Below are 115,343 nucleotides of genomic sequence, written 5' to 3'. Positions count from 1 at the left end.
CCATTTCTCCATTTTCAATAAAATAATCCTGGGTGTTTCCAATCCATTCGTGCATGTTCGTACCATCAAAAAGGACTTTAAATCCATTCTTTTTTTCAGCTTCCGGCAAAACAAATGCTTCTGCCTGAGGAATTTCACGGACATAAACATCACGGTAATTGATCTGATTGCCATGCGCCTGAAGTTCCAGTTGTTCCTTTACAAAGATTGGCAATTTGCGGTCCCAGTAATTTTCCAAAATTACATTATCAACCACATTTTCACCATTCAGATCAACAGAAACACGGTCGCCGATCATGGTGATATGGAACGTATTCCAGTCACCAATTGCGTTATCGGCAAGTTTTCTTGGCTTACTTGGATTTTTGCTATTGTTATACAAACCACCAGAACCAACCTGTGCGCCAACATCTACTCTGGAAGTATCCCAGATCTGAACCTGAGGCGTACCGCGAAGATAAATTCCGGCATCCCCGTTTTTCAGGATTTTCCAGTCTACATACATTTCAAAATCTCCGTATTGTTTTACAGTACAAAGGTTATCACCATGTCCTGAAAATACCAGTTCCCCATCTTTTACAAACCAGCCGGCTTTGGCTACTTCATCCGCTTTTTTCTGTTTGGCAGCTAAGGTATCCGCGCTCATTTTACTGCGTGCAATTGGGTTTTCAACCAATCCTTTCCAGCCGGAAAGATCCTTTCCGTTAAATAACGCAACAAAGCCTTCCCCTGCAGGAAGTTCTGATAAATGCCTGCGGATTGATTCCTTCTGGTAGTCCGAGTCCTGACCTTTTAAAACAGAAGCTGTTTTCGCAAGTAAAGACCGGATTTCAGCACTGTAAAAGTTCTTATTTGCCAGGGCAATTCCCATAACGGCCTGAGCCGCGGCTTGCTGTACGCCCGGTTCATCCAGATACTTTCCTGCAAAAAGTAAAGCGTTAAATGTTTTGTACCTAACAAGTTCTTTCAAAATAGCCTCTTTCTGCGAATCCGTTTTAGCCATGACCATAGCGTCACGAAGCATGATAACCTTAATCGCAGGCGTTTTTTGCGATTTGGATATTGCAGAAACATAGCCTGTTAAAGCCGAATTCAATTCTTCCGCATCAGCAGTTTTTCCTGCAATCGCAAGCAACTCGCTTGCAGCACTTGCATCCGACCAGTTTGACAAAGCACCAATTGCTGCTTTTTTCGTCGCTGCATCACCCGTATTGAAGGATTTTACAACAGAAGCCAAAGCTTTTTTTCCACCGATACTTGCTAAAACCGCAAGGTAATTGGACTGTTTATCAGCCGGAGATGAGCTGATTTGCTTAAGAACTAAATCAGTCTGTGCAGAAGCGGCACCCAAGCCTTTAATACCGGCGCTGATCGCTTTTTGAACTGCCGAAACTTCGTCAGCGCTGTTAACGGCATTCAGACGGGTAAACAGCTGAGGCAAATCCTTTGCAGTTGCAAGAGATTTCAATGCATTAAAAGCTGAATTTTTCACTTCTGGATTTGTACTTTTCAGCAATGCACTTACCACGGCAATTTTTGAACTGGCTCCTCTGGCAGCAAGTACATCAATTACCGCAGGTTGAGCCGAAGCAGGTAATGAAGGAAGCGCTGCAGCAATCTTATCCACCACACCGTTTCCTTTCATTGTCAGCAATGTACTTTTCACTGCCTGTATTTCCTGTGCATTACCCGTTTTCAATACCGGAATTAAGCTGGCGACACTGTTTTCTTCACCAATCTTACCCGACGCCCAGATAGCAGCCAGTTTAACACGCGAATCTTTTGATGACAGTGCTTTTAAAACAGTAGGTAAAGCGTCCTTCGATTCTGCCCGTCCCAGCATGGTTATAATTTCCGCCTGTACCTCAGGTTTTGCTTTTTTATAAGCGGCGAGCCAGGAAGCAGTTCCATTTGCCATCGTATATTTCTGGCCCAGTTTCAATGCAGCAGCACGATATTGCGGATCAGTACTTTCCAGAGCTTTAACCAATACAGGAACGCTTTCACGTTTTTTGCTATCTGAGTAAACTTTCAGAGCCGATGAACGGGTAGGTGTTCGTTCAGTAGCAGGTGTATTTTTGATCAGTTCCAAAGCCGCTTTTTCTCCTATCGCAGCATTACCGGTTTGAACAAGTCGCGCCAGATATTTTACATAAACTGCCGTAGCATCAGCTTCGTCATAACGGTACAACGTTTTTTGTGCAGCCGCTGCCAGTATACTTTCGGAAGATGGTGATCCGATTTCAGAGAGTGCAAATAAACTTACCTTGCGCAGATTTAAGTCCGGGCTTACAGCCGTTTTCTCAATCGCAGAAGCGGCTTCCTTGTATCTGCTTTCACCAAGTGCTTCTATGATAGAAAGCTGGCTTCCTCCTTTTGCAGTATTCAAAGCCTGAAGCAAAGCAGCTCCCGATGCAGGTGTTGCGATACGTGCCAACGCCCTTGAAGCGGGGCCCGACAACCTTTCATCTGTCAAATACGATTTCAAAACATCAACTGATTCGTCTTTGCCGACTGTCTGAAGCTGGTAGATCAGAAAGTTTTTACTATCAGGATCGTTTACTTTTGACAAAGCTTCGCCGTAAGCCTCCGCTGCCATTTTACGCCAGACTTCTTTTCCGCTTTGTGTTGCGGAATAGGTAAAACCGCCAAGTGCATATTGGATTTTGGAGTTATCTCCTTTTCCCGGTGCCGTCATCATCGAAGCAATCTGCACGATTCCGGGCTTTCCGAGTTCGGCAAGTTCTTCCATATTTTTTTTCATTCCCGCTGCATTCTCAGCAGGGACCTGCGCCAGCAAATCAGCAATTTTTGTTGTCAACGTCCTGTTTTTATCCAATTGAGCCATTGTCTGGGACATTATCAGACAAAGAGCCAGTATCGAAAATAAGTGCTTTTTCATATCATTCAGCCGAAAGCAAGGTGCGATCAGCAATTAGCTTTAAAATTGAAAACGGGTTTAATTCAGAATCGAACATTACATGGTCCACGGACCGCGCATAGGCTGATCAATCAGGCGGTTGGCACCTTCATCATCAATAAATTCCTGCTTGTCCGGGTCAAATTTCAATGAACGGCCAAGGCGCAGCGCAATGAGCCCCATATTCACAATGGTACATGACCGATGTCCGTTTTCTTCATTTAAAGCAAATTTCTTCCTGTTTTTAACCGCATCAACAAAGTCAGTAACCTGTGGTTCAGGGTCAGGAAACGCAGCCAGTTTCTTTTCGAGATCAGGAATATCCGATTTAAAATCAGGATACAACTTTCCTTTCGGCCCCTCTATATAGGCTACTTTTTCATCTTTCGCCTCACCATCCAAAACAATCTGGCAACCATCGGCATAGGTATAAGTAATCCGGCGCCAGGTACCAACGGCTTCTGTATGTTGCTGGGGCGCGTCGATCTCAACACTTACCGGACTTGTATCATCCTTACCGAGGAAGTATTGAATAGGGTCGATATAGTGCTGTCCCATATCACCGAGTCCTCCTCCATCGTAATCCCAGTAACCACGGAAAGTCTGATGTACACGGTGCGCGCTGTACGGTTTGTACGGAGCAGGTCCAAGCCACATTTCATAATCCAGCTCAGCCGGAATGGTTTCAGGTGCGTTATTGGTTTTTCCTACCCAGTAAAATTTCCAGTCAAACCCGGTATGCTTGCTCACGGTAACTTTCAAAGGCCAGCCAAGTAATCCACTCTGAACCAATTTTTTAATTGGTTTTACGGTTGTTTTCATACCATAAAAATTATCCTGAAAACGGAACCAGGTATTCAGACGAAACACGCGCCCGTGCTGCTGAACAGCCTCAATCAAACGTTTTCCTTCACCGATTGTTCTGGTCATCGGTTTTTCACACCACACATCTTTACCTGCCCGGGCAGCATCAGCGGCAATGATACCATGCCAATGCGGAGGTGTTGCGACGTGAACGATATCAATCTCAGGAAGCTGGATCAGTTCGCGATAGTCTGAAAAGGTTTTAACGCCTTTATCTACCATGCCAACTGCTGTCTCAAGGTGTTTTTTATCTACATCACAAAGCGCAACAACCTTCGTTCCTGCGTAAGGGATATGGCCGCGACCCATTGAGCCCACGCCGACGATTGCTTTTGTTAACTGGTCGCTGGGGGCTATAAAGCCTTTACCCAACACATGACGGGGAACAATTGAAAATGTGGCCAGCGTTGCCAGAGAACCTTTGATAAAGTTTCGTCTGGACGCTGAAGAGCCTTCCTTTTCTTTCATTGATTAAGGGGATGTTTAGGAAATTTAAAAATTTTAAAAAGTAGCCATGAAATTAGGACAATATTTATAATGTAGCAACGTCTGGTGATGTAATATCAATTTTATTTCACTTCTACTTAATCAGCGACTAGTTTTTCCTTCACGACCCTACTTCATAACTCTTTTTAATTCACAGCCTAAGGCCACTACAGGCTTCTGGCCCTATAGTCAGCCGGAAAATACCTGTTTCAAATCCAGTCGTTTTCACACGTTTGTGATGAGTCTTATCAATTCCGGAAAATTTGCGCAGGAATGTCATAGGGTTACACCCAAGATTATGCACTTGCAGGTAAAAGTGCTGGGATCGACAAACCTATTGAAAGAACACTGGCTTTTATCATCAAAAAACCAGCCTTTTTTATCCCCGTAAAACTGGCACAAAATCCGGGATACCGATTTGCCTAAATGACAAAAGCACGGCAGTGATGTGGTGTGCTTTTTTATATCTATTACAATGGAATGTTGCCGTGTTTTTTCTTTGGCAATGTGGCTACCTTATTTTCCAGCATAGCAAAGGCGCGGATAAGTTTTTCCCGGGTTTGTTCCGGATAAATTACCTCATCCACATAACCCCGGTGCGCTGCACGAAAAGGGTTGGCGAACTTCCTGGTGTATTCCTCTACCTTTTCCTGCAATTTAGCAGCCGGATCCTCTGCTTCGGCTATTTCTTTTTTGAATATAATCTCCGCTGCACCACTTGCACCCATCACCGCAATTTCGGCAGTTGGCCAGGCAAAATTCATATCGGCACCAATGTGCTTGGAATTCATTACATCATAAGCTCCGCCATAGGCTTTTCGGGTAATGACTGTGATTCGCGGAACGGTCGCCTCGCAAAACGCATAAAGCAGCTTAGCGCCATTGGTAATGATCCCGTTCCACTCCTGGTCGGTACCCGGCAGGAAACCGGGAACATCTTCAAGAACCAGTAAAGGAATATTAAAACAGTCACAAAAGCGGACAAATCTCGCTGCCTTCTGACTTGCGTTGATATCCAAAACACCCGCCAGAACAGCTGGCTGATTAGCAACAATACCTATACTCCTACCGGCCAGCCTCGCAAAACCGACAACAATATTTTCTGCAAAATGGGTATGTACTTCAAAAAAACTATCTGAATCGGCAATTTCTGAAATCACTTCACGGATATCATACGGCTGATTTGGGCTTTCAGGAATGATATTGGATAAAACGGGCCGCGTTTCATTGGTCTCCTGATAGGAAAGCCTTGGCGCATCGTCCTCGCAATTTTGGGGAATATAACTTAGTAGCTTTTTAATTACCAGCAAACATTCTACTTCATTAGGAGAAACGAAATGCGTAACACCCGACTTGGTTGCGTGGGTCATCGCACCGCCTAATTCCTCGGAAGTAACATCTTCATGCGTAACGGTTTTCACCACATTTGGCCCGGTTACAAACATGTAGCTGGTGTTTTCAACCATTAAAATAAAATCAGTGATGGCAGGTGAATATACCGCTCCGCCCGCGCAGGGGCCCATTACCGCCGAAATTTGTGGCACAACGCCGGACGCCAGCGTATTTTTGTAAAAAATATCAGCATAACCGGCAAGCGAAAGCACTCCTTCCTGAATACGGGCACCTCCGGAATCATTAAGCCCGACAACCGGCGCACCGTTTTTCATCGCCAGATCCATAATCCGGATTATTTTTTCGGCATGAGTTTCCGATAGCGAACCGCCAAACACAGTAAAATCCTGAGCATAGATGTAGGTAAGCCGGCCATTGATCTGGCCATAACCTGTTACCACGCCATCGCCAAGATAATGCTCTTTATCCAAACCAAAATCCCTGCTGCGGTGCATTACAAATTTCCCTATTTCTTCAAACGAACCTTTGTCAACCAGTACCTCAATCCGCTCCCTGGCAGTCAGTTTTCCTTTTGCATGTTGCGCTGCAATCCGCTTTTCTCCACCTCCAAGTGCAGCCTCGGCATTTTTTTTATCTAAAATTTCTTTTTTTGAAGCCGCAGAAGATACTGGTTCCATGTATTACAGACGATATAGTTACATTTGTTTTTGAACAGATGATAAATATAGCGTCATTTTTATTGATTCAGGAAATTATTGTATTATAATGAGGCGCGCCGGATTGTGCTTTCTTGTTTTAACCTTGTTACTCATTGTAACGAGCAGCGTGATCATGGCGCAGTCTGCCGGCGGGAGAAACAAACTTGACTTTTTACAATTACCTGCACAAGCCAAAAGCACTGCACTTGGAAACAATCACTTCACAACATCCGGCCATGACCCCGCCCTTTTCCTGCAAAGCCCTGCTCTCCTGGATTCCAATATGGCCGATAATGTTTCCATAAACCTGATGCCTTATCTGGCTGATACCAAATTTATAAGCCTTGCATACAGCAAAGGGCTGAAACGAACCGGAGGGACCTGGGCAGTTGGTTTGCAGTACCTCAACTATGGTACCATGCAGGAAACGGATGATATTGGAAATGTAATCGGTGAGTTCCGGGCTGCAGATTATGGTCTTTCGGCTGGTTATGGGCATACAATCGGTGCATTTACTTTGGGAGGAACAGCAAAACTCGTGGGTTCTTCCATTGAATCTTATACGGTCTGGGGACTGGCAATGGACTGGGGAGGCGTTTTCAGGCATCCCAGAGAAGATTTAACAATTGGTTTTGTTTTAAAAAACCTGGGCTTTTTAAAACAGAATTTTTCAGGAATATCCGATCCTGTTCTGCCTTTGGACATCCGGGCCGGCGTAACTTTTAAACCACTCTACATGCCCATCCGGTTTTCAGCCACCGCACATCATCTCAACAGGTTTGACATGGTTTACAATGATCCGAATCTGTTCTTTACTTACGATACCAATGGAAATAAAATACCAAGAAAAGTTGGCTTGGCTGAAAAACTTGGACGACATCTTTCATTAGGTGCTGAAATCTTAATTCATCAAAACTTCCGGGTACTTTTAGGATACGACCATTTAAGAAGACAGGAACTTCGCCTTACCGACCGGGGCGCTCTGGCAGGATTTTCGTTTGGTGCATGGTTAAGAGTTAAAAAATTTGAAATAAGTTACGGCAGAGCTCAGTATACACCGGGTTTTGGAAGCAGTTCTCTATCCATTGTAATGAATTTGAAAAGTGGATTTACAAAATATTATAAAGATCAGCCCGTAAAAAAATAGGTAGAATCAGTTGAAAACAACACTTCAAAAAATATGATACTTTCAGAAATATGGATTTACCCCGTCAAATCATTAGGCGGCATACGATTAAAAGAATCAGAAGTAAAGGAAAAAGGTTTGAAGTATGACCGTCGCTGGATGGTTGTTGATGAAGCCGGAATCTTCCTGACGCAGCGTCTTGTGACCAAAATGGCTTTTATTGATGTTGAAATGACTTCTGAAGGATTACGCTTAATTCAGCGGACAAACCAGGAATATATTATCGTTCCTTTTGAACCGGTTAGTGCCGAGGAAATGAACGTAAAAGTTTGGGATGATTATGTGACGGCAGTTACGGTATGTGATGAAGTGGATGAATGGCTGAGCCGGCAGCTGGAGAGAAAAGTCAGGCTGGTATTTATGCCGTCCTGGTCGGAACGGAAAGCGGATCCAAAATATGCTACTGACGATGAAAATGTAAGTTTTGCAGACGGATTCCCTTTTCTCATTATTTCACAGGGTTCTCTGGATTTTTTAAATAAAAAACTTGCAGAAACAGTTGAAATGAAACGTTTCAGGCCAAACCTGGTGGTTGATGGTGTCCCGCCTCATGCAGAAGATAACTGGAAAAAAATACAAATCGGAGACCTCGATTTCGAGATTGTCAAGCCCTGTGCGCGATGTGTCCTGACGACGATCAATCCCATAACAGGCGTGAAGGGGCACGAACCTTTGAAAACATTGGCAACTTACAGAAGACAGGAAAAGAAGATCATGTTTGGCCAGGATGTGGTTGCCAAAACTTTCGGGACCATTCGTGAAGGAGATCAACTTGTTGTTGTAACAGAAAAATAAAACCCGCCTCTTTTAAAAGCGGGTTTATCTTATAAAAAAAAATCTTTATTATTAAGGCTGAGCTTCCGATTCTCCTGTTCCGTTGGCCTGGAACGGACTCTTCATAATTCCTCTTTCCGAGTTACGGATAAAATTAATGATCACATCTCTTTCGTTAGACGGAGGTAATTCAAGTTCAATTTTCTGTAAAGCTTCCGCATTATTAAGTCCGCGCATATAGATGTAGCGGTAAATGTTCTGAATTTCAACAATTTTTTCGTTGCTAAAACCTCTTCTTCTTAGTCCGACAGAGTTTATACCGGCGTAAGAAATAGGTTCTCTTGCAGCTTTGGTAAATGGCGGAACATCTTTACGAACAAGCGACGCACCCGAAACAAAAGAGTGCGACCCAATTTTAACAAACTGATGAACAGCACTTAACGCACTTACAATCGCCCATTCACCAACATGAACATGCCCTGCCATTTGCACATTGTTACCAATGATGCAATTGTTACCTACACGGCAATCGTGTGCGATGTGTGCGTATGCCATAATCAGGCAGTCGGACCCAACAACGGTTTTCCAATGCTCCTCTGTACCGCGGCTGATGGTCGCGTATTCGCGAATGGTCGTATTGTCTCCAATTACGGTTAAAGTATATTCATTGTTGTATTTCAAATCCTGAGGCGTTGCTGAAATAACAGCGCCCGGATAAATGCGGCAGTTTTTCCCAATACGGGCTCCTGAATTAATTACGGCATGTGAACCAATCCACGTACCTTCTCCAATTTCCACATCCTTATGGATCATGGCAAAAGGCTCAATTTCTACATTCTGGCCGATCTTCGCATCAGAATGAATATATGCTAACGAATCTGTCATTTTTTCTTTACCAGGCTTGCGATCATATCTGCTTCACATACTAGCTGACCCGCGACGTATCCGCGGCCGCTCATTTTCACAATACCTCTTTTCATTGGAGAGGTAAATTCGCATTTAAATATAACGGTATCGCCGGGAACCACACTGCGACGGAAACGGCATGCATCAATACCAATCAGATAAGACCAGTAATTGTCGGGATCTGGCACGCTTGTCAGTACCAGAATGCCACCTGTCTGTGCCATAGCTTCGAGCTGTAAAACCCCGGGCATAACCGGATTACCAGGAAAATGACCCAGAAAAAACTGTTCGTTAATCGTTACATTCTTCACACCTACAACGCTGTTTTCATCCAAAGCAATGATTTTATCGATCATTTGAAACGGATAACGATGTGCTAATAACTCACCGATTTGTTTAATATCAAATATTGGTGCTTTGTTCGGATCGTACTGAGGGATGTTTCCTTTGCCGGATTTAATCAGTTTCTTGATTTTTTTAGCAAGCGCTACATTGGCTGCATGTCCGGGGCGTGCTGCTAAAATCTGTGCTTTAATGGGGCGTCCGATCAATGCCAGGTCTCCTATCAGATCCAGCAGCTTGTGGCGTGCCATTTCATTAGGATAATGCAAGTCTACATTATTAAGTATCCCCTTAGATTTATCAACGCTAACTTTTGGCTTGTTAAGCAACTGTGACAAATGATCCAGTTCACCATCCCTCACATCACGATCTACAATCACGATGGCGTTGGTTACATCTCCGCCCTTAATCAGGTTTTGTTTATAAAGTGCTTCCAGTTCATGCAAAAACACGAACGTCCGGCATTTTGCTATATCATCCTTAAATAAGGTAATATCATTTAATGAAGCATGCTGACTGCTGATTACGGTAGAATTGTAGTCAACCATCACCGTCAGACGATAATCAGAAAGCGGCAAGGCTACCAGTTCTGTCTCCGCATTTTTATAATGAACATATTCAGGAACTTCAAAATAATTTCGATAAGCATTTTGTTCCTCAATTCCTGCGTCCAGTAGCGCATCAACAAAATTGATAGAGCTTCCATCCATAATTGGTGGCTCAGGGCCATCCAGCTGGATCAAAACGTTGTCAATTTGTAAGCCAACCAACGCGGCAAGTGTATGTTCAACTGTATGAATACGTGCTCCGTTTTGTTCAATCGTTGTTCCGCGCGACAAATCAACAACATTGTCAACGTCGGCATCTACAATTGGCTGATCTGGTAAATCAACACGCTGAAACTTGTATCCATGGTTGGCAGCAGCAGGCACGAAGGTCATCGTGGCAACGACTCCTGTGTGTAAACCTACTCCTGTTACGGATACTGATTTGGAAATGGTTTGTTGTTTTTCGTTCATTATATTCTCCTTATCTGCTTAAAGGCGACGGGGGTTGCTTATGCAAATTGTAGCAGCTAATTTGCCTTTGTTATAAATTATTTCAAATCAATCTCTTTCCTGAATTACCGACGTCTCCCGTTTAAGTTCAAGTTCTTTAAGACGCTGTTCCATTTCGGGAAGACGGCGGGTTGCGGCCATCGTACGCAAATGCTCATTAAGATCTCTTGCAGGCGAACCCGAAAGCGAAAGCCCTTCTTTTTTAATGGATTTACCCAAACCGCTCTGTGCTCCGATTTTAGTATTGTTGGCGATAAAAATATGTCCGACAATACCAACCTGACCTGCAATAACACAACGCTCGCCAATCTGTGTGGAACCCGAAACACCCGATTGAGCTGCAATTACGGTATTACTTCCCACCTCCACATTGTGCGCTATCTGAACAAGATTATCCACCTTGGCACCTTTGCGGATAATGGTAGAACCCATTGTTGCACAGTCAATCGTGGTATTCGCGCCGATGCTGACATCATCTTCCAAAACGACATTTCCAAGTTGTGGAATCGTTTTATAGGACCCGTCAGGCTGCGGAGCAAAGCCAAAACCATCACTGCCGATTACCGTATTTGCAAAAACATTACAATTATTGCCAATCACGGTATTGTCATAGATCCGGACTCCGGGATGGATGCAGCAGTCATTACCAAGGATTACATTATCACCTAAATAAGCTCCTGGATATATTTTGACTCTATCGCCAATTTTACAATTTTTACCGATGTAAGAAAAAGCGCCTCTGTAACCATTGACGCCAACTGTGCTATTGTCCCCTATAAAACTGGGCTGTTCAACTCCCTGCTTTATATTAGCAATCCGTTTCTGATATTCTTCCAAAAGAATCGTAAAAGCAGAATAGGCGTTGTCTACATAGATTAAAGTAGCAGCAATATCTTTTTTGGGAGTGAAGTCGCGATTAACAATTACTGCCGAAGACTGTGTGGTATATATATAGGATTCGTACTTACTGTTGGCAAGAAAAGAGATACAACCGGGCCTTCCCTCTTCAATTTTCGCAGCCGAATCAATTGTAACTTTCTCATCACCAACAATAATTCCATCAAGCATTTGTGCAATCTCGCTGACAGTAAATTTCATATTTTTCGGCTAATTTCTGGTATTGTAGTTGGACGTTATTAAAGCTATTTTACAAAAAAGGCTCTTTTTTTATCAGAAACGAATTTACGTCCTGACTAACCACGCAAAGATACATTTTTACCCCAACATACATAATACTTACGTACAATCTTGGTCAGGGCGTCGATAGTCGGAATGTCGGAAGCGTCGGCAATATCAAGCAATGAACCATCTTTCATTTTGACCTGAATCGGATCCTGTTCCTTTTCATATGCCCAATTGGTTGTTTCGCCGGTAATTAAAAAATATGGCATCTCTTCCGGCGAAATTCCCGATTCTGCCAGCTGCTGACGCAAAGGATCCAAAACCATATCATCAGGAGGTGAGTCCATGAAGGTTATTTTGAATAAATTTCTGTCAAGAAGCATTTTACTGAGCGTAGCAAGAACGGGATCTTTATGAACAGTCCAGCCCTTTACTGATGCCCAAACATCATTATCATCAAGCCCGTTGAATGATCCTAGGAGATCAGACTGTACTTTAAAATCAATTAGAGAAAACGTATTCTTCAAAAACCTCGAAAAGTCAGGTGTCGCGAATAATTCTTCACCTTGCTGTGACAATGTGCGGGCTCTTTGAAGAAGCAACGTGAGCATGGCCTGCGCACTCAGCAAAGTTTTATGAAGATAAACCTGCCAGTACATCAGCCGCCTCGCGTGCAGAAAATTCTCAATGCTCAGCAATCCCTTTTCTTCTACTACCAGCGTATCACCGCTCAGATCAAGCATTTTAATAAGCCTGTCAGCACCGATCGAACCCTCAATTACTCCGGTATAAAAACTGTCCCTCTTCAAGTAATCCATCCGGTCCATATCCAGCTGACTGGATATCATCTGGTGAAAAAACTTACGCGGATAAGTGCCTTCAAACATCTGAATGGCCATCTCCAGCCGTCCATCCATCTGCCGGTTGAGGTCTTTCATCATCACCAGCGTAACAGACTCATGCGCTACGCCGGGCATCAGCACGCTTTCGAGCACATGAGAAAATGGTCCGTGACCAAGGTCATGCAGTAAAATAGCGGCCTGGGCAGCTTCCAGTTCCGGCTCCCAGATGAGATGTCCTTTTTCCTGTAAAGATTTAAGAGCCAGGCTCATCAGATGCATTGCACCCAAAGCATGATGAAAACGGGTATGCAGCGCTCCCGGATAAACCACATCTGCAAGGCCAAGCTGTTTGATTCTTCTCAACCGCTGAAAATAAGGATGTTCCACCAAATCAAAAAGCAGATCGGAAGATAGGGTAATGAACCCGTAAACAGGATCATTGATGATTTTTCGTTTATTCAAAACTCTTTTTTTTGCAAAAATAATAAACTACCAACGGAGAAAAGAACTTATTCTTATCAATATGATTTGGAGATTTGTTTGGATTTAGTAATTTTGCACTCCAAACAGCTGGTTTAGCTGTTAGCTGTTTCGGGCCTATAGCTCATTCGGTTAGAGCAACTGACTCATAATCAGTAGGTGCCTGGTTCGATTCCAGGTGGGCCCACTTGAAAATCAAGGACTTAGCGAAATTCGCTAAGTCCTTTTTCTTTTATGTGCAATACAATGTGCAATACAAATTTGTTGATTAGCATAGTAGCAATGAAATCGGATGACGCACTTTCATTTCGCAAAACATTTTTAAAATTTCGTTGATAAACTTTACTAAGCTTATTGATACGTAAATTTTCCGATGTAAAATGTCGCTGATCCTACTCAGGTTTCTTTGAAATTTTGATGAGTCCTTACGCCTTCACCTAACCTGCTTGGCTTTGAGAATAATCTTTCAGCCAAATTTTAAATATTTATTTTGTTCATTATTTCCGCTTGTTCACTGAACACGAACAAGCCAATTAAATGAACATATGATTCTTCCTGAATAAATATGGCCGACTCTCCGGTTTAATGGGCACTTAAAGGTAGTTGAACAAGTTTTAGGATAAATATCAATCGACACCCAAACAATCCAATGGCTCCTGCACAGATTTCTCATACCTATCAGAGGATAAATAGACCATACCTGATGGATCGAGACAAAGAATATTATTTATGATAAAGGACTTCGCAGGTCATGACATTGAATGTAATTCCAACATCCATATTCTGTAAGCATTTAATCCTATCACCCTAGATAGTCGCTCCTTAACTTCACTACAACCATTTGATTGTCAGTTAATAAAATCGTAAAAAATTTAATAATAGAGCATAAAAACTGCAAGCAAATGTGTATCTTTAGGTATAAACCTTGCAGAAAATGATAGGAAAATCTCCCCGTCAAACGCAACGCGATTTGTTCCAGCCCTTGCTGATAGATTTTATTGATGTTAAACATGAGCTGGTCTTGCTTGCCAATAAAATAGACTGGGCTTATTTTGACAAATCATTTGCCGGCTTTTATTCCAACACAGGTCAACCAGCCCTACCAATTCGTTTTATGGTGGGCTGTTTGCTTTTAAAACGGATCTATAATCTTGGCGATGAGACACTTGCCCACGCCTGGGTGATGAATCCTTATATGCAGTATTTCTGCTGACAAGCCCATTTTCATCATCGTTTTCCTTGTGATCCAAGCGATTTCGTGCATTTTCGCAAGCGCATTGGTGAAGAAGGTGTTTCCCTGATATTCAAACATTCGGTCAATATCCATGGCAAACAAGATCCGGGCAAAATGGAAATATCGGACACTACTGTTCAGGAAAACAACACTACATTTCCGACTGATGCCAAGCTGGCAAAGAAAATTATTGATAGGTGTAATGGGATAGCCAAGAAGTTGGGGGTGGCTCAACGGCAAACATACCGGCGTACCTCCAAGCAATTGGTACGGGAGACCTACAACGCTAAACATCCTAAAAGGAGAAAAAAGGCCCAAAAGGCTATGCGAAAATTGAAGACCCTGGCTGGTAGACAGTTGCGGGAGTTACGAGCAAAACTAGGGAGTGACCTTGATAAATTATTGGATAAAGAACTCGGCTTGTACGAACAGGTTTTGGCACAGACCCGTGGTGGTAGCAAAAAGGTCTATAGTCTGCACAAGCCCTTTACTGCCTGTATTGCCAAAGGAAAAGCGCATAAACAGTATGAATTCGGTAATAAGGTGGGCTTGGTTATCAACTCCAAGACATTGGTGGTCAAGGCGATAGATGCTTTCGAAGGCAACCCTCATGACAGCAAAACAATACAGCCGTTGTTAGAACAAATGCAAGATCTGCAAGGATACTTGCCGGGAGAAATCGTTTATGATCGGGGAGGAAAAGGCCAATCTCAAATTATGGGTGTAAAAATTTCAACTCCTTCCAAGCCGTTAAAAAGAGATAGTGCATATCAGAAGCAAAAGAAACGCAGAAAATTCAGAAGGCGAGCGGCAATAGAACCTGTTATTTCTCACTTAAAAACAGATCACCGAATGGCCCAGAACTACCTTCATGGAGAGAAATCGCCCAAAATAAATGCCATGCTTGCCGCAGCAGGTTGGAACTTCAAAAAAATGATGCAAAAGCTTAAAGAGAAGCTCTTGCAGTCATTCCTGTATTGGTGTCATCTAAAAAATAGTACAGTTAAATTGGCTTCCTAAGGAGCGACTAGATAGCTAACATTAAAATTCGTCTTTTTTAATGTTAGCTATTGCAGCTCGCATTTCTTTGACGTCAGTTATATAATGCTAACGTTAAAATTCGGCCTATTTAAGGTTAGCATCAATACTACATGTTGAAGTCCGATCTAATTATACATTAAACCAGGCGATTTAGTGTATGGTGAGATCCCATTCTTAAACTCGTAATCAAGATCTCGAATCTATTCAGCAGTGACGTGTCGAGGTTTAATAAGATCAACACAACACGGTTTAATAATATCAACACGACACAGTTTAATAAAAATATCACAACATTGTTTAATATATTTGTCACATCTCAATTTAATAATACTAGCACACCACAATTCAATAAATTAACCACACCCCTGATTAAACTGGTATGGCAACACCACGCGAAAGATTTGTAGAGGCCCTTCAATTCCTGCACGATTTGCAGCAAAAAGGAATTGTAGGCATACATACTGATGATATGCCCAATAGGAAGTATCGGGAAATACTTTCCAAAAATGGATTTATCCGGGAAGTAACGAAAGGCTGGTACATTGCTATTAATCCCGAAGAAAAGGATGGAGAAACCACTGCCTGGTATAGCTCCTACTGGGATTTTGTTGCGGTGTTTCTTGAACGCAGGTACGGCAATAACTGGTCATTGTCTGCCGATCAGTCCCTGCTGCTCCATGCAGGCAATCATGTGGTTCCCCAACAATTGCTTGTACGATCCCCTCAAGGGAATAACAATCCCACACCACTACCGCACAAAACATCGCTATTTAACATTCGGGGCGAACTGCCGCAGCAGGGACAACTTATGGTAACCGTGAACGGCCTCCGCATGTATACCCTCCAGGCAGCACTAATTTATAGTTCTCCAACAATATATACGCGTAATGCCATTGATGCTCGCACAACGCTGTCTTTAATAAGAGATGCTTCAGAATTATTACCCATTCTTTTGGAAAATGGGCATACCACATTAGCCGGACGTCTGGCAGGTGCTTTCAGGAATATCAGCAGGGATAAAACTGCCGACCAGATTGTTGATACTTTTAAGAAAGCCGATTATGATATCCGTGAAGAAGATCCCTTTGAGAGCAAACTAGACCTGAAACTGTCTGTTCGTGAACGCTCACCATATGCTAACCGAATACGCCTGATGTGGGTCCAGATGCGTCAGGTTATTATCGCAAGCTTTCCAGCTTCACCCGGAATTCCTGATAACCACCAGGTGTATTTGAAAAATATAGATGATATCTATATAACTGATGCCTATCATTCACTATCCATTGAACGCTACCGCGTAACGCCCGAACTGATTGCTAAGGTAAGTTCAGGAGCGTGGGATGCCAACGAAAATGAAAAAGACCGCAAACAACGCGACGCAATGGCGGCCAGAGGATACTACCAGGCTTTTCAATCTGTGAAGGAGAGTATCAAAGCCATTTTGCAAGGAAAAAATGCGGGAATGCAAGCAGATATAGATCACTCGAAATGGTATAGGGAATTGTTTGATCCTAGTGTAACGGCAGGTCTCTTAAAGCCAGCAGACCTTGCCGGATACAGGAACCATCAGGTTTATATCGGCAATTCCAAACATGTCCCGCTCAATGTTGATGCCATGAGAGATGCTATGCCAGTACTGTTCGAGCTTATGCAAGAAGAACCTGAAGCATCAGTCAGAGCGGTATTAGGACATTTCATATTTGTATTTATTCACCCATATATGGATGGCAATGGACGTATAGGGCGATTCCTGATGAATACTATGCTTGCTTCGGGAGGATATCTGTGGACCGTAATACCTGTGGAAAGTCGCGACGAATATATGCAGTCGCTGGAAAAAGCCAGCGTAGAACAGAACATAGAACCTTTTGCTAACTTTCTGGCCCGCCTGGTCAACGAGGGAATGCGCGGTAGGACTGTTGCGACATTACCCGATACGGGATTGATGATAAATAAATGAAAAGGCTTTTCTATAAATTATAAAATCCTACATGTCATAAACTAAAAAGAAATATATAAAACAAAGGAGCTGTTCACGCTAAACAAGAAAGTTGGTGAAATCTATCGTACATGGTGTAACCGAACGCCTAGCGCTTTGAGCCCTTTGTATAAAATCTCCGACTTTATGTCTTTCACACAATGAATCTGGATCAAAGAACTTTCATTCCCGGTCCGGATTGAAGAATTCGGACGCGTTGAAAATATGATTCCGTGGCAGCAGATTGACCATCACCTGAGTATTACTAACTATACGCTAAATTATTATCAATAATTTACTTAAACTGGTCAACTCCGATCGAAACTACCTGTCATCAACTTCCGAATTGGGTGATCAATGGCTCTGAATTCTCCGATATGGAATGGTAATCTGATCATAGCAGGATTGTTCCGGGGGAGCTTGTGGCGTATGGCAATTGAAGGTGAAAATATATTAAGCACCGAAGAACTTATTACGGACAGTAGATTAAGAATACGCAAACTGGTGCGAAGCCAGGCTGGAAAATTGAATCTGCTTTCCTATGAAATAAATGGAAAGGTTATTAGAAATAAGAACAGCACGAATTGATATTAGCATATGTTAGAGTTCATCTTCCGAAGCCTGCCCAAGTAAGGATTTGCTAGTTCGAAAACGAACAGTAAAAGGTCTGTTTGTATGATAGCCGAATTACTTACCAACCCTTTTGCTTAAAAACTGGTCCAGCTGTTCGCCGTGAAGGTTCAGGGCAATGATATATCCTTTTTGGTCCACCAACAAGTTGAAAGGTATTCCTTCAAGCTGATAAGTTTTGGCGACTGGAGATGTCCAGAATTTCAGATCGCTTACCTGTGTCCATGGCAAGTCCAGTTTTTTAATAGCCCTCTCCCAGGCATCTTTTTTACTATCCAGAGAAACTGCATAAATATCCAGATTAACACCCGTTTGAGATGGGCGATGGTATTTCGCATATAACTTTTTAAGCTCAGGTTGCTCTTGAACACATGGGGCACACCACGATGCCCAAAAATCGATCAATACCAAATTACCCCTCAGGGACGAAAGAGATACCATTTTACCACCGGGCGTGGACAGCTCGATTTCGGGTGCCAGCCCCCCTACTTCTATTGGTTTTTGAGCCAATGATCTTTCCTGATTCAGTAAAAAAAGCAAGCCTGCTAAACCAATAAATAATTTAATATTACGCATTTCAAAATCCTTTTATTGGACCGGATAATTCTTATCGATCCAGTCCGTTTTTATATTTTTCGGGATATTCAACAATCTGGCCTGCGTGAAGCCCTGTTCTTTAACAACTTTAAATGCAGGTCTGACATTGGGACATTTAGCAAACGGGCAGCAACCACAGTAAATAACAACCTCCCGGTTTTTATCCTGGGCCGAAAGAATCTTTTCCAGTTTTTTGATATTATCCTTTTCACTTCCGGGCCCTGCATCCAATGAGCCAGGAATAACGGCCTGCGGCCCAACATTAATGATCAGCGGTTTCTTTTTTCCACTGGCATTAATCTGGTCAGCAAGTTCCTTGGTAGGTTTCAGCTCTGAATCTGTCCAAGGCTCGGCAGTGGTTTGCGCCAGCGTTGTCATCCATGACAATGCCATGAAAAGAAATCCCAGAATGATCGATGATGTTTTTCTAAGTACCATTGTTTTGTTTGTTAATTGTTAAATCAAAAAAGACTTCGAGGATAATAATATGATGGCTAAACTATTGTAATAATGGGTCCACTATCTGGCGATCTTAAGTAGCCGAAGCAAGTTAATTCGTGACCCAACAAGTCGAGTTCCTTCTCAAAATCTGCTGCTTTTTCATTACAAACAGCGACTAACAAACCGCCACTAGTCTGTGGATCAGCGAGGATGTATTTTTGATAATCCGTTAAGTCTCCAACTTTATGACCATAACTCTCCCAGTTCCTTTGAGTACCGCCAGGAAAACAATCTTGTTCAATATAGTATGATAAAGATTTAATAACCGGCACTTTGTTAAATTCAATTACTGCTGATAATCCGCTACCTTCACACATCTCTGACAAATGTCCCAGCAGACCAAACCCGGTCACATCAGTCACCGCCTTTACCGCCTCCATCCGGCCGAATACCTCACCAAGTTTATTGAGCGTTACCATGCTTTTTAACGCAATTACCGCATCCTCTTCCAGCAGAATCCCTCGTTTCTGTGCTGTCGATAAAATCCCTACGCCTAATGGTTTGGTCAGGTATAAACGGCAACCTGCTGTTGCTGTGGAATTTTGTTTGAGTGATTTTATATCCACCATCCCGCTTACCGCCAGTCCAAAAACTGGCTCAGGACAATCGATGCTGTGGCCTCCTGCCAGCGTAATACCCGCTTCTGCGCACACCGCCCGGGAACCTTCGAGCACTTTTTGGGCTACTTCGGCAGGAAGTTTGTTAATAGGCCATCCCAGGATCGCTATCGCCAATACCGGCTTGCCACCCATTGCATACACATCACTGATCGCATTCGCTGATGCGATGCGACCAAAGTCATAGGCATCATCCACGATTGGCATAAAAAAATCCGTTGTCGAAATGAGTGCCGTGCCGTTACCAAGATCCAGTACGGCGGCGTCATCCCGCTTGTCATTCCCCACCAAAAGCCGCGGATCTGCCTGATGTAAGATCGGGCTATGCAAAATTTTATCTAAAATGGCCGGGCTTATTTTACATCCGCATCCTGCACCGTGGGAATACTGCGTCAACTGTATGTCTATCGTCTCCATAAATTATAATTCCTGCCGCGTTTCAGCAATCGAACTGGCGAAATTAAGAATCCTTTTTGCATTTTCTGATTTGTCTTCACCAGCCAGCTCTAGTGTAAAAAGCCGGTTTACATCTCTTTTCTGCAAACTGCTCCGGTAGGTTTTATCGTAATATACCAATACCAGCCGAATAAAATCAGCCATCCGGTTTTCTCTGATCGCTGCTACCGCCTGTGTCGTCTGTACCGGCCCCAGCCGTTTGCGGATCCGCTCGGTGCAGATTACCAGAAAATCCTTATCCAGCTCTCCATAATCGACCACCAACTCACGGACACGCTGATCCGGCGCAATCTCAAGGTTAATCAGAGTGGCATTTTTCATCTGCTCCCAAAATGGTCTTGGAATTGATAATTTACCTATATTCAGATTTTCATCTTCTATCCACGTCGGGCGGGACAGATTCAGATCATTTAATTGTTCTGCCAGATTATTTTCAAATTGTTCCTGGGACGGCTGGATCATGCTATTCATCGTTCCATAGGAAGAACCCTGATGCCGGGCAAGATCTTCAAGGTCTATTACCTGTTCTCCCATTTTTCGGAGCTCATGCAGTAACTTCGTTTTTCCAGATCCTGTCATGCCACCGAGTATCCGGACCAACCGACGCTTTGCAAACAAACGGTGGGCCCATCTACGGTAACTTTTATAACCGCCTTCAATTAAATATACCTTGAAACCGTAAAGATTCAGTGCCCAGGCCATCGTCCCGCTGCGCATTCCTCCCCGCCAGCAATGAACTGCAATTTTCTTACCAGGTGCTATCACCAATGCCTGCCTGATAAAATCCGACCATTTCGGTCCTGTCAGGTCGAAACCCAGCAAAATGGCTTGCTCCCTGCCGACCTGCTTGTAAGTTGTGCCTACCAAAACCCTTTCTTCATTACTGAACAAAGGTATATTGAAGGCTCCTGGAATATGGCCATGGGCAAATTCAGCAGGTGTCCGGAGATCAACCAGGGCTATAACACCGGTTAAATCCAGAAATTCATCGATGGTTATATTTTCTATCATTGGTTCCGGCATAGAAACTGATGCCCCTGGCAATAAAACAACTTCTTATCCTTATGCATAGTTGCGTCTTTGATCAGTATCATGACAATGTAAAACATTACCGACCGGTCCGTATAAGGACTACAATAATCATGCTAAAATTATAGATTTATAAATGAAGCTTATCACTTCGGCTGTCTTACCTTTGCATTATTTCAAAATACGGAACATCAACCAAATCGCGGCCAGACTTTCACTATTGCAACTGACTTGATTAAAATTTTGCTGTGAGCTTCGCACTTAATTCAATTTATCAGCACACGGCTCTTACCCAATTTGCTCCTGTCCACTTAACCTTCTAATTTACCTGTCTTTTAAAACTACAAAACAGAAAATTTTGTGTCGTGTTGAATGGCGTTGTATGATCTTCCTTTACGCAACGAATTTTGTCAAAACCATTTTTAAGTTCGTTTGTCAAAGTTTGTTCAGTGTATTGCTTAATGTTAAGTCCGCTACACTTTGCGGGTCCATTTTCAGAAAAAGTGCCGATTGTCATAAATCCATTTACAGATTTCCTGGCTGTTTCCATATATCTTGAAACTTGTTCAGCTGTGGTCAAAAAATGAAATGTTGCTCTGTCGTGCCAAATGTCAAACGTGGTGTCTGGTTCAAATTCTGTTATATCACTAACCACCCAATTAACTTTTTCGGCCTTATCGCCCAGACGAAATCTGGCTTTTTCAAGTGCTTTTTCGGAAATATCCAAAACGGTTACGTGTTCAAAACCTTCGTCAAGCAAGTAGTCCACCAGTTTGCTGTCGCCACCACCAACGTCAATGATTTTAACATCTTTTTTCAGACCAAAAGAAGAAATGAAGTCTAGCGAAGTTCTAGGAATTTGCTGCGTCCAACTTACCTGATCTGGGTTTTTAGTTTCATAAACTTTTTCCCAGTGATTTTTTGTGTTCGGATTTTTCATTTTTTTTCTAACAGTTTACAAGATCGTCTGGTTAGATTGCTGCCAACATCCTGATCACAGACGCTTTACCTTGGTGATAATTACCTTCCTTCAGAACGATCTCTTCTTGCCGTAGGTAGGTAATGGTCAGTTCTTTAAAACCGGACTCAATCTCTTCCTTTGAAAAAAGAAAATCAATATCCTTCGGACCGCCGGACTGATAGCGCTCCTGATATTCGAGCTGTTGTTTGGAGAATCCTTCAAAGATAATTTTACCCCCGGGATTCAGCAGGGTGATCAAATATTCTGCAAACAAAGACCATTCCCGCGAGGGTAAATGGGCATAGATCAAAGCAATACAATCGTATCTTTCATTCCTGGGGACAACATCTTCGAGAACCCCTACTCTATAATCTATTGATACTTTTTTATTGCCAGCCAACAGCAGTGCTTTCTTTTTGGCAACCTCACTGGTATCAAACGCGGTGACATTCCAACCTTGCGTCGCTGCAAATACAGCATTTCTACCCTCACCTTCGGCAGGCAAAAGCAAACTTCCGGGCCTCAATATGCCCAAATTCTGCTTAAACCATAAATTTGGCATTGTTCCGTAGATATATTCGTCACTACCGTACCGTTCATCCCAAAACTGATTCATACTTTTCTATTACAGATAATAACCTATGGACAGAAATTTCAATTGCTTTCAAAATATCTGTAAAATATTCAAGGCTGCGATCAATGCTTTTTGCTGCATTTCATCATTAGAATTAACCACAGCCTTGGATTATCAATTAATCTACCTCTCCGGTTAGATGGATTTGACCGCCAAATACCAGTCTACCATCTCTAAATCAGATGACTTTCTTTCCAAAAGTGACTCAACCGTTTTTGGCGCGCCGATAATTACCTTTTCACCAGGTTTCCAGTCGAGCGGCATTGCGACCTTGTATTCATCAGAAGTCTGAAGAGCAAGCAGCGATCGTTTGATTTCTTCCATATTTCTGCCTACGTTCAAAGGGTAATACATGATCAGTCTTACTTTCCCCAATGGATCAATAATAAAGACCGCGCGCACAGCTGCCGTTTCGCTTTCACCAGGCTGCAGCATCCCATACAGCTTTGCAACTTTCATATCCAGATCAGCGATGATAGGAAATTCAAATAAAACTCCGGTTTTATCGTAAACTGCATTTACCCACGCAATGTGGGAATGAATGCTATCAATACTCAACCCCATCAATTTGGTATTGTGCTCCGCAAAAAAATCCTTCTCTTTGGCAAACCCTGTCATCTCTGTGGTACAAACCGGAGTGAAGTCTGCCGGATGCGAGAACAAGATCACCCAGCTACCTTTGTTGTAGTCAGAAAATGTTAATTTACCAGTGGTGGTAATGGATTCAAAATCTGGTGCCTGATCGCCAATACGAGGCATACGTGATTCCTTTTCGAGATTTTCCATTTGATCTAATGTTATAAAATGTCAACCGTGCCAGGCAATGATTACTGCCAGCATCAGCATGTACAAATCTCGGATATTCAAAGGGCTTGATTGGTGACAAATGTCACCGACCATAAAACAATTCGTTATTGCCTCCCTCAGACTCGAAAGTTGCGAGAATCTGAGAATCTACTGCCCTTTATTTTACAAAACCTGGTGGGTTCTAAGGATGCACCATTGCCCATCCCTGCTGTTGACGAATAATTAGCTCCCCATTACCGCTGGGAACAAAGGATATGAAATCAAAGAGCTCATCTCTGTTGATTTTGCGCTCTCTAAGCGTATTTTCGCATTCTGCCAGAATAACCCCTTTCGCCTGCAATGCCTTTAACTGCGCTTCATAAGGACCCTCTTTTTTGAAGACAGCCACGCCTCCTCCATGGACAACAAGCTCTGCTTCCAGTTTCCCTTTCAGTCGTGGATCCTCCAGTGCGTTCATCATGTTTTTCATCGTGGCTTTAATAACTTTGTCATCGTCACTATTGAGCTGGTAAACGACTTTGTACAACTTTTTATCAGCGACAGCCCCATGAAATTCTGCTGGGTTTACGGCCTTAATCTGAGCATGGACGCCAACTGAAATTAGTAAGGAGGCTGCAAATAAAACGGATGCGATCTTTTTCATTTTTGAATAATTTTAGATTGAAATATTAGTTATTTAATTGTTTTGACTGCTGCAATGGGCTTGAATGGACCATATTTATGCTGCTTTTCTGAGAATTCATCTGCGTAAGGCCCAAATGGAAAATCTATTGGTTTCTGAGAAATATTCATCCAGTCCATCGCCTGATCTTTATGGGGCCGGGGCTGAGCGTTTACAAATGCCGCCAAATCCCAGGCCTGCTCATCAGTCAGAATGGGATTTTCATGACTTGCACCAAACGGCATATTGTCCTTCACAAAACCAGCAAAGGTTGAAATTCTATATAGCCCTGCCCCATCGTTGTAACTGCTGGCGCCCCAAAGAGGCGGATAGATAAAAGACTTTCCATCCGGATTGATGATGCCTTGCCCTTTTACCCCATGGCAAACCGCACACTTTTCCTGATAAAGCATGCTACCCGTATTCGGGTTGGCCGCCCGGTCAAGATAAGCAAGTTTAGTCATTCCGGCACCTTTGGGAGCACGCCCTTTCGGTACGCCCCTCCCTACCCATTTCATATAAGCCACCATGGCCTTCATTTCCCTACCTGAGCTATCAGGCTTTTTTCCGTTCAGGCTTCTTTCAAAGCAGTCCGATATCCGCTTCACGATTGTCTCCTTACTTGCGGATCTAGCCCGGTACTTGGGATAAGTTGAGTAAACGGCCGAATAGTTATTGCCCATTGGCCTTGTCCCTGCATCCAGATGACAATTCTGGCAGTTCATCCCATTCGAAATGTGCATGACGCTGCCCTTTGGGCCCAAATACTTGGATGTGTTGGCGATCAGATCTTTACCATATAGGATCAATTTCATGTCGTTGGTATCGGATGTCTGATGAATAGCAGGCGTTTGCTGCCTTGTCAGCGTGTGCGCTTTCAGCTGATTGCCCCCAGACTTACCTGAACTAATAACGGCCGGAAACATCAGAATGAAAACGGAACTACCTAAAAAAGATATGATCAGCGTGCGGTTTATCTTATGGGCGACCGGCGATTTACTTTTTCGTAAATTATTCATAATCTACAATTTATCTAAGATATTATGGGAATCAATCGTGCCGAACTGGCTTTTCAAATTTCATCCAATCAGCTATGAAAAAAGGCGACTTTTGTCACAGAACACTAAAAAGCCAACTTACTGATCATATCCACCAGCTCAGGACTGTTATAATCCGCTGCTCCTTCCTGCCGGTAAACCATTTTCCCTTCTTTGTCCAGGATCACCGTGGTGGGAACAGCCGCCTGCATAAATACAGGCGGGATTTCACCGGCCGGGCTTATCACTTCTAAGTCGTAATGGTGCTTTTTCATAAAACTGTCCGACTTCTGATAATTCCCATCCACATCGACCATTAAAAACACAACATTTTCGTTATCCTTGAATTTGCCATACAAAACATTGATCGAGGGCATTTCGGCGATACAGGGTGGGCACCAGGTAGCCCAGAAATTAATAAATATAACTTTTCCTTTCAGGGAGGCCAGATCAACCGTTTTACCATCGCCCTTCCGGAAGTAAACATTCGGTAAAGCTTCCGCCGAAGCTTCACCGGGCTGTTTATCGATTTTGGGCTGGAACAGGCCTACCTTCATCAGCGTCTGGATTGTCCATCCCTTTACCTCAGGGCTTATGACCATGGCAGCTAAAAATACTACCATCACTGCCGTAATGATATTGGATACTGAAAACCATTTCTTTTTCATAATATAGATTTGTTTGAAAAGGTACATTAATTGACTTTAACTTTCCCGTTGTTCAGCAGCTCTTCACTCCCGTTTTTGACAACCTTATCTTTATTAGTCAATGACCCGAAAACTTCCTGAAGTGAATCTTTCCGGGTCCCTTCAGAAACATCTACTTTTTTTACGCTGTCGTTTTCAACAACAAGCACAAAGGTACCCGACTGCGCATGTACTACACTGCTGGCAGGAACCCATAAGGTTGAATCGGGCCGCCACAGGGTCATGGTCACCTGCGCATATTCTCCGCCATCGAGCGATCCATCTTGATTCTCAACATCAAACTCTGCTGTCACTGAGCGGTTCTGCTGCTCCAAAACCTGGCTTTTCCGGGATAAAACCGAATGGAATATTTTTCCCGGACGATTGGAAACAGTGAAATCGACCCGGGTATTTTCACCAAGTGACTGCGCGTGTTTTTCGGGGATCGCTACGGTTAACCTTAACTTTTTGTTCTGGGCAATCACCAGTAGCGGCATGGTATTATTTTCACCCACAAGCGCTCCAACCGATACATTCCTTTCCACAACGACCCCATCAAACGGCGAGATGATCTTTAAGTATTGTTCCAATTGACCAAAAGACCGTGCATTTGATATAGCTGACTGATAGGCAGCACTGTCGCTTCTTAATTTGCTCTTGGTCCTGTCCAGCTCAATGGCGGCTACGGATCCGTCTTTTTGGGTAGCCTTCAAAATCCTTTCATACGTCTGACGGCTCAGCTGATATTCTTCGTAAAACTTCTGCTGGTCCGATCTGGCGGACTGAAAGCGCTGTGAAACTTCGGGTGCTTCCAAAACAGCCAGCACCTGGCCCTTTCTGACAAGACTTCCGCGATCCACCGAAATAGTTTTAACAAACCCTTTTATTTTTGGAAATAAACTCACCTGTTCATACGGTTTGAGCTCGCCGGGTAGCGTCAGCTTGTAGTCGGGCTGGTCTTCTATGGGCGTGATAACCTGTACCATCGCAGGACCTTTCACTTCTGGTTTAGCCTGATTTTCGGTTTCTGGTTCACTGCCACAGCCATTTATACCCATGCTGAGCAGCGCGCCCAGAAAAAGAACCAGTGAATTTTTATTTATATGCATCATTTTGATTGGTTCATTTAGTAAGTTCAATTAATTGGGCATCCACATCATCCGGGTCCAGCGATGGACTATCCCTGCCAGCTTTGCGCATCACACTCGTAAACAGGTGCGGCATCACCAGAAGCACGGTAAGTGTTGATAGAAGCAGACCACCTATAACAGCCTGTCCCAACGGGGCTACCTGCTCGCCACCTTCTCCCATGCCGGAAGCCATTGGCACCATACCGGCAATCATGGCCAGTGTGGTCATCACAATAGGCCTCAAACGGGAAGAAGCTGCAGCAAGTCCTGCCTGCCGGGCCTGCATACCCAGGGTCAATCTGTTATATTCGGCCTGGTTGATCAAAAGGACCGCATTGGAAACCGACACACCCACCGACATAATAATGCCCATGTAAGATTGCAGATTGAGGGTGCTACCAAATAAAAGAAGCATCAGAATACTTCCGCCAATCACCGCCGGCACCACCGCAAGGATCAGCGCGGAGATTTTAAAGGACTGATAATAGGCCGTAAGCATCAGGAAAATAACAACGACCGAGACCACCAGACCCGTTTGAAGTCCTGACATCGTCTCATCCAGCAGCTGCATAAGCCCTTCGGTAGAAACGATCACGCCACGGGGTGCATCGCCAGCGTCCGCCAGCACTTTTCTGACCGCTACGGAAGCTCCCCCCAGATCTTTGTGATCTGTATTGGCCAGGATCGTCACATACCGGTTGGCTCCCTGACGGTTCACCTGCCCTGCTTGCTTTACCATTTCCAGACTGGCGACATCTTCCAGCACCGGACGCGGCTCACCTGCTTTAAGAGGTAATGACCGAAGTTTGTCCAACGAGTCCATATCCGATTCGGGAATCTGCACCTGGACCTGGAAAACAAGACCGGATTTGGGATCGACCCAAAGGTTTTTATTTGTAAAGCGGGTTGATGATGTAGCAACCGCCAGCGCCCGGGATACATCTTCCATGGTAAGACCAAACTGCGCTGCAAGCTGTCTGTTCACGTTGATTTTTACACTCGGATAGTTGACCGGTTCAGCAATGCGCACATCCCGCAAAAAAGGAATGCCATCCATCTCACGTTTCAGTTTCATCGCATACTGATTTGCTACTTTCAACTGCCCAGCCGCCACTTTGATCTGTATCGGTGTCATCGCCCCCTGGCTCATGATCTTTTCGACCAGTTCCATGGGCTCAAAATTAATTTTTAGCTCGGGCAACTGTTTTTTTACCTGATTTCTGATTTTTTCCTTCAAGCCGGCAATGGGCTCTTTAAAAATATTTTGATCGATGGAAAGCTGTAAAACGGCCTCATGCGACCCGCTTGTAAACAGGAAGATCGGATTAATGGCTGTGGCTGAAGGTTGAAGTCCTACGAAGGCAGAACTGATTTTAATGGCATTTTCGGGAAGCTCATTCTTAATGGTGCTGGTTACTTTTTTCAGGTAAGTTTCCGTATTTTCAAGCCTGCTGCCTTCGGGAGCCACAATCCGCAGCTGGATATCGCCGCTATTACTGGCTGGCAAAATATCAGTACCGACAGTCAAAAAAGATCCTGTCACCATAATGCTAACCAGAATTGCATAAACCATAATAACCGCTGTTGGTCTTTTTTGCAAGCGCCGGGTCAGCGATAAATAGTGGGTCTTAAAAGAGTCAAACCGTGCCCGCTTGGCTCCTCTTACCTTTTTATGGCTTTTTAAATTTTCCGGTTTCATTAGCCAGTTTGCCATGATCGGCACAAAGGTTTGAGAAGCCACAAAGGATGCAATCATTGCAAAAGCCACTGCAAGCGACAGCGGCATGAACATATCCTTTGGAATGCCGCTCATCATAAAAGAAGGGATCAGAACCGCCAGGATACATAAAAGGATCAGAAGCTTTGGAACCGATATTTCCAGCAGTGCATCAAGAATTGCCCTTTTCTTAGGTTTGTGCATTTCAAAATGCTGGTGAATATTTTCAATGGTTACCGTAGCTTCATCTACCAGTATTCCGATAGCCAGCGCAAGTCCGCTCAGTGTCATCACATTAATGGTCTGCCCGAGCATGTAAAGCATGATCACAGCCGAAAGGATTGCAATCGGTATGGTCATCACAACGATCAGCGAGCCGCGGGAATCACCCAGAAAAAGAAATACCATCAGTCCGGTCAGCAGCGCCCCGAGTATGCCTTCATGGATCAGATTTTCAAGCGAACGCTCGATATAACCCGACTGGTCAAAAACGTAACGAATGTCTACATCTTCCGGCAATGCCGCTTTGAGCATGGGTATGGCCGCTTTCAGGTTTTCCACCACTTTCAGCGTAGACGCATCTGCTTTTTTGATCACAGGCAAATACACTGAACGCTTTTCATTGATAATGGCATAACCCGTCGTGATGTCGGCTGCATCTTCTACGCTGGCAATATCTTTGACATACACGTTGGTGCCTGAGCCCTTACGGATTGGAATATCTAAAAATTCCTGCGGATCGTTGGCAATCGAGTTGAGCGGGCTCATCAGATTCTGTTTCCCAATCCGGATATTTCCTGCCGGCGCCGGAAAATTATTCTTTGCAATAGCTGTTGTCACCTCTTCGGCAGAAAGACCATAAGACTGCATAAGATCCGCATTGACCTTGACGACCATCGTTCTGATATTTCCTCCGAATGGCGCGGGGGCAGTTACGCCCGGAATGGAAACAAACATAGGCCTGATCTTGGTCAGAGCCATCGTTTGAAGTTCCGTGATCGATCTTTGCGGACTTTCAAAAACCAGCTGTCCGATCGGGATTGAGCTGCCATCAAAACGCACCACCTGGGGAGGGACCGCGCCCGGCGGCAGAAACCCCATCGCCCTGGATACCTGCGTGGAAACCTCACCGGAGGCCTGGGCCATATCCGTGCCCGGATAAAAAGTGAGCTTCATGAGCGTAAAACCCTGAATACTTTTAAAGTCAATATCTTTTACACCGCTGACAAAAATCAGGACTTTCTGAAACTCGTTAGCCATAAAGCCATCCATGTAGGCTGGTGACAGCCCTCCATAGGGCATAGCAATGTATATCACCGGAAGTTGCACGCTCGGGAAAATATCCACGTTGATCTTTCTTATCGCAGTGAAGGAAAAATAGGCAATACCAATAACAGCTACCATTATTGATAAAGGTCTTCGCAAAGCAAGCCTTATAAGGTTCATAGTATCTAATTAAATTGGTTTTGCAGATAGGAAAAATCTCCGGTTGCCTCTGATTCTATCAGGATCTGTTCCCATAACTGCTGATGGGCATCGATATTGGTTTTTTCAGCCTGTTGTAAAATCGACTGAATCTGTAACAGTTCTGTCAGGCTGATCAGTCCGCTTTCGTATCTTGACATATACAGATCGTAAGCAAGCCGGGCATTTTTGACCGCTGCCGTAACGTTGACAATCTGCTTCTTTTGCCCTGCGATACGTTTGGTTACCGAGCTCAGATTTGTTTCCAGATCCAGTTTCTGCATGTCATAACTTGCCTGATCAGCCCTGACTTTCTGCGCTATACGTTCCCTTTCAAGACTGCTGTTAAAGGCGCCAGTAATATTAAAAGTTACGGCAAGACCCACCAGATAATTCGCAGACCCGTTGTTATAGCCTGCCGCCAGGCGGTTGTCGACTAGCCCGTCTGGCCCAATGCCACTGCCTCTAAGGGCAAGCCCTCCAATTGCTGAAACCGTTGGAAATGCCTGGCGACCCGCTAGTGCTGCCTGGGTCTGGCCATATTCGACAGTACTTTCCAGCACCTGCAAATACGGATGATTCGCGCTAATTTGAACCTGGTCATCTCTGAAAGTCGCAGCATTTAAGTAGGGTCCATAAGCCAGCCCCTGCGCAGTATCGGCTTTCTGCGCAAGCGCTGTCAGCTCCGTTAGATCCGATCCAAGCTTTGCCGTCCACTGCTCCTGAGCAGAAAGTGTCTGCTGATACGATGAAAGCGCCAGAGAACTATCCGCCCCCGGTTTTAAGCCGGCTGCTGATAAACTTGCTGACAATTCAAAAATCTGCTTTGTCCGTGCTGCGTTTTCCAAGGCCCAGATCAAATTAACTTTACTGTTTAGTATATTCAGATACAGCTGTGTAGACCGGGCTCTGAGTTTCAGCTGCTGCGCATTCAGATCGCTTGTTGCACGCTCACCCCCCTGATCCGCGGCCTTCGTGGCCAAAGTTTTTCTGCCGAATTCAAAAAACTTCCAGTCGGCCACTACCGAACCGAAGGTATTGAAAGCTGCCTCAGGTTGTCCGGGCAGCGTGGAAGCCCTGCCATTGGTGTTGATCACGCCCGGCAATGGAAAAAAGGAGCCGCTGCTGCTCTGGTAGCTTCCCATAGAATTCTGGAGCTGCAATTGCACGGAGGGCAAAAAATTATTATTTCTGGTAAGCTGCTTTACAACCCGGGACTCTTCCAACTGCGCCTCTTTCAAATCGATCCCAGGGTAGTCCGAAAGAGTCATGTCCCAGATTTCGGAGAGTCTCAGACCGGTTTGTGCATGCAAAGAAGAACTGACAAGCACCAGTAAAAGGCCTGACAGACAAAGCTTATGCCTTATCATATTTAATCTGTTTAAAATGTAACGACAACAGGCACGGGCTTAGACAACCCGGACATGCGTATTAAAATCAGAAAAAACAAAAAGGCTCAAATCAGAAGGTATCTGTTTTTGATGTAGATAGGACTGCCGCTTGCGGCAGGTAAAACTTTAAACAGATTTGTCAAAGGGACATGGGAGTCACCTGAAAATCCGTCAAAAATCAGCAGAAATGGTAAATAGGAAAGTAAAAAAAGTGAAGCGGATGGCAGCGTGACAGTCGCTGATACCATATGTAGATCCGGATCGGAATACGCTGAGCCTTTTTGACAAGCACACGGCTCGTTTTCTAAAAGTTTTACTGAAACCGGCAACCCCTTATCAATTCTTTCCGATGTGTGCCCTGCGCCCGAATGATTTAAAAGCGCAGTACTCAGCGTTTTCTTAACCTGACAGTTAGACAACAAAAACAAAGCAAAAAACAGAAAGATAACCGCCCTGACAGGCTTGCATCCCTTTATCTCATATTTTTTGTCGTATTGTTTCACTGAAAAGATTAATAATGCAAGACGAAAAAGTATCTGATTACACCGCCCGACCGTTTGCTTTAATCTTATTAACGCAAACGATCGGGTTTTAGTGAATCAAAATAGTTTTTTTCAGAAAAAATTCCTGAAAAATATTACCGTTAATGAGCTGCCGGCTGCTGATCAAATTCGTTAATGTGCTCACCGATGTCAAATACGGGGATATGCGCTCCGACTAAAGAAGCGATTAATGAACTGCCTATCGCACTCCGGTATCCGCCTGCACAGTGCACAGCGATGGGTTTATCAAGAGGAATTTCGTCAATCCTGCTTCTTAAATCAGCCAGCGGAACCTGGATACTACTGCTGAAAATTTTATTCGCCGATACTTCCGACGCGTTCCGTATATCAACAATCGTATACAGGTCCTGGTTTTCTTTAAAATCTTCCAGATCCAAAGGCTGCATGGTCTGTTCGCCACTTTTTAATACAAAAGCTTCCCTGATCCTGGTTTCATATCCGATGGATGCTGAGCGCCCTATAAGCCTCTCCAGAGTTTCTGTATCCCGGGCAGCAAGGTAAAACTCCTCCGAGGGACCAATCACACTTCCCAGCCAGGTCTCAAACTTGGCTGCATCCATGATATTGATCGATCCGGACAGATGGCCCTTTTTAAAATCCTGCTGGTTGCGGCTGTCTACAATCCAAATACCAGTTTCCAGCTGATCAGTTTTTAAATCCGAAACCTTTACCTGAGCGGTACTATCAACAAATCCGGACGCCCCTTTTTTATTCAATTCAACATCAAAAGGAAAATAGGCTGGGATAAAAGGCTGGTCAGATGTCAGTTCCTTTACAAAAGCCTCTTCGCTCATGGGTTGAAGTGACCAGTTTTCTGCCTTTTGCTCCCCCATCGTGCTGCTGGCGGCATCACTTAAAGCCTTTCCGCATAAAGTGCCCGCTCCATGCGCCGGATACAGGATCACATCGTCAGGCAAAAGCATCAGTTTATCCCGGAGAGAATAATACATTTTGGCCGCCAGCTTTTCTCTTTGCGCGTCCATATTTCCGCCAGACTCTCTCAGATCCGGTCGGCCACAATCTCCAATGAACAGGGTGTCCCCGCTGAACAAATATTTGGGTTTACCATCATGCTCTAAAAGAACCGATATACTATCATCCGAATGGCCCGGCGTATTGATCGCTTTCAGTATAATTTTCCCAAACGCAAGTACATCCCCCTCGTCAAAAGGTGTTAGTTTATATTTAGCCTCGATTTTTTTACTCGCATAAATGGCAGCACCGGTCGTCTGAGCAATCTCCAGATGACTGCTCACAAAATCAGCATGGGAATGCGTTTCAATAACGGCGATAATCTCCGCATAATGCTCTTTTGCAAAATCATAATACGGCTCCGGGTTACGCCCCGGATCGATCAATACCACTTTTGATTCACACTCGCTCAGAATGGCATAACTGTAATGCGCCAGAAATTTATCTTCAAACTGTTGGATCTTCATAAAATACTCTTTTTTGCAATTAAGCTGTTCCTTTTAAAATTTTATTCCAGTAAAGCCATGGAAGCACTTTGGTCTTCAGAAGCCACATACTATGTCTTTCCTTAGCCTGATTAAAAGGGAAGGTTTCCATGGGATTGTTATTATAGTCGAATTCGGCCAGAACCAGCTTTCCGTAACCGGTAACAAGCGGACAAGAACCATACCCCGTATAAACCTGCCCCAACGCTTGTCCCTGCATCAGCGCAAGCAGGTTTTTGACCAGAACGGGTGCCTGCTTACGAATGGCTGCGCCGGTTTTGGAATTAGGTGTACTGCCTGCATCCCCCAGACCAAAAACGTTCCTGAAACGATTGTGCTGCAAAGTATCCTTATCCAGGTCAACCCAGCCAAGAGGGTTACCAATAACTGCCAAAGGACTGTTTTTTATGAAATCAGGTGCTGATTGCGGCGGCGTTACATGGAGCATATCAAATTTCTGGACCACCTGCCGGATTTCTCCGTCCTGATCCCTGGTTTCAAAAAAAGCCATCTGGTTGCGGCCGTCTATTTCAGTCAGGTTGTGATTAAAATGCGTGTGTATTCCGTAATTTGCCACCACCTGATTTAGCACATCAGCGTATTTTTTCACACCGAATATTACGCCACCGCCACTATAAAAGTGCACCTCAGACTTTGATAGAAGACCCTGTTTTTTAAGGTAATCCGCAGCCAGGTACATAATTTTTTGCGGAGCTCCGCCGCATTTTACCGGTGTATTGGGTGCCGTAAATATGGCCTTAACCGGGCGCTTTATACTGCGTAATGTCTGCCAGGTATAGGGCGCAGACGCAAAAGTATAATTGCTGCATACACCAAACTGACCCAGATTCTCCCTGAGCCCCTTGATTTTGCCCCAGTCCAGCTGAATACCAGGTGCTACCACCAGATAATCGTAGGTAATTCTACCACTGTCCGCACAGGTAAGTGCATTTTGGTCCGGCTCAAAAGTCACAACCCGGTCTTTGATCCAATGCGCCTTTTCGGGAATGCAATCTGCCTGATCCCTGACCGTCTTTTTTATATCATAAGCGCCTCCACCCACAAGCGTCCACGCAGGCTGGTAATAATGTTTATCGGACGGTTCAATGATACCGATATCGAGCTTACTGTCATGGTTCAATAACCGGGCTGCAACTGAAATCCCCCCGTTGCCACCACCAACAACCAAAATCTGAAAGTGATTTTTCATCATATTAATCGTTTGATTTGTTGGTGTGAAGACCGAATGTTCTATATAACGGGCAAAAACCAATAAAGCTCGTGAGGATAAAAATGCCGGTCACAACCAGCAGAACCACCGCTACGGTACCAGAAATGATATGGGTGAAATAAAGAATCAAAATAGCGACTGCAATCAGTATGCGGAAAACCCGGTCAAATACTCCCATGTTCGTTTTCATTGTCGTTGGATTAGTTTATACTCCAAATCTACCAACGGTCTGATCGCTCAACAGTGACTTATGTCACATAAGCCAATATAAATTTTTTTAAGTATAATACGATAAAAACCAGATCTCACTATGCTGTTTTTAGTGTGGAAGCCATGTTTTAACAATTCCATAGGCATAAGTTCCGCCAAGGGCTCCTGCAATAACAATGAGCATCGGCCAATAACCGTAACCCAGATTGACAAACATCGGTCCCGGGCATGCCCCTGTCAACGCCCAGCCCAATCCGAATATCGATCCGCCAATCAAATAACGCGACCAGTTTTTGTCTTTATCCTTAAATTCTATCGGTTCCCCACTGAAATCTTTGATGTTGAATTTTTTGATCAGAAATACAAAAATGGCCCCTAGTACGACTGCCGTTCCAATGATCCCATACATCTGAAAGGATTGGAACCTGAACATTTCCTGAATACGGTACCAGGAAACAGCCTCAGATTTGGCCATGATCACCCCGAATAGAATACCAGTCAAAATAAATTTTAAACCTTTCATAATCTTAGAAAATTAATGGGAACAGAAAATACGTCATCACGAGGCCTCCGATGAAAAAACCAATCACAGCAACAAGGGAAGGAACCTGTAAATTGGAAAGCCCGCTGATGGCGTGTCCGGATGTACAGCCCCCGGCATACCGTGAGCCGAAACCTACGAGCGCGCCTCCGGTCAATAGGATGAAAAATCCTTTTGGAGATGTGGCGAAATCCTTGCCAAAGAGCTGGGAGGGATTAAGTCCGCCATCAAAGTGTATCCCCAGCCCTTTCAGATCATTAATCGTAGAGGCCGACAATTGCATCGGATCGGGGGTGCTTAACCATTGGGAAACAATGTAGCCCCCGATAACCGACCCCACTAAAAATAACAGGTTCCATATTTCTTTGCGCCAGTTAAAATCAAAAAATTTGACTTTCTGTCCCGCTCCGGAAATGGAACAGATCGTTCTCAGATTAGAAGAAAACCCAAAGGATTTTCCAAAGTATAAAAGCATGGCCATGATCAGACTGATGGCAAAGCCAGAGATATACCACGGCCAGGGTTGTCTTAACAATTCTAACATATTGTTTTTGTTTTTTTAAAATTGGTTATAAAAATGGAAAAAAGCGGTAGGTACCGCTGCTGTACCGGCTGTAATCATCATAAAAAGCCATCAGCATTCTCTCTTCATATTTTGATTTAAAGTAAAAAAGCAGCCAAAGAAACAGGGCAATGATTACTTTAATTGTATCAGCGGTATGAAGTCCATACCCGGCGGCGGCCAGAATGATCCCTGAATAAATCGGGTGGCGTATGTACCGGTATAATCCGGAGGTGATAAGTTGCCCGTTTTTTACAGGAGACGGAAAAGGGGTCAGGCTACTTCTGATCTGATATACCGATATGAGTATTACAATCAGACCTGCCAGCGCCAGTAGTCCTCCTGCAATTTCGCCAACCCTGTTCACTGAAAATGTCAGCACAGAAGGCATAAAAGCGTACAAACAAAACAAGTTGAACGCTGACAAAGACCATATCTTTTATTTTTCTCATTTGAATGCCGGTTACAGCGCTATGATCTCATGTGTAATAATATAGATTCCCATCACCAGTATGAACCATCCGAACCCTTTTTTCAGCTGATCTGAATTGATATACTTACTTATCATGCCACCAAACAGGATGCCAGCGATGGCAATTCCAGTGATTCTCAGAAGAAACGGCCAGTCAATTTCAAAATGCCCGATATCTCCTGCAAAGCCGATTAAGGAATTTAATGCAATGATCAGAAGTGAGGTACCCACTGCCTTTTTCATGGGCATCCCCAAAAGCAGGACAAGTGTAGGGATCAATAAAAAACCGCCACCCGCACCAAGAAGACCTGTCGTCAACCCGATTCCGACACCAAATACAAAAAGTCTGATATAGTTATCGCCTGCTTTATCCGGGCGCTGTGTTTTCTGTACCTCGCTGCTGATCATGCCAAAAGAGGCTCCCATCATCAATAATGCAAACAGGATCATCGTTAAGATCGGCTCAGTTACCTGAAAATCGCCAATTTTAAACAGCTGTTTTGGAATCAACGGGATCAGAAACTTTCTTGTCACAAACACAGTCGTTATGGAGGATGCGCCAAATAAAAGTGCGGTCCGCACACTTACAGCCCCCTTTTTATAACTATTGAATGCACCTATCAGACTCGTTGAACCTACGATAAATAACGAATAAGACGTCGACAAAAGTGGCGAGATCCCAAATAAGTACACCAGTACCGGTACAGTCAAAATTGACCCTCCCCCGCCGATCAGGCCCAGTGAAATTCCAATAAGTACCGACGCTACGTAAGCTAAAATTTCCATATTAATATTTTAATCATGCAAAGCAAGGACTTTCACTGCTTCGATAAGGTGACTTTTGTCACATAGGCCATTTATTATAGCCGGCGCGCCAGAACATGGATAAAACAAAATATCCGAAGGCGACAAAAGTGCTCTCCGGATATCTCGAATAAAATATAAAACCAACCTCTAATGTTCTTCTTTCGTCACAAAATTAGTAATCAACGGCTCCTGTGTGCTGATCAACTCGTTTTCATGAGGAAAGTTTGAACCTGGCGTCTGAGAGTAAGGGATGTTTTGCGGGATAAAATCCTGCTCGGCGCCAGGCTTACTATAATCGTACGGCCAACGGTAAACAAAGGGAATTTTTCCAGGCCAGTTTCCATGACCTGGCAACAATGGCGTAGTCCACTCCAATGTATTCGAGTTCCATGGGTTTAGCGATGCCTTCTTTCCCAGGAAGATGCTTTTGATAAAATTGAACAGAAAAATAAACTGTGCTATAAAAGTCAGAATGGCGGCCACACTGATAAAGGCATTCATATCAACAAATTTCGTCGTGAAATCATAGCTGGTAAATGCATAATAACGGCGCGGAAATCCGGCTATGCCCAAATAATGCATCGGAATAAAAGTCATGTAGACACCAACAAAAGTAATCCAGAAATGAATCTGGCCCAGTGTTCTGTTCATCATCCGGCCAAACATCTTTGGAAACCAGTGATAGATACCTGCCATCATGCCAAAGAAAGACGCAGACCCCATGATCAGGTGAAAATGAGCTACAACAAAATAAGTATCGTGCAGCTGTATGTCCAGTGCCGAGTTTCCAAGTATTGCACCTGTGACACCTCCCGAAAACAGGAATGATACCATGCCTATGGAAAATAACATCGCTGGCGTAAAAATAATATTCCCACGCCACAGCGTCGTAATGTAATTGAATCCCTTCACTGCGGACGGGACCGCGATGATAAGTGTCAGAAACATGAATACGGATCCAAGAAATGGGTTCATCCCGGTTACAAACATATGGTGAGCCCAGACAATAAACGATAAAAACATGATGGCCATCATCGAGGCGATCATCGCCCTGTACCCAAAAATCGGCTTTCGCGAATTGGTCGCAATGATATCAGACGTAAGCCCAAGTGCAGGCAGAAAAATAATATAAACCTCGGGATGACCAAGAAACCAGAACAAATGCTGATACAATATCGGAGATCCTCCCACATTAGGTAATGCTTGTCCATTGATATATATGTCCGAAAGAAAAAAACTTGTCCCAAAACTTCGGTCCATGAAAAGAAGTAAAAACGCAGATAACAAAACAGGAAAGGACATCAATCCTATAACAGCCGTAATTAAAAAAGACCATATTGTCAGCGGTAACCGATTAAAAGACATTCCCCTTGTTCTCAGATTTATGACGGTCGTAATATAATTTATGGATCCCAAAAGAGTTGAAATCACAAAGAGAGCGAACGATAGAAGATAAAGAGACATCCCCATGCCTGAGCCTGAAATGGCCTGCGGCATCGCGCTTAAAGGTGGGTAAACCGTCCACCCTCCCATAGCGGGACCTGTCTGAAGAAAAAAAGAAGAAAATAAGACAACGCTGGCCGCAAAGAAAAACCAGTAGGAAAGCATGTTCATAAACCCGGAAGCCATGTCGCGTGCTCCGATTTGCAGCGGGATAAGAAGATTACTGAATGTCCCGCTCAACCCTGCCGTCAGAACGAAAAACATCATAATAGCTCCATGCATTGTTACCAGTCCCAAATACATAGAGGGATCAAGTTTCCCGCCGTCGCTAATCCATTTCCCTAAAACTGGTCTTAGCCACCCCAGATTCATTGTAGGAAAACCTAACTGGAGTCTGATGACCATAGAAGCAGCGCCTCCAATCAGTGCCCAGAAAATTCCGGAAAAAAGGAACTGCTTGGCAATGACCTTATGGTCTGTGCTGAAAATATATTTCGTCCAAAAGCTCTGGCTATGTTCGGTTTGGTGATCTGTTATCTGAGCACTTACGGGAATGTTGTCTGGATTCTCCATTTTTTGACTTATCGGTTAAAGAGAGGTCAAAATTACCTGGCAGAGTACCGTGATCATATAGTAAAATCAGGGCATCATCGGGACAGATCAACGATATCATGAAATTTGTTTGAACTCAGAAGGAGACATACCAAACTGCTTTTTGAAAAAACGGTTAAAATAAGACGGGTCTTCAAAATTAAGCGCTGTGGCAACTTCTTTAATTGCTACTCCGGTATGAACCAGTAAGCGCTGCGCTTCCATTCCTATTCTTTCATAAATCAGCTGGCTTGCGGTTTTACCCAAGACGCTCTTGCAAAGGAAATTAAGATGGTTTGGCGAAACACTCAAAAGTCCAGCATAGTACATTACCTCTTTATGACTTCGATAATGCCGATCAATTTCCTGTTCGTAACGCTGCACAAGCGCATGCCCCGGGAGGTATGTATGATCCGAAAATTGTCTAAGATAGATACGGTCTGCCTTTTCCAACAGTATGTTAAGGAAAGATAAAATAACCTGATTTCTACGCGCCTGATGGTTTTCAAATTCACTGTAAGCCTGGTGAAACAATAGTGAAATTAATTCCGCCTCATCTTCCAGCTCTATAAGCGGAGACCGGCCCTTTGAATTAAAAAAAGAATAGGTATAAAGGCGCTCAGGATACTGATTGGTAAGAAAATTACTTTCAAAAAAGAGGCTGTATCCTGCAATGTCATCACTCAGTTCCCAGCTATGGACCTGGCCCGGACTCAGAAAATATACCTGACCTTTTTCAATATCATAGCTATGAAGATCGATATGGTGCTTACCAGAACCATTCAGGACAATCATCAGCATATAAAAAGAATGGGAATGTGCCCGATCAACACCTTTTACGCTTTTTGACAATTCTTCAAGCTTAATCATATAAAATGGCTCGTTCTCCCGGCAGGCAGGATACATGCCAAGACAAAATACCGGTAACTTATTTTTTGATTTTTCCATATCCTAACATAAGATGTAGCTTGTGGCCCGTATCTGTGAGATTGCAAATTATAGTATCCGGGATGTAATTGTTCGTGACTTTTGTCACATTGAATGCTAGTTACAAGGCTCATTATCCATAAATACATCCTCCTTAAAATGATGAATGTGCACATAGCGTTATTTGAGCATCACCTGCCGATAAACGGCAAGGTTCGTTTGGGGTAAAGAATTTCTTCCCTACGTGACAATTATCACTGACGGAGCTCTGACTTCTTGCGAAATTTGTATTGTTCATTTAGAAAATCAAAATCAAAAAGGCTATGCGAATCGAACAAATTTATACAGGCTGCCTTGCACAAGGCGCATATTATATTGAAAGCAATGGAGAGGCAGTCGTGATTGACCCGCTTCGCGAAGTAGAACCTTATATTACCCGTGCCGAAAAAGATGGGGCCCGGATCAAGTATGTGCTTGAAACGCACTTCCATGCTGATTTTGTTTCTGGTCACATTGATCTGGCAGAGAAAACCGGTGCAGAGATTGTATTTGGACCAACTGCTAAACCAGCTTTTGCAGCCCATGTGGCTCAGGATGGCGAAATATTGAAAGTTGGTAATATTACGCTAAAAGTTCTGCATACTCCCGGTCACACGATGGAAAGCACCTGTTTTTTGCTCACTGATGAAAACGGAAAAGATACAGCCATTTTCACAGGTGATACTTTATTTATAGGAGATGTAGGACGCCCGGATCTGGCACAAAAAGTAGTGGCAGAGCTAACCCAGGACAAATTAGCCCGGCATTTATTTACTTCCCTGCGGACCAAAATCATGCCTCTTCACGACGATATCATTGTATATCCTGCGCATGGCGCCGGTAGTGCATGTGGTAAAAATATGAGCAAAGAAACAACCGATACACTGGGCAACCAAAAGTTGTTTAATTATGCTTTACGTGCTGATATGACTGAACAGGAGTTTGTAAAAGAAATAACCGATGGGCTGATGCCGCCGCCTGCGTATTTCCCGGAAAACGTAATGATGAACATCCGGGGATATGACAGTATTGACACAGTACTCGAACGCGGAAACCATGCGCTTGATCCCCATGCCTTTGAAGCAGCGGCCAACGAAACTGATGCAGTTATGCTTGATACCCGCGAAGCGCGGATGTTCGCCCAGGGTTTTATCCCAAATTCAATTAATATCGGCATTGACGGAAATTTTGCTCCCTGGGTTGGTGCGATGATTCCTGATATCAAACAGAAAATACTGGTAATCACCGACGAAGGCCGGGAAGAAGAGGTCGTCACCAGATTGGCTCGCGTTGGGTATGATTACACGATCGGGCATCTGAAAGGTGGTTTTGAAGCCTGGAAAAATGCGGGGAAGGAAATCGATCAGATCGAGTCCGTCACTGCCACTGAAATGGCGGAGCGGATAAAAAATAACCCTTCCCTGACTGTGCTTGATGTACGTAAGGCAAGTGAGCATTTTTCTGAGCATGTAGTCGGCTCGGAAAATATACCATTGGATTATCTGAATGATCACTTCACGGAGATCAGCAAATACAAAACCTACCTGGTTCACTGTGCAGGAGGCTACCGGTCAATGATATTCAATTCCATTCTCAAATCCAGAGGATACGACAATCTGATTGATGTGCAGGGAGGTTTTAAAGCCATTAAAGACTCCGGTCTTGTGCAGGTAAGCGAGTACGTGTGTCCAAGTACCATGTTGTAAAAAAATCTTTATTGAAATCATTAAACCCGGTTGTCATGAAGTCGAACTTAGGAAGTACGGATAAAATAGTACGTGTGTTATTGGCGGTAGGTGCTGCGGTGCTATATTTTACAGGTGTAACATCCGGCATAATGGGAATCGCACTGATTGCAGTCGGGGCAGTGTTGCTTTTGACTTCATTGATAAATTATTGTCCGCTTTACACTATTCTGGGTATATCTACAAAAAGAAAAAAATAACTTATGGGAATCCTGTCATCATTATTCGGATTAAAAGATACAGACTTCAAGACGCTGATGGAGCAAGGCGCTGTCGTAGTTGACGTCCGCTCCCCACAGGAGTTTGCCAGCGGGCATATCACGGGAAGTACCAATATTCCGCTGGATCAGATCGGAGCAAAAGCAGATATGCTGCTCAAAAAAGGAAAGCCGGTGATCACCTGCTGCCGCAGTGGCGCAAGAAGCGGCATGGCCGTGGGCATACTGAAATCCGCCGGTGTCGATGCACACAATGGCGGAGCATGGGACAGTCTCAAACAGAAAATCTAAACAGCAAAGTATGTGATAACGAAATAATCCCCCCGTGGCCCGTCTGTCTCCGGGCCACCTAACGGCTTTACTGTACCATGAAGCTAGTCATATCACATAATTTATATTACAACATTGGAGCCAACGAGACTAATTTCAGAGAGGGATGCTTTAAAGTTTACATCGGATCTATAAAAAATGAATATAATTTAAAGAATAACCAGTCACAGATTCCTGAATTGCCGTATAATGGTTACCTGTCTATAACAAGCCGCATTTGACCTCTTATTTAACCGCAGATCTACGTTCGATACATAGCGACTTCCCCAACATATTCAACCAGCTCCTGGCGCTTGAAGTAAAGCCGCCCGTTTCTTTTATAATGTGGTATTTTTCCGATATGACGGTAAACAGCCTGTTTACTTAGTCCCAGAAACCGGGCACCTTCTGTGATGCTTAACAGCTCTGGTTGCTGCGGTGATATAGATGCAGGATTCACATCGGTGTTCTCCAGCAGACAAACCAGCATGTGCTCAATTCTTGTCAGGCTTTTTGCCAGGATCTGAAACGGATTTATCTTTCCAAGCTCATCCATCGTTTTTCAGTGGTTTTGGTTTACTTCATCCTTAATCCCTTTTCATATCATATGCCACAAATAAAATAGATCTCACTTGGCCTGTTTCGGTTAAAGGAACGCTCATACCGGATATATCCATATTCGCTAAGCTCACCGACATACTTAAAATACGTATCGCGGCAGGACAACTTAGCCAGCCCGATCATTTGATGACTGAAAACCCGGATCGGGCTGATCCTGCCCTGCTCATTCCAGTAGTTGAGCAGGGATGCATACACGCCAATATGTGTACTGCAGAACCTGGGGGCTTTTTCGATGGCCTTGAAAAAATCAGCCAGCGTGCTCAGCTCGCTGGATTTCACTGGCTGACTGGAGAATTCAGAGCCACAGATCACCACAATTCGGAAATTAAGGACATGTCGGTTCGGTTGAAATTGCCCAAGCTAAATAATTGATTTATATCTCTTTAACTATTGATAAACAATTGTCTGTTGGTGGTCAATTTGCCACGTAATCACGTGGTCAAGACATCCGGATTCTCCAATAGCTTACGGAACCGTGTATAATTATGTCTTAGAACTAAAAATATAGCGACCGCTACGGTGCAATCTTTTAATCTAGCCCTTTATTCTCTGACCTATTCAAATATAACTGATCAATCATACTCTAATCAGTTCAGCAATTTCTTTGAAGGAAAATTCTGAATGTTTCGTCACTTCATTTCCACAAACAGAAATTCCTCAAAATTGCCTCTGAGTTTTGTGACAACTTAATGATCGCAAAACATGAAAAACAAAACGTTGCCACTGCTTGCCTTCGTAATTTTGGCTGCCTGTACCGAAAAAAAACAAGGTACAACTCCTCCCGAAAAAACGGTTGAAGCCTTTAAGACCCTACATCCAAACGCATTCATTGAACAATGGAATGATGAATCCCCGATCTGGGAAGCGAAATATTCCGAAGGAGCTGAAAAAGGAGCTGTTTCATTCGATATGAATAATACCGTTACTGAAACTGAGCTAATACTGGCTGAGAACCGACTACCCAATCTTAAAGCTGTTAAGGGATATATAACGGCTAACTATCCTAAGGAAAGAATTCTTCGTTGTGAGAAAATTGTCAAGACCGCTGGGGATACGACGTATGAAATCCAGATTACCGGAAAAGAGCTCATCTTCGATACCGCCGGAAATTTCATAGCAGAAGAACCCGACTGATGCCTTCCTAACCTGATCCAGTTTATGTCTTTTTTCAAATATTTATTGGTAATTAGTTTTCTGGGAAGCTTACATCCGCTTTCTGCGCAACGCGACCTGACCTATTACACGAGCAGAGCCAGAGAAAATAGCCCGCTGGTCAACGACAATGTCAATCTTGGTAGAGCGAACCTGATAGAGGTTGAGCGGTTGAAAGCTTTTTACACCAAACCTCAAATCGGTGTTGTTGCCACCTACCTTTTTGCTCCGATTGTATCCTCCGATAACGGCCATACCCGGTTCGAACCCAATTCGAATAGTGCGAACCGGTATTTCGGTTACGATATCGGGGCGTCTAACGGCGGTCAGTACCTTGCCCAGCTTACGCTTACACAGCCGCTGTTTAACGAGCCGCGTGCCCGGATTGCAGGTGAGCAGTTTAAGGTCAGTGCGCAGATCAACCAGAATCTGGTTGCCCTGTCAGGGCATGACGTGGAAAAACTGGTTACAGATCAGTACATTTTGTGCCAGCAGGATTTAGAGCAAATCCGTTATCTGGATCAACTTTCCCAGATGCTTCCGCAGCAGCGGGCTTTGGTTCGAAAACTTGTGGAATCAAGTATTTACAAACAATCCGATTTAAGCCTTCTGAATCTTGAATACGAAAATATGCTGGCGCAGCTGGCTGCTTTCCGGGCAAGTTACCGAAGAGACCTGATGGACCTGAACGTGTTGAGTGGTATCAACGACACGACTTTGGTTAATCTTCAACCAATAAATTTGCAACTCGCGCGCGAGGCTGAAAACTCAGTATTTCTGGAAAAATACAAATTAGATAGTGCTAACCTGGCCGCACTGCAAAATGTGTTTGAGCTCAAATACAAACCGCAGCTCAACCTGAATGCAAATGCCGGACTCAATGCCATTTATGCTCCGACTATCCCCCGGCGTCTGGGAGCCAGTGTCGGGCTTACGCTTGTTTACCCCCTTTTTGATGGCCACCAAAAGGGCATTACCAGAAATAAAACCCAGGTGCTACAAAAATCAGTTTCCTTTTCCAGGCAAAATTTCATCAATCAAAATACAGTCAGGAAAGCGAAGATCCTTGCAGAACTCGGCTCTTACGGCCTCAGAGAAAGCCTTGCCCAACAGCAACTTGCCGAATACGAAACGCTTTTAAACACTTACAAAAAGGAGATTTTAACAGGTCAGCTCTCAATCATTATCTACCTGACAACTCTGAAAAACAGGGCGATTATCCAGCGGGATTATGCGCTGCTCTCTGCCCAAAAGCAGATACTGATAAACGCTTACAATTACTGGAACTGGTAAAACCCAATTTAACTATTATGAAACGTATTCTTTTGTTCTTCCTGGTTTTACCTTTTTTGACAGATAGCTGTACTCCGGCAACCAAACCTGATGCTGCCCAGACAGAGTCTGCACCCAAAGCTCAGGTCAAAGTTATTCATGTGCGGCAAGGTTCCATTTCCGATGATTTGACCTTATTTGCTACCACCTACTACCTGAAAAGAAACATTGTGACTGCCCCGATCCCCGCCTTTATCACGGGTGTCAACGTAAAACTGGGTGATAAGGTCATTAAAGGTGATATTCTCTACATCCTGCAATCAAAAGAAAGCAGGGCGCTAGGAACAGAAGCCGTCAAGATTGATTCTACCCTTTCAGGCTTTGGCATCATCAAGGTCCGGGCATCTGCATCAGGGGTTATCAGTACTCTGGACAAACAGCAGCCGGGCGATTACGTTTTGGAAGGTGGTCCTCTGTGCACGATCGCTGAAAGCAGTGATCTGGCCTTTATGGTCAATGTTCCCTTTGAATATGCCGCTTTTGCCAAAACGGGTAAGAGCTGTACAATCATCCTGCCGGATAATAAATCTTACCCGGGCACTTTTTCAACGGCGCTTACAGCGATGAATGTCTTGGCACAGACACAGACGATTCTGGCCAAAACAAAACAAAGCCTGTTTCTTCCCGAAAACATGATCGTAAAAGTGATGGTGTCCAAATCCAGTTCGACCGGCAAGCAGGTATTTCCAAAATCAGCGGTATTAACCGATGAAATGATGAGCGAATACTGGGTCATGAAACTCATTAATGACAGCACCGCCGTTAAAGTACCCATTCAGATCGGAAACAGAAACAGCGAAAACGTCGAAATCATCTCTCCTAAATTCTCGCTATCGGACCGGATTATCAGCTCGGGAAGCTACGGATTACCCGATACAGCCCAAATCAGCATCTCTAAATGAAAAAATCACTTTTTGTTCTCTTTTTGCTCTCCCTGATGCTGCTCAAAACAGCGTATGCACAAAATGCAGATATCAACCTGTTGAAGTTTGTAAACCTGCACCGGAACACGGGTACAGATGGCTTTTTCCGGGGAATAACAAATTCTGCGGCTCCTGTAAGTTTGGGCATTCCGATCGCAATGCTTGGCCTGGGATTATTAAAGAAAGATTCTCTTTTAAAAAGAAACGCGATTTACATCGGAGTCTCGGTGATTTCTGCTTCGGTAGTGACCGATGCCCTTAAATATTTGGTTCACCGAGACCGTCCTTTTGTGACATACGCATTTATTCAAAAGGCTACGCAAGGCGGCAGCCCTTCTTTCCCCTCCGGGCACACCACCGATGCATTTGCTTTGGCAACATCGGTCAGTCTGATCTGTCCCAAATGGTATGTGATCGCCCCTGCCTACCTGTGGGCGTCCTCAGTTGCGTATTCACGTGTAGACCTTGGGGTGCATTATCCGACAGATGTACTGGCCGGTGCAATCATCGGAGCAGGCACCTCTTATTTATGTTACAAAATAAATCAGCGGTTAGCTGCCCGGCGCAAATGACAGAAATATTCAATTACCTGGACATGGCCTGGCTGATTAAAATCAATGCAGCCCACGCACCACTACTGGACCGTATCATGTGGACGGTAAGCAGCAGAATTGCCTGGGTACCTTTTTATCTTTTGATTATTATTCTTTGGATCAAAGATCTGGGAAGAAAGGCCATTGTTCATCTTTTTGTTGCAGCCCTATTGATACTGATCAGCGATCAGCTGGCTTCCTCGGTAATTAAACCCATCTTTCACCGGCTCCGACCCAGTCATACACCTGGCATTGAACATATGCTGCATTACGTGAACCAGTACCGGGGCGGTAAGTATGGTTTTGTCTCATCACATGCGATGAATGTTTTCTCGCTGAGTTTTTATATGATTTTCACGGCCCGAAAACAAGTGACAATGACTGCACTGATCATGCTTACCTGGGCATTTCTGGTGGCTTACAGCCGTGTTTATCTGGGAGTCCATTTCCCTTCGGATGTACTGGTTCCACTGATGATCAGCCCACTGCTTTCCTGTGGAGCGTCCAGCATTTATTTTCGTTTAACTGCTCATTTTTTTAACGCCGGATCCATAACCGGCCAAACCCATGGAGAATAAAAATTATCTTCAGATATTCAGCAAACCCATTCTGTTTATCGGTTTGTTGCTGACGATGGCAGGTATTTTTTCTTATACCCAAATGGAAACGAACCTGTTTCCCGAAGTAGTGTTTCCAAGGATCACCCTGATTGCCGATGCCGGACAGCAGCCCATTGACCGTATGATGATCACGGTAACCAAACCTTTGGAAAGTGCGGTCAAGAAAGTAAAAGGTGTTCAGGTCGTAAAAAGCTCTACCAGCCGCGGCAGCTGTGTCATAGACGTGTTCTTTGATTGGAACACCGATGTCTATGGCGCAAAAACCCAGGTAGAAAGCCGGATCAATGAAATTAAAAACTTTCTGCCCGCTGGAGTCAGCATTGCTGCCGAAGCCATGAATCAATCTGTATTTCCAGTTTATGGATATACCCTGGAGAGTAAAAAACACAGTCTGGTCGCCCTTCGCGATAAGGCGAACCTGATCGTTCGGCCTTTATTCTCTCAGGTTCGGGGAATTTCCAACGTGGTTGTCAGGGGCGGGAAAAACAAAGAGTTTGTCATCACAACGGATCCTGTTAAAATGTCGCTGCTGGGCATTACACCTTCGATGATCAGCCTGGTTTTCAATAACAGTAACTATGTGCTTTCCAATGGACCGGTAGAAGACCTGAACCGTCTTTATCTGTCGCTAACGGATGTCAGGTTAGTTGATGTGACAGAGCTTGAAAACCTGGTAATTAAAAACGACGGAAGCCGGCTGGTAAAACTAAAAGATCTTGCGAAAGTCGAAGTGAAAGAGCAGGTGGAATTTTTGATTGTCAATGCCAACGGCCATGATGCTGTGCTCATTGACCTGATCAAGCAGCCGGGTATTAATCTGATCGATTTTGCCAAAGAATGTTCTCAGAAGGCGGCAGAAATTCAAAAACAGCTTCCCCAAGGCATGGTGTTAAAACCCTATTACAACCAGGCCTCTTTTGTAGGAGATAGCATAGATAGTGTAATTAAGACGATCTATGAAGGATTATTTCTTGCCATTTTGGTTATGATCGTATTTCTTCGCTCCTGGCGGGCGAGTCTTGCTGTGATGTTAACCATTCCTGTTACGCTGGGTTTTACCATGCTGGTACTTTATCTGGCCGGCATATCGATCAACATCATGTCGCTGGGAGCAATCGCGGCCTCTATCGGACTTATTATTGATGATGCCATTGTTATTATTGAACAGATATACCGAAAGCACGAAGACCATCCCGGTAAGGACCGGTTTAGCGTCGTTAAAGAGGCTATTCACGAACTATTTCCTGCGATGGTCGGCTCCTCTCTGGCCACGATCGTGATCCACTTTCCGTTCCGGCTGATGAGCGGACTGGCCGGAAGCTTCTTTCGGGAACTGTCTGATACCATGCAGCTGACAATGGTTACGTCCTTTCTGGTTACCTGGCTGCTTTTACCTGTCTTTCATATGCTGATCGGCTTTAAAGAGCCTAAAAAATCTCATCATGTTACTGGTCAGCAGCAAATGAAAAATCTAAGGTGGCTCACCTGGTTTTTTAATAAACCCATTGTGGCAACCCTGCTGGTGATCGTTTTCATGTTATGCGGCTGGTGGAGCTATGGAAAGCTCGAAACGGGTTTTCTGCCGGATCTGGATGAAGGCACGATCGTGCTTGACTATTTTATGCCTGCGGGTACCTCGCTTCCTGAAACAGACCGTGTACTTCGGCAGGTAGAAAAAACGATCATTGCCCATCCCGACGTGGAAACGTACAGCCGAAGGACCGGCATACGGATGTCATTTAGCACCGTACCGCAGAATTACGGGGACTATTCTATTCAGTTGAAAAAGGTGCGGACCAAAAAGACGGTGGATGTGATCGATGAGCTGCGAAAACAAATCAGTTCACAGCAACCTGTACTTAACATTTCTTTCGGACAGCGGATTGCGGATCTTCTCGGGGATTTGATGAGTACACCGCAGCCCATTGAAGTCAAATTCTTTGGTGATGATTACGCTACGCTCCAAAAAATCTCACAGCAGGCCGCAGGTATCATTTCAAAGATCAACGGTTTGGAAGATATTAACGATGGTCTCAGAGTCGCCGGCCCGACCTTAGTTTTTACCCCTGACCAGGCGCTTCTTGCCCAATATAAAATCTCGCTGCTGGATTTTCAAAACCAACTGGCCGCCTATACCGGTGGAGTCACACTGGGGATTAATGCCAACCAGCCAGTACCTTCTCCGGCACAGGCAGCCATGACGGCGGGCATCCAGGTGGGCCAGATGCAGGACGGAGAACAGATGCGGCGGATTGTGATGCGCTTCGCTGAATTGAAAGTTAACGATCTGGAGCATATTAAAAACCAGTTGATTTTTCTTCCGGATGGAACAACCCGTCCGCTTACCTTTTTCAGTAAAGTTCAGATTGTTTCCGATGAGACCGAGCAGCGCCGTGAAAACCTTAAATCGGCAGTCGTGCTAACCGCCCGTTTGAACAACCGGGATTTAGGAAGCGCCATTTTAGAGATACAAAAAGAGCTGACGAGCAAGCTCGCTCTTCCAAAAGGATACACTATCGCGTACGGGGGCGCCTATTCTGAACAACAACAATCCTTCAAGGAGCTGCTGTTGATTTTGGTACTTGCTTCCCTGCTCGTTTTTGGGGTATTTATGTTTCTTTTCAAGGAATGGCTGCTCTCGTTTTTGTTGTTATTTATTTCGTTAATGGGGATTTGCGGATGTATTACCGGATTGTATTTAACCAATATTCCTCTCAATGTCAGCAGTTACACCGGCATCATCATGATCGTAGGTATCCTGGCCGAAAATGCCATTTTTACCGTAGCCCAGTTCCGTGCGAATATGGCGCAGTCCGGTGAACTTGACGAATCGATTAATTATGCAATTGCGCTGCGGATCCGGCCAAAGCTCATGACAGCGATTGGCGCTATTCTCGCCCTAATGCCACTTGCCTTGGGACTCGGATTGGGCGCGCAGATGCAGCAGCCTTTGGCCGTGGCGGTTATTGGGGGATTTGTTTTCGGGCTTCCCATGCTGTTGCTGGTATTTCCAACCTTTATGCGGCTGATTTACAGAAAGCAGCTGACTGATAAATAAATTGTTGATGCCTGACGTACACAATCGTGCGCCAGGCATCGCTGCAATCATCTCAAACATTGTTTCCCTATGAAAAGATCACTTTGCAAAATTTGCCTGTTGGTACTTTTTATCTCCTGTAAAAAAGACCCGGTCAGCTCCGGTTCCCAATCAGATTCTTTTTCAACAGCTCTTGATAGGGGCGTTATTGAAAATATTCAGATCAGCGAAGCTTCCGGGATTGTGACCAGCGGTTTAAGCAGCAATGTTTTTTGGACCCACAACGATTCAGGGGATACAAACCGGATTTTTGCCATTGACAGTCTGGGGAAGGGGACCAGATCAGTAACTGTGGAAGGCGGGGTCAACCGCGACTGGGAGGCCATCGCCATGACTACTTTTCCCGAAGGCACCTTTCTTTACATCGGAGATATTGGAGATAATGACAATACGTATGGGGACTACTGTATTTACCGCATTGCAGAGCCTGCTGATGGAGTGGCAAGCACGGACAGGGCCCAAAAAATTATATTTCAATACCCGGATGGCCCGCGCGATGCAGAATGTTTACTTATCGATCACCAAAGCAAAGATATTTATATACTTTCCAAAAGGGAAAACAAAAAGCGGCTCTACCGACTGGCTTTCCCACAAGTGTACGACCGGCTCCTAACAGCTGAATTTATAGCCGAAATGCCCTTTTCCCCAGGAACCGATGTAGGCTCCTACATCACCGATGGCAACGTCTCGCTGGATAATTCACAGATTATCATTAAAAGTTACCTGCATATCTATCACTGGCGACTTAAAGGCAATGAGACGATTGCTCAGGCACTTGTGCGTCCCGCTTCGATTCTTCCCTACTCGCTAGAAGCTCAGGGAGAAGCATTGACCTTCACAAAAAATGCATCTGCTTACCTTACCCTGAGCGAAGAAAGTGACAAGAAACTACCGGTTCATTTGTATGCATATCAGCGCAAATAAGAGCTTGCATTAAATGATTAGCCAATTAAATTTATAAATAATATGTGGTGGACGTATGCCTTATTATCAGCTTTTTTTGCTTCTCTAACAGCCATACTGGCTAAAGTCGGTGTCACGGGGGTCAATTCTGATCTGGCCACAGCCATCCGTACGGTAGTTGTTTTGATCGTTGCCTGGGGAATTGTATTCTCCCGAGGTGAACTCAAGGGCATTAATGAACTTTCAAAGTACACCCTGATCTTTCTTGTCTTATCCGGGCTGGCCACCGGTCTTTCGTGGATATTTTATTATAAGGCGCTTCAAATTGGAAAAGTATCACAAGTGGCCCCAGTGGATAAACTCAGTGTCGCCTTAACCATTCTGCTTTCGGTTCTGATCCTGAAAGAGGCATTAACCCTGAAAGCAGCCATCGGCGCTCTTTTAATCGTTGGAGGCACTTTGGTTCTGATATTATAAAATTGTGAAGCATACCGCCCACTGGCTGATCTAAGCTATTTTTACTAAATCCTAACCAGAGAATATATCAATGAAAAAAATCATCTTTTTTGTTCTGTTAGCCGCAGTAAGCACGCTTGCATCGGCACAAAAAACACCCGGTAACGTTGTTGTCGTGACCCTTGACGGGCTGAGATGGCAGGAGCTATTTAATGGCGCAGACAGCCTTTTGACATTTGACAAGGCTGCCGGTTATAATACCCGTTACATCCAAGGCAAGTTCTGGGCCGGTTCATCAAAAGTAAGAAGAGAAAAGTTGATGCCCTTTATGTGGACCCGGATCGTTTCAAAAGGAGTCTTACTGGGTAACCGCACGCTCGGCAGTCAGGTGAATGTATCCAACCCACACTGGTTTTCTTACCCCGGTTACAATGAGATTTTTACAGGTTTTGCCGACTCCACGGTAAATTCAAATGCAAAGATCCCAAACAAAAATGAAAACGTGTTCGAGTTTCTTAACAAGTTGCCTGAATTTAAAGGCAAAACAGCATCATTTGCATCCTGGGATGTTTTCTCTTCCATTTTCAATGAAAAACGCAGCGGCTTTCTGGTTAACGATGGTTTCAGGGATTTGCCTGGCAAGCTGACCGAAAAGCAGATCGCCCTGAACCGTTTGCAACATGAACTGCCAGACCTGTTCCATGGCAGCGAAAGGCTGGATGTGGCCACATTCCGAATCGGACTCGAATACATGAAAATCAACAAGCCCAAGTTGATTCATTTCGGTTTTGGGGACACTGACGAGTTTGCCCATGGCGGGCTCTACGACTTTTACCTGGATGCCGCACATAAATCGGACGCCTGGATCAAAGAGCTTTGGGAACATATTGAGTCCGATCCTTTTTATGCGGGCAAAACGACGCTGATCATCACCACGGATCATGGCCGGGGCCAGGCCAAACTGGGATTATGGAAAGACCATGGAAGGCAAGTCGATGGTTCAGATCAAATCTGGATTGCCTTAATAGGTCCTTCCATTAATTTCCAGGGAGAAAGCACTCTGAAAGCGCAGTACTACCAGGGCCAAATTGCAGCCACCATTGCAAAACTGGCAGGCAAACAGTTTAAAGCAAATCATCCTGTGATGCAACCGCTGCCGGTCATAGCCAAATAAGCTAACCTAAAAACGCACCTTAAAACAGTGAAGACCATCTTCAAAAGAATAGCCAATCTTCCAACCGTACAGATCCGTTATCTTTTTTACGATGGCAAGCCCAAGGCCGTTTCCTTTTGAAGCGTTACCAGTTTTGGCGAAGCGTTGAAAGAGCTTGTCAGCAGCCAAGACTGTGCTGGTTGCCCCCGTGTTGCTGATGATCAGTGTTGAGCCTTTTAATTCGATATGAATTACACCATACTCCCGGTTATGGGTGAGCGCATTCAAAAGCAGGTTACTGACAAGAATTTCAACGAGCGCCATATTATATACGACCCAGTGACTTTCCAGTTTAACATGCTCAAACCGGATATTTTTTTCTGTGGCCTGATCCTCGAAAAAATCGATTGTTTTTTCAACGACCAAGGCAAGATCAAAACGTTCGGCTGTGTGATAGGATTGATGGTCAATTTTTGATAAAAGAAGCAGATTTTTATTCAACCGGTTTAACCGGGCCAGTAAATCGTACAACGGAGACAGCGCCGCCAGCTGGCTGGCTGTCAGGTCTGGCAGCTGTAAAAAACTATCAAGCTTTGCATGCAGCACAGCCAGGGGTGTCTGAAGTTCATGTGCTGCATTTTCAATGAATTCCTGCTGGTTTTCATAGGTTACTTTACTACGATCGATCAGGTTCTGGACGGACTGGTTAAGCCTTGAAAACTCTTCAATGGCAGGATCCGGCAGATCAGGTTTGTGGGTTTTATCAATTTCGTACTGCTCAATCGAATCCAGGGTATTATAAAAAGGGAGCCAAAGCCGGTTTGAATAATATTTTGTGATATAGAACAGGCCCGCCAGAAGCACGACCAATAGACCGCTGTAAAGCAAGGCAAGACTCATAATCAAATCCTCCGATTCTATCAAATCATTTTTGACCGACAAGGTGTAGGGAAGGTTACCTATTTTGACCGGCGACAACAAGACCCGGTAGGGTTCCAGTTCTGTGATCAGACTGTCATAATAAAACTGAAAAGACAGCGAATCGCCCTTAATAACAGGTTCTTTCAGGATTTTCATATCCCTGTTAAAGCGGTTCCACTGATCGATCTCCGATGCATTCAGGCCTGGTAATATATGCATTTTAAACTCATCAGCTCTGAGCACCAAGCCTTCATCCACATCGTCCAGATGCAGCTTTTGTATCAAGAAATAGAAAAACGGAGTACTCAGTAAAAGAATCAGCACAGCATACAGACCATACCCTCTCAGCGTTTGATGCAAAAGTTTACGCTTTACATTACCCATTGATAACCAAGCCCGTAGACCGTTTTGATGTAATCTTTTGAACCGGCACTAATTAGTTTTTTCTTTAAGTTCTTCATATGTGTATAGACGAAATCATGGTTATCCAGCATGTAGGCCATATCGCCCGATAAATGCTCGGCCAGCGATGATTTGGAAAGTATCCTGTTTTTGTTGGCTATCAGGTACAGGATCAGTTCGAATTCTTTTTTTGTCATTTCTACCAGCTGATCATTAACCTTGACTGACTTTGCCATCATATCAATCTGGATCTCATTCAATTGAAGCATATTATTTCCTTCAAAATGTTTTCTTCTGAAAAGAGACTGGATCCTGGCCAGCAGCTCAGACAAATGAAAAGGCTTGGTCAGATAGTCATCCGCTCCAAGCTGAAGTCCTTCGAGCCGGGTTTCCAAGGTATCCTTGGCCGAAATGATAATCACCCCTTCCGTCTTGTTTTGCTTTCTAAGTTCTGTGAGCACTTTCATCCCGTTTCCATCCGGCAGCGACAGGTCAAGCAGGATACAATCATATTCAAAAAGAGAAATATTTTCCAGTGTTGTCTCAATGGTATTTGCCCACTCGCAGGTCATATCATTACTGGTCAGATACGTTTTCACATCGTGGGCAAATCCGGCTTCATCTTCTATAAGCAATACTTTCATTTTGAAAGTTATAATTAATTAACAACTATTTTCATGGACAATACCACCAATCCACAACTCCGGGTAGAAAATACGTCCCTATTTCTGTCCTTCGTGTCAGCTTACGGCCCCAGTAGGCATTTACTCAATTTTTTGCAGCATCTCTTTTAATGTATCCAGATTCCATTGCTTCTTTTTGCCTAAATTCTGCTGGCAATATTTCGTGTGGAATTTGTGTGATTCCAAAAGATCGATGGAGCCTGTAAGCCATTTTTTATCATCGATTTTGCCAACCCGCAGTTCTGTTTCTTTTCGCATCAAACCGTCATGGTAAAAGAAATCTTCTGTGCCTAAATGATACAGGTCCGCATCGCAGATAATCTGCTCGAGTATGGTCTGCGGTCTTTGCGGTAAAATTGTTGCCAGGATGCACTGTTGAATCTGCATAAGCATGTCTGCATCCGGCAACCTTTCACTTAGATATTTACCAGCCAGCTCAGCACTTTTGTACTCATGTCCCGCAGCGCCAACCGTCAAATAGCCCAGATCATGAAACCAGGCTGCGGTACTTACAACAAAGGTATCTGCTTCACTGATTTGATAATAAGCACACAATTCCTGCACATGGGTGACTACCTGCATGACATGGTTTACAGTATGAAAAAATAACGTCAGGTCTTTAAAGCTTTCATAAAGGCTGACAATAATGCTTTGTATTTCAGTCAAAAGTTTGCGGGTCGCCATAACTATTTTCAAATATGGATCAAACCTAGTGGCTAATTTTGAAGAATTTCTGGATCATATCCGCGACAGCGATAACCGGTGACTATTTACTGGGAAAACCTGTCTAGTAATACTATTTCCAGGCGATGACCAGCAGTCCGGCAACAATCAGAACAGCCCCTGCTACTGTTTTGATTGAAAGCGGCTCTTTCAATATCCAAACTGACAAAAGCAGCGCAATCACGATACTTCCTTTATCTATTAGAGCGACCTGTGATACCGGACCTATTTTAATGGCACGGTAGTAAAAGATCCATGACAAACTTGTCGTAATACCTGAAACGGCCAAAAAAAAAACCGCAGATTTGTCCAGGCTACGAAACTGCCTGACATCCTGGAAAAATAAAGCATTTGCCCATATCAAGATAAAAACGACAATTGTCCGGACGGCAAGTCCGGTATCGCCGCTTACATTTTTAAGCCCAAATTTGGCAATGACCGAGGTGAGCCCCGCAAAGAGCATCGAAATAACGGCATAAGAAACCCATTTTTCCATAACATTATTGATTGGACTGGTAAACGATTTGATAGGTATCAGGGTTTTCTAAAACCATGAAAGTGTTTTTGAGAAGGTCATCATTGAGCCTGATAAATGATGCCAGCTGCTGCGGCTCACCAGTTACTTCGATACAGACCGGCAATCTGGGGGGCACAATCTCGGTCGTTGCAAAAACAAGTTTGGTATCCGTTAAAAATCCGGCACGTACCGGAAACATAATAGCCTGACGTATGCCGGACTCTTTTGCCTTCTTTAATATAAAGTTTGCCAGATTATTGCGCCACAGCCGCTGCCAGAAGGTTAAACCCGGAATGCCTTGGCCGGTCGCAAGGTAAATGCGCAGTGTAGTTTGCCTGAGCAAAATAAAATCAGTGTTTTCCATGAGCAGTTTTTTTAGGGTTAGACCTTAGGTCAGCCAAGTTTTTACCTTCATGCTGGCTGTATAGGACGTGTTTGGATTGGCCAATGAGTTGGGAGCCGTAAATGCCGCGGTGTCCGGAAAAGAAGTAGGCAATTATACATGCGATAGCAACATACACGCCGCATTCGGCGCCAAATAATTCAATGCCCATCAGTATACATGCAACCGGTGTATTGGCTGCACCTGCAAAAACAGCCACGAACCCCATTGCCGCCAAAAGCCCTGTAGGCAATGGGATAAAATAAGAAAGTGCATTTCCAAGGGTTGCGCCTATAAAGAATAATGGCGTGACTTCACCACCTTTGAAAGCTGCCCCCAAAGTGAGTGCTGTGAAAATGATCTTAAGCATAAAATCATACGGTGGCAGCTGCGTTGTGAAAGATTCTAAAATGACTGGGATACCAAGACCTATGTACCTGGTGGTCCCAAGGCCCAGTACAGCAAGGGCAACAATGGCGCCACCAAACATGGGCCGGAAGGGTGGAAATGAAATTTTTCTTTTGAAGATACTGCTTATAAAATGGGTAAGGCTGCCGAACAGAACCGAGCAGGCGCCAAAGATACATCCGGCGATTACAGCACATAATACCCTTGAAACAGAGAGGTCAGCCACTAATGGAATATGATAATGTATATGTCCCACATGCCAGGCTTTTGTAGTCATATCGGCAAGTATGGCAGAAGCAAAAGCTGGGATTAACGCCTCATATGTTATCCGGCCAATCAAAAATACTTCAAGACCGAATATGCCTCCTGCGAGTGGTGTGCCAAACACCGAGCCAAAACCAGCGGCAATTCCTGCAATGAGAATGAGCCTGCGGTCCCGTGGGCGCAGCCCGAAGATCCTTGTAAACTGGTCTGCGATAGATCCCCCGATCTGCAGAGCGGTACCTTCCCTGCCGGCTGACCCACCAAATAAGTGCGTGGCAATCGTCCCGATCAGAACGAAGGGTGCCATTTTTAAAGAAATGATTTTGGAGGGACGGTTGATGTTTTCCAGCAAAAGATTGTTTCCTGCTTCGAGCTCTTTTCCAAAATAATGGTACATGCATCCGACGACAAATCCTGCCAGCGGAAGTAGTGAAATGATCCAGACGTGACTTTCTCTATAATGGGTAGCCCAGTCCAGACAAACTAAAAATAATGCAGATGCAGAACCAACCAGAACGCCGACTAATCCTGATAGCAGAAGCCATTTAACCGTAAAAAATACAATGGAGTTGCGCCAGAAAAAAGAAGCGAGATTCTTGGGAAGACGGAAACGGAAAGCTGACATTTTATATATACCTATTAGATGAACAAAATTACTTTTTGATCCTAATAGGCGCCATCAGCCTTATTAAGGCGGTTTCCGCAGGAAGACACCATTTCCTGTAATTGTATACAAAGTAAAGAAAGATACGGCAATATAGCAAGAGATCTTGCTTATCAGTAAAATCCATGTAGTAATCTGGACAACCGAAAACTGGTTATATTTGACTAGGCCAAAAAGATTTAAAATTTAAACTGAACATATGCCTGTTAGAATTGGTTAGACTATGCTTTGTTTAGAAAACTTCTTATTAAAAGCCGTGGCAGATTTTTCGCTGGGCCGGTGCTCCGGTGACGGGTGACTGCTTTTTTTACTTTATCCCCAAAGCAAAAACGGCAGCCGCCTAGTTAGACGTCACGCCAACAAAAGTTTCACTTTAGATAACTTTTTGCGTTCGTTACCGCTGATTATAATCGGTTATAAATTTAGTTTAAAACCGCCATTGAAAATAAAGCCATCTGTTGGCGTATAGACTTCATGAAATATAGGGTTTTGAATGGTACCGGAATACATCGGCCCCCAGCGTGACTGTCTGCTGTCAAGGAAATTTTCGAAGTTCAGAAATAAGCTGAAATGCTTAAATTTATATTCTCCTGATAGCCCCATTACCCAGTAATCTCTGGTTTTTTCTCCGCTGTTAAGGCGTTGTTTTCCAACGAAAAAGGCTTCATAAGCGATGCGCAATTTTTCATCCCACTCATACATCAGGTTTGCATTGATGCGATGCTTTGCAGTTAATGGGTTAATTGTTCTTGTGTTGTTTACTTTTCTTGAAGCATCAATAAAAGTATAACCGAGGTATGTAGAAAAGCCCATATAGCGGAGCTTAACGTTGGTTTCAAAACCCTTTGATTGAAAATTTCCAGTAGCATTTTCAAATATCAGTTGATCGGTGGCTGGAAGCTGATTAAGTATTAGTGGTTTTTCAATGGTGGTATAGAAAAACATTTGATTAATAGAAAAAAAGATGTTTTCCAGTAGCGTTGCTTTATAATTGATATCACCGTTAAGCCCATATGATTTTTCAGGTTTTATCTGTGAAAAGTCAATAGGCAATATATTTTTAAATGCTTTTTCTTCCGCTTCTTCTGAAAAAACGGTCGGCATCTTATATCCCAGTCCGGAAGAGATCCGGGTAGTTAGTTTCGGGTTGATTTTATAAAGCAGGGACAGACGTGGCAATACAAATATATTCCTGTGATTAGTCATATCTATTCTTAATCCGCTTTCTACTATGAATTTACTTGTGAGATTCAAACTGTTCTGGGCAAATGCGCCCAACGCGGTATTTGAGTAATCTAATTTATTGGAAGTGCTGTGAAGCTGCTTAAACTGATCCGTCACATAATTCAGCCCCATATTCCATTCTGATTTATCACCGGGGACAAGATAATTGGCTTCACTGAAAGTCGCAACCTGCTGTCCGTCAAAGTTATAATCTGCCCTGCTGATATTTCTGCTAAAATAGCCTACACTGTTTTTAACTGTCAAAATGGTATTATTGGAAAAAATCCTCTCAAATTTTGACTGAGAAGAATACCGGTTGCTGTTATTTTTCTCAAAGAACACATGTTTCGAGTCGGAATGGCCGTTTATTACGCTCAAATCGCCACCCATTCTTTTTTCAATGCCTGCATTCAACCCGACACTGAGTGTCGTTTTCTGGTTGGGATAATAGAAAAACTTCGGATTGATCGTGTACCGGGCGAACCGGGGTATATCCGAAAAATCATCGCCGTTATTATTATAAGCTTTTTGAAAGTTTGTTGCTGCATAGATTGTCATTCCTGTTTTTTTGTACTGCTCTGCATAAAAAGTACTTATATCCAGTGCGGAAGTTTGGTTAGCATTCACCAGCACCGAGGCCTCTGTTTTTTCTTGCGGCTCTTTTGAAATAAGGTTTATTAAACCTGCAATAGCACCACCTCCATACAGAGTGGAAGTAGATCCCTTTATTACTTCAACCCTTTTTAGATTAAGTGGTGGTATTTGTAGAATGCTTAGCCCGCTTGAAAAGCCGGAATATAAAGGGAATCCATCCTGTAACAACTGGGTGTACTTCCCATCCAGCCCCTGGATCCTGATACTGGCACTTCCCGATACCTGTGAGGTCTGTTGCGTTTGTATTCCGGTACTTTCAGTAAGCAGCATTTTGATATTACCGGGCTGCATAACTGATTTCTCTTCCAGTTCACCTGCGGCGATTGTCTCTATACGTGTAGGAATGTTGGCAATATTCCTGCTGCTTCTTGTAGTTGACGTGATTGTGACTTCCCCCAAATCATGTTCCTCTGATTTTAAGTAGATGGTTTGTCCCCGCAGGCTATCGGCCAAGGGGAAGTTAAAAACCAATTCCTGGGTCTGGTAACCGATAAAGCTAAAGATAATTGCATGGTTGCCACCGGGAATATTCTCAATGAGAATCTTACCGTTTATATCTGAACTATTTCCGTTTGTCGTCCCTTTCACTACGCCTGATGAACCAATGAGTGGCTGGCTTGTCAACTGGTCCTTGATCAACGCTTCAAATTTATTTTGTGCAGCCGTTACCTGGCTTAGAAATAAGCCAATAGCCACAATGATGATTGTTTTCATTTGTGATCTTGATTAAACTAATATACCTCTTGACTATTATTCCACCTGTTAAAAGGGAGGGGCAGCAATAAAAGAGGGGTAATCAGATAATCCAGACAGAATGAAATATAAATATTTTTCGCCCCTGATGACGTTGGATGTATTTTTGGGTAAGCAATTTTTGGAGGCTTAACACCTCTCTTTTAAGTTCTGAGGATAGTAAGGAAATGCTTTGGAATGTTTGAAAAACCGGAGGACAGTCATCCTTATCCCTTTCCTGACTGACAACAGGTTGTATGTCCTGTTGGCTACTTTCTATATAAGAATCATACTGATCAAAAAATGTATTTTTTATACCAAAATCATTCACCTCTAATGCAGAAACCACATAAAAGGTAAAAGCCAGTATATACAAAAATTTATACCATACATTTTTCATAGACACAAATATAGGTAGGCTCAATGACATCTGAATACCATCGAGCCAAAAGGAAATTAGTGCAACAGCTGCATCTAACAATCCTATGATTAAATACCCGCTTTTGTTTTGGTGACCGTATTTCTTTCGCAATCATATTTTAGGTTAGTAGCCGTGCGAACACCGGATCCTGTTAACTTATTATCAATACCCCTATATTTGAATTTGGACCAAAAGTTTCAATTTCAAATAATATCGCCTATGAGCTTATTGAAAAATTTAAAAACCCGGGCCAAACAGCTTAAAAATGAATCATTTACTCTCTACTACGCCTATCTTGATCCAAGAACTCCCTGGCAAGCTAAATGCCTAATTGCAGTAACGATAGGATACTTATTTAGTCCAATAGATCTGATACCTGACTTTATTCCAATACTGGGCATTCTGGACGATCTGATTTTAGTGCCATTACTGATCCGTTGGTCGATCAGCATTATACCTCCGGAAATTCTTATCGAGAGTCGGCTTAAAGCAGATCTACGTGCGTCACAACAAACCCCGACAAGCTGGTGGTTTGCCATGATGATCATTCTGATTTGGTTGATAGCTGCTTATGGCTTATATCATCTTCTTTACCCATATCTTAAATTTCACTGGAACAGTGTTATAAATAAGCATTCATGATTTTATATAAAAATGGGTTTCATTCTCAGTTATTTCTATGCTTTTTGCAAGACCTGCTTCTGTTATTGCCAAATTCGGTCTTAAAATGTAAGTGGTGATACTGGTCTGGTTGTGAGGACCGGTGTTGTTTGCGTGGAAAATTTGACTTATGATTACCATGTAGTATTTCGGACAACCAAAGATTATTATAAGTTGTGTCCTTGATTCGCGTCAAGGCTCAGAATTGAATGTACCATATTACGGCACGATAAAAATACTACATCAAAGTCGTGACGGTTTTTCTCCCTTTCTTTAGTTTACCCCAACAATAAACCACTGTATAACAAGGCAAGACTTGTTATCAAATCCTCAGACTCTATCAGATCATTTTTGACTGACAATATGTAAGGCCGGCCCTCTATTTTGACTGGCGACAACAAAACGCGGTATGGTTCCAATTCTGTGATCAGGCTATCGTAATAAAACTGAAATGAAAGACTGTCTTTTTTGATTACAAGATCTGCCTTCAGGATTTTCATATCCCTGTTGAAACGGTTCCATTGACCTATCTCCAAAGTATTCAGTTTAGGTAAAGTATACAATTTAAACTCATCTTTCCTCAAAACCAGACCTTCGTCTACATCGTCCAGATGCAGTTTTTGTATCAGGAAATAGAAAAAGGGTGTGCTCAGCAGTAGAATGAGCACAGCATATAAACCATACCTCCTAAGTGTTTCCTGAAGAAGTTTGCGTTTTACATTACCCATTGATAACCAAGCCCATAGACTGTTTTAATTTAATAATCTCCATTGCCAGGCAATAAGCAGTAGCCCGGCAAAAGAGTAGAAAAAACAGCACAAGAAACATACTTTTTTCCGTAATAATTCTAGTTAATCTGATCAGGGATGTTTGAAGAGTTATCACAAACAGAAACTGATCTTTCATGCGCCGCTTTCCTGGGATCTGCCTGAAGGCTGGCAGTACTTTTACCTTCGTGCCGGTTATAAACCAAATGCTTGGATTTGCGAACTGTATTGCCGCAGTGACCTGAAACAAAATAAGCGATCACACAGGCTATACCCACATAAACACCACACGAAGAACCAAATAATTCAATTCCCGTGAGAATGCACGCCAATGGCGTATTTGCTGCTCCTGCGAAGACAGCGACGAAGCCCATACCGGCCAAAAGTCCGGTAGGAAGCGCAATGAAATAGGAAAGCGAGTCACCAAGTGTCGCTCCTAGGAAAATAGCGTAGTAACTTCACCGCCTTTGAAAGCCGCCCCAAGGGTTACCGCGGTAAAAAGGATTTTCAGTGCAGAATCATAAACAGAAAGCATAGTAGTGAAAGATTCACCAATAGTCGGAATGCCGAGCCCAATGTATTTGTTGGTACCTAATGAAAAAACGGCTACTGCTACGACAATACCTCCTGTTAAGGGCCTTCACGGTAGAAAGGAAATTTTTTCCTTTAACAAATTGCTGATGTTGTGGATCAATCCGCTAAAAACAACTGAACAGATACAAAAAAAACTACCTGCTGAAACGGCATAAAGAAAATTCATTGCCGACAGTTCCAAAATAAAAGGAATGTGGTAATGTGTATGTCCCATCTGCCATGCCTTAGTAGTAATGTCAGCAATTGTCGAAGCAGCAAATGCAGGAAGCAGCGCCTCGTAGCTAAGTCGTCCCACTAAAAAACTTCCAGGCCAAACACTGCCCCAGCCAATGGTGTGCCAAAAACTGATCCAAACCCAGCTGAAATCCCTGCAATCAATATTAGCCTGCGGTTCCTGGGTCGCAGACCCAATATCTTGGTATATTGATCTGAAATCGAGCCACCCATCTGCAGGGCAGTCACTTCACGGCTGGCTGAGCCGCCCAAAGGAGTGTAATAATTGTACTGATCAGCACCAATGGGGCCATCCTCAACGGAATAATCTTTGAAGGACTGTGAATATTATCCAACAGCAGATTATAACTTGTTTCTACATCCTTGCCCAAATAGTAGTATAGGTAGCCAGTTACAAAACCAGCTACCAGTAAAAGCCAAATAATCCAGATATGGCTTTCACGGAATCTGGTAGCCCACTCCAGAGAAACAAGAAAAAGAGCCGATGCCGATCCAACCAGCAGGACGATTACGGCAGAAATGAACAACCACTTAAATAAGAAAAACCAATAGGGTTTTTCCAGAAAAACGGAACAAACCGGGAAGTAAGACGGAAACGTGATACTGACATTGATATATACCTATCAGATGAACAAAGAATTTTCGACCCTAATAGGCGCCATCAGCGGTGTTAAGGCGGTTTCCGCAGGAAGACAACATTTCCTTTATTGAATGTAAATTAAAGAATTATATGGCACTTTCCCCAAACCCATTGAATTCCCCAAACCAAATCGTTAAGATTGAACAATCTAACTTGTACTTTTATAGAAGCCCACGGACCTAAATTAGGGTTTTTACCAGAAATGAGAAGATTGTAACACATTTGACTGATACTAGAAATAGACTGGTCATGGAAACAAAAATTATACCAAAGTCTTCTTAAAGGGAAATCCATCATAGCTGTTAACATATTCAAGTTAAAGCGTTAGTTTTCATTACATTCCGGGCATATCAACATCACTGATAATGATCTTTTCTGTATCGATCAATATTAAACATTTTAAATATCACCTTTTTTTTGTCAAGGAGCGGTTGTTATCACATTGTCGTTACCTTAGCTCTTGAAAAAACCTATATCTCAAAAAAATAGCTGGTGTAATGTCTGGAAGATTGCCCCAATCATTTTGATCTGGGAAAAAACATAAATTGAATTAACAAAACTTTCGGATGATAACCACTAGCAAACTACCTCAGATTACATTTTCGTTTTGGCTGATGAAGATATGTGCCACAACATTAGGTGAAACGGCCGGAGATCTCCTATCTATGACTTTAAATGTCGGGTATGGTTTAAGTTCTGCAATACTTCTCAGCTTTTTTTTTGTGACATTATTGATTCAATTGTCTTCTAAAAGATTTCATCCAGTAATTTATTGGGCAGTTATCCTGGCGACAAGCACAGCTGGAACGACCATTTCAGACTTTATGGATAGAACAATGGGGCTGGGGTATGCAACCGGCTCATTAATACTGACTTTTCTCTTGGCTGCCACTCTGGCGGTTTGGCTTGCAACAGAGAAATCCCTATCTGTTGCAAGTGTAAAATCTTTACGGGGCGAAATATTTTATTGGACTGCAATTCTATTTTCTAACACATTAGGCACAGCACTTGGAGATTTCATGGCAGACGATTCTGGGCTAGGCTTTGCAGGAGGTGCTATTCTTATTGGCACTCTGCTCCTTGTTATTATTTTAGCGCACTATTTTACTCAAATGTCCAAGGTTGCATTATTCTGGATTGCTTTTGTACTCACCCGCCCCTTTGGTGCAACTTTTGGCGATCTACTTACAAAGCCTTATGAGAAAGGAGGATTGAATTTCGGAACGATCGGCTCATCTGTAATCCTATTTGTAATTCTTGCTGTTTTAATTACAATTGCAACTCTAAAAATGCGATTAAGAACTGATCAAAAAGAAAATTGACCTCCTCTCCAAGTACCACCTTGTCAACTTAATGTATGCCCATAGTCTTCAAAATAATAAGCTGCGGAACAATAACCGATCAGAGTACTCCAGAAATAATACAGATTTACTCATCACCTTTGAGTAAAGGACACAGTCATTGAATTAAACACATTATAAATCTCGAACATGAAATTGTTAATTATCGAAGACGAGAAAGACCTTTCCGATAGTATCTGCTTATATTTAGGTTCCGAGCAATTTTCGTGCGAAACAGCTTACGATTACCATTCTGCTCTTGATAAAATTTTGATTAACGAATATGCATGTATAATTCTGGATTTAACGCTACCGCATGGAAGCGGTCTGGATATTTTAACTCAGCTAAAATTATTAAATAAGACGGAAGGCGTTTTGATTATTAGTGCAAAAAACTCCTTGGATGACCGAATCAAAGGCCTTAACAGCGGCGCTGACGACTATTTAACCAAGCCTTTTCATTTATCGGAACTAGGTGCACGAGTAGCAGCGATTGTTCGCAGAAAATCGTTTGAAGGAAAAACCCATATAGTCGTGGGCCCTCTCATCTTGGATTTGTCAGAACGTATTTTAAGATCCGGTGATGAGCAAATTACTCTAACCAGGAAAGAGTATGAACTGTTATTATACTTGCTGAGCAACAAAAATAAGGTTGTGACCAAAGAAGCGATCGTGGAGCATCTTTGGGGCGATGACATTGATATGGCCGATAGCTATGATTTCATTTATTCCCATATCAAAAACCTACGTAAGAAATTGATGGCTTCCGGCTGCCCGGATTATATAAAGGCAGTCTATGGAATGGGGTATAAATTCAGTTTAAACAACTCCATTTCATGAAACTTTTTACCAGATATAACCGCATTAACCTGACTTTGATGGTTTTGCTGTTTGTCCTTTCCGGCATTAGCTACTACTTTATAATCAATTATGTGCTAATCCATGAACTGGACGAAGCGCTTGAAGACTATCAGCTCAGAATTGAAAACTACGTTGTAAAACAAGGAACATTGCCACCAGTGGCTTTGATGGACGAAACAATCGTAACTTATTCAAAATTAAATCGATTAACTACGCCAATCCGACGCATGGAAACTTTACGTCGACTGGACACATTGGAAAACGAATGGCATAATTACAGGCAAAAGACCTACTCCCAAGATGTTGGGGGCGCTTCTTTTTGTGTAACTCTTGCTAAGCCAATCGAAGGTACAAAACTGTTGACCCGAACTGTAGTAGCGATCACAATTTTGATGCTACTTGTCATCATCATAGCATCGATAGTGCTTAATCAGGTAATTCTTCGCAAGCTTTGGCAGCCTTTCTACACCTCCTTAGCAGCCATGAAGACCTTTAAATTAGGCAAAAAGCAGGTACCGGAGTTCCCCTTAACAAATATTGAAGAATTCGTTTTCATGAACACTCTTTTGGAAGACACAGTCACAGGTGCGGAAGCCGACTACCAGATTTTAAAGGAATTTACTGAGAATGCATCACACGAAATACAGACACCTCTTGCTATAATACGTTCCAAACTAGATCTCGTTATTCAGGAGGAAGGCCTTTCTGAGAAACAAACTTTGGCACTTTCCAGTATTTACTCAGGAATCAAGCGACTTACCAAGCTCAACCAATCCCTTCTTCTTCTTGCTAAAATTGAGAATCATCAGTTCGCCGGACGAGAAAATGTGGACGTTGAAGAAAAAGTAAATGAAAAACTGGATCAGTTCCAGGAATTCTGGCAAAACAGTAAGGTTCAATTTACTGCAACCATTAAACCGTCTGCGATACACACAAATCCGGAGCTTTTTGACATCTTGCTTAGTAACCTAATCAGCAATGCTGGCAGACACAACATGGAAAACGGGTTTATTTTCGTCAACCTCGATAAAAATACTTTCGTAATTGAAAACACGGGATCTTTGAGCTCACTAGACTCACAAAAATTATACACGCGTTTTTATAAAGAATCCCAGCACAGTCAGCATAATGGGCTAGGTTTATCCATAGTAAAGCAAATCTGCGACCAACTGGATATTGAAATCAAATATAGTTTTGTAAATAATCTTCACAGATTCACATTAAAGTGGGATTAATTTTTTAATAATTATCCCTCCTTTAACTTTTCTCTAGACTTTCTCCAGAATTGGCCTCTACGTTTGTGGTATAATCTGACGTACCTGTAATGAAGCCACTGATTTCTACCTTACTCCTTTTACTTTTTGTCTTTGCAAATGCTTACAGCCAATCCAAGTCCGGACTTAAAATAACCGGTAAAATCACCGATGTATCAACCAGTAAACCTGTCGAATATGCATCTGTTGGCCTTACAAATCAACTTACCAATAAAGTTGTAAACGGTGCTGTTACAGATACCACGGGCTTCTTTGAAATTGTTGGTGTTATGCCGGGCAGCTACGCTATTAGTATCGATTTCATCGGTTATCAAAAGAAAGAATTAAAAGATATCCTCATCAAGGATGGAAGTAAAGCACTTTTACTTAATACGATAGCAATGACACCTTCTGTGAAAATGCTCGCAGAAGTTACGGTTTCGGGCCACGCAGCCATTGTGGAAAACCAGATTGACAAAATCGTTTACAATGCTGGCAATGACATTACTTCCCAGTCTGGTGTAGCACTTGATGTTTTGAAAAAAGTACCACAGGTTTCTGTTGATATCGACGGGAATGTTGAATTACAGGGAAACCCCAATGTGCGCTTTTTAATTAACGGGAAACCGTCTAGCGTGTTTGGGAACAGCCTAACTGATGCGCTTGCCTCCATTCCGGCCAGTCAGATCAAAAGCATTGAAGCCATTACCAGTCCGGGTGCCAAGTATGATGCACAGGGAACGGGTGGGATTATCAATATTATTTTAAAAGACAACCGCCTGCAGGGTATCAATGGAAATGTTAACCTGTCGGGCGGCACCAGGCTGGAAAACGGCTCGGTCAACCTGAATTTCAGACGTAATAATTTTGGTGTAAATGCCTTTTTTAGTGGCAATAAACAACTCAGTTCCAGGACACCAAGTACGCAGGATCGCCTTTCTACAAATATTTCCGATACGACTACTATCCGACTTTTGCAAAACGGTTATCAGGATTTTCAAAGAAGCGGTTACCGTTCGGGAATTGGCTTCGACTGGACTTTGTCAAAAAAAGACAATCTGATCGGCGCTGTCGGATATAACAATTTCAGCAGCAAAAGCGCGGGCATTACCGACATTATCCAGACGGTTTTTAATGCGGCAAATGCACCAATTTCTTCCACTGATTTAATCCGTAATTCTAACAGCAACGGAGGTATCAGCGCGATTGACTGGTCTTTGAATTATATCAAAAAATTCAAAAAAGATGGTCAGGAACTGAATGTACTTTACAGTTCCAGTTTTGGCAGACCGCTTAACAATTACAGCCAGATCCAGAATTACAGTTCAGAAGCTATTCCTTATTCCGGTACATCAGGAAACACGCCTGGAAACGATAAACAAACCAACATTTCGATCGATTATGCGCATCCGGTCACAAAGAAATTCCTGATTGAAACGGGTGTAAAAACGGTTTTGCAGGATATTAACAGTAACGCGGATGTCAGGGTGTTGAAATCTGCACTCAACCAGTTTGTTCCTGATCTGACACAATCATATCATCTGAATTATAATATGAAGATCTATGCGGGGTATTTGTCCACCACATTTTCCATGTTTAACTGGCTGAATGTGAAGGCGGGAGCCCGATTTGAGCATACAGATGTAAAAATAGATTATCCGAATACCTTTATTCCTTCTTACAACAACCTGGTCCCGTCACTGATTTTCTCACATAATTTCAAAGACGAACAGTCACTGAAACTGGCTTTCACGCGCCGGATCGAGCGGGCAGAATACCGGGAAATTAATCCGTTCATGAACCTGAGCGATCCATATAACATCACGGCCGGAAACCCGCTGTTAAAACCCGAGATTGGAAACAACTTTGAACTGGGTTATAACAAGGCTTTCAACAACGGCGGAAGTGTGTACATCGCTTTAGTAGAAAGGATCAATACAAGCGATATCAAACCTTACACTACTTTTTATCCTTCCTATCTGATCGGGGATTCGACTTACCAGAATGTGTCGGTAACCAACCGTCAAAATATTGGCACCGAGTACAATTCGGGCGTAAGTGTCTCGGGTTCAATGCCTTTAACGGATCACCTTAATCTGCGTGGGAATTTTGTCGTGACTCAAAAACGAGTGGTTAACAACTTGCTGTTAACCGACAATGTAACCAACGGAACCAACTGGCGTTTTAATTTAAATGCGACTTACCTACTGCCGAAAGATCTGATCCTGGAAGGGTTTGGCAATTATTCTTCGGCGATCAACACCATTCAGGGAAAAAGACCGCAACAGCTAACTTACAACTTCGCTTTCAGAAAGCAGTTTTACCATAAAAACGCAAGCATAGGTTTCACAGCGATTAATCCATTTACCAAATACATCAGCCAGGTTACGACCATCAGAACTGCAAATTACATTGCGACCAACAATGTTCTTGTCCCTTACCGCTCATTTGGAATCAGCCTCACCTACAAGTTCGGAAAACTGGAATTCAAAAAGGGGAAAGATCAGAGCAACGATTTTCTACATAGCGCCCCAAGTACGGACAATTAATCCACCTCTTTTTGACAACTGATTTTATCATGAAACAACTAATCATTTCTCTGACATTTCTGATGTTTTCTCAGGCTCAGGGATTTTCTCAAAATGCAGATTCAACTGTAAAAGAAATCAAGCTTCAGCAGAGCAGGGTTAGCCCGACCAGATTTACACTTAAACAACTTTATGTGCCAGCATCCCTGGTTTTGTCAGGGTTTATAGCCAACGGACATTCACAGGAATCAATCAAAAATGAGGTTGCAGAAGAACGTAACGAGCATATTCCGCATTTCAGAACGAGCCTGGATGACTATTTGCAATTTTCTCCGCTTGCGATTGCATATGGCCTGGACGCCTTTGGTGTAAAATCAAAAACAGATTTTGTTAACCGGTCAGTCATACTTGTCAAAGGGGAAGTTTTGGCAATAGGAACCACTATGGTACTAAAAAGAGCGTTTCATACCTTGCGGCCAGACGGAACTACGCATAACTCATTTCCCTCTGGTCATACAACCCAGGCTTTTGCAGCTGCTACTTTTTTGAGTGAGGAATACAAGGATACTTACAAATGGATGCCTTATGCTTCTTACACGATCGCTTCATCGGTTGGGCTACTTAGGGTCGCCAATAATCGCCACTATATCAGCGATGTGCTTGTTGGGGCAGGAATTGGCTTTTTAGCTATGAAAGCATCATATTGGACACATCGATATAAGTGGGGCAAGAAACATCATACCGTTAACTGATGAAATATTATTGTACATTAACCATTTTAGTAGTTACTCTATTCTTTCTGACCGTGCAAGCCAGTGCGCAGGAGTTTCTGAATAACTTGACCTTTTCAGCTGGTTATAGCATTCCAGTTGGAAAATTTGCCAACCCAAAACCAAATGATCCGTTGGCAGGATTGGCAGGATCCGGTTTTTATGACCAGATCAACTATGGGCGCCCAATACGGAAAGGGCTGAGAGTTCGCTTCTCAGGAAGAATAAATAGTAACAGCACCAACTTGGGTCCGATGATAGCCAAGGCGAATTCTTATGCTATTGTCACCGGCAACAAATATGGCTGGCAAAGTGATGTGTCAAAATGGAACTTTTGGAGCGGTTTTAATCGGCCCGACTTTATATGCCAAAATAAAAAAGTTCGTGATTGATGGATATATTCAGGGTGGTATTGCAAGAGCCCGAACTCCTTCGGCTAATTTAACTGGCAGCGTATTGACAGCAACCCAGCTGGTTGACCTGGAAAGCCAGCAGATTAATATTTTACTTGATCACAAATCAGTCATGCCATTTGGCTTTAGAGGTGGGATCAGTGTTGGATATAAATAGAGCTATCCAACAACTAGTTGAACGACAAACGGTTTATTGCGGTTATTAATATTGGTGCGCTGATTGGGTTTGCGTTTTAAGGTTACCTTTTTAAATATACGTCAAAACTAAAACACCTATGATGAAATTTCATTACAACTTTTTTCTTCTTCTCTTAGCAGCTGAATTATTTTCGTGTAAAGGCACCTTCCAATTTAGTCCCAACCAGATCATTTTAAAAGACACAGAAAAAAATCTCACCGCAAAAAACATTGAAAGAATCAAGCTATTAGCAGCAACCGATACGGTAAGATTTATTGTTGCATCAGACACGCATCAATGGCTTGATGAAACTGCTGATTTTGTAAAAAGTGCCAATGCACAAAGGAGTATATCTTTTGTTATACACCTAGGAGACCTTTCTTCCACTGGTATCGCACAGGAATATAAATGGTTTTACGAGATAATGTCTGGGTTAAATGTACCGTATTTGACTGCAGCCGGAGAAACGGACCTAATGGACAAAGGAGCTGTTTACCATGAAATGTTCGGCATGGAAGATTATTCTTTTGAGATTGCAAATGCTAAATTTATTATTATCAATACTAACTCCAGCGTGAATAACAACGATGGTTTAGTGCCCAACGTTTCCTGGTTAAAATCTCAGCTTAGTAACAATACTGACAATAAAGCAACAATAGTTTTGGCGCACACTCCTCCTTTTGACAAAAATTTTAACAAAAATATGGAAAAACAATATGTTGAATTACTTAGAGCTGATTCCAATTTTAAGATTTCAATTTATGGACATCAACATGCCTTTAATGAAAGTACACCTTATAATGATGGTGTAAAGTACATAGTCACAACCAGTATGAAAAAAAAGGAATATTTAATTATCTCAGTATACAAGAATGGGTATCATGTCAATACCATTTCCTTTTAAACTTTGACCAGGTGTTTTTCACTCAATGGATTTAACTAGGATGTTGCTTGCTGTCTGTGTATCAATGACATCTTAAATATGCGTCAGCCTCATCAATCTGCAAGGGAAATTCCAAAAATACTTTCATTTTTTTATAATGCATTCTTGCCAGGGGTGTTTGCCTTTTTGTCCACAGTTACTGCCAAACCTGATACGAAATAGAAAATTTAAGTAATTCAACTCTTGGCAATATTCTTAACTATCTCTGCCTATAATTTTGAATGTGAGATATTCGAGTACACGAAATATCGAATCATACCAAGTTTAAATTCTAGTTTTCCTACCAAATATTAGTCTAACTCAGGCTAATAGGCAAAATATTTTCTTATCCTTATTATCATGGTTTCAACATGTCGAAACCAACTTAATGAGACGGGTGTCATCTATTTCTCAGCTTCAGAATGGCCCTAAGCCTTTCTATATTGATCGTTTTCTGATTGTTTAACAGATGCATACAATATTCTGTGTGAAATCTGTGAAATTGCAATAGCTGAATTGTTTCTTGTATCCACTTTTCAGTTGTAATTTTTTTTTGCAATCTTATTTCTGTTTCCTTGTGCATTAATTCATTCAACGAAAATAGATCCCAAGTTCCAAAATGATATAAATCTGCATCACAAATAATGTCCTGAAGTATCGATTTTGGCATTTGAGGCATCTTTGTTGCGAGAATGCAATCCCTGATCAAAGCCAGTATTTTAGTGGACAAAAATTCAGCTAAAAAACTCGATGCAATGTCGGCACTTCTCATTTCATGCCCGGATGGATCAGCGTCTATTAAATAGCCGATATCATGAAACCATGCCGCTACCATTACAATAAAGGATCTTTCTTCATCTAATTGAAGATTTTTACAAATCTCCTTCGAATGAAAAACAACATTTCTGGTATGTTCAAGATTATGAAACACCAAGGTTTCAATTCTATTATTCCTAAAAATGTCAGTGACGTATGTCTCGACCTCTTTAAGAATCTCTGGATACATCATAATATTCAGCTCGGTCAACTATTAGCCCTAAAATCAGGAAAGGCAGGGGTCAACTTCACCCCTGCTCTTTTAAACTACATCCATCTTATTCTGCCTGCACTTTTAAAAACTTTCCGGCTGTATCGAAGATCAGATCCTTTTTGTTAACCTCCGCTTCATAAACTACTTTTCCGTCAGCCTTTGTAATTTTAGCAGCTTCTTTAACAGTGGCATTTTTATAATTCTTTTTGACATAATCCTGTGCTGCTTGCGGAAGCTCGGAGACATTCATTAGCACTTCTGTTTCTTTCAAACTGCCCTTCGTATCATATACAGCTGACATTTCCTTGCCATTCTGCATGAAACCTACTTCATAGTCGCTTTCTTCCTTTTCCCATTTTACATTTGAAGAGCCCGGAAAAGCTTTATTGAAAGCCGCAGATACTGAAGTTGGCGGCGCGTCTTTTTTCCCTACTTTCTTTTCCTGAGCTTTCGATACCGATACGAAGCCAGCTGCAATCAGCATTACCAAAATAACACGTTTCATGATTTATATAATTTTGTTGGATATTGATTCAAACTTAAAAACTGATTCTGGAGAATTATTGGAGAAATAATTTCTGCCAGAAAAAATAATACACAATGAGTTTCAATGGTTTCTGATATAATTATCGGCCTCATCAGTCAGTATCGGGTATTCAGAAAGTTCTTTTACTTTCTTGTAATGCAGTTTAGCCTGCGAGACTCTGCCTTGCTTACTATCAACAGCTGCCAAAACCTGGTGGGCCAATGCAAGTAAATGTTCATCTTTCACTTTGGCATCTAAAATCTGGTTGGCATCATTAGTAGCCTGGCTTAAATTTGAGGTCAAAAGGTTATATCTTGCCCGGTTGGCCAACGCAAGGTCTTTGTAGCCAGTGACATTACTGACCATTAAATTCTGAATATAGACCAGTGCTTTTGCAGGTTTGCCTGCGCTAAGTAGTACTTCTGCCAATTTCCCCTGTATATACAAGTTGTTGGGATAGGATTCTGCCAGCGAGAACAAATCCGGCAGCGCCTCATTTGGCTTTTTCTCATAATCAGTCAGAATATGAGCCAAATAGATACCAGCTTCCGCCTTAGAAAACATCGATGTTTGTGAAGCCATTTTGAGTTGTTTCAATCCTTCCGTTTTATCACCATCCTGCATAAACCAGACAAATGTTTTATAAAATGGCTTTATCTGCACGTATTCTTCCCGGTAATAATTGAAAAGCCCTGCGACAAGAAGAAAATCCGGATAGGTCTTTTGCAGGTCAAAGCTTTTTTTTATGTACGGATAGGCATTTTTTGCATGCCCGACGGAAGCAATCGTGGCGTGTTGAAAATTATCCATCCTTGCCAAAAGTGCTTCTGCTGAAAAATAAACAAACATTGCCTCCGGGACATCCCTACCTGAGCCATCCAGCCATTTTGATGAGTTGTTTGATGCTTCATTTAACAATCCTCTGATCTGCTCTTCCAGTTGCTTATTGCCCCGTGCCGGATACCATTGCCAGTATTTATTGGTAGCAGAAAGAAGGCTGATCGCCGGATGTGCAGGATATTGCTGGGCCAGTTGTTTTGTCAAAAATTCAGCCTTCATGAAATTGAATTTATAAATCTGGTCAACACAATCGCTGATTGCTTTTCTTCCGATCACACTGGAACTAATCACAGTATAGTTTGCCTGCGCATTAATTGTTGTTACGAGTAAAAACAGTAGAGCAAGGATTCTAAAAGATCTTTTTTGACACGAGCTGATTACCGACGCTGAGTGCTTGTTTATTAAGCTCATTATCTCTCTTTGGTTAGTTCTAATTGACTTTATTTTCTTAAAAATTCTGCTATTCAGGATAAATAAACTGCACAGGCTTCGAGCGGATATAATGGCCAAATACCCCAATACAACCCTCAATATTTGAGGTTAAAAAAACGGGTTCGACAAACGGGTTTGAGGTAGCCAGTTTTTGTTTGTCAAGTTGATCGAAGAACCGTGCTGAAGACGGATCCATAGCCTGCAGATAAACCTGGGCAATCGAACCTTTACGGTGCGAATAAGTGGGTTCGACTGTAACACTTACCTGCCTGCCATCTCCGCTCCCAGTATCAAAATAAATGGCTCGACCAACCTCCTTGACTGTAAAAAAATGAGCACCGTTACATTCACTTTTGTAAGCCGTTTCCGTCTTGCGAGCACTACTGTCGATCTGTCGGGACATTTCCACGCGGTAGGCATTTACCTGCCCGGGAGTATCAGTAAAGCCGACTACTACACCTTCGTGCTCTCCATAGATATCTTTAAATGCAGAAATATACCCTACCTGGTCAATCTTTGGTTTTAACTGGTTTACCGTTGTTGTAGAACGGTAAGTCTTTCCTTCGTAACTAACTTCCATGGTGTAGGTTAGCCCTTGCTTCACTTGGAATTTTCCCTGATAAAAATAGGTATCCTGACAGTAAAACGAATCCCTGCCCATAGTAGTGATCAACGAATCTCTTGTTTCCGGTGAACTGATAATTACCCGTGCACCAGGAACGAACAGATCTGCCGGCGTGATTTGAGAAGAGAAAAACCCTGTTGATTGACTTAGATATAGCCTGGGAACCTCACCTGCAACCAGCATACATTGGATCGACAACATTCCCTGGTATGGTTGAATTTTAACGTTAATATTTTTTTCACACCCGATACACATAAGAATAGCAACAAAGCTTATCACAACGTAAAAGAACGACCTCTTAAAGACATTTTTATTTTTTTTCATATCAAAAAGTGATTTGATAACTAACCGATGGAATAATGGGAAGTAGTGACACTTCACGAGCGACGGGCTGCCGGGTGAAATCATCCGTAGTAGTGTATACAAAGTATGGATTCAGCCTGCTGTAAATATTATAGGCACTGAAAACCCACTCCGTATCAATTTTCCTTTTAAACCAGTTCTTTTGTTTTTTGTATGTCAAACTCACATCTAATCTGTGATACACCCTCATCCGGTAATTATTTCTGGTGGTGTAGTCTGAGTAAATGGAATTGTATAGCGAGCTGCCTTCATCAACCTGGACTTTTCCAACAGGAAGTGTGTAAGGTCTTCCTGTGTAAAATGTAAAATTACCGGCCACGGTCCACTTAGGAGATAACTCATAACTTCCAACAACGGCCAGATTGTGCCTTCTGTCATATGAGAATGGAAAGGCAATACCTTTATTCAGCTTGTCAAATTGCTGCGTTGTTTTGGATAAAGTGTAAGACACCCATCCTGTTAAGCGGCCAGTGTTTTTCCTGGCATAAAACTCAAGGCCTGTACTGTTTCCCTTACCAAAAACAAGGTTTTGCTCAATATCGCTACTTGTGGAAAGCTGTGTTCCTTCTTTAAATAAGACCTGATTTTCCATCTTTTTGATATAGCCTTCAATGCTGAATTCATACATATTATCATTGCTGTTTTTGAACCAGCCAATGGCAAATTGACGTGATGTCTGAGGCGCAATCGCCGCCCCACTGGCTATCCAAATATCTGTTGGAAGCGATGCTGTGGAATTTGGCACCAGATGAAGGAACTGATTCATTACGGTAAAGGATGCTTTAAAAGACGAATGCTCAGAAATAGAATATCTGGCTGATACCCGTGGTTCAAGACGGACGTAGGTGGTAGTGCTTCTGAAAAAAGAGGGCATCCGTAAACCGACGGATAATGCTATACGCTTACTGATATTCCAGTCGTCGTTTACATAAAGAGCGGCTTCGCTGGCATTCTGCCTATGAATACTATCTAATGGAAATGCCGGAATCTTACCGCTCTTGGGTATTTTGGAAGAAGCGGATAGTGGTGAAAATGCATGCCTGATTAATGTAGCTCCCCAGTGCATGGTATGTTTCGGTGAAAGGTAATATTCCCAGTCGGATTTGAATGAATAGTCACGGATACCTGTATAAATCTGGGAATTATAGCCGCTCTGTAATGTTGACAAACTCAATTGGTATTTGTTGATCAGCACCGAGGTATTCACAAATAGTTTTTGGTTAAACAAATGGTTCCACCTGACCGTCGCGGTACTGTTACCGAATGTTATACCATAATTTAAACTATTTACTCCAGTGTATTGTGCGTCGTCATTACCAGTAAAGGCGCTAATGAAAAGTTTGTCCTTGTGACCAAAACTGTAATTGATTTTCGCATTCAGATCATAAAAAACATAATTGGTCTGGTTCTTCTTGGGGAGAAAAGGTTTTAACAACAAATCAAGATAGGTTCTTCGGCCAGAAACAATGAATGAACCTTTGCCTTTTGATAACGGCCCTTCCAATGTAAGGTTAGAAGAAATAAGCCCGATCCCTGCCTGTCCACTGAATTTTTTCTTATTTCCTTCACGCATCGTAACATCCAATATTGATGATAACCTTCCTCCATATTGTGCCGGAAAGCCGCCTTTTATAAGTTTAACCTGATTCAGTGAATTAGTATTAAATGTGCTGAATAACCCAAACAAGTGATTGGGATTATAAACAGGCGCATCATCAAGCAATACAAGGTTCTGATCACTATTACCTCCCCTGACATAGAAACCGGTAGTTCCCTCCTGCCCGCCCTGAACGCCGGGAAGCGTTTGTACAGTTTTCAAAATATCTCGCTCACCAAACAATACAGGAAGTGTTTTCACCAGGCGCATCGGGATACTGATGGCACTCATTTGCGTGCCGGAAATATTATCTTTTTGATTCTCTCTGATGGTAACCTCTGTAAGTTCCGTTGAGTTTTCTTCCATTGAAAAATCAAGCCGTTGACTTTTAGGGCGTTTCAGTGATACCAGCAGGTTATTATATCCAACATAGCTAACTACAACCACGAGTGAATCCGACGGCCTACAGCTCAAAGAATAGAATCCAAAATTGTTAGTTGTGGTTCCGATTCCCTGAGATGCGATTTGAACCGCCGAACCTATCAGTGCCTCACCCGTTTTGGCATCGCTCACATACCCACTTAATACAACCGACTGGCTCATTAGATCGCTCAGCGGAAAAACCAGCAGACAAAAAAAATACAAATGTTTGATCATTACCTGTTAGTTAAGGTGTGCATACATGGGAATCGTGAACTTTGTCCAGAGGAAGTTTTGCCAAACAGGCTCTGATATTGTATTATAATATTCTTCACTTATTTCCACTTCGACAGCGCGAATCATAATATGGATCATCAGATCGAAAACGTCGGTCAGATAGAGTACAATATCCTTTGGAAAATTAACTCCGGTTTGCGCCTGGACAAAACCAAGCATCCGTCGGATCTGATTATCAGACATATTTAAATCTACCTTGAAATTAGTTTCAAGGCTAACACGTTCGGGAAGTATACCTTGTTGAATAAAAAGGTGATATCTGAGAGTGCTCAAATTGAATTTCATATCGATTAATAATTTTGAATTGACTTTCCTGATTCCCAAACAGATTCAGAAACCTGTAACGGTATGTGTTTAGAGTCCTGTTCAACTTTAACATCCATCGGACGGAATGGCATTATCAGTAATTTATTAAAACGGTCCAATTCACTTTCGTCCCGGATCGTATCAACGCCAAAACGAACTTGATGGACATCGAGCCTACCGAAAGTGCCAAACAGTCTGTCCCAAATACTTAAAACATCCCCAAAATTCATGTCCGTGTAAGGCTGCGTGTCATGATGATGTACGTGATGAAGATTAGGTGTAATGAAAACCCATCCTAAGATCTTGTCCAGTTTCTCAGGAAGTCGGAGATTGGAATGAGCAAGGACATTTGAGAATATCTGGATGAATTGCCTTAACATCAGCGCCCAAAATGCTGCTCCGGAAATAGCGATCCAAAGTATTGTAAAAAGTAAGCGAATCGCTGTTTCGCCAGGATGCTCACGCAGCGTTGAAGAAACATCGACAACCTCGTCGCTATGATGAACCAGATGAAACCGCCAAAGAATTTTGTACTTGTGCATTAGCACATGATAAAAGTATTCGAACAGGTCAAGCATGATGAAGGTTGTTACAAATTCTGCCAGTAACGATTGACGAAATGGAATCCAGTTTAACAAACCATAATGATGTACTTGATTCCAATGAAATACCGCTACAAACGCCAAACCCAAAACAAACTGGACCGGTGCTGCCGTGAGTACGAACATCGCATTTCTACGCGCATGGCTCCATTTATTATAGTTGCCAGTCAGGTTTTCAGCATTCCATAAAAGAGCCAGGGAGACCATTAATATGGTAATTCTGATTTCATCCGGCGCGGATTGAATGTAATCTATCATGATAAAAATTATGGGTGTTTACTGAAAAAAGGATAAGGGTCTAAGCAAGTCTGTTTGACTGAGCCGCTTTAGGGTTATACCTTAAATTTTCTGAGCTTTAAGGTATGAACGATAGACGATGCTGGTTTGCGAATCTGTCTGCTGATCGTCAATGTTTATCATTTTTCCGTCCGCAGTTCCAATCTTTATGTTATTGATAAGCATGTCGTAAATGCTTCCGTTAGACTTCAATTTTACCTGACCAATTACCGTTTGCTGGTCGGTTTGCCCTGTTACTTTGATAATCTCTGATAGAAAAACGACCGAAGCGGAATCCTTTCTGGCGACTACCTGGCCAGAAAGTGTTGTTGGTCCCTGCGTCACAGGCAGATTATATTCATACAGTGCTATTCCCGCGGAATCCAGCCTTATATAACTGACGGCATAGGTGCCTGCAATCGTGGTTCCCGCGTCAGCAACTGGTGTTGGATCCTTGCTTTTGCTGCACGAAAAAATGATTATGGCACAAGAAGCCATGGCAAGTATTTTTTTCATGCCTTTCGATTTAACAGAATTGGGGATGAATTATTCTAAAAGTTCAACGCCAAACCAACTCCCAATCCCTTGCGGCTTGGACCAAAATGAAGGCTTGCAGGATGACTGGTATTGAAGCGTTCACTTGTTCTTCGAAATTGTACTGTTGCACGATGATCGAGCCAGATCCCAACAATCCCGGTTAAAATACCTGCTCCTGCGATAGCAAAACCTACATCTCTCAAATCTCCATTATTGTGATGATCCTGCCCGCGTTCGTTGTCGGTATTGTTCGAACCTATGCCGTTATCGCCGTGATGTTCACTACCACTACCACCTCCATCACTGAGTACTGCAAGACCTAATCCTGCACCTATCAGCCCTAAACCGGCTGCCGAAGTAAGATATCCACCGATACGCAATGCTTTGCCACGCTGATAAGAATCATTTGCATTCGGTACCAACAACAGAATAGAGCGGGTTTCGTCACCTGACAACCTTTTACCCTGTGGAGTCGCAAACTGGCTGGCAAAAAATCCCCTTTTGTAAAGAATCTGATCCACCAATACACTATTTAATTTTGGTATGGTGTCATTGCCGGCAACAGAAATTACATATCCCGGTTTGCCAAAAACATCTTTGGTTCCATTAGCATACTTGATCAGCAAAACGTCTTTAATGGTGTAGGTATACACAGGTCCATCAGGATTATCCTGTTTTTTATATTTAATCTCAGAGGCAGAAACTTCCAGGACCTTCGCGGGCAATTCCATGCCATTTTTTAGGATAATGTTGTCTTGGGCAAAGAGTGAAGTACCGCCAGCTAACGAAATAAAAAGTGCGGCCGACATGGCCATTTTAAAAAAACAAACCATCATAGAGAACAAAACAGGGATACACTGTTTTCAAATGCCATTACGGATTGTCCGGAAAAATAGTGGGGTGAATGCTAAAAAATCTTTCCTCCAAAGAAAATACAGAATCGTACCACACCTTTGTTAGCCACCCTCCGTATGGAGAATGTGATGTCAAACTGACCGTCCCTTGCTTTTCAAAAGGAAGACTCTATTTAATGAACAGGACTTGCCAAGCGTTTTGGATGCCTGTAAAATCGGAAACCATCAGGCTCAACGATGTCTGATCAGACAATTCTTAGGATATGCGAAAAGCATCTCGGTAAGATATGCTGCTTCTTTTGAGGAAGCCGAAGAAATAGTTGATGACTGCTTTTTAAAGGTATTTCAAAATTTAGAACACTACGATGCTGCCCAACCTTTTAAAGCCTGGTTTCGAAGGATTGTTATTAACACAGCTATTGACTATTATCGAAAGAATCTTAAATGGCAGGGGCAAGCTAGCTTGGATGACCTGGAGGTCGCAGACTGTAGTCATGATATATTAAACGAAATATCGGCCCAGGAAATATTGGCGCTCGTTCAACGGCTTCCTCCTGCATACAGAATGGTATTTACTCTTTTTGTAATTGACGGATACTCACACAAGGAAATTGCAGGGATGCTTGGTATCCAGGAAGGGACGTCCAAATCCAATCTTAGGGATGCACGGCGAAAACTTCAGGGAATGATAAAACTAAACTTTCCTCATTTGTACCAACTTTATAACTGGCCTAACAAGGGATTTAATGCAAACTGAGAAATTTGACGAAGAATTCCGGAAAAAATTACTGGGGATAGAGCCGGTAACAAACGAAGACGAAGTCGATCGGATACACAATTATGTTTCTTCGAACGGTAAAATCGCACTCCATTTCCCATGGACCAAGTTCCTATTGTATGGATTAGCTGCTTCGTTATTGGTCGGCTCATTAACCTTTAATTACATTCAAAACCTTACCAATAGACAACTCTTTTCTTCTCTGGATTCTTTAAAAAGCAGAATCACTTCAATTGATCAACATACTCCTCAAAAAACGGCCCTGCGTATTGATACTGTATACATTAATAGATATATAGAAAAGAACATCGCGCCTGAAAATAATCAAGAATTGCTCTATGCCCAGCAGACGGATCCCTATCAAACCCAGCAGCCAGGTAATAGCGTATCCCTTGGAGAATCGGCCATTGGCCAAAACTTCAAAGCACCTGATTCGTCTGGCATTACGGGCTCTGGAACGGCGGGTCTATCAAGCAAATCATCGGATCAAAATAATGTGTCTGACTTAGAAATAAAGAACAATGCATCAGGCAATCCAGCAATTAAAAAAGAATATTCTCAAATAAAAAGTACTGAAAATAACCCTATTAACAAAGATGTATATAATAACATGAATAAGTTATTGACAACTAATCCAACAAAGAATTCTGAGGAAAATATCCAAAATATCAGATCAAATGAGGGAAATATAGTTAATGGAAGCAGAAACTGGTTACTGTCGGAACTAAGCAGGATTACCAAATTATATCCGACGCTTATCGGGTTGAAACTACCCGTTTTAAAATCTCCGGAAAGATTAACCTCAGTCACCAAAGACAAGCCCAAATACTATGCTCAATCGATCAAACCTATTTTGAAAAAAATGGATTATTTCGTGGGGGGAAGCTTTGACGCAGGTAATAGTCAGGTTGGAGGATCACTTCTTGGAGAGCTTCGGGTCACACCCAAATGGAGCTTTCAAACAGGTGTACGCTGGACTCAACTCACTGGCGACACTTACTATACAGCCGAACAGTACAGTCAACAGACTGGTAGTGATTTTCGGACGCTATATGCTCCATATGTCGCGCAAAATGTAGATTTGTTGAATATCGAACAAAATTACCAGCTTGTGCAAATCCCTCTAACAATTGCTTATCATTATCAAATATTTCCTAACTGGGCCATACGCTTCGGATTAGGAACTGATCTTTCGGTCTACTCCCAAAAACTCATCCGTTTTGATTATAAAGAAAACAGTCAATCCTTTGATCAGGGCGAGTACAATGCAAAATTAGCGGTAAAGCCTTTTAATGATCTTACAATAAATGCAGGCCTGGAACGTCGTTGGAACAATTTCCTGTTTAGGGTAAGTCCTTACTTAACCCCACAATTGCGGCGAACCGAATATTCCAAAGAAGACCTTTCCTGGGGCGCCAGGGTGCAGGTGTTGTATAAATTGAAGTAACAGAACGCCAGCAAACAACAATATTCGCAGATACAACTTTCCCGTCGACAGGAAAAATCAGTGCTTTAACGGTATAATTTAAATATAGGCTGGCTAATGCGTATAATAGCATCTTAATGCAGAATGTAACAATGAGCGTTAGTAAGACCGAAAAATATTTACCGCTGACATCACACATTCTAGCGTGTCTGATCTATTTGACACTTGTCATTAATGGCAATGCGTCGCACTTTAATTTCAATGGCTTTTCGCTTCACTAAGGGTAAATCGTCTTTGCCAATTGCGTAATCTTCTATCTTAATTAAGCCTGTCTTATTCTGATAATTCTGGCAAGTATCCAACTTCTGAGGCTTTCGCTACTGAATATTTTCTCAATAATTGGCCTTGCCATTTCAGTCTTAACAATACAACAAAACAACATTTTGGCACTATTTTGAATCGTTTCATTGACGTCGGCTGATTTGTGATTCTGCTGGTGATTGTGAGGTTCGGCCGCGATGAGTATAGGAAACTTCAAGAGGACAAGAATGCGAAAATGAGCAGCTCAAATCATCAATTTTTATTTAACGCATTCAATAACGCTTACCCTAGCGCTCGGGTGGTAATGGACATTCAATATTAGCTGATTCTCAGGTTCCGTAATTTTTCCTTCCCGACCTGAATCGGCATAGGGCCTGGATCACGGGTATTGTTTTGATAGATTGGGAAAACATGATTTATTACCCCTATATCCATTCCACATTCCTGTTCTTTATCGATTTTGCGATAAGATCCATACACTGCTGATCAGTTCAATTGGAAATATTAGCGCTGCCCTTTTCAAAAGATTTTGGGATATCAACAGGTCGAAATAACGAGGTTAATATTATTTAAAATGCAATCTTTACACCCGTAAATATCCCAAAACGACCGCCAATATTCTGTCCGTTGTGATTCAACCTCCATACCGCATCAATAGTAAGCACATTGAAAATGTTTTCAAAGCCAAAACCTGCCTCGGCATAAGGCGTTTTACCAGTTGTCTGTACGGGGTTGATCTTATTTAGTTCTTTGTTTGCAGCATTCATGTCACCCCAATATAAATTGCCAATAAGGCGCTCACGCACATGAAATTTTTGAAGCAAAGGGACATGATCTAATATTAACCCACCCATAGAATAACGCATCATCAGACTGGCGTAGCGATCGGCTACGAATTCATAAGGCCGCATGTTATTGAACGCGTATTTACTTGAAACATAATAAGGATTACCTCTTGGAACATTCAATAGTAAATAAGGCAAGGTACCAAAAACCTTACCGAAATTTAGGTTATAATAAAAGGATCCTTTTATCGGCATGTTGAACTCCTGCATAAGCCCAACATTGATTTTGTCGTAATCAAAATGATTGCCGGGAAGCATTTCGAAGCCTTTTACGTAATGAAAATTAATCACGGGAAAGCGGGTATAAATCCGGATTTTATCATAATTAAAAATCGTAGTCCGTTCATTATGTGCATATCTGAGGTTGATCCCTGCTTCACTTGTACTGATTGTGTGAAGCAAAGGTGACATATCTGCCAAACCTTCCGGGTGATAATTCAATGGGAAGGTAGGATTCATATCCTTATAATTCAGGAAAAATTTGGCCGACCAGTTGTGATTCAGGTCGTACTCTTGCTGCACTTTAAGTTGCCTTGTAAAGACCTGATACGCGGGAATATTTTTTCTTAGCCCAAGCGTAAAAATATTATCCATATCCATTTCATCATCATTTTCAGTGATCATGTCATAGTCCTGCCTTAGGATAAATTCGGTCTTGCTATACGGAGCTCTCGACGGCAGATATTTTATGCCAACCCCCATTTTCCATCTGTTATCTCTAAAACCGTAAGCCAGGTATCCATTCAGATTCCATTGTTTGTTGAAACCCTCCAAAGTCCAAACTCCAAGCCTTATACGCGTACCTTCAACAAAGTTTCCGCTGACCAGCGAAGACAGCGGCCCTACTCTTAGCCGATTAGCAAAATCCCAATATCCGGTCGCAATCAAAGTGGTGAGTTTGATACCTCTATTGAAGTCTTTATTATTTCGAAGCGAGTCCACCGCCGTATAAATTGCCTGTTCCCTGCTGCTTAATGGCGTTAGCCGCTGATCTTCCGTCAAAAGTCCTTCGCCTTGTGAAACCCCCAACATAGTTGGTTGGCCGATATTTAGTTTATATCCGGAAAATACACTGTTATTGTTCAATACCACCTGTTTTCCAGTAGTGTCTTCGCCAATAGGTAAGCCAAACAATTGTAAGCCATTGTGAAAACGGATAGATGTGTTGTTGGCAGATAGCACCCAAACTGAATCCGGCGTGGATCCCGCCTTGTTTTTTTTCTCTTCTGTTAAATCATTGTCAGGATGCTGTATTTGCTGGTACTGCTGCTCCACTTTAAAAGACCGGATGAAATTCAGGTTGACATTTTCACTGGTTTGCATGGATACTTTCGTGATGGCATAAGTATCTTCTTCTATCCAGAGCTGGCCATAAAAAGTATTTTCATTAGATGATTTTGGTGTGAAACTGACTTGTAAAGTCCTATGTACGGGTCCTGCCAGCGTGTCCAGAATCTCAAAATGATAGAAACCAAGCCCGATGTCGGATACCGGTCCGATAAATGAGGTTTTCAGGATCGGGATAATTCCGTCGTAAATGCCAGGAACTATATAAAACTTATCAAACTTGGGACCAAGCTGGTCCATTGAAAGGTTCATGGTCTTTTTAGACAAAAGCGTCCTGACGTTTGTATCTCCGGCTTTGGTATGATACAAAGACGACAGTTGTTCAGTAAAATAAACCGGCAGTGTATAGCCGCCTGTGCTATCTGCCGCTATCTGGTTGTAAATCCTGGCGGCTAATTGCAAGGTTCCCTTCCCCGACGTTTGTTTCAGGTTTAAAAGGTCAATTTCTGTTTTAAGATATTCATTCCGCTCAAAGCTCCTTAGCCGGTCAGGATCGTTGACCAGCTTGTGGGCGATCACTTTTTTGATCAAAGCTTTTCCCGGATCCTTGTATCCGATTACCTGTGCCTCTGCAAGCTCACCTGTATTTTCTTCTAATTCTACCTGCAGATCGGTCCTTGATCCCGTGATTAAAATCGTCTGAGCTTTAAAACCCATCGCAGATATTTGTAAAGAATCATTGGAAGAAGGAATTGGAAGCAGGAACTTACCGTTTTCGTCACACACGACACCGGTTTTGGCATGTAAAAAGTACAACGTAGCAAATGGAATGGCTGATTTGCTGGTTTTCTCAATCACTTCTCCTTGTAGTTTAATCACCTGAGCCAAGGTCTTATGGCAGAAAATAACACTAAAAACCAGGTACAAAAATACTCCATAGGTAATTTTTCTGGTCCTGGTCATTTGCGTTCGCTTTGTTAGTGGGCACTATTTTATTGGAACTTGAATTTTAGTCAGCTAACTACCTTTACGTAAATCAGATACGGCAGGTGGGGTTAAAAGCAAGAATTTCTTTTAGATATCAAATTTCTCAAGCTTTCCCTTACGAATTATATACACTTCATAATAATGCTTGCTAATACCAAATACTTCTTCCAGAATGAATTTATCGGCGCCTCTAATTAGCTTTCTGGCAATTATTTGTTTTTCAATCGGCAATTCGTTCATGCCTATTTTGTTCTCAAATTCTATCCCCTCATCATATTGAAATTCCAAAGCAAAATAACCCTGCCGCCATTGCAGCTGAGTTTCTATGCCACCTGAGACAGGTGTCAAACTGATGCCCGCCCCGTTATCCTGTACCAGGCGGCTTGCGGCACCACCAAAAAGACTTAGTCCGGATATCACCATCGCCGCATAGCCGATTCGTTTAAAAAAAGAAGGACTGATTTTTGGCAAAAGCCACTTCATTATCCATGATGACCCCAAGGCTGCAACGGCAATAAGCGCACCAAAGCCAATTGCTTTTATCGTAAGCAAACCAAAGGAAGCATATAAAGCCAGCTTGATTATGTGAAGCAGAATCTCGTTGGCTGCACGGGTTGCTACAATTTGTTCCTTACTCAAGCCAGACCGCAAATAAAAACGGTTGAATAACAAGCCGACTGCGCCTGTAAGTCCGGAAACAAAGCCAGCCGCCAGGCCGATCAATGAAAGGTAAATAACAGGTAACGAATCACTTTCCTCCGATACTATTCCTTTTTTGAGCAACGTCGGAAGATTGCCAACCAAAAATAAACCCAGGATCAGCTCCAGATATAATGGATTAATGAATTTGAGCAGCCATGCACCAAGCCAGACAGCAGGCAAGGCAGGAGGAACAAACCGTGCAACAATTTTCCAATCAATATGTGATCTAAAAATAGCAATCCTGGATAATGAACTCGATGCCGTTCCAATTGACAGTGCAGCAGGTACCTGAGCGGCGGGTACCATAGATTTTAAAATCGGTATCAAAAGCAGCCCCGCTCCTCCTCCACATACAACAGAGACAGAAAACGCAAATATTGAACTTAGAAATAAAAACAACTCTGAAAAAAACATCGGTTCCTTTTGTAATGTGTGCACAACATAACCACGCCGCGCTGGTACAAATTATAATATATTGATAAACAGCAGATCCTGAAATTTCAAAATCATCCCATTTTCCAAGTAATTACCAAACCTAACATGCAATACTGGAGTATTTTGGGATAGGCTTTAAAAAAGCCAACTGTGTGTTGAGTCTCTTAGAAATTGCCCTGTCCTAAACAAGGTTGAAAAATTCAGCTTTATTTAAAAATTCATTGCCGCACCCCACCCTTCATTACATCATCTCGTAATGATGAGAACTTATCATATCAGTTCCATTGGTGGAATTCTATGACTGCTCAAACGTGGGTTAATTCCGCTAATATCTATATACAATTTTAGTACGTCATGAAAATACTCCGCTCCGCCTTCATATTTTTGTTTACGCTGGTGGTTTTACTAGCAGTTAACCAATTTTTCTTCTGCCCACGGTTTCAGTTCTATAAGTCAGCTCCCTTTAGTGGAAAAACAATTTACAACCCGTATGAATCGACAAAACAACACCATTGGGTGAAATGTAATTTTCACGCACATGCCCGGAGTTGGAACGGCATTACCAATGGACATGGCACTGCCATCATGATTAACAGCGCTTACAAATCATTAAAATATGGTGTTCATTGTGTTTCCAATTATCAGAATATTGATACAACCGGCTGTATGGAAAAGAGTTATATTTCTGCATACGAACATGGGTACAACATCAACAAAACGCACCAGCTCGTGCTCGGAAGTACAAAAGTGCAGTGGCTCGATTACCTTTTCCCTCAAACACTCAATAATAAACAGGATGTACTCAATCATTTGAAATCATCCCATTCCATTATCGTTTTAAACCATCCCCAGTTGAGAAACGGCTACACCGACAGCGACTTTGCTTCATTAGCCGGTTACGATTGTCTGGAAGTCTTAAACCCTTCTGTTATTTCTACTGGTCAGTGGGATGCTGCCCTTTCTGCTGGAAAAAAGGTTTTTGTTATAGGCGACGATGACCTGCACAATGTTATTTCAAAGGACCGGCTTGGAAAGATGTGTACCTTTATTGACGTTGAAGAAAACAACAAAGATCTGGTTTTGAAAGCGCTTAAATCCGGAGATAGCTATGGTGTTGTAATTGGTGATCATCAGAATATTGATTCTATTCCTTATCTCAAAAGCCTGACAATTCATACGGACACAATCACGATTGAAGTAAGTCAGGCCGCTGCAGACATATTGATTACAGGTCAGAACGGAAAAACCCTACAATCCTTTACTCGTCTTGGAAAGGTTAAATTTGTACTCAATAAGAAAGATCACTACGCCAGGGCCACATTTGGATACAAAAATGGCACAAGGCTATTTTTAAACCCGGTATTTTATTCCGGTTCTGACGATATAAATCATCATGTAATTTCAGAAAATCTTCCGGAAACCATTTTATTCCGTTCACTGGGAGTAATAATTCTATTTATATGGCTGCTTGTGATGAGCAAAGTGTTTCTTTGCAAAAAATCCCACCGCTATTCTAGCCAATGGCTTGTACCAAAATAATAATTCCGGTTAACTAATGATTCAAACAAAATTCCCCTCCCATTCATTAGCTCAGATTATTGTCATAACAAGCCTGATACGCATTGTATTGGCCTATGGTCTTAACCTTGGCAACGATGAAGTGTATTATTTTACCTATGCCGTCCAACCCGACTGGAATCATTTTGACCATCCGCCATTAGTCGGTTTGTTTATCAGGCTCACTACACTAAACCTAAACTGGATTAACGACCTATCAATGCGCTTGCCAGCGATTTTTGGAGCGGCAATAAGCACATGGCTCATTGCAAAGTGCACCCAACAGATAGCCAGTAAAAGAGCAGGCACTTTTGCAGCTATTCTTTACAATACCTCCATTTACACGAGTCTTATTTCCGGGCTTTTCATTTTACCGGATTCGGTGCAGCTTATGTTCTGGATGGCAGCACTTTATAATATGTTAAAGATGGTCAGTGCACCACAAAAAGCTAACCACAACAAAAAGATCATATTAATTGGCTTCTGGATCGGGCTGGCGATGATGAGCAAAATTCATGGCATTTTTCTTTGGTTTGGTTTCTTTGGCTTTATTGTCTTCCACCAGCGTTCCTTATTAAAAAGCCCGTTTTTGTATCTGGCCTTATTGATAACCATTCTGTTTGTTTCACCTATTCTTTTTTGGAATTTTGGCAACGATTTTATTACATGGCGATTTCACAGCGAAAGAATTACGGTGCAGCATGGTATTAATTTCAAATCATTTCTGGTGACAACAATCGGCCAGATCGTTTATTCAAATCCAATACAGTTTGCGATTTACATGATTTCTCTTGCCGCAATACTTAGACACGAAAAGTTTTCAAGCAATCGATATCTTCAACTGCTGCTATGGTGCAGCGTTCCGATCATTTTTGCAACAACGCTGGTTTCCTTATTCAGAAATACACTCCCACATTGGAGCGGGCCTGGATTTTTGGGATTGATGATTATTGCAGCTGTTTACATCGATTATACCTTAAATCAATACTCAAGAAAAACATATCAGTTTTTAACTGCGGCTATTTTTTTAACCAGCTTTGTGTGCGTTGCTGGTCCTTTGCTTATCTACTTTTATCCGGGTACACTCTCAGACACGGCTTCTCTCGAAACTGGTCTGAATGATCCAACACTCGACCTACACGGCTGGGATGACCTGCTGCCGGCTTTTGATAAACTTCGAAAGGAGGATATTGCCAATAACAGAATGTCCCCAAACGACCCCTTAGTTACACATAAGTGGTTTCCTGGCGGACATATTTACCATTACGTCGCTTATCCTCTGAAAATGAGATTTATTGGATTAGGAAATTTGAACGATCTACATAAATTCCAATGGCTGAATTCGATGTATGGATCGATAAAGCCCGGAGCAAATGCATATTACATTTCGCCTTCTAATAATTTTGTCGATCCAAATCAACTTTATGGTAACTCGTTCAGTAGGATCGAAAAAGCAGCAAGCATTACTCAGAAACGCAGTGACAAAACAGTTCGTTACTGGCATGTTTACAGACTTTTGAAGGCAAATACTCGATTACCTATGGGAGTAGTTATACTTTAAAACAGAATTGCCTCTTGTTTAATAATACGTTTCATTTAATAATAACCTTCACCAATTTATCCAACAAATACACTATGGCTTAAGTACAATAAATGGGGTAAAACATCACAGGATTTTTGGGCCTCTTTTTTGGATCAGTTACGCTTTCAGCGAAAAGTTTGAGGTTTTAACAGATCCACAGGAAGCTATAATTGATTTTCTGAAAGCGGGGCCGCTGATATGTCTGGTATTGAGTCACTTAATAAAATTACAAACAATTATAATAAAGCTGAGAAAAAGGTTAAAATAAGGCATCTTAGTTCATATGCAGGCAGTTACTAAATAATGCAAAAGATGTCATCCATGTAGTTTCATTGAATATCTAACCTAACGCAGAACCATTTGATTTTAAAATTAGCCTGTGTAATTATTCACCATGGTAACTTACTAAGCCTTAACCAACATCTGTTCAAGGCAAAACTATCCTTTAGGTTAACACGGGCATTGCTTACTCAACACATTATTTGCAGCGCAACGACTTAAATGTGCAACAACCCCAATCCTCTTGGAAATATTTTAGTACTTTTGACTGTAATGAAAGCATTAGCCCTGATTTTATGCCTGAGACTGCTTTTGGTAAATTTTTTACCAAACCAGGATATGCATGAACTTTCCGGCATCGCAGATCTGATAGAGCATTATCAGGAGCACGAGCACGAGCATGCTGACCATGATGATGATCTCGATGATAATGACCATCATAATATCAGCTTTTTGGAGTTTTTAAGTATGCATTATGCAGACGAGCACCACAAAAACTCAGCCGGGCATGAAAATCTTCCATTCCATCACAGTCATCCCAGCACAGCTGTTAATTACTTTTTCACACCTATTTACAGTCTTGTCTTTCAGCCAGTGCACTATGCTGCTATTGAAAGGCCAAAATTTAGCTTTATTTCCAGGCTGATTTCCAGCTTTTCTTACTCCATCTGGCAACCGCCAAAATTCTGATCATTTAATTTTCTGTTATAACAATTCTTTTCAGGGTGCACTGGCTGCATCTTGGGTAGATTGATTTATTCTATCTATTAAATAATTCAGGATGCTTGACCGAATCATTCATTTTTCGATCTATAACAAACTTATAGTCGGCATTTTCACATTGGCGCTGATCGCCTGGGGAAGCTATTCGTTGACACGGCTTCCCATCGATGCGGTTCCCGACATTACCGATAACCAGGTAATGGTTATCACGATCAGCCCCACGCTTGCGGCCCAGGAAGTGGAAAGGCTGATCACTTTTCCGGTCGAGCAGACCATGGCCAGTATACCACAGATTGATCAGATCAGGTCATTTTCACGCTTCGGCCTTTCAATTGTTACCATCGTATTTAAAGAAAGCACGGATATTTACTGGGCCCGCCAGCAGATCAGCGAAAGACTCGTAGAAGCCGGGAAGCTAATACCAAAGGGGGTCGGAAACCCTGAAATGGCACCGGTTACAACAGGGCTAGGAGAAATATATCAGTATGTAATCCATCCCAAAAAAGGCTACGAAAATAAGTACGACGCCATGGAGCTTCGCACGATCCAGGACTGGATTGTCAAACGGCAGCTTCTTGGAACGCCCGGGGTAGCCGAAGTAAGCGGCTTTGGCGGGTATGTCAAACAGTATGAGATTGCCGTGAATCCGGACAGGCTGCAAAGCATGGGCGTAACGATGACCGACATTTTTACAGCCCTTGAAAAAAACAACCAGAACACCGGTGGCGCTTACATCAACAAAAATCCAACGGCCTACTTTATCCGCAGTGAAGGTCTGGTTAAAAGCCTGGAAGATCTTGGAAAGATTGTAGTTAAAAACAACGGAAGCACACCCGTCTTCATCCGTGACGTGGCTACGGTACGCTTCGGAAGCAGCGTCCGTTACGGGGCAGCTACCCGCAATGGTGAAGGTGAAACGGTGACGGGGATTGTGATGATGCTCAAAGGAGCAAATTCCTCCCAGGTCATCGATGATGTGAAAGCGCGGATTGAACAGATCAAAAAAACTTTGCCGGAAGGCGTTACGATCGAGCCCTTTTTAGACCGTCAGAAGCTTGTCGATGGAGCGATCCATACGGTTTCAAAAAACCTGATTGAAGGCGCGCTGATCGTCATTTTCATCCTGATCCTTTTTCTGGGAAATCTCAGGGCCGGCCTTGTTGTTGCTTCGGTTATCCCATTGGCGATGCTTTTTGCCATTTCGATGATGAACCTGTTTGGTGTTTCGGGTAATTTGATGAGTCTGGGCGCGATTGACTTTGGGCTGATCGTCGATGGTGCGGTAATTATTGTCGAAGCAACCCTTCACCACATTGTCGGAAAAAAATATACCCACCGCCTTTCCCAAAATGAAATCGATGATGAAGTGTATCAGGCAACTACTAACATCCGAAGCTCGGCATCTTTCGGGGAAATAATTATCCTGATGGTTTACCTGCCCCTTTGGGCACTCGTCGGCATTGAGGGGAAAATGTTCCGGCCTATGGCCCAAACCGTCTCATTTGCTATCCTGGGTGCTTTCATACTTTCACTTACCTATGTGCCGATGATCGCAGCGCTGGCATTAAGCAAAAAGACCGATCATACACCTAATATTTCTGATAAAATGATGCAGTTTTTTCAGCGGCTCTATACCCCGGTGATCAAAGCGGCCATGCGGGCCAAGGCGGTTGTCGTGATCCTTGCCGTTGGACTTTTTGCATTAAGCCTTTTCGTATTTTCTTCTCTTGGCGGTGAGTTTATACCACAGTTAGACGAAGGTGATTTTGCTGTTGAGACCCGCGTTTTGACCGGAAGCTCGATTGACCAGATGCTGGATGTATCTAAAAAAGCACAGAAAATCATCCTGAAATTTCCGGAGGTCAAACAGGTGGTCAACAAGATTGGTTCGGGTGAGATCCCGACTGATCCGATGCCTATTGAGGCCGGTGATATGATGATCATTCTCAAAGATAAATCAGAGTGGACTACTGCATCTTCCAGGGAAGAGCTGGCTGAAAAAATGCAGACAGCACTGGCCGTAATCCCGAATGCTACTTTTGGTTTTCAACAGCCGATCCAGATGCGTTTTAATGAACTGATCACCGGCGCAAAACAGGATGTTGTGTTGAAAGTTTATGGTGAAGACCTGGATGTGCTCTCTCAGCTTGCTGGCAGTATCGGCCGCTTGATCCGTCACGTGGACGGTGTACAGGATCTGTACGTGGAAGAAGTCACTGGTCAGCCCCAGATACAAATTGATTTTGACCGTGATAAGATCGCGATGTACGGTTTGAACATTGAAGATGTAAACCAGGTGATCCGCACGGGTTTTGCAGGTGAAAATGCAGGCCTTGTTTATGAAGGCGAAAGGAGGTTTGAGATGGTGGTGCGCCTGGACAGCATGAGCCGGAAAGAAATCGAAGATGTCAGGGACTTGTATGTAAGCACCCCTTCCGGCAGACAGATCCCCTTGCAGGAGCTGGCCAGCATTGAATACAAGGAAGGCCCTAACCAGATCCAGCGCGACAATGCAAAACGAAGGATCACACTGGGCTTCAACGTCAGAAGCCGCGACGTGCAAAGCATCGTTGCCGACATTCAAGGAATTATTGATACGAAAATGAAACTGCCGGTAGGTTACTATGTGACTTATGGCGGTCAGTTTGAAAATTTACAGGCAGCCAAAGAGCGCTTATCCATTGCTGTTCCGGTGGCTTTGACACTGATCCTGTTACTGCTTTATTTTACGTTTAACTCGCTTAAACAAAGTTTGCTGATCTTTTCAGCCATCCCGCTTTCCGCGATTGGAGGGGTATTCGCTCTTTACATTCTCGGTCTGCCATTCAGTATTTCGGCGGGAGTTGGCTTTATCGCGCTCTTTGGCGTAGCGGTTTTGAACGGGATCGTTTTAATCGGCGAGTTTAACCGGCTTGAAAAAGATGGTATCACAGACATCTACCAAAGGGTGATTCAGGGTACACAGATCAGGCTTAGGCCGGTACTTATGACTGCGGCCGTCGCTTCTCTTGGCTTTCTTCCCATGGCACTTTCCCAAAGCTCAGGTGCTGAAGTGCAAAGACCGCTGGCAGCAGTCGTGATTGGTGGTCTGATCACAGCCACCCTTTTAACACTGATCGTGCTGCCTGTGCTTTACATCTATTTTGGCTCGATTAAGCCCAAGGGAAATAAAGGAGTGCCTGCTGCTGCCATCGCCTTACTTTTAGCTGTGGTACTTGCCAGTCCCTTGATGGCGCAAACGCCGGTGCAACAATCCGAAACATTAGCGAGAACAGTAACCCTTCCGCAGGCCATTGAGATGGCTTTGAAGAATAACAGCGGGCAAAAAATAGCTTCATTGGCCACCGACCGTGAAAAGGCACTGCTCAAAGGCACTGTCAATCTTCCAAAAACCGATTTTCTCTTCTCACAGGGAAACATCAACAGCCAGGAGCGGGACAACTCCTTTAATCTGACCCAGCGACTAGCATTTCCAACACTTTATGGAAGCCAGAAAAAACTGGCACAGGCCCGCATTGAAAGCAGCCAGCTCGGGCAGGCCGTTCGAAGTAATGAACTGATCCGGGATGTGAAGTCCGCCTACAGCAGTTTGGTTTACTTTAAGGCCAAAGGACTGGTTCTATCTGAACAGAACAGCATTTATTCGGGACTTATGAAAGCGAGCGATCTTCGCTATCAGGCCGGAGAAACGAGCCATCTGGAAAAGGCTACATCGGCGGCACAGGCCATGGAGGTTCAAAATCTGATCCGGCAGAATCAGGCTGATATCACCATCGCGAAGCAGCAGCTGCAAACGCTTCTGAATACGAATGAAGCCATCACAGCTTCCGAGCAGACCCTTACCAAACTGTCGCTTCATCTGTCATTAGTCGATAGCGCTGCAATAATCAAAAATCCTGTCTTACAGTATTTAAAACAGGAAATTGCCGTCAGTCAGCAGCAGCTTCAGGTAGAGCGGCAGAAGAAACTGCCTGAAATCGTTTTGGGATATACCAACCAATCGTTCCGCGGTGTGCAAATTGCAACAGGAATCCAGGAAGCCTTTTCGCTCGCTGACCGGTTCCATGTTCTGCACGCTGGTGTCTCAATTCCTTTACTTCCGGGAGGTTACCGTGCATCGGCGAGCGCCGCCAGGATTTCAGAGCAAATCGCCAGGACTCAGCTTGAATATGAAGCTACTAATCTTTCCGGCGAGTTAAAATCGCTGATTACAGAATTTAACAAAAACCGGATTGCTCTGGAGTATTACGAAAGTACTGCGCTGCCGCAGGCCGCCTTGATCATTAGCCAGGCGCGAGCAGGTTTTAGTAGCGGTGAAACTTCTTACACCCAGCTGCTGCAAAGCGTTTCGGTTGCCAGCCGGATTAAATCCGATAACCTGGACAAACTCTATTTGTATAACCTGACCGTTCAGCAGATCCAGACCCTATCAGGTGTCCAGTAAACAATCTTTCAAAACTCTGATTTATGAAAAATATAAAAAGCATCCTTTTAAGTTCGGCCCTTGGACTAATACTGCTGAGTGCATGTGGTAAAAAACAAGACACTACCAGTGAAGATGCTGTAAAAAAGGATAGCACCGCGCTGTCAGCCCAAGCCGATGAAATTACCTTTTCCAAAGACCAGTACACGATGGCAGGTATTCAAACCGGAAAGGTCGAGTCACGCAATTTGAACAGCATTATCAAAGCGACCGGTATGATCGATGTAGAGCCTTCCAGTGTAGTGACGATATCGGCACCACTTGGCGGTTACATCAAAAGTGCGGGCCTTCTTGCGGGCCAAGCCATCAAAAAAGGACAGGTTATCGCAACACTGGAAAACCCTGAATTTATTGATATACAACAGCAGTACCTGGAAAGTAGTAGCCGGGTGACACTTTTGCAGAAGGAATTTGACCGTCAGCAGCTGCTTCGAAGCCAGGATGTCAATGCGGCGAAAACCTTGCAGCAGGTAACTTCTGATCTGCAGGTGATGAAGTCAAAGCTCGCCGCATTGGAAGCGAAAATATCTATGGCTGGAATCAATAAAGCGGCGTTATCAGAAGGTAAGATCCTGCCATCAGCGCATTTATACTCGCCCATTACTGGATATGTCCGCACAAGCAACATCAATATTGGTAAGTATGTCAATCCCACAGATGTACTCTTTGAGCTGGCCAAAAATGGCGAATTGCATCTGGCTCTCAATGTTTTTGAAAAAGACATTAACCAGATCCGTGTCGGGCAATCCATCCGTTTCGGGCTGGGCAGCCAGCAGCAAGTAGACCGCACGGCCACTGTATTTTTGATCGGGAAAGCGACCGCAGACGACCGGATGATCCCGGTCCACTGTCACTTGCCTAAATCATCAGCCAAAGGACTGCTGCCAGGCATGTATGTCAAAGCCTGGATTGAAAAGGCCGCTGATGCTGTGCCGATTCTGCCTAATGAAGCCGTCGTTCAATCAGAAGGCAAAGATTATATTTTCATCCAGACAGCTCAGTCGGAAAAGGGCTTTACCTACAAGATGGTTCCCGTAAAAAAAGGAATCCAGCAGGATAATCTCACCCAGGTAACGTTTCCTTCCACGGTTGCATCTGATGCTATTATTGTGACAAAGGGAGCCTATACGTTGCTTTCGGCCCTGATCAACGCCTCACAAGAAGAATAATATACGAGCCGTAAAAGTAGCTCGATTTAAAACCGGATTATATGCAAAATAGCGCAGTCACTGCTCTTGCCGAGCCTTTCAAAGCTTTACGCAACCGCGTATTTGCCAAACTATACTTTGCTCAGACGATCAGTCTGCTTGGTGATGCTTTTACCTGGATCGGACTGGCGCTTCTCTCCTACCAGTTTGGTATGGAGCGTTCTGCGATTATCCTATCGACTGCTTTGACGCTACGTGTAATTGCCTTCATCATTTTTTCTCCCTTTGCAGGCGTGTTAGCCGACCGGGTTGACCGAAAAAAAATCCTGTATATCACCCATTGTATCAGAATGGTGATTGTGATCTGTATGGTGTTTATCACCAAGGAATGGCAGATCTATTTGCTTGTTTTTCTTTTGAATATCTTCAATGCTTTTTTTACACCAACTTACCGCTCTATTATCCCGCATATAGTTGCCAAGGATCAGTACCGGCAGGCGATCGGGCTTTCAAGTGCTACCTTCCAGCTGCTGGGCGTTCTTGGGCCGGGGCTTGCCGGGATCATGGCGGTCTGGTTTGGCGCAAGAAATATCTTTCTGGTCGATGCGGTTTCTTTCGTGCTTGCAGGGAGTTTGATCCTGATGCTTCCGGCTGATCTTTTAAGAAATTCGAAAACTGAAACTGCTGAAAAAACGATTTCAACATGGCAGGATGTTCTGCATGGTGCCAGGCTTCTCTTTTCAAATCCGCTGATCCGTTTTTCACTGGTTATAGAATTCATATCTGCCATTGCAGGTGCGCAGATTCTGGTCAAAACAGTCGGGCATGTAAAAGAAGGACTAAAACTTACCGATCAGCATTATGGGTGGGTCATGGCAGCATTTGGCATAGGCGCATCCATTGCCGCTTTCTTTTCAGGCAGTTTTGATAAAAGTAAGAGCCGGAGGCTATCGCTTTTATCAGGTGCCCTTCTTCTGGGACTGGCCGTTATCACGGCAAACTATGTCGGTTTTACGGTTTTGCTGGTGCTATGGCTTGTTGCCGGTTTAGGCCAAAGCCTGGCGGAGATACCATCAGAAACACTGATCGGGGAAAACATTGAAGATGCCCAGCAAGGAAAAGTGTACGGTTCCCACTTTGCTTTTTCCCATTTGTGGTGGGCGATTGCTTATCCCATTGCCGGTTTCTGGGGAAGTAGTTTTCCCGGAAAAGACTTCCTATATGGTGGTATGCTGACACTTGGACTGCTGATTACCGCTTTTCTTTTTTTTCGGCCTAAACCCTCAAACGGCAAAAGGATACTGGGATAAGTATACTTTTTCAAAACAAAAACTTACCAAACAATCTTACTAGTTTCTCATCTAATCTCAATTTTTATGAAACGAATGCTTATTTTTTCTCTGTTGTCTTTCGGCTTTTTGACGGCATGTTCATCTAAATCCGAAAAAGGAACACATACCCATGATGACGGTAAAGTGCACGCGGATCACACTGATTCCACCATGACAGCTGGGACAGATTCTACTGGCATTAACCACGCCGACTCTACTGCGCATGGTCATAGCCACGACAAGGCTGAAACAGACACAACGGTCCATGGCCACAGCCACGACAAACACTAACAGAGTTTAGATATATTCGCAGGTAATGAGGGATTCCCGGATTAATTGCTTTGAAGAAACAAGTTAATCCGGGGCCCCTTGTTACACATCCATTCTTATTTACATGATGCACAAAAAACTTTTATTTTTCAGTCTTACATGCCTGCTCAGTCTAGCTTCCAGCAGTATTTCCGCCCATGGCGTCGATGTTAAGACCAAGTCTTTTTTAATTGGTAATGAAGGCGCAGCGTTTATTCCTTTTTTATATATTGGCGCCAAACACATGATTACCGGTTACGATCATATTCTGTTTTTGGTTGGGGTGATCTTCTTTCTTTATAAGCCAAAAGACATTCTGGTCTATGTGAGTTTCTTTACCATCGGGCACAGTCTGACATTACTTTTGGGTGTACTGAGCAACACCTCGATCAATGCGTACCTGATTGATGCCATTATTGCCTTTTCCATTGTCTATAAGGGTTTTGATAATCTGGGTGGTTTCAAAAAGATATTTGGCGTACAGCCCAATACAAAAGCCGCCGTTTTGATCTTTGGCTTATTTCACGGATTCGGGCTGGCAAGTAAGTTGCAGGACTTTAAATTTGGAAAAGAGGGGCTGATCACTAACCTCATCGGCTTTAACATTGGCGTTGAAATCGGCCAGTTCCTTTCCCTTATTTTAGTCCTTCTGGTCATAAACGCCTGGCGTTATAGCGACAGTTTCAAACGGTTCTCTACATTGACCAACACACTTCTGATGGCAGCTGGATTTCTTTTGATCGGCTATCAGTTAACCGGCTATTTTTCACAATAAACCCCAAAGATCATGAAAGATATCAATCCACCTCTTTTAGAGACCAGACAAATAATCAAAGCGACAATCGGCGCACTTATCCTGGCAAGCGTAGTTTTTGTGATAGCTGTCCTGCCCGCCGAGTATGGATTAGATCCGCTGGGAACTGGTAAGTTACTGGGGTTTAGTGGTCTTTATCAACCTGATACACCGATCGCAGATACAACTGTTAAAACAGATGTATCAAAAGCCTATCCGGTGCTAAAACTTGAAGAACTTGGATCCGGCCCGAATGTCCCAACTCCAAAAGAGGTTTACAATCCTGCCCCTTCCAAACAGTTTGAGCAGCGCCAGGACATTGTAACAATCCGGGTACCGGCTGGCAAAGGACTTGAATACAAAATGAATGTCTTAAAATACGGGCAGGTAAAATACGAATGGGTTACTGATAAAGGTGTACTTTATTTTGATTTTCATGGAGAACCCAAGCAGGCTAACCCTGGTAAAGATGAGTACTATGATAGCTATACAGCAGCTTATTCCAACAACATGATCGGGACATTTCTAGCTCCCTTTGAAGGGCGTCACGGGTGGTATTTCAAAAATAAGACTGATAAAGAAATCGTTGTAAACCTTCGGATTCAGGGACAATATATGCTAGATGCCGAGTAATTACTATTAAACAATGAGTGGAATGCCTGCGTACATTTCACTCATTGTTGCGTAAAATATCCAGGATTGCTGGCCAGAAATCTCACCTGATATCAAACCACTGATCGACCTGGTCACTACCAATGAAGAATCGGTATATCTTGGTGATAAGTTTTGATGCTCACGCTTGCAAGGTCAACATCAAGTCTAGCGGCAATGATATTTTTTGTGTTCTTAATACAGATGAATACCGCTTTTCCTAAATAATTATTTTACATACTGCCTGAGCTGTTCTCCAAACTACGTAGCGATGTCTGGCGGGCTGACAGGCGCAATCGTATAAATCATGGCTTCTTTTTAACTTCACCCTGGTTGATTTTTTTACCCAGCCAGATGACAAATCTGAGCGTTGGTCAGTTACACTTACTGCTCTGTCGGCAATCGTAATCTTCTTTGTATCCTGCATAAATATATCAAAGTTTCACACTGATAAACCATGTCTGAATCCGCTATCTTAAATACTAAAAGCCTAAGATGAAAATGTATGTTTCGATTAGAAATTCGGTTTGTATGCGCAAAGTTACTCGGCTCGCTTCATTTTAGCAGATGATCTTGCTCGCCCCGGAACCTGTCTAATATATAGTTTCACCCATCTAAACATTTTGGATCGCCAGTAACTTTGGATTTTAATCAGTCATACCAACTTCCAATACCAGCACAATTATGATCTTGTAATTCACATTCAACAATGCGCAGTATGTGATTAATGATGCAAGGTTTATGAAAAAAAATATCTTTCTGGTTAGAACAGCATTCATTCTTGATTTCAATCAAGGTTATAAATCAGTGTTATCTTCTACTTTTGCCGCCTGATCATTATTAAACAATATATACTTATGTCACAGACAGCAAAATCGATCCGACCTTTCCTGGGAGCTAAAAATTTTGAATTATCCAGGCACTTTTATCAGGATTGGGGATTTGAGGAAACCGTGCTTTCGCCTGATCTTTCCGTGTTCAAGCTTGACCAGATAGCTTTTTATCTCCAGCGGGCTTACGTAAAAGACTGGATTGAAAATACCATGATCTTTTTAGAAGTAGAAAATGTAGAGCGTTACCACCAGGAATTATCAGCGATGGAACTGGTCAGTAAATATGGCGGAGTAAGATTATCACAGGTCCAGATAGAAGATTGGGGAAAAGAATGTTTTTTACATGATCCGTCTGGAATTCTTTGACACATTGGTGAATTTCACACAAAATGAGTTGAAATTTCATTCAGGTTTCAGACAAATCGCATATACTTACGAAGATTTTAGTAAGCCAATGCACCCACATGTTAAAAACTGACCTTGATAAAATCGGCAAATTTTCCCAGTGTGATTTCGACCGACTAACGAGATACCTCGTGCAAAGACAATTAGGAAAAAACGACATACTGCTTGACCAGGGTCAGATCTGCCACGCTGTTTATTTTATTTCATCGGGATCTGCCTACCAGTTCCGCTATGAAGATATTGAAGAAAAAGTAACGGATCTTCATCTTCAAAACGAGTGGTGTCTGAATTACTCGAGTTTTATTTCCCAGGCCCCTTCTCAAAATATTATTAAAACAAACTCGGAAACAACTGCGCTCGAGCTCAATGTGACGGCTATACATGAACTGATTGCTCAATCGCCGGTATTTCTCCAGCTGGGAAAAATTCTGGAAGGAGTAACAACCAGAACATATTGTCTGGACAACTCCATGTCGCCCTCAAAAAGATATAACGATCTGATTAAAAACCGCCCATTGGTTCTGCAGATGTTCCCCTTAAAACTCATTGCTTCGTATCTGAATATGACTCCGGAAACACTCAGCAGGGTCAGAAGCTGTTTTTAATAACCGGAATTTCTTGATTTGCATCAAGCTGCATCGCGCCACAGACCAGCCATATTTGTTTTCAAATTAACTGGTATCAAAATGCATAAGTCATTTACAAAAGTTTCCGGGGTCAGCCTTTGTTTTGGATCGCTTATTTCGGTCATTACCATGGTGCTTCATCCTGCTGGCGGAAGTGTTGAGCACATCATCAGAATCCAGCATGTCCTTATTTTTTCCCACGCACTAGGCATTGCATGCCTGCCTTTTATGGGCTTTGGCGCCTGGAGCTTGTCTTGTCTTCTGCAAACAGACAGCAAAATTTCCCTGCTTTCTCTATTTGTATTTTGTCTCGGTTTGGTTGCAGCCATGATAGCCGCTGCAGTCAATGGGCTGATCCTGCCACAATTCCTGTCTGATTTGACAGCCAGGCCAGTGGACAAGTCTATAGTCAATTCCATTGTCCGTTATGGTCATCACATCAATGTTTCCATGGCGAATATTTTCATTTCTGCTACCTGCATCTCGATATTAATCTGGTGTCTGCTGATCATCCAAACGCAGAGGCTTCCCAAGGCGGCAGGATATCTTGGTTTATCACTTTTGGGTTTTGGCTTAATTTGTATTCTGTCGAAGGCAAACTTTACCGATCTGTATGGCTTTAGAATTTTCGTAGCCGGACTGGCCACCTGGCTAACAACAACAGGTATCCGGATGATCATGAAAGGAAAATCAGAAAATAAATACGCTGGCAGCGAAGCTCCTAACTTGTAGTGCATTGAATTTCGCAGAATAAAAGAAAATAAATAGGAAATCTATCTCCTAAATGAATAAATGGTGAGAATTGAATTATTCACTTTTACTGAAAAGTATGTTACGAATCCAACTGAATTGTATGCAAATGTGTCACTGGAAGATAACTAAACACTTTTATTATGAGAGCTGCCTTATTTTTACCTTTCTTTTTGCTAGTGGTTCTTAATCTCATGAGCTGCAAAGTGAATCAGGATGAGCCGGCCATCGTAGGGCCCGAGCCGGAGCCGCGCGTTAATTATTTAGGCAGGGACAGCATTACAACGGGAAATTATAGGGGTATTGCCATTAATACATCCACCAACGAGACTTTTGAAATACTGGAAGGCTACCGGAAAAATAAGACTATCGTTTATCTGGGTGCAGTCAATAATTATTTTGCAGATGTCACTGACATGAAGGATCGTCTGCAGTTTTTCGACTGGCTGGTGCTCGACGAGACATTTGATACCCCAGATGGTGTGCAGCTTCAGCTTGCTTCTGGCAAGGTCAAAAGCATTCGTCTCAATAACGGGACACAGCTAAGCCAGTGGCCACAAGCAGCCGGTTCACAAAAGGCAATAGCAACTGACGATGCGTTGGAAGTCCTGTATGGAAAACTGGTTGTGCTGAGCAGCTCGCAAGACTACAAGCACAAATTCCAGCGCGTTGTATTAGGTGCAAAATATGAGTACGCCCTGTATGATCCCAAGAAGGCGGAATTGCCCTGGGCATTTATATATGACACACATGCGCAAGGCATTACAGAACAGGTACGTGTTTATTTTAAAGATAAAAAGGTTGATTACATCCTGGTAGACCGCTTTCAGCAATAGAGCTGGCATGAGCCAGTATTTCGATACTTTGCATCAGGTTTTCGTTCAGCGGCAACCTGATGCTTGAATCAAAATGCCGCTCACCGTCTGCTTGGCCCGTATTTGCGTGCGATCCGTCTGCCCTGCTCAACATATTCAACCAGCTCCTGACGTTTAAAATAAAGCCGCCCGTTTCGCTTATAATGGGATATTTTTCCGATATGACGGTAAACAGCCTGTTTACTCAGTCCCAGAAACCGGGCAGCTTCGGAGATACTTAGAAGTTCCGGCTGCTGTGTTTTGGTAGGATCAGGACTCAAATCGGTGTTTTCCATCAAAAGGACCAGCATCTGCTCAATCCTTGTCAGACGCTGAGCAAGAATATGAAACGGATTTATCTTTTCAAGCTCATCCATCGCTTTTCAGTGGTTTAGATTACCTTATCTCTAACCTGGTTTCGTCTCATTCTCCACAAGTGAAATAGATCTCACTTGGCCTGTTGCGGTTAAAGGAACGCTCATACCGTATATATCCATATTCGCTCAGCTCACCGACATACTTAAAATAAGTATCCCGGCAAGATAATTTGGCCAGCCCGATCATCTGATGGCTAAAAACCCGGATCGGGCTGCTGCGTCCCTGTGCATTCCAGTAATTGAGCAGCGATGCATACACGCCGATATGCGTGCTGCCAATCCTGGGGTCTTTTTCGATGGCTTTGAAAAAATCAGCCAGCGGGCTTAGTTCTGAAATTTCACTGGCTGACCGAGAGTCCTTTTCGTTTTCCGGCCTTGACCGAGGTGGCATCGTTTTCATTAGTTTCTGGCTTTAACTGCTGACCTTGCTTTTGAGTGGCGGTCTGTTTTTCTGCTTGTTTTTCCGTCAGGTCCTGACGGATACGCTGCGCATTACCATCGTAGACGGTAATGGATTTAAACTGTGGATTCGCTTCAATCATCCGTTTTTGCTCGGTGCCATTTTCGATGAATGTCACCGATTGTCGGTTGCCTTTATGGAGTGATTCTATCAGACGGCTTTTATCCTGCTCGTTGCCAAGCTCTTTGATCGGTAGTTTACCCAGCGCTTTTTCGAGCTCAAAACCGTAGTTCTGGTGAAATTGTTTAAGCTTATAATTGCCGTTATTGTCCGTGTTTTTAAAATCCATCTGGACCCAGGCATTGTAAAGCTGCCCTTCCTTATTAGTAAGATCTTTGTTCACCGCCCTGCCCTGCATCAGATTAAATGCTTCCTTTAAAGTGATGTTATTGTTTTTCTCAACATAAAAAGACTGGTTCATCTTCTCGGTCTGATCCTGCTTTTTGAGCGAAACCAGATAGCTGTTAAAAAAATACATATCACTGCTCGGCGATTTTTTAAAGTGCAGCGCTGTCGTGGTTTCATCCCTGCCGAAAGTATTCTGGTGCTGCAGGGTGAACTCCGGCGCCTGTCTTTTCATATTCTCTTTCAGCTGGCTTTCCAGCCCTTCACCAAACCCGGTATACTTGATCTGGTCTTTTAGATAATCAAAATTTTTCTGGTTCATGATTGTGTTTGTTTACAGGTTATCTGATTTTTATTCTGCCACAGCTCTGGCCCTCAGAAGGGTCTTGCCGGAAATGTCCAGCTCAAGATGACGCCCGCCGTTTTTTTCCATGAGCTCAATGGCCAGATATTTCTTGTCAGGGATCGTAAATTTGGGCAGCGCGTACACAAACGAGTGTGCCGATTCACCCGCGATTACCGCAGTGTCGCCTTTGATATACACGGGCCTGATCTCCAGCTGCTGCACTGCTGTTCGTTTCGCTCTTTTTTTGTCGCGGATAAAAAACCTGAGACTACCGATATCATAGCTAATCTGTGAGCTATTTGTCATTTCAAGTCGGTAAAACATCACCTCTTGATCTATGTAAATGCCATGCAGTGCCAGAGCCGAACCGGAGTTTTTGCCTTTGATGCTGCGTATATGCTTTGGCTGCGCTTTTACCCGGCCGGCTAACCTGCTGAGCTCAGCCTGGTTCGGCTGAAACTGATCAAGCGATGCATTGGGCCCTGAATTGGCCCCGGTGAATGCGATAGTAAGCTGTAAAGGCTCCGCGGCATAGTCCACCGTAAAACCATACAGCTTTCCATCCGAAGTGATCACGGTCAGACTGGTGCTGTGAAAATCAGCTACTTGGGCTTTGACCCGCAGAATATTGCTGACTCCTTTGGCCTTTTGCGCCAGAATATCGCGGCTCCCTTTATCAACACTGACGATATCATAAGGAAAAACAAGGTGCGTAGTCTTCAATGTGGTCAGCTCAAGTGGAAAAGGTTGGCTCACAAACATCTGCATGCTGTGATCCTGGGCAAATACCCTTGCAGTCTCCAGCAGAAGGATCAGTTGGAAGATCCATTTAAAAGGATGATACATAATGATTAGCTTTAATATTTTTGAAATGGATTAATTCAAGGTGACTAGCTGCTGGCATTTCCGTCTCTGAGAAGCACCTGGTAACCAGCTTTGACTGTCACCTGCAGCAGCCTGGCTTTTTTACCTATCAGCGTTTTCGCGGTCTGAATACCCGCGCTGGCCGCCTGTGCGCCCAGCGATGGATCAAGACTGCCGATGCTGATCCCTTGTATATCCTGGCTTAAAGACTGTTTGGCTACATCGCGCGCAATAGCGCCAGGGATATGAATGCCTGCAATCCCATCCAGATCATACACAGACAGCTTTACGGGAAAAAGATTGTTTTCATGGCGGACTGATTCAATGCGGATCACCAACCGCTCATTGTTCAGGTTTGCAATCCCGTAAACAAAGCTCTCTTTCGGGATCAGAACACCTGCTATATAAACATCCTGGGTCAATCTGAGCTTCACCGTTGAGCCGCTCACCACAGTCTGGGTCTGAGCGATCACAGCCGGGATTGCATTCTGATCAGCAGAGATAAGCGTTTCATCCAGACCAAAAAAACCATTTTGCTCAAAAGAAATGGATCTGACCGGATCCGCTTCCACAGAATCTTCGGTTGAATCAGTCGCAAGCAAACTCACCGGATCCGCGCCTGCCGCCTGCCGGACAGCAAATACCTGGCCTACGCTCTTCTCAGACTGCTCTTTGATCTTCTCTGAGTCCAGTTCCGGATTTTGGATCTGAATAATTTTATCAAGCATTCCACTGAGCTCTTTAAGTTCCGGGTCTTCATATACGTCCGGCGCGGAAGACTGCTGGTTCAGACCAGCCATGAGTGCTTCGAGCTTGTCGGCTGTTTCATTGCCGCTGTTGTCATCACCCCGCGGGGAATTTTCGCTTTTCATATCCTGCCTGCTGAATTCAGGCCGGCTCGTCTCACTAAGCACATCATCGAGCGCTTTGAGCTTTTTTAACACCTTCTCTTCACCAGCCTGCACAGAAGTCTTTCCCTGGTAATTTACCTGCCCCGCCTTTGCCTTAAAAGGTGCGCCAAGTCCTGCCAGCTGACCGGTTTGTAGCGAATCCTTATAACCGGGGCTGTCACTGCGGTAAGGGTCTTTACGGATCAGCTCACCAAGTTTGGCTGAATCCGCCGCTGCACGCTCATAGAAGCTTAATTTATTAACCTCTTTATCCTCTTTAAGCATCGCATCAGGAAGGCTCGTGATCAGACCCTGACTCTGCGTGGTCTGCTGCTGCTTTTTTGTTCCTTTCACAAAAAGCACCCAGTAGATCAAGGTAACAAAAGGCAAAACCAGCAAGGGAAGCATCATGTAAAACTTTCGCTGCTGTAAAAACCGGGCAGAATAAGCTGTGTTTTCCATCGTATTAATTGTTTATGGTTCGTGTATCATTAATGCTGTCGGTGAGAAATGCCTTTTCGAGACTATCCAGATAAAGTTCAAAATCTGTCTGATGCTGTAAATTTTCCTGCTGCGCGAATTGATCCGGCAATGTCGGTATTGAGATCCTGTCATAAACTGGCAGTACTGCTGTGGGCTGCTGGTCAATGATCAAAACAACCAGGCAAAACAGCACGCACGCACATCCCAGATTTGCAAGCGTCAGTTTCAGCAGTATTTTGGCAAAGCCGCCCGTACGAATACCTGCAAACATCACCCACCTACGCTGCAGGCTGGTTATCCTGGAAATAATACTTTGTGCTGCCCGCTTAAGTTTTCCAGGCGACTCGGGTGGTTTCTTATGGGCATTGAAGTTGTAGAACATGACTTATATCTTTAAAGATTAGAAAAACGGGCTTAGTCCGGCGCTGCGGTTACGGATACTGACATCCTTATTTTCCAGCGTCATCCACCGCTCGATCAGAAATCCGTGGGGATTGTGATCGCTTCGTGAAACGTTTCGAAGGTAGCCTTCTGTAACAAGGCTTCTTGTGACGATGCTCGTCGCCCGGATGATCTGCTGAGAAGCCGTGCAGCGGAAATAGTAGGGATACGCTTTTGTATTGACCGCTACACTGTCAATGACGATCTGCTGGCTGATATTGCCCGATATAATGCTGGTGTAAAAGCCGGATTCGCGCAGATTGTCATACTGCTTCTTTGCTGAAGCGTCTGCCAGATAAAGCGCTTTTACAACACTGGCCTGTATCGCTTTTTCATCCGGATCGAGCGTGAAGAAAAACCGGTGAAAACTCGCCACGTGATCTCTCGCCTCGACAGGAATGTTGTCGCGCCGATCAGAAGCGTATGCTTCAAGCACCTTTCCGTCTGCCAGAATATAAACCCGGCTGGCGCTCGCCTGGGTCATCTGATAGCTTTTGTAAACGGCAAAACAGCAGAAGGCAAAACTGGCGCATACAACCAGGAGCGTAAAAATCCGGATATGCCCGAACGCTCTTTCTATATCTTTCGCTTTTGAAAACATGATCTTTAAAGGTTAGGATTTTGATTCAGGTTTGGTCTCAGGCCTGGGGTAGCGGCCAAATCCGCCACCGGCTGGAAATGCCTTATTGCCTACTGCGACTGCCGTGGCAGCAAAAACGGACGTTACTTTATTAAGCAGCGCATTACCGCCACCAGCCTGGATAATGTAGCCAGCCACCGAAGGGACTGAGAAGTATCCGACAATGCCAATGATCAGAAAAATCAGATATCCCATATCCTGGGCGCTGAAAAAAGTATCGCCGCTGCCCTGAACTTGTCTGATATCCAGCGCAATCATTTTTTCCTGGACCTTTCCGATGATTGCTCCGAAAATATTGGCGACCGGGAGCCACAAAAACACATTGATATAGCGCGCAATCCAGGCAGTAAGCGTATGCTGAAAACCATCAAATACTGCAATGCCAAATACCATCGGCCCGATAATGGCCAGCACCACCAGCTGAAAGGTCCTGATCGTGTTGATACAAAGGGCTGCTGATTCAAAGATTACGCGCAGAATTTCTGAGAGCGCCGCCTTGATCGAATTACGAAAATTGTAAGACTGCTTGGCCATATAAAACTTGATATCATTACTGATCCCGTCTGTAAAACCTTCCGAATAATCATCGCCGTAGGTATACTTGATCCACTTCTCACGGCTGCCTTTCTGATCATCGCCTACATACATCTGCCAGAAATCAGAGCTTTTGATCGCATCTTCCTTCTTTTTTAAAAGTACAGCAATCGCTTTGTCTGAGTCTGTGACCATACTGGCCGTACCCCGGACAGTGGGCGAAAGAATGCCATTGATCATCGCGATCACAGAGGGGAAGATCAGAATCGCAAAACCCAGCGCAAAAGGTCGCAGCAGTGGATAAAAATCGATCGGTTCCGCGCTGGCAAGATGGCGCCAGATGCGGCTGCCGATATAAAAGATCGCCGCAAAACCCGCAATACCTCTTCCCACATTGATCAGCTTACTGCACAAAGGCAGCATTTCCTTGTAAAGCTCATCGAGCACACCGTTCAGACCCCGGATCTGCTGCTCATAACCCTGGGCCTGCGAATGCTCAGGCCATAATATTACCAGCACCACCAGTATGGTGATCATCAGATTCTTTTTCACACGCGTTGTAGTTTATGGTTTCAGATCGTACAGTTTTCGGGTAAGCTCAGTATCCGCTATCTCATCCTTCCGCTGCACGGCAAGCAGTGCCGCATTCGAATTGAAATGCCATAGAAATGAAAGCTGATCGGTCATATCCTGATAAATGCTGTCAATGACACTGAGCCTTTCATCATCGGAGGCCCTGAGCTTTTTTGCGGTCAGAACCATCGTGAGCGCATCCAGGTTTTTAAGGCTTCGCTCTGAGAGTCTGCTGTAAACCTGGGTGATGTAATCCAGCTCACTGGCTGAGAAGCTGCCCGAAGCGGCCAGCTTCTGATAAGCCGATTTGTATTCATTGATAATGGCCAGCTGGCATCCGATGATGCCCTGCACCCGGCTGTAATTTTTCACCGCGGGACTGACCTTCAACAAACCATCCAGAAAAGCTTCATGCAGTTTGAAATTTCCTTTGGAAAGATCGCGGATCGTACTGTATCCTTTAAAAAGGATTTCATAGCCTGTCTTAAGCTCTTTTAAGATCTTCCGAAGCTGATTGAGCTTCTCGATATTGAGCACCAGCTGGGTCACCTCGGCGGTCTGGGCGCTGAGAGGTAATGTCCCGCCAAGCAGCAACAGCAAACTTAAAACTGTCTTTTTCATACCCCGTTATTTTATGCCGTGCAAAGCGCGGCTGTTTTCAATGGCCGTTTTCTCATTTTCAATCTGTGAGCTCAGAAGCCTGGCCTGCTCGGCGAAGCTTTTTACAAACAGGTAATTATCCTGCATCTGATCACAAAGCAGATCAATCCTTTTGATCCTTTCATCGTCACTCATGGCCGTGTTGCCACTGCGCGCTACATCAAACATTGCGTAAAGAATCCCCTGACAATCATCGTAGACCAGACCCAGAACCTGCCGGATGTATCCCATCTGGCTCTGGGAGAACTGACCCCGCCCTGTCAGCTCCCCGGGCAGCTGCTCGCAGATCCGATTTATCTGCCCGTGCAGATCGGTGATCTGTTTTAGCCGTGGATGTGAGCCGGCAGCAGCACTAACGATCAGAAGCGAATCAAACCTGTTTTTATGTAGTCTGAATTCTGCTCTTTTAATCTCACCAATCGTTGTAAGCCCTTCTTTGGCGATTTTATAACCCTTTTCAGTCAGCTCCAGATATAGTTTCAGATGCGCGATCTGTTCGATCAGATACTCTTTCTGTGTTTTTTTCTGGCGAAACCACTCTTTGAACTTCTGGGCAAAACAGCTGTGGGTCGCCAGCATCAACACAAGTATGGTCACTGTCTTTCTCATCTGTGCCACGTTTATCTTAATCCTGGATTCCGTACAGCTCTTTTACCACCTTTGCATCGAATTCGCTTCTGGCTCTGGAAAGACTCAGCATCTGGTTTTGCCGGTTGAAGCTTACCAGCTCATCATGAACCTTGTCAACTTGTCTGGCCACCCGGTCAATCATTTCAAGTCTTTTCACGTCACTCATCTGTGTGCTGAAAGATTTTACCACACTAGTGAGCATATCCACGTTTTTTGCCGTTTCTTCCAGCATACCCGCGTACACTTTCTGCATGTAGATTAGCTCCCCATAACTGAAATGTCGGTCATTCTGAAACAGCTTCCATGCCTTTTGGTACTGCTGCACGATCTGCAGCTGTTTTTCTGCAATCTGTTTGACGCGGAAATAATAAGCGATAACCGCTTTGACCTTTTTGAGCTCATCGTAGTACTCTTTGTAAAGGTCCCGCTGTTTTTTGACCCAACTCGTGATCTCGTCCAGGTGCATTTTGGCCATTGTATTCTCCAGGGCCTTCTGCGCATTCTGTAATTTAATGACCGCATTCTGCCTTCTTTGTATAAGAAGATCGACCGCTTTGACCACCTTCTTTATAGCGGCTTTGATGATCGCAGCCCACGGCCCTGCGGCCTGCGCGGTCTGCACAGGGGTAAGCACCGCAAGGCTCAGAATCATAAAGAACACCATCTGCTTTTTCATTTTTTCTGTGATCTGATTTCGTTTGCCAGCGCGGCAATACCTTTTTTTATACTTCCGTATCTGCGGGCATATTCGCCTACTTTCATCTTTTCGGTTTCCTCGGTCGTGTAGGCGTAATACTCCTCGGTGCTTACTTCGGTGCGGTAAACCTTCGAGAGCATTCCGCCCAGGCTGATAAAAACCTCCTTGTATTTTCTAAGCGGATCATTGGCTTTGTTGACCGATAGTACCAGAGCCTTCTCCTTTTCAGTGAGCCCCAAAAGCTCTTGGATCTGATCAAACTTGTTCTGATATTTGCTCTGATCCAAAAGGATTTTGCAGTCTGAGTTATTGATAATGGCCTGTTTAACCACCGGCGATGAGATAATATCTTCGACTTCCTGGGTAACGACAATCGCTTCACCAAAAAACTTTCTAACCGTCTTAAAAAGATAACGGATGTATTCTGCCATCCCTTCTTTGGCGATTGCTTTCCATGCTTCTTCTATGAGTATTATTTTTCTGATCCCTTTCAGCTTTCTCATCTTGGAGATAAACACCTCCATAATAATGATGGTGATCACCGGAAAAAGGATCGGATGATCTTTCACAGCATCTAGCTCAAAGACAATAAACCGCTGGTTTTGAAGATCCAGATTCTCTTTGGCATTTAAAAGATAATCAAACTCTCCGCCCTGGTAATAGGGCCTTAACACATACAAGAAATTGGCAACATCAAAATCCCTGTCCTTGACCTGATCCTTTTGCAATACATCTACAAAGACGTCCCTGAGAAAATCATAAAAGGAATTAAAGGATGCGAAAACCTGCTGATGCTCCTGCAAAAAATCATAATAAAGTGTCAGCGCGTTTGAAAGCGCCACGTATTCACTTCTTTTAAAAACCTCATTATCTTTTTTCCACAGAGCCAAAAGAAGCGTTTTGATACTTTCCTTTTTTTCCGTGTCTGGCTTGCTTCCGCCTTCAATGTAGAAAGGGTTGAAGCGGATCGGATGCTTTTCATCATAGGTAAAATAATAGCCTTCCACCAGATCACAGAGCCCTTTATAAGAATGTCCCACATCCACCAGCACCACATGTGCACCCTGCTCGTAATAGGAACGGACCATGTGGTTGGTAAAAAATGATTTCCCACTGCCCGAGGGGCCCAGAATGAATTTATTACGATTCGTGCAGATTCCCTGCCGGATCGGCTCATCGCTGATATCGACGTGCACGGGTTTTCCTGTCAGTCTGTCACCGAGCCTGATGCCTACCGGACTGATCGAGGACACATAACCGGTTTCCAGATTCAGAAAACAGCAGGCCTGCTCACTGAAAGTATCAAAGGCCTCGTTCATGGGAAAATCAGCTTCATTGCCAGGAATACCTGCCCAGAAAATCTGCGGGGCACCACTTGTTTCCAGTTTTACCGAAGCATCGATCTGCGCAAGGGCCGAGGATACCATACTTTTGATCTGCTGCAATTCAGCGCGTTTATCCGTCCAGGCCAGCACATTGAAATGCGCCTTGACCGGCAGGCGCTGTTCTTTGATCGCCTCATTCAAAAACTCGTTGGCCGCATCCAGCGCCAGCGAATTTTCCCTGGCATAAACCGATAGCGACTGAAGCCTGAGTCTTTTGCTTTCCAGCCGTTTGATCGCTGCTGCGCTGTCTTCAATAAATACATACTGGTTGTATATATGGTTGCAAGACAAGAGCTGCCCAAGCGTCGAGGCGAAACCAACACTGAATTTGGTCTTATCGGTCGAATACTTCTCGTAGGTATTTGCCGCAGCACACTGACCCGGAAGATCAGCCGTATCGGCCAGGCTGTAAAGCTGGCAGTACTGCTCCCCTATTCTGATGCCGTCTTTAAACTCCATGTCGCGGATCATTGCAGCATTCTGATCAGTGGCCAGATAACAGTACCTTTCAATCAGCCCGGCTTTTTTCGCCTGGCTTAATAGTGCATTGTCGCCCAGCTGATGAAGCGTTACAAAGCCACTGTCCTGCAGAACCCTTCTGAACTGATCGGCTGCGTCAATAAAATCCTGGTGTGCTACTGCATCCAGCGTGTCCTGTGGCACCAGCGTAGGCCGGATCAGATTCGAGAAAAGCGAGCTTGATACCCTGCGACCTTTGGGCTTGCGCGTCAGCATCACATAACAGCTGTGGGCCAGATACGGCCGCTCAGTAAAAAAGCGTTCACTGCTCAAAGACAAAAAACTGGTATCTTCCCCGCTAAAATCAGGCTTGTAGCGGCTGTCAATAAAATAGTCCTGTTTATGGAAAACACTACCCGAAGGTAGCATCTTCAAGGCTTTCACCCAGCTTTGATGCAGCGCATCATAATCCTTATCAGACAAACTAAAAATCTCAGGAAGCTCCACCTGAAAGACCACGGTTACATCTCCCTGTTTAGAGAGGATACAGCCATTTTCCACATCAAGTATCGGAAGTAAATCATCAATCAACTTTTCCATTCTGCACACTCATTTAATCGTGAACAATCCACATTTTTCACTTCCTGACAGAGCCTGTCATCTTTCTGTTTTGCATAAAAATTCTTCGCGAATTCGATTTGACGACAACAGGAATATTTCGTCTGGCAAGCGCTTTGAGAAGTCCATGCTCGCCATAGGTACTGCTCAGATGATAGATTCCGATCAGAAGCAGGCCACCCAGACAAATTATTATGGCCAGACTGATGTAGGTGTTGACCCCTGCCATATACATCACCGCGTAAATGATCAAAAGCGCAAACATACCCCCGCCCATATACCAGATGTACTGCGCTTTCAGGCCCTTGAAGACGATGCTCTGATTGACCCCCTTATTGATCGCGTAGCGATTTCTTGCCATGGTTGAACTGATTTAAAATTTTACTTTTCAACACCTTTCAACTGAAAT

109 protein-coding genes, 1 tRNA gene, 1 pseudogene and 1 riboswitch (1 of these 112 only partly in view) are annotated in these 115,343 nt (G+C 43.3%); of the genes and pseudogenes, 42 read left to right on the top strand and 69 right to left on the bottom strand.

What is annotated here, in order from left to right:
* From E0F88_RS19945 to E0F88_RS19935, 3 genes are all read right to left on the bottom strand, one after another.
* A protein-coding gene (locus E0F88_RS19945) for a 3-keto-alpha-glucoside-1,2-lyase-like domain-containing protein (protein WP_131960038.1) crosses the window boundary here: on the bottom strand, positions 1–2,902 show its 5' portion. Its footprint begins 545 nt before the window's first position; only the first 2,902 of its 3,447 coding nucleotides appear in the window; the start codon lies at positions 2,900–2,902; its stop codon lies off the left edge, out of view.
* Positions 2,903–2,977: 75 nt separating this feature from the next.
* Positions 2,978–4,252: a Gfo/Idh/MocA family oxidoreductase gene (locus E0F88_RS19940; RefSeq protein ID WP_131960037.1), complete on the bottom strand. Its 1,275-nt coding sequence runs from the start codon at positions 4,250–4,252 to the stop codon at positions 2,978–2,980.
* Positions 4,253–4,740: 488 nt separating this feature from the next.
* On the bottom strand, positions 4,741–6,300 hold the full coding sequence (locus tag E0F88_RS19935) for an acyl-CoA carboxylase subunit beta (protein ID WP_131960036.1): 1,560 nt from the start codon (positions 6,298–6,300) through the stop codon (positions 4,741–4,743).
* Between the two features lie 124 nt (positions 6,301–6,424).
* Between E0F88_RS19935 and porQ the strand changes: the two genes are divergently transcribed.
* A complete protein-coding gene (gene porQ, locus E0F88_RS19930) occupies positions 6,425–7,468 on the top strand; it encodes a type IX secretion system protein PorQ (protein WP_229213836.1) in 1,044 nt (347 codons plus the stop codon).
* 33 nt (positions 7,469–7,501) lie between these two features.
* Complete coding sequence (locus E0F88_RS19925) at positions 7,502–8,302, top strand: MOSC domain-containing protein (RefSeq protein ID WP_131960034.1); 801 nt, start codon at positions 7,502–7,504, stop codon at positions 8,300–8,302.
* A gap of 51 nt (positions 8,303–8,353) precedes the next feature.
* Here the strand turns inward: E0F88_RS19925 and lpxA are convergent, their stop codons facing one another.
* The 4 genes from lpxA to E0F88_RS19905 all read right to left on the bottom strand — a co-directional run bounded on the left by lpxA (position 8,354) and on the right by E0F88_RS19905 (position 13,013).
* Entirely contained in the window at positions 8,354–9,166 is an 813-nt protein-coding gene (lpxA, locus tag E0F88_RS19920) for an acyl-ACP--UDP-N-acetylglucosamine O-acyltransferase (RefSeq protein WP_131960033.1), read from the bottom strand.
* Complete coding sequence (locus tag E0F88_RS19915; protein ID WP_131960032.1) at positions 9,163–10,548, bottom strand: bifunctional UDP-3-O-[3-hydroxymyristoyl] N-acetylglucosamine deacetylase/3-hydroxyacyl-ACP dehydratase; 1,386 nt, start codon at positions 10,546–10,548, stop codon at positions 9,163–9,165. The genes lpxA and E0F88_RS19915 overlap by 4 nt, the downstream gene beginning before the upstream one ends.
* Before the next feature lie 87 nt (positions 10,549–10,635).
* A complete protein-coding gene (gene lpxD / locus E0F88_RS19910) occupies positions 10,636–11,685 on the bottom strand; it encodes a UDP-3-O-(3-hydroxymyristoyl)glucosamine N-acyltransferase (protein ID WP_131960031.1) in 1,050 nt (349 codons plus the stop codon).
* A gap of 95 nt (positions 11,686–11,780) precedes the next feature.
* Complete coding sequence (locus tag E0F88_RS19905) at positions 11,781–13,013, bottom strand: HD domain-containing protein (RefSeq protein WP_131960030.1); 1,233 nt, start codon at positions 13,011–13,013, stop codon at positions 11,781–11,783.
* Between the two features lie 131 nt (positions 13,014–13,144).
* Between E0F88_RS19905 and E0F88_RS19900 the strand changes: the two genes are divergently transcribed.
* From E0F88_RS19900 to E0F88_RS19885, 5 genes and pseudogenes are all read left to right on the top strand, one after another.
* Positions 13,145–13,218, top strand: a tRNA-Ile gene (locus E0F88_RS19900).
* 747 nt (positions 13,219–13,965) lie between these two features.
* A complete protein-coding gene (locus E0F88_RS34065) occupies positions 13,966–14,244 on the top strand; it encodes a transposase (protein ID WP_220466357.1) in 279 nt (92 codons plus the stop codon).
* A gap of 15 nt (positions 14,245–14,259) precedes the next feature.
* Positions 14,260–15,285, top strand: a pseudogene (locus tag E0F88_RS19895) (IS5 family transposase); the annotation flags it as partial.
* 400 nt (positions 15,286–15,685) lie between these two features.
* Positions 15,686–17,266, top strand: coding sequence for a Fic family protein (locus E0F88_RS19890; protein WP_131960029.1), 1,581 nt, complete (start codon positions 15,686–15,688; stop codon positions 17,264–17,266).
* A 375-nt stretch (positions 17,267–17,641) separates the two neighbouring features.
* A complete protein-coding gene (locus tag E0F88_RS19885; RefSeq protein ID WP_131960028.1) occupies positions 17,642–17,872 on the top strand; it encodes a PQQ-dependent sugar dehydrogenase in 231 nt (76 codons plus the stop codon).
* Between the two features lie 99 nt (positions 17,873–17,971).
* Here E0F88_RS19885 and E0F88_RS19880 read toward each other — a convergent pair whose 3' ends face one another.
* The 23 genes from E0F88_RS19880 to E0F88_RS19770 form a co-directional block, all read right to left on the bottom strand.
* On the bottom strand, positions 17,972–18,490 hold the full coding sequence (locus E0F88_RS19880; protein WP_131960027.1) for a TlpA family protein disulfide reductase: 519 nt from the start codon (positions 18,488–18,490) through the stop codon (positions 17,972–17,974).
* Between the two features lie 12 nt (positions 18,491–18,502).
* The gene (locus E0F88_RS19875; protein WP_131960026.1) at positions 18,503–18,949 is read right to left on the bottom strand and encodes a rhodanese-like domain-containing protein; all 447 of its coding nucleotides are present in this window, start codon (positions 18,947–18,949) and stop codon (positions 18,503–18,505) included.
* A 56-nt stretch (positions 18,950–19,005) separates the two neighbouring features.
* Complete coding sequence (gene selD, locus E0F88_RS19870) at positions 19,006–20,046, bottom strand: selenide, water dikinase SelD (protein ID WP_131960025.1); 1,041 nt, start codon at positions 20,044–20,046, stop codon at positions 19,006–19,008.
* 3 nt (positions 20,047–20,049) lie between these two features.
* Positions 20,050–21,096, bottom strand: coding sequence for a tRNA 2-selenouridine(34) synthase MnmH (gene mnmH, locus E0F88_RS19865; protein WP_131960024.1), 1,047 nt, complete (start codon positions 21,094–21,096; stop codon positions 20,050–20,052).
* Between the two features lie 337 nt (positions 21,097–21,433).
* Positions 21,434–22,054 (bottom strand): class I SAM-dependent methyltransferase, encoded by a 621-nt coding sequence (locus E0F88_RS19860; protein WP_131960023.1) that lies wholly within the window; start codon positions 22,052–22,054, stop codon positions 21,434–21,436.
* 31 nt (positions 22,055–22,085) lie between these two features.
* Complete coding sequence (locus E0F88_RS19855; protein ID WP_131960022.1) at positions 22,086–22,691, bottom strand: class I SAM-dependent methyltransferase; 606 nt, start codon at positions 22,689–22,691, stop codon at positions 22,086–22,088.
* Between the two features lie 153 nt (positions 22,692–22,844).
* Positions 22,845–23,495, bottom strand: a complete 651-nt coding sequence (locus E0F88_RS19850; RefSeq protein WP_165940115.1) for a peroxiredoxin — start codon at positions 23,493–23,495, stop codon at positions 22,845–22,847.
* Positions 23,496–23,697: 202 nt separating this feature from the next.
* Positions 23,698–24,159: a DsrE family protein gene (locus E0F88_RS19845; RefSeq protein ID WP_131960021.1), complete on the bottom strand. Its 462-nt coding sequence runs from the start codon at positions 24,157–24,159 to the stop codon at positions 23,698–23,700.
* A 29-nt stretch (positions 24,160–24,188) separates the two neighbouring features.
* Entirely contained in the window at positions 24,189–25,196 is a 1,008-nt protein-coding gene (locus tag E0F88_RS19840; protein ID WP_229213835.1) for a c-type cytochrome, read from the bottom strand.
* 104 nt (positions 25,197–25,300) lie between these two features.
* Complete coding sequence (locus E0F88_RS19835) at positions 25,301–25,882, bottom strand: TlpA family protein disulfide reductase (RefSeq protein ID WP_220466350.1); 582 nt, start codon at positions 25,880–25,882, stop codon at positions 25,301–25,303.
* A 26-nt stretch (positions 25,883–25,908) separates the two neighbouring features.
* The gene (locus E0F88_RS19830; protein ID WP_131960020.1) at positions 25,909–27,012 is read right to left on the bottom strand and encodes an efflux RND transporter periplasmic adaptor subunit; all 1,104 of its coding nucleotides are present in this window, start codon (positions 27,010–27,012) and stop codon (positions 25,909–25,911) included.
* 10 nt (positions 27,013–27,022) lie between these two features.
* Positions 27,023–30,193, bottom strand: coding sequence for an efflux RND transporter permease subunit (locus tag E0F88_RS19825; protein WP_131960019.1), 3,171 nt, complete (start codon positions 30,191–30,193; stop codon positions 27,023–27,025).
* Between the two features lie 5 nt (positions 30,194–30,198).
* Complete coding sequence (locus E0F88_RS19820; protein WP_131960018.1) at positions 30,199–31,581, bottom strand: TolC family protein; 1,383 nt, start codon at positions 31,579–31,581, stop codon at positions 30,199–30,201.
* An 86-nt stretch (positions 31,582–31,667) separates the two neighbouring features.
* Complete coding sequence (locus tag E0F88_RS19815; RefSeq protein ID WP_131960017.1) at positions 31,668–32,105, bottom strand: hypothetical protein; 438 nt, start codon at positions 32,103–32,105, stop codon at positions 31,668–31,670.
* Positions 32,106–32,245: 140 nt separating this feature from the next.
* Positions 32,246–33,604 carry an MBL fold metallo-hydrolase gene (locus E0F88_RS19810; RefSeq protein ID WP_131960016.1) on the bottom strand — a complete coding sequence of 453 codons (1,359 nt, stop codon included), beginning with the start codon at positions 33,602–33,604 and terminating at the stop codon, positions 32,246–32,248.
* Between the two features lie 19 nt (positions 33,605–33,623).
* Positions 33,624–34,835 (bottom strand): NAD(P)/FAD-dependent oxidoreductase, encoded by a 1,212-nt coding sequence (locus E0F88_RS19805; RefSeq protein WP_310589727.1) that lies wholly within the window; start codon positions 34,833–34,835, stop codon positions 33,624–33,626.
* Between the two features lies 1 nt (position 34,836).
* Positions 34,837–35,043, bottom strand: a complete 207-nt coding sequence (locus E0F88_RS19800; RefSeq protein WP_131960015.1) for a YgaP family membrane protein — start codon at positions 35,041–35,043, stop codon at positions 34,837–34,839.
* Between the two features lie 129 nt (positions 35,044–35,172).
* Complete coding sequence (locus E0F88_RS19795) at positions 35,173–35,586, bottom strand: DUF6691 family protein (protein WP_131960014.1); 414 nt, start codon at positions 35,584–35,586, stop codon at positions 35,173–35,175.
* 4 nt (positions 35,587–35,590) lie between these two features.
* Positions 35,591–36,148: a YeeE/YedE family protein gene (locus E0F88_RS19790; protein WP_131960013.1), complete on the bottom strand. Its 558-nt coding sequence runs from the start codon at positions 36,146–36,148 to the stop codon at positions 35,591–35,593.
* Between the two features lie 25 nt (positions 36,149–36,173).
* Positions 36,174–36,593 carry a methyltransferase family protein gene (locus E0F88_RS19785; protein WP_165940114.1) on the bottom strand — a complete coding sequence of 140 codons (420 nt, stop codon included), beginning with the start codon at positions 36,591–36,593 and terminating at the stop codon, positions 36,174–36,176.
* A gap of 36 nt (positions 36,594–36,629) precedes the next feature.
* Entirely contained in the window at positions 36,630–37,424 is a 795-nt protein-coding gene (locus E0F88_RS19780; RefSeq protein ID WP_131960011.1) for a sulfite exporter TauE/SafE family protein, read from the bottom strand.
* Between the two features lie 168 nt (positions 37,425–37,592).
* Positions 37,593–39,461, bottom strand: coding sequence for a cytochrome c oxidase subunit I (locus E0F88_RS19775; RefSeq protein WP_131960010.1), 1,869 nt, complete (start codon positions 39,459–39,461; stop codon positions 37,593–37,595).
* A 96-nt stretch (positions 39,462–39,557) separates the two neighbouring features.
* Positions 39,558–40,427, bottom strand: coding sequence for an AraC family transcriptional regulator (locus E0F88_RS19770; RefSeq protein ID WP_131960009.1), 870 nt, complete (start codon positions 40,425–40,427; stop codon positions 39,558–39,560).
* Between the two features lie 302 nt (positions 40,428–40,729).
* On the opposite strand from E0F88_RS19770, the gene E0F88_RS19765 reads away from it, so the two are divergent.
* The 3 genes from E0F88_RS19765 to E0F88_RS19755 are packed head-to-tail and all read left to right on the top strand — an operon-like array spanning position 40,730 to position 42,699.
* Positions 40,730–42,151, top strand: a complete 1,422-nt coding sequence (locus E0F88_RS19765) for an MBL fold metallo-hydrolase (RefSeq protein ID WP_131960008.1) — start codon at positions 40,730–40,732, stop codon at positions 42,149–42,151.
* Between the two features lie 35 nt (positions 42,152–42,186).
* A complete protein-coding gene (locus E0F88_RS19760) occupies positions 42,187–42,390 on the top strand; it encodes a YgaP family membrane protein (protein WP_131960007.1) in 204 nt (67 codons plus the stop codon).
* Between the two features lie 3 nt (positions 42,391–42,393).
* Positions 42,394–42,699, top strand: a complete 306-nt coding sequence (locus tag E0F88_RS19755) for a rhodanese-like domain-containing protein (RefSeq protein WP_131960006.1) — start codon at positions 42,394–42,396, stop codon at positions 42,697–42,699.
* 280 nt (positions 42,700–42,979) lie between these two features.
* On the opposite strand, the gene E0F88_RS19750 is transcribed toward E0F88_RS19755, so the two are convergent.
* Positions 42,980–43,273 (bottom strand): helix-turn-helix domain-containing protein, encoded by a 294-nt coding sequence (locus tag E0F88_RS19750; protein ID WP_131960005.1) that lies wholly within the window; start codon positions 43,271–43,273, stop codon positions 42,980–42,982.
* A gap of 47 nt (positions 43,274–43,320) precedes the next feature.
* Positions 43,321–43,617, bottom strand: a complete 297-nt coding sequence (locus tag E0F88_RS19745) for a hypothetical protein (protein ID WP_131960004.1) — start codon at positions 43,615–43,617, stop codon at positions 43,321–43,323.
* A gap of 423 nt (positions 43,618–44,040) precedes the next feature.
* Between E0F88_RS19745 and E0F88_RS19740 the strand changes: the two genes are divergently transcribed.
* The 9 genes from E0F88_RS19740 to E0F88_RS19700 all read left to right on the top strand — a co-directional run bounded on the left by E0F88_RS19740 (position 44,041) and on the right by E0F88_RS19700 (position 53,588).
* Positions 44,041–44,472: a hypothetical protein gene (locus E0F88_RS19740; RefSeq protein WP_131960003.1), complete on the top strand. Its 432-nt coding sequence runs from the start codon at positions 44,041–44,043 to the stop codon at positions 44,470–44,472.
* 24 nt (positions 44,473–44,496) lie between these two features.
* Positions 44,497–45,783, top strand: coding sequence for a TolC family protein (locus tag E0F88_RS19735; protein WP_131960002.1), 1,287 nt, complete (start codon positions 44,497–44,499; stop codon positions 45,781–45,783).
* Positions 45,784–45,800: 17 nt separating this feature from the next.
* On the top strand, positions 45,801–46,724 hold the full coding sequence (locus tag E0F88_RS19730) for an efflux RND transporter periplasmic adaptor subunit (RefSeq protein WP_131960001.1): 924 nt from the start codon (positions 45,801–45,803) through the stop codon (positions 46,722–46,724).
* On the top strand, positions 46,721–47,317 hold the full coding sequence (locus E0F88_RS19725; RefSeq protein WP_082217941.1) for a phosphatase PAP2 family protein: 597 nt from the start codon (positions 46,721–46,723) through the stop codon (positions 47,315–47,317). The genes E0F88_RS19730 and E0F88_RS19725 overlap by 4 nt, the downstream gene beginning before the upstream one ends.
* Positions 47,314–47,916: a phosphatase PAP2 family protein gene (locus tag E0F88_RS19720; RefSeq protein ID WP_165940113.1), complete on the top strand. Its 603-nt coding sequence runs from the start codon at positions 47,314–47,316 to the stop codon at positions 47,914–47,916. The genes E0F88_RS19725 and E0F88_RS19720 overlap by 4 nt, the downstream gene beginning before the upstream one ends.
* On the top strand, positions 47,906–51,016 hold the full coding sequence (locus E0F88_RS19715) for an efflux RND transporter permease subunit (protein ID WP_131959999.1): 3,111 nt from the start codon (positions 47,906–47,908) through the stop codon (positions 51,014–51,016). The genes E0F88_RS19720 and E0F88_RS19715 overlap by 11 nt, the downstream gene beginning before the upstream one ends.
* 69 nt (positions 51,017–51,085) lie before the next feature.
* The gene (locus E0F88_RS19710; protein ID WP_131959998.1) at positions 51,086–51,979 is read left to right on the top strand and encodes a hypothetical protein; all 894 of its coding nucleotides are present in this window, start codon (positions 51,086–51,088) and stop codon (positions 51,977–51,979) included.
* 42 nt (positions 51,980–52,021) lie between these two features.
* Positions 52,022–52,435 (top strand): EamA family transporter, encoded by a 414-nt coding sequence (locus tag E0F88_RS19705; RefSeq protein ID WP_131959997.1) that lies wholly within the window; start codon positions 52,022–52,024, stop codon positions 52,433–52,435.
* A gap of 70 nt (positions 52,436–52,505) precedes the next feature.
* Entirely contained in the window at positions 52,506–53,588 is a 1,083-nt protein-coding gene (locus E0F88_RS19700) for an alkaline phosphatase family protein (protein ID WP_131959996.1), read from the top strand.
* 6 nt (positions 53,589–53,594) lie between these two features.
* On the opposite strand, the gene E0F88_RS19695 is transcribed toward E0F88_RS19700, so the two are convergent.
* The 8 genes from E0F88_RS19695 to E0F88_RS19660 form a co-directional block, all read right to left on the bottom strand.
* On the bottom strand, positions 53,595–54,872 hold the full coding sequence (locus E0F88_RS19695; protein WP_131959995.1) for a sensor histidine kinase: 1,278 nt from the start codon (positions 54,870–54,872) through the stop codon (positions 53,595–53,597).
* Positions 54,860–55,534 (bottom strand): response regulator transcription factor, encoded by a 675-nt coding sequence (locus tag E0F88_RS19690; RefSeq protein ID WP_131959994.1) that lies wholly within the window; start codon positions 55,532–55,534, stop codon positions 54,860–54,862. Before E0F88_RS19690 ends, E0F88_RS19695 begins: the two co-directional genes overlap by 13 nt.
* A 120-nt stretch (positions 55,535–55,654) precedes the next feature.
* A complete protein-coding gene (locus E0F88_RS19685) occupies positions 55,655–56,257 on the bottom strand; it encodes an HD domain-containing protein (RefSeq protein ID WP_131959993.1) in 603 nt (200 codons plus the stop codon).
* 112 nt (positions 56,258–56,369) lie between these two features.
* Positions 56,370–56,792: an EamA family transporter gene (locus E0F88_RS19680; protein ID WP_131959992.1), complete on the bottom strand. Its 423-nt coding sequence runs from the start codon at positions 56,790–56,792 to the stop codon at positions 56,370–56,372.
* Positions 56,793–56,796: 4 nt separating this feature from the next.
* On the bottom strand, positions 56,797–57,177 hold the full coding sequence (locus tag E0F88_RS19675; protein ID WP_131959991.1) for a DUF190 domain-containing protein: 381 nt from the start codon (positions 57,175–57,177) through the stop codon (positions 56,797–56,799).
* Positions 57,164–58,492: a voltage-gated chloride channel family protein gene (locus tag E0F88_RS19670; RefSeq protein WP_131959990.1), complete on the bottom strand. Its 1,329-nt coding sequence runs from the start codon at positions 58,490–58,492 to the stop codon at positions 57,164–57,166. Before E0F88_RS19670 ends, E0F88_RS19675 begins: the two co-directional genes overlap by 14 nt.
* Positions 58,493–58,530: 38 nt before the next feature.
* Positions 58,531–58,597: riboswitch (Fluoride riboswitch) on the bottom strand.
* Positions 58,598–58,945: 348 nt separating this feature from the next.
* Positions 58,946–61,123 (bottom strand): TonB-dependent receptor, encoded by a 2,178-nt coding sequence (locus tag E0F88_RS19665; RefSeq protein ID WP_131959989.1) that lies wholly within the window; start codon positions 61,121–61,123, stop codon positions 58,946–58,948.
* A gap of 82 nt (positions 61,124–61,205) precedes the next feature.
* The gene (locus E0F88_RS19660) at positions 61,206–61,673 is read right to left on the bottom strand and encodes a hypothetical protein (protein WP_131959988.1); all 468 of its coding nucleotides are present in this window, start codon (positions 61,671–61,673) and stop codon (positions 61,206–61,208) included.
* A gap of 108 nt (positions 61,674–61,781) precedes the next feature.
* Between E0F88_RS19660 and E0F88_RS19655 the strand changes: the two genes are divergently transcribed.
* Positions 61,782–62,204: a YkvA family protein gene (locus tag E0F88_RS19655; RefSeq protein ID WP_131959987.1), complete on the top strand. Its 423-nt coding sequence runs from the start codon at positions 61,782–61,784 to the stop codon at positions 62,202–62,204.
* 296 nt (positions 62,205–62,500) lie between these two features.
* On the opposite strand, the gene E0F88_RS19650 is transcribed toward E0F88_RS19655, so the two are convergent.
* The 5 genes from E0F88_RS19650 to E0F88_RS34045 all read right to left on the bottom strand — a co-directional run bounded on the left by E0F88_RS19650 (position 62,501) and on the right by E0F88_RS34045 (position 64,344).
* On the bottom strand, positions 62,501–62,950 hold the full coding sequence (locus tag E0F88_RS19650; protein ID WP_131959986.1) for a DUF8486 domain-containing protein: 450 nt from the start codon (positions 62,948–62,950) through the stop codon (positions 62,501–62,503).
* Between the two features lie 119 nt (positions 62,951–63,069).
* On the bottom strand, positions 63,070–63,435 hold the full coding sequence (locus E0F88_RS34060; protein ID WP_220466360.1) for a chloride channel protein: 366 nt from the start codon (positions 63,433–63,435) through the stop codon (positions 63,070–63,072).
* Positions 63,436–63,629: 194 nt separating this feature from the next.
* Positions 63,630–63,878: a chloride channel protein gene (locus tag E0F88_RS34545; RefSeq protein WP_220466348.1), complete on the bottom strand. Its 249-nt coding sequence runs from the start codon at positions 63,876–63,878 to the stop codon at positions 63,630–63,632.
* Positions 63,878–64,030: a chloride channel protein gene (locus tag E0F88_RS34780; RefSeq protein ID WP_374756320.1), complete on the bottom strand. Its 153-nt coding sequence runs from the start codon at positions 64,028–64,030 to the stop codon at positions 63,878–63,880. Before E0F88_RS34780 ends, E0F88_RS34545 begins: the two co-directional genes overlap by 1 nt.
* Before the next feature lie 11 nt (positions 64,031–64,041).
* On the bottom strand, positions 64,042–64,344 hold the full coding sequence (locus E0F88_RS34045; RefSeq protein WP_220466344.1) for a voltage-gated chloride channel family protein: 303 nt from the start codon (positions 64,342–64,344) through the stop codon (positions 64,042–64,044).
* Between the two features lie 679 nt (positions 64,345–65,023).
* Between E0F88_RS34045 and E0F88_RS19640 the strand changes: the two genes are divergently transcribed.
* From E0F88_RS19640 to E0F88_RS19605, 8 genes are all read left to right on the top strand, one after another.
* Positions 65,024–65,779 carry a COG4705 family protein gene (locus tag E0F88_RS19640; protein WP_131959985.1) on the top strand — a complete coding sequence of 252 codons (756 nt, stop codon included), beginning with the start codon at positions 65,024–65,026 and terminating at the stop codon, positions 65,777–65,779.
* Positions 65,780–65,947: 168 nt separating this feature from the next.
* A complete protein-coding gene (locus E0F88_RS19635; protein WP_131959984.1) occupies positions 65,948–66,637 on the top strand; it encodes a response regulator transcription factor in 690 nt (229 codons plus the stop codon).
* The gene (locus E0F88_RS19630) at positions 66,634–67,893 is read left to right on the top strand and encodes a sensor histidine kinase (protein WP_131959983.1); all 1,260 of its coding nucleotides are present in this window, start codon (positions 66,634–66,636) and stop codon (positions 67,891–67,893) included. The genes E0F88_RS19635 and E0F88_RS19630 overlap by 4 nt, the downstream gene beginning before the upstream one ends.
* Before the next feature lie 89 nt (positions 67,894–67,982).
* Entirely contained in the window at positions 67,983–70,460 is a 2,478-nt protein-coding gene (locus E0F88_RS19625) for a TonB-dependent receptor (protein ID WP_131959982.1), read from the top strand.
* 29 nt (positions 70,461–70,489) lie between these two features.
* On the top strand, positions 70,490–71,191 hold the full coding sequence (locus E0F88_RS19620; RefSeq protein WP_131959981.1) for a phosphatase PAP2 family protein: 702 nt from the start codon (positions 70,490–70,492) through the stop codon (positions 71,189–71,191).
* Entirely contained in the window at positions 71,191–71,601 is a 411-nt protein-coding gene (locus tag E0F88_RS19615; protein WP_131959980.1) for a hypothetical protein, read from the top strand. The genes E0F88_RS19620 and E0F88_RS19615 overlap by 1 nt, the downstream gene beginning before the upstream one ends.
* A complete protein-coding gene (locus E0F88_RS19610) occupies positions 71,594–71,779 on the top strand; it encodes a hypothetical protein (protein WP_131959979.1) in 186 nt (61 codons plus the stop codon). The genes E0F88_RS19615 and E0F88_RS19610 overlap by 8 nt, the downstream gene beginning before the upstream one ends.
* Before the next feature lie 118 nt (positions 71,780–71,897).
* Positions 71,898–72,704: a metallophosphoesterase family protein gene (locus tag E0F88_RS19605; protein ID WP_229213834.1), complete on the top strand. Its 807-nt coding sequence runs from the start codon at positions 71,898–71,900 to the stop codon at positions 72,702–72,704.
* Positions 72,705–73,122: 418 nt separating this feature from the next.
* Here E0F88_RS19605 and E0F88_RS19600 read toward each other — a convergent pair whose 3' ends face one another.
* The 9 genes from E0F88_RS19600 to E0F88_RS19560 all read right to left on the bottom strand — a co-directional run bounded on the left by E0F88_RS19600 (position 73,123) and on the right by E0F88_RS19560 (position 81,409).
* Complete coding sequence (locus tag E0F88_RS19600) at positions 73,123–73,731, bottom strand: HD domain-containing protein (RefSeq protein WP_131959978.1); 609 nt, start codon at positions 73,729–73,731, stop codon at positions 73,123–73,125.
* Positions 73,732–73,816: 85 nt separating this feature from the next.
* The gene (locus E0F88_RS19595) at positions 73,817–74,257 is read right to left on the bottom strand and encodes a PepSY-like domain-containing protein (protein ID WP_131959977.1); all 441 of its coding nucleotides are present in this window, start codon (positions 74,255–74,257) and stop codon (positions 73,817–73,819) included.
* Positions 74,258–74,359: 102 nt separating this feature from the next.
* On the bottom strand, positions 74,360–75,529 hold the full coding sequence (locus tag E0F88_RS19590) for a tetratricopeptide repeat protein (RefSeq protein ID WP_131959976.1): 1,170 nt from the start codon (positions 75,527–75,529) through the stop codon (positions 74,360–74,362).
* Positions 75,530–75,578: 49 nt separating this feature from the next.
* Positions 75,579–76,376 (bottom strand): DUF4249 domain-containing protein, encoded by a 798-nt coding sequence (locus E0F88_RS19585; protein ID WP_220466343.1) that lies wholly within the window; start codon positions 76,374–76,376, stop codon positions 75,579–75,581.
* Between the two features lie 124 nt (positions 76,377–76,500).
* Entirely contained in the window at positions 76,501–78,792 is a 2,292-nt protein-coding gene (locus E0F88_RS19580) for a TonB-dependent receptor (protein WP_229213833.1), read from the bottom strand.
* A gap of 6 nt (positions 78,793–78,798) precedes the next feature.
* Entirely contained in the window at positions 78,799–79,137 is a 339-nt protein-coding gene (locus E0F88_RS19575) for a hypothetical protein (protein WP_220466341.1), read from the bottom strand.
* Positions 79,138–79,142: 5 nt separating this feature from the next.
* Complete coding sequence (locus tag E0F88_RS19570; protein ID WP_131959973.1) at positions 79,143–80,018, bottom strand: sterol desaturase family protein; 876 nt, start codon at positions 80,016–80,018, stop codon at positions 79,143–79,145.
* 81 nt (positions 80,019–80,099) lie between these two features.
* The gene (locus tag E0F88_RS19565) at positions 80,100–80,552 is read right to left on the bottom strand and encodes a hypothetical protein (protein WP_131959972.1); all 453 of its coding nucleotides are present in this window, start codon (positions 80,550–80,552) and stop codon (positions 80,100–80,102) included.
* A 35-nt stretch (positions 80,553–80,587) separates the two neighbouring features.
* A complete protein-coding gene (locus E0F88_RS19560; protein ID WP_131959971.1) occupies positions 80,588–81,409 on the bottom strand; it encodes a hypothetical protein in 822 nt (273 codons plus the stop codon).
* 166 nt (positions 81,410–81,575) lie between these two features.
* Between E0F88_RS19560 and E0F88_RS19555 the strand changes: the two genes are divergently transcribed.
* Entirely contained in the window at positions 81,576–82,184 is a 609-nt protein-coding gene (locus E0F88_RS19555) for an RNA polymerase sigma factor (protein WP_131959970.1), read from the top strand.
* Entirely contained in the window at positions 82,174–83,652 is a 1,479-nt protein-coding gene (locus tag E0F88_RS19550) for a hypothetical protein (protein ID WP_131959969.1), read from the top strand. The genes E0F88_RS19555 and E0F88_RS19550 overlap by 11 nt, the downstream gene beginning before the upstream one ends.
* Before the next feature lie 869 nt (positions 83,653–84,521).
* On the opposite strand, the gene E0F88_RS19545 is transcribed toward E0F88_RS19550, so the two are convergent.
* A complete protein-coding gene (locus tag E0F88_RS19545) occupies positions 84,522–87,047 on the bottom strand; it encodes a DUF5686 and carboxypeptidase-like regulatory domain-containing protein (protein WP_131959968.1) in 2,526 nt (841 codons plus the stop codon).
* A 111-nt stretch (positions 87,048–87,158) separates the two neighbouring features.
* Complete coding sequence (locus E0F88_RS19540; RefSeq protein WP_131959967.1) at positions 87,159–88,187, bottom strand: sulfite exporter TauE/SafE family protein; 1,029 nt, start codon at positions 88,185–88,187, stop codon at positions 87,159–87,161.
* A gap of 537 nt (positions 88,188–88,724) precedes the next feature.
* On the opposite strand from E0F88_RS19540, the gene E0F88_RS19535 reads away from it, so the two are divergent.
* From E0F88_RS19535 to E0F88_RS19475, 12 genes are all read left to right on the top strand, one after another.
* Positions 88,725–89,747, top strand: a complete 1,023-nt coding sequence (locus E0F88_RS19535; protein ID WP_131959966.1) for a CehA/McbA family metallohydrolase domain-containing protein — start codon at positions 88,725–88,727, stop codon at positions 89,745–89,747.
* Between the two features lie 16 nt (positions 89,748–89,763).
* Positions 89,764–91,326 (top strand): glycosyltransferase family 39 protein, encoded by a 1,563-nt coding sequence (locus tag E0F88_RS19530; protein WP_131959965.1) that lies wholly within the window; start codon positions 89,764–89,766, stop codon positions 91,324–91,326.
* Between the two features lie 573 nt (positions 91,327–91,899).
* Positions 91,900–92,316 carry a hypothetical protein gene (locus E0F88_RS19525; RefSeq protein ID WP_131959964.1) on the top strand — a complete coding sequence of 139 codons (417 nt, stop codon included), beginning with the start codon at positions 91,900–91,902 and terminating at the stop codon, positions 92,314–92,316.
* 91 nt (positions 92,317–92,407) lie between these two features.
* Complete coding sequence (locus E0F88_RS19520) at positions 92,408–96,793, top strand: CusA/CzcA family heavy metal efflux RND transporter (protein WP_131959963.1); 4,386 nt, start codon at positions 92,408–92,410, stop codon at positions 96,791–96,793.
* A gap of 23 nt (positions 96,794–96,816) precedes the next feature.
* A complete protein-coding gene (locus E0F88_RS19515) occupies positions 96,817–98,001 on the top strand; it encodes an efflux RND transporter periplasmic adaptor subunit (RefSeq protein ID WP_131959962.1) in 1,185 nt (394 codons plus the stop codon).
* 41 nt (positions 98,002–98,042) lie between these two features.
* A complete protein-coding gene (locus E0F88_RS19510) occupies positions 98,043–99,290 on the top strand; it encodes an MFS transporter (protein WP_131959961.1) in 1,248 nt (415 codons plus the stop codon).
* Between the two features lie 415 nt (positions 99,291–99,705).
* Entirely contained in the window at positions 99,706–100,395 is a 690-nt protein-coding gene (locus E0F88_RS19500; RefSeq protein WP_131959959.1) for a HupE/UreJ family protein, read from the top strand.
* A 12-nt stretch (positions 100,396–100,407) separates the two neighbouring features.
* Positions 100,408–101,046: a hypothetical protein gene (locus E0F88_RS19495; protein ID WP_131959958.1), complete on the top strand. Its 639-nt coding sequence runs from the start codon at positions 100,408–100,410 to the stop codon at positions 101,044–101,046.
* Between the two features lie 875 nt (positions 101,047–101,921).
* On the top strand, positions 101,922–102,263 hold the full coding sequence (locus E0F88_RS19490) for a VOC family protein (RefSeq protein ID WP_131959957.1): 342 nt from the start codon (positions 101,922–101,924) through the stop codon (positions 102,261–102,263).
* Positions 102,264–102,433: 170 nt separating this feature from the next.
* The gene (locus E0F88_RS19485; protein WP_165940111.1) at positions 102,434–102,907 is read left to right on the top strand and encodes a Crp/Fnr family transcriptional regulator; all 474 of its coding nucleotides are present in this window, start codon (positions 102,434–102,436) and stop codon (positions 102,905–102,907) included.
* An 81-nt stretch (positions 102,908–102,988) separates the two neighbouring features.
* Entirely contained in the window at positions 102,989–103,660 is a 672-nt protein-coding gene (locus E0F88_RS19480) for a hypothetical protein (protein WP_131959955.1), read from the top strand.
* Positions 103,661–103,821: 161 nt separating this feature from the next.
* The gene (locus E0F88_RS19475) at positions 103,822–104,514 is read left to right on the top strand and encodes a hypothetical protein (RefSeq protein ID WP_131959954.1); all 693 of its coding nucleotides are present in this window, start codon (positions 103,822–103,824) and stop codon (positions 104,512–104,514) included.
* 80 nt (positions 104,515–104,594) lie between these two features.
* On the opposite strand, the gene E0F88_RS19470 is transcribed toward E0F88_RS19475, so the two are convergent.
* From E0F88_RS19470 to E0F88_RS19410, 13 genes are read right to left on the bottom strand one after another with little or no spacing between them, the layout of a single operon-like run.
* Positions 104,595–104,909: a helix-turn-helix domain-containing protein gene (locus tag E0F88_RS19470; protein WP_131959953.1), complete on the bottom strand. Its 315-nt coding sequence runs from the start codon at positions 104,907–104,909 to the stop codon at positions 104,595–104,597.
* Positions 104,910–104,955: 46 nt separating this feature from the next.
* Entirely contained in the window at positions 104,956–105,309 is a 354-nt protein-coding gene (locus E0F88_RS19465) for a hypothetical protein (protein WP_220466339.1), read from the bottom strand.
* Positions 105,248–106,036, bottom strand: coding sequence for a hypothetical protein (locus tag E0F88_RS19460; RefSeq protein ID WP_131959952.1), 789 nt, complete (start codon positions 106,034–106,036; stop codon positions 105,248–105,250). The genes E0F88_RS19465 and E0F88_RS19460 overlap by 62 nt, the downstream gene beginning before the upstream one ends.
* A gap of 30 nt (positions 106,037–106,066) precedes the next feature.
* On the bottom strand, positions 106,067–106,906 hold the full coding sequence (gene traN / locus E0F88_RS19455) for a conjugative transposon protein TraN (RefSeq protein WP_131959951.1): 840 nt from the start codon (positions 106,904–106,906) through the stop codon (positions 106,067–106,069).
* A 44-nt stretch (positions 106,907–106,950) separates the two neighbouring features.
* On the bottom strand, positions 106,951–108,276 hold the full coding sequence (gene traM / locus E0F88_RS19450) for a conjugative transposon protein TraM (protein ID WP_131959950.1): 1,326 nt from the start codon (positions 108,274–108,276) through the stop codon (positions 106,951–106,953).
* 4 nt (positions 108,277–108,280) lie between these two features.
* Positions 108,281–108,679, bottom strand: coding sequence for a hypothetical protein (locus tag E0F88_RS19445; RefSeq protein ID WP_131959949.1), 399 nt, complete (start codon positions 108,677–108,679; stop codon positions 108,281–108,283).
* Between the two features lie 18 nt (positions 108,680–108,697).
* On the bottom strand, positions 108,698–109,339 hold the full coding sequence (traK, locus tag E0F88_RS19440; protein WP_131959948.1) for a conjugative transposon protein TraK: 642 nt from the start codon (positions 109,337–109,339) through the stop codon (positions 108,698–108,700).
* Between the two features lie 12 nt (positions 109,340–109,351).
* A complete protein-coding gene (gene traJ / locus E0F88_RS19435) occupies positions 109,352–110,464 on the bottom strand; it encodes a conjugative transposon protein TraJ (RefSeq protein WP_229213832.1) in 1,113 nt (370 codons plus the stop codon).
* 12 nt (positions 110,465–110,476) lie between these two features.
* On the bottom strand, positions 110,477–111,106 hold the full coding sequence (locus E0F88_RS19430) for a TerB family tellurite resistance protein (RefSeq protein ID WP_131959947.1): 630 nt from the start codon (positions 111,104–111,106) through the stop codon (positions 110,477–110,479).
* 6 nt (positions 111,107–111,112) lie between these two features.
* Complete coding sequence (locus E0F88_RS19425; RefSeq protein WP_131959946.1) at positions 111,113–111,754, bottom strand: hypothetical protein; 642 nt, start codon at positions 111,752–111,754, stop codon at positions 111,113–111,115.
* A gap of 16 nt (positions 111,755–111,770) precedes the next feature.
* The gene (locus tag E0F88_RS19420; RefSeq protein ID WP_131959945.1) at positions 111,771–112,451 is read right to left on the bottom strand and encodes a conjugal transfer protein TraI; all 681 of its coding nucleotides are present in this window, start codon (positions 112,449–112,451) and stop codon (positions 111,771–111,773) included.
* Positions 112,448–114,916: a TraG family conjugative transposon ATPase gene (locus tag E0F88_RS19415; protein WP_131959944.1), complete on the bottom strand. Its 2,469-nt coding sequence runs from the start codon at positions 114,914–114,916 to the stop codon at positions 112,448–112,450. Before E0F88_RS19415 ends, E0F88_RS19420 begins: the two co-directional genes overlap by 4 nt.
* Before the next feature lie 37 nt (positions 114,917–114,953).
* Entirely contained in the window at positions 114,954–115,295 is a 342-nt protein-coding gene (locus tag E0F88_RS19410; protein WP_131959943.1) for a DUF4133 domain-containing protein, read from the bottom strand.
* Between the last annotated feature and the right edge of the window lie 48 nt (positions 115,296–115,343).

This window comes from Dyadobacter psychrotolerans, from assembly GCF_004349265.1.
Classification (GTDB): Bacteria; Bacteroidota; Bacteroidia; order Cytophagales; family Spirosomataceae; genus Dyadobacter; species Dyadobacter psychrotolerans.
The sequence above is the reverse complement of the archived record's forward strand: the minus strand, read 5'-3'. Positions and strand labels throughout refer to the sequence as shown.

Excerpts from the sequence above, each read along its gene's own strand:
- E0F88_RS19940 (WP_131960037.1), bottom strand. The coding sequence starts at position 4,252 with ATGAAAGAAAAGGAAGGCTCTTCAGCGTCCAGACGAAACTTTATCAAA.
- E0F88_RS19935 (WP_131960036.1), bottom strand. The coding sequence starts at position 6,300 with ATGGAACCAGTATCTTCTGCGGCTTCAAAAAAAGAAATTTTAGATAAA.
- E0F88_RS19925 (WP_131960034.1), top strand. The coding sequence starts at position 7,502 with ATGATACTTTCAGAAATATGGATTTACCCCGTCAAATCATTAGGCGGC.
- lpxA (WP_131960033.1), bottom strand. The coding sequence starts at position 9,166 with ATGACAGATTCGTTAGCATATATTCATTCTGATGCGAAGATCGGCCAG.
- E0F88_RS19915 (WP_131960032.1), bottom strand. The coding sequence starts at position 10,548 with ATGAACGAAAAACAACAAACCATTTCCAAATCAGTATCCGTAACAGGA.
- lpxD (WP_131960031.1), bottom strand. The coding sequence starts at position 11,685 with ATGAAATTTACTGTCAGCGAGATTGCACAAATGCTTGATGGAATTATT.
- E0F88_RS34065 (WP_220466357.1), top strand. The coding sequence starts at position 13,966 with ATGATAGGAAAATCTCCCCGTCAAACGCAACGCGATTTGTTCCAGCCC.
- E0F88_RS19890 (WP_131960029.1), top strand. The coding sequence starts at position 15,686 with ATGGCAACACCACGCGAAAGATTTGTAGAGGCCCTTCAATTCCTGCAC.
- E0F88_RS19885 (WP_131960028.1), top strand. The coding sequence starts at position 17,642 with ATGGCTCTGAATTCTCCGATATGGAATGGTAATCTGATCATAGCAGGA.
- E0F88_RS19880 (WP_131960027.1), bottom strand. The coding sequence starts at position 18,490 with ATGCGTAATATTAAATTATTTATTGGTTTAGCAGGCTTGCTTTTTTTA.
- E0F88_RS19875 (WP_131960026.1), bottom strand. The coding sequence starts at position 18,949 with ATGGTACTTAGAAAAACATCATCGATCATTCTGGGATTTCTTTTCATG.
- selD (WP_131960025.1), bottom strand. The coding sequence starts at position 20,046 with ATGGAGACGATAGACATACAGTTGACGCAGTATTCCCACGGTGCAGGA.
- mnmH (WP_131960024.1), bottom strand. The coding sequence starts at position 21,096 with ATGATAGAAAATATAACCATCGATGAATTTCTGGATTTAACCGGTGTT.
- E0F88_RS19860 (WP_131960023.1), bottom strand. The coding sequence starts at position 22,054 with ATGAAAAATCCGAACACAAAAAATCACTGGGAAAAAGTTTATGAAACT.
- E0F88_RS19855 (WP_131960022.1), bottom strand. The coding sequence starts at position 22,691 with ATGAATCAGTTTTGGGATGAACGGTACGGTAGTGACGAATATATCTAC.
- E0F88_RS19850 (WP_165940115.1), bottom strand. The coding sequence starts at position 23,495 with ATGGAAAATCTCGAAAAGGAATCACGTATGCCTCGTATTGGCGATCAG.
- E0F88_RS19845 (WP_131960021.1), bottom strand. The coding sequence starts at position 24,159 with ATGAAAAAGATCGCATCCGTTTTATTTGCAGCCTCCTTACTAATTTCA.
- E0F88_RS19840 (WP_229213835.1), bottom strand. The coding sequence starts at position 25,196 with ATGAATAATTTACGAAAAAGTAAATCGCCGGTCGCCCATAAGATAAAC.
- E0F88_RS19835 (WP_220466350.1), bottom strand. The coding sequence starts at position 25,882 with ATGAAAAAGAAATGGTTTTCAGTATCCAATATCATTACGGCAGTGATG.
- E0F88_RS19830 (WP_131960020.1), bottom strand. The coding sequence starts at position 27,012 with ATGATGCATATAAATAAAAATTCACTGGTTCTTTTTCTGGGCGCGCTG.
- E0F88_RS19825 (WP_131960019.1), bottom strand. The coding sequence starts at position 30,193 with ATGAACCTTATAAGGCTTGCTTTGCGAAGACCTTTATCAATAATGGTA.
- E0F88_RS19820 (WP_131960018.1), bottom strand. The coding sequence starts at position 31,581 with ATGATAAGGCATAAGCTTTGTCTGTCAGGCCTTTTACTGGTGCTTGTC.
- E0F88_RS19810 (WP_131960016.1), bottom strand. The coding sequence starts at position 33,604 with ATGAAGATCCAACAGTTTGAAGATAAATTTCTGGCGCATTACAGTTAT.
- E0F88_RS19805 (WP_310589727.1), bottom strand. The coding sequence starts at position 34,835 with ATGATGAAAAATCACTTTCAGATTTTGGTTGTTGGTGGTGGCAACGGG.
- E0F88_RS19800 (WP_131960015.1), bottom strand. The coding sequence starts at position 35,043 with ATGAAAACGAACATGGGAGTATTTGACCGGGTTTTCCGCATACTGATT.
- E0F88_RS19795 (WP_131960014.1), bottom strand. The coding sequence starts at position 35,586 with ATGAAAGGTTTAAAATTTATTTTGACTGGTATTCTATTCGGGGTGATC.
- E0F88_RS19790 (WP_131960013.1), bottom strand. The coding sequence starts at position 36,148 with ATGTTAGAATTGTTAAGACAACCCTGGCCGTGGTATATCTCTGGCTTT.
- E0F88_RS19780 (WP_131960011.1), bottom strand. The coding sequence starts at position 37,424 with ATGGAAATTTTAGCTTACGTAGCGTCGGTACTTATTGGAATTTCACTG.
- E0F88_RS19775 (WP_131960010.1), bottom strand. The coding sequence starts at position 39,461 with ATGGAGAATCCAGACAACATTCCCGTAAGTGCTCAGATAACAGATCAC.
- E0F88_RS19770 (WP_131960009.1), bottom strand. The coding sequence starts at position 40,427 with ATGGAAAAATCAAAAAATAAGTTACCGGTATTTTGTCTTGGCATGTAT.
- E0F88_RS19765 (WP_131960008.1), top strand. The coding sequence starts at position 40,730 with ATGCGAATCGAACAAATTTATACAGGCTGCCTTGCACAAGGCGCATAT.
- E0F88_RS19760 (WP_131960007.1), top strand. The coding sequence starts at position 42,187 with ATGAAGTCGAACTTAGGAAGTACGGATAAAATAGTACGTGTGTTATTG.
- E0F88_RS19755 (WP_131960006.1), top strand. The coding sequence starts at position 42,394 with ATGGGAATCCTGTCATCATTATTCGGATTAAAAGATACAGACTTCAAG.
- E0F88_RS19750 (WP_131960005.1), bottom strand. The coding sequence starts at position 43,273 with ATGGATGAGCTTGGAAAGATAAATCCGTTTCAGATCCTGGCAAAAAGC.
- E0F88_RS19740 (WP_131960003.1), top strand. The coding sequence starts at position 44,041 with ATGAAAAACAAAACGTTGCCACTGCTTGCCTTCGTAATTTTGGCTGCC.
- E0F88_RS19735 (WP_131960002.1), top strand. The coding sequence starts at position 44,497 with ATGTCTTTTTTCAAATATTTATTGGTAATTAGTTTTCTGGGAAGCTTA.
- E0F88_RS19730 (WP_131960001.1), top strand. The coding sequence starts at position 45,801 with ATGAAACGTATTCTTTTGTTCTTCCTGGTTTTACCTTTTTTGACAGAT.
- E0F88_RS19725 (WP_082217941.1), top strand. The coding sequence starts at position 46,721 with ATGAAAAAATCACTTTTTGTTCTCTTTTTGCTCTCCCTGATGCTGCTC.
- E0F88_RS19720 (WP_165940113.1), top strand. The coding sequence starts at position 47,314 with ATGACAGAAATATTCAATTACCTGGACATGGCCTGGCTGATTAAAATC.
- E0F88_RS19715 (WP_131959999.1), top strand. The coding sequence starts at position 47,906 with ATGGAGAATAAAAATTATCTTCAGATATTCAGCAAACCCATTCTGTTT.
- E0F88_RS19710 (WP_131959998.1), top strand. The coding sequence starts at position 51,086 with ATGAAAAGATCACTTTGCAAAATTTGCCTGTTGGTACTTTTTATCTCC.
- E0F88_RS19705 (WP_131959997.1), top strand. The coding sequence starts at position 52,022 with ATGTGGTGGACGTATGCCTTATTATCAGCTTTTTTTGCTTCTCTAACA.
- E0F88_RS19700 (WP_131959996.1), top strand. The coding sequence starts at position 52,506 with ATGAAAAAAATCATCTTTTTTGTTCTGTTAGCCGCAGTAAGCACGCTT.
- E0F88_RS19695 (WP_131959995.1), bottom strand. The coding sequence starts at position 54,872 with ATGGGTAATGTAAAGCGTAAACTTTTGCATCAAACGCTGAGAGGGTAT.
- E0F88_RS19690 (WP_131959994.1), bottom strand. The coding sequence starts at position 55,534 with ATGAAAGTATTGCTTATAGAAGATGAAGCCGGATTTGCCCACGATGTG.
- E0F88_RS19685 (WP_131959993.1), bottom strand. The coding sequence starts at position 56,257 with ATGGCGACCCGCAAACTTTTGACTGAAATACAAAGCATTATTGTCAGC.
- E0F88_RS19680 (WP_131959992.1), bottom strand. The coding sequence starts at position 56,792 with ATGGAAAAATGGGTTTCTTATGCCGTTATTTCGATGCTCTTTGCGGGG.
- E0F88_RS19675 (WP_131959991.1), bottom strand. The coding sequence starts at position 57,177 with ATGGAAAACACTGATTTTATTTTGCTCAGGCAAACTACACTGCGCATT.
- E0F88_RS19670 (WP_131959990.1), bottom strand. The coding sequence starts at position 58,492 with ATGTCAGCTTTCCGTTTCCGTCTTCCCAAGAATCTCGCTTCTTTTTTC.
- E0F88_RS19665 (WP_131959989.1), bottom strand. The coding sequence starts at position 61,123 with ATGAAAACAATCATCATTGTGGCTATTGGCTTATTTCTAAGCCAGGTA.
- E0F88_RS19655 (WP_131959987.1), top strand. The coding sequence starts at position 61,782 with ATGAGCTTATTGAAAAATTTAAAAACCCGGGCCAAACAGCTTAAAAAT.
- E0F88_RS19650 (WP_131959986.1), bottom strand. The coding sequence starts at position 62,950 with ATGGGTAATGTAAAACGCAAACTTCTTCAGGAAACACTTAGGAGGTAT.
- E0F88_RS34780 (WP_374756320.1), bottom strand. The coding sequence starts at position 64,030 with ATGGGTGGCTCGATTTCAGATCAATATACCAAGATATTGGGTCTGCGA.
- E0F88_RS19640 (WP_131959985.1), top strand. The coding sequence starts at position 65,024 with ATGATAACCACTAGCAAACTACCTCAGATTACATTTTCGTTTTGGCTG.
- E0F88_RS19635 (WP_131959984.1), top strand. The coding sequence starts at position 65,948 with ATGAAATTGTTAATTATCGAAGACGAGAAAGACCTTTCCGATAGTATC.
- E0F88_RS19630 (WP_131959983.1), top strand. The coding sequence starts at position 66,634 with ATGAAACTTTTTACCAGATATAACCGCATTAACCTGACTTTGATGGTT.
- E0F88_RS19625 (WP_131959982.1), top strand. The coding sequence starts at position 67,983 with ATGAAGCCACTGATTTCTACCTTACTCCTTTTACTTTTTGTCTTTGCA.
- E0F88_RS19620 (WP_131959981.1), top strand. The coding sequence starts at position 70,490 with ATGAAACAACTAATCATTTCTCTGACATTTCTGATGTTTTCTCAGGCT.
- E0F88_RS19615 (WP_131959980.1), top strand. The coding sequence starts at position 71,191 with ATGAAATATTATTGTACATTAACCATTTTAGTAGTTACTCTATTCTTT.
- E0F88_RS19605 (WP_229213834.1), top strand. The coding sequence starts at position 71,898 with ATGATGAAATTTCATTACAACTTTTTTCTTCTTCTCTTAGCAGCTGAA.
- E0F88_RS19600 (WP_131959978.1), bottom strand. The coding sequence starts at position 73,731 with ATGATGTATCCAGAGATTCTTAAAGAGGTCGAGACATACGTCACTGAC.
- E0F88_RS19595 (WP_131959977.1), bottom strand. The coding sequence starts at position 74,257 with ATGAAACGTGTTATTTTGGTAATGCTGATTGCAGCTGGCTTCGTATCG.
- E0F88_RS19590 (WP_131959976.1), bottom strand. The coding sequence starts at position 75,529 with ATGAGCTTAATAAACAAGCACTCAGCGTCGGTAATCAGCTCGTGTCAA.
- E0F88_RS19585 (WP_220466343.1), bottom strand. The coding sequence starts at position 76,376 with ATGTTGTCGATCCAATGTATGCTGGTTGCAGGTGAGGTTCCCAGGCTA.
- E0F88_RS19580 (WP_229213833.1), bottom strand. The coding sequence starts at position 78,792 with ATGATCAAACATTTGTATTTTTTTTGTCTGCTGGTTTTTCCGCTGAGC.
- E0F88_RS19575 (WP_220466341.1), bottom strand. The coding sequence starts at position 79,137 with ATGAAATTCAATTTGAGCACTCTCAGATATCACCTTTTTATTCAACAA.
- E0F88_RS19570 (WP_131959973.1), bottom strand. The coding sequence starts at position 80,018 with ATGATAGATTACATTCAATCCGCGCCGGATGAAATCAGAATTACCATA.
- E0F88_RS19565 (WP_131959972.1), bottom strand. The coding sequence starts at position 80,552 with ATGAAAAAAATACTTGCCATGGCTTCTTGTGCCATAATCATTTTTTCG.
- E0F88_RS19560 (WP_131959971.1), bottom strand. The coding sequence starts at position 81,409 with ATGATGGTTTGTTTTTTTAAAATGGCCATGTCGGCCGCACTTTTTATT.
- E0F88_RS19550 (WP_131959969.1), top strand. The coding sequence starts at position 82,174 with ATGCAAACTGAGAAATTTGACGAAGAATTCCGGAAAAAATTACTGGGG.
- E0F88_RS19545 (WP_131959968.1), bottom strand. The coding sequence starts at position 87,047 with ATGACCAGGACCAGAAAAATTACCTATGGAGTATTTTTGTACCTGGTT.
- E0F88_RS19540 (WP_131959967.1), bottom strand. The coding sequence starts at position 88,187 with ATGTTTTTTTCAGAGTTGTTTTTATTTCTAAGTTCAATATTTGCGTTT.
- E0F88_RS19530 (WP_131959965.1), top strand. The coding sequence starts at position 89,764 with ATGATTCAAACAAAATTCCCCTCCCATTCATTAGCTCAGATTATTGTC.
- E0F88_RS19525 (WP_131959964.1), top strand. The coding sequence starts at position 91,900 with ATGAAAGCATTAGCCCTGATTTTATGCCTGAGACTGCTTTTGGTAAAT.
- E0F88_RS19520 (WP_131959963.1), top strand. The coding sequence starts at position 92,408 with ATGCTTGACCGAATCATTCATTTTTCGATCTATAACAAACTTATAGTC.
- E0F88_RS19515 (WP_131959962.1), top strand. The coding sequence starts at position 96,817 with ATGAAAAATATAAAAAGCATCCTTTTAAGTTCGGCCCTTGGACTAATA.
- E0F88_RS19510 (WP_131959961.1), top strand. The coding sequence starts at position 98,043 with ATGCAAAATAGCGCAGTCACTGCTCTTGCCGAGCCTTTCAAAGCTTTA.
- E0F88_RS19500 (WP_131959959.1), top strand. The coding sequence starts at position 99,706 with ATGATGCACAAAAAACTTTTATTTTTCAGTCTTACATGCCTGCTCAGT.
- E0F88_RS19495 (WP_131959958.1), top strand. The coding sequence starts at position 100,408 with ATGAAAGATATCAATCCACCTCTTTTAGAGACCAGACAAATAATCAAA.
- E0F88_RS19490 (WP_131959957.1), top strand. The coding sequence starts at position 101,922 with ATGTCACAGACAGCAAAATCGATCCGACCTTTCCTGGGAGCTAAAAAT.
- E0F88_RS19480 (WP_131959955.1), top strand. The coding sequence starts at position 102,989 with ATGCATAAGTCATTTACAAAAGTTTCCGGGGTCAGCCTTTGTTTTGGA.
- E0F88_RS19475 (WP_131959954.1), top strand. The coding sequence starts at position 103,822 with ATGAGAGCTGCCTTATTTTTACCTTTCTTTTTGCTAGTGGTTCTTAAT.
- E0F88_RS19470 (WP_131959953.1), bottom strand. The coding sequence starts at position 104,909 with ATGGATGAGCTTGAAAAGATAAATCCGTTTCATATTCTTGCTCAGCGT.
- E0F88_RS19465 (WP_220466339.1), bottom strand. The coding sequence starts at position 105,309 with ATGAAAACGATGCCACCTCGGTCAAGGCCGGAAAACGAAAAGGACTCT.
- E0F88_RS19460 (WP_131959952.1), bottom strand. The coding sequence starts at position 106,036 with ATGAACCAGAAAAATTTTGATTATCTAAAAGACCAGATCAAGTATACC.
- traN (WP_131959951.1), bottom strand. The coding sequence starts at position 106,906 with ATGTATCATCCTTTTAAATGGATCTTCCAACTGATCCTTCTGCTGGAG.
- traM (WP_131959950.1), bottom strand. The coding sequence starts at position 108,276 with ATGGAAAACACAGCTTATTCTGCCCGGTTTTTACAGCAGCGAAAGTTT.
- E0F88_RS19445 (WP_131959949.1), bottom strand. The coding sequence starts at position 108,679 with ATGTTCTACAACTTCAATGCCCATAAGAAACCACCCGAGTCGCCTGGA.
- traK (WP_131959948.1), bottom strand. The coding sequence starts at position 109,339 with ATGTTTTCAAAAGCGAAAGATATAGAAAGAGCGTTCGGGCATATCCGG.
- E0F88_RS19430 (WP_131959947.1), bottom strand. The coding sequence starts at position 111,106 with ATGAAAAAGACAGTTTTAAGTTTGCTGTTGCTGCTTGGCGGGACATTA.
- E0F88_RS19425 (WP_131959946.1), bottom strand. The coding sequence starts at position 111,754 with ATGAGAAAGACAGTGACCATACTTGTGTTGATGCTGGCGACCCACAGC.
- E0F88_RS19420 (WP_131959945.1), bottom strand. The coding sequence starts at position 112,451 with ATGAAAAAGCAGATGGTGTTCTTTATGATTCTGAGCCTTGCGGTGCTT.
- E0F88_RS19415 (WP_131959944.1), bottom strand. The coding sequence starts at position 114,916 with ATGGAAAAGTTGATTGATGATTTACTTCCGATACTTGATGTGGAAAAT.
- E0F88_RS19410 (WP_131959943.1), bottom strand. The coding sequence starts at position 115,295 with ATGGCAAGAAATCGCTACGCGATCAATAAGGGGGTCAATCAGAGCATC.